The sequence below is a fragment of the Stenotrophomonas aracearum genome (assembly GCF_031834615.1).
In the GTDB taxonomy this organism is placed as follows: domain Bacteria; phylum Pseudomonadota; class Gammaproteobacteria; order Xanthomonadales; family Xanthomonadaceae; genus Stenotrophomonas; species Stenotrophomonas aracearum.
Genome location: NZ_CP115543.1, coordinates 3,690,036 through 3,801,830 on the forward strand (window position 1 = coordinate 3,690,036; position 111,795 = coordinate 3,801,830).

Below are 111,795 nucleotides of genomic sequence, written 5' to 3' on the forward strand. Positions count from 1 at the left end.
GGCTGGCCTTCCAGGTAGTGGGCGGAGATCGCATAGTTGTGCACGATGTCCGCGCGCGGCACGCCGGCCAGGTCGAGCAGGATGCCGGAGATGATCCCGGTGCGGTCCTTGCCGGCGGTGCAGTGGTACAGCACGGCACCGTCCTGCTGCGCGGCGATGCGCTGGAACACGTCGCGGAACTGCGGCTGGTTGCTGCCCAGCCACTGCACGTAGGCCGCGCCCAGCGAATCCGGGAAGCTGGTCATCATCTTCTGCAGGTCCATCTTCTCGGTGCCCATCAGCGAGATGCGCTGGTAGTCGAAGCGGGCATCGTTGGCCAGCACGTCCGGGGACTGCTGCAGTTCGTCGCCGGTGCGCAGGTCGATGTCCAGTTTGACTCCAGCGGCGGCCAGCCTGTCGCGGTCGGCAGCGGTCAGGCGGCTGAGGTCGGCGGTACGCACGAAGGCCGTTGCCGGAATCGGGCCGTTGCGGCCCTGCAGGCCAGCGAAGGTTCGTACATTCCAGGCACCTTCCAGCGCCAGCACGCGCTGCGCGTCATCGGCGACCGGCGTGACGTTCGACGCTGCCGGGGTGGCCACCTGCGGTGCAACGGCCCTGGCGGCCGCCTGCGGGCTGGCCGTGACGATCCACGGGGTCAGGGTCAAGGCGATGGCCATGCTCAGGGACAGTGGGTTCAATACATTCATCGGTAGGCTCCGGGATCAGAAGTGCACGGCCAGTTCCAGGCCGTAGGTACGCGGGTCATTGAAGATGCCGGACTGGCCCAGCGCGGCATTGTTGAGCTTGTAGAACAGGTGCTCTTCATCGAGCAGGTTGCGCGCCCACAGCGAAACATCCAGCGTTGCGCCAGTGGCATTCAGCGGCATGTCGACCAGTGCGACGCGTCCGTTCACCACGAACGAGCTGTCGGTGAGCTCCTGGTCGTACTCGCTGGTGTAGTAGCCGTCCGACCAGTTGCCGTCCAGGTGGAACTTGAGCGCTGCGTTGTTGGCGAACGGCACCCAGTAATCCATCGCCAGGCTGCTGGCATGCTTCGGCGCCAGCAGCGGCTGCACCGTAACCTCGACGCCGGCGCCAAATGGATCCTGGGTGGTCAGCGAATCGATGTCCGTGTACGCGTGGGTGAAGGCCAGGGTGAGGTTGTCCACCGGCATGATGCTGAATTCCAGCTCCGCGCCGCGCGACTTGGTGCTGCCGTTGGCGTTGGTGGTCACCATGGTGGTGCGGGTTTCACCGCTGTTCGGGTCGAACGGCAGGGTGAAGTCCATCTGCTTGTGCTCGATCTTCGAATCGAACAGCGCCAGGTTGAAGCGCGCACGGTTGTCCCAGAACTGCGATTTGAAGCCCAGCTCGAAGGCAGTCACTTCTTCGGGATCGAACGCCGTGTAGGTGGTCGAGCGCGAGTTCGCGCCACCCGCCTTGAACCCGGTGCTGTACTTGGCGTAGACCATCGCGTTGTCGCCTACGTCGTAGGCCACGTTGACCATCGGGTCGAAGCGACCCCAGGCATCGTCGAAGGTCAGGTCCGTGGCCAGGCCGTTGACGGTGTACAGGCTGCCGTTCTTCTCATCGCGGGTGTAGCGGCCACCGGCGGTGAGGTGCAGGTTTTCCAGCGCGGCCGGGGTCCAGGTGGCCTGGCCGAAGATGCCAAGGCTGTCGGTCCATGCTTTGCTGGCGCGGTCGATGCGCACGTTGGCCAGGTTGAGCGGGTTGGTGGCCGGATTGAGCGTGTAGCTGTTGCCACCCGGGCCCCACAGCAGCATGTTCGGGGTCTGCGCGTTGTCGCCTGCGGTCTCGTGGTAGTAGAACGCGCCCACCAGGTACTGGACCTGTGAGGTCTCGCCGATCAGCTGGAATTCCTGGCTGTACTGGTGCTGGTATACCTGCGCCAGGCTGTAGCGGCCGAACGGCGTGTTGGCACCGCCATAGGCGGAGATCGCATCGACCAGGCCCATGTCGAACTGGCCCTGCTCCAGCTCGCGGTAGGAGCTGATCGACTTCAGTTCCAGATTCTCGCTGAGCGTCCAGCCCATGTTGAGCAGATGACCGCTGGTGCGCCCGATGTTGTCTTCCTGCGGGCCGCCCAGGATCGCGCTGTCGCGGCGGTCCTCGCTGGCGCCGGCCTTCTGCAGCGGGCTCAGGTACGGGCCGGCCACCAGCACCTGGGTGTGGTACGGCGTGGTGGCGTCGTAGGAACGGTCGAAGGCGTACAGCGCGGAGAAGGTGTCGCTCGGCTCCCACAGCGCGCTGACCCGCGCACCGCGCTTGTCGTAGCTGTTGAAATCCTGCTCGCTGCGCATCGGGTTGTCGGTGGTGCCGCCGCGCTTGGCCTGCACGGCATCGATCTTGACGCTGACATCGCCCACCTTGGGCAGGTCCAGGTGCAGCGCGCTGTTGTAACCGCTGTAGTTGGCGACGCCTGCAGTGACGGTGCCGCCGAACTCACCCGTAGGCGCCTTGGTCACGATGCTCACCGCACCGCCCTCGGTGTTGCGTCCGAACAGCGTGCCCTGCGGCCCTTTCAGCACTTCAATGCGCTCTACGTCGTAGAGCATGGTGCCCAGGCCCTGCGAGCGGCCAAGGAAAACACCGTCCACGTAAATACCCACACCCGCGTCGCGCGCCGGCTGGTTGGCGTCGCCGGAAGCGCCGATGCCGCGGATGCCGATGTTCAGCGCCGAACTGCGCGTGGCGAACGGGGTGACCCGCAGCGAGGGGATCGCACCGTCGGCGAAACTGCCGAGCGAGATCGCGCTGCGGTCCTTGAGCATGCCGGCGTCGACCACGCTGACCGAGATCGGCGTCTGCTGCAGGTTGGTGGCGCGCTTCTGCGCGGTGACCACCACCTGGTCCAGCGCGACCACGTCAGCGGTTGCGTTGGCGGCCGCATCGGCGGCCGTGTCAGCGGGAAGGATCGAGTCGGCAAAGGCCAGCGAGGGCAGCAGCGCGGCGATCGCGAGGGCAAGCACCTGCGGGCGCAGGGCAACACGGGAAAGGGAAGGACGCATGGGGTTCCGGTCGCGTGAAGGGTGGGCAAGCCGGCGCAGTCTGCGCAGCCTCCATGACAAATGAATGACCGTTCATTCTCATTTCCAATGCACTACCCTATCGGCATGGACGACCACGCAGACCGACAATGACGCCTCCCGACACTTCCCCCGCCCCGACCGCGAACGCGGCGGCCGCGCGCGCAGACGCGCAGCGCCAGCGCATCCTCGATGCTGCCCAGCGCTGCTTCGTCGCCCACGGCTTCCATGCCGCATCGGTGAGCGGCATCGCCGCCGAAGCCGGCATCAGCCAGGGCTTGATGTACCGCTACTTCGAGAACAAGCGCGCGATGATCCTGGCGTTGATCGAACGCCAGCTCGGTGCCGACCAGCGCTCGATCGGGCAGATGGCGCCTTCCAGCGAGCTGGTCGAGGGGCTGCTCGCCTGTTACCAGACCTGGGCACGCGGCGAGTCGATCAGCCGGTACGACACCGCCATCGCCAGCGTTGCCCTGTACGCCGAAATAACCGCCGAAGCGCAACGCGATCCAATGGTCGCCGAGGTACTGCGTCGGCATGACAAGCACACCAACCAGGGCATCTGCGCCTGGCTGCGCGCGCATGACCAGGCCCGCGGCAAGGCGGTGGACGAGGCGGCGCTGCGCGCACGCACGCTGCTGTTCCGCATTACCGTGGAAGGCCTTGCCATGCGCGCCGTGCGTGACCCGGACCTCTCTGCGGACGAGGTGCGTGGACTGCTGCGCCCGGTAATTTCCAAGGTTGTGGATTCGAAAACCGCGAGGGATGAATGATGACGCCGCTCGACAAACCCCTGCGCCGCGAAGTGCAGATCGGCGATGAGACCTACACCCTGACGCTGGATCCGGAAGGACTGAAGCTGGTGCTGAAAGGACATCGCAAGGGCGTGGACCTGCGCTGGGCGGACCTGGTCAACGGTGATGCCGCGTTGGCAAAGGCGTTGCAGGCGTCGCTCGCTGCGCCCTAGCACTTCACATCTCGTGAAGTGTTGTCCTTGACTGCACCGCGTTGATCTCGTAACGCGTGCTGCGTCCCCCTCCGGGAAGTCGGCGCAGACAGCCCTTCGCCACCAGATCAGCCAGATGGCGCGACGCGGTGGCACGCGAAACCCCTGCCACTGCGCGGTACTGGCTGGCACTGATGCCCGATGCGAACCCGCGCTCGCCCCCATCCAGCAGCCGGTTCAGCACTTTCAGCTGCTCGGCGGCCAGGGAGAACTGCGGGTGCTGGCGCCAGAAGCGTGCCTTGGCCAGCACCGCATCGATGCGCGCGGTGGCCTGCAACAGACTGTGCAGCAACGTTTCCAGGAACCACCGCAGCCATTCGGTGATATCCATTTCGCCTTTCTGGCTGGCTTCCAGCACGCGGTAGTAGCCCGCGCGGTCATGCAGGATGCTGGCCGACACCGCATGGAAACGGATCACCTGCGGCTCCGCCTGCGCCAACGCCAGGTCGGTCACCGCGCGCGTCAATCGCCCGTTGCCGTCATCGAACGGATGCAGGGTGATCAACCAGAAGTGTGCGACACCGGCTCGCAGCAAGGGGTCGACGTGCGGGTCATGGCGGGTGGCGGAAAACCAGTCGAAGAACGCGTCCAGCTGAGCTTCAAGCCCATTACGGGGTGGCGCCTCGAAATGCACCGTGGGCCGGTCGACACGCCCGGAGACCACCTGCATCGGTTCGTCGCCGCGCAGGGCACCCACCCGGATCCGGGAGGGAAGAAAGCTGTCATCGGCGGGGAACAGCCACCTGTGCCACTGGAGCATGCGCTGCAGGTCCAGCGGGCGCTCAATCTGCGTGACGGCGTCCAGGGTCAGGTCGGCCAGCCCCTCGCCGCGGGCGCTGATGGCGACCTGCGCGTCCATGCCCAGCCGCCGTGCAAGGGAGGAGCGCACCGATGCCACGTTCAAGCGCTCGCCTTCGATCGCTGACGAGGTGATCACGTTGGCCAGCAGGGCATCCAGCGCGTCTTCGGCGCGCTCGGCGTCGTTCTCGGCGCCCACCATCCCGGTCAATTGTCCTTGGGCCTGGGCACACGCCCGCAGCAGAGGCGCCAGCTCAGCCTGCTGCCACTGGAACGAAGGCCAGTCGGTGTTCTGCCATATCCAACGGGAAGCCATGACGTCTCCTCTGAGGACTGTGAGCCGAATAACACCTCTATGCGCCTCACAACATGAGGCGAATACTACCGTTATTCGCCTCACGATGTGCTCTGCGTCCCGTAAGTGAGACAAAAACGAAAGATACGTTGCAGTACTGTTTACGCTCTGTTAATTCTTTGTGCAGCGCACCAGCCCCTCTGGCACGCAAGGAGAACCAACCGGATGAGTACCTACGCGAACGACTAAACCCACAATCTGACTGCAAGGTGCATGCATGGACTACCGCATTGGCAAGTGTGTTCACGCTCCGAAAGCAATTTCGCCATTGGCATCTGCAGTAAAGGCGGCACTGGCCGCCGCGCTGCTGGTCAACAGCTCCGTCGCGGTGGCACAGGACAGCAGCCCTCCGGGCACTCCTGAAACATCCACCCTGGACACGGTCTCGGTCCTCGGCAGTCGTACCAAGCCGCGAACCGTTTCATCCTCGGCAGTCCCGATCGACATCATCAGCGGCGAAGAATTCCGCAACCAGGGCGCCACCGACGCGCTCGACCAGCTCCGCGTACTGGTTCCCTCGTTCAACGTCAGCACCATTCCCATCGACGACGCCGCCAGCCTGATCCGACCGGCCAACCTGCGTGGCCTGCCGCCAGACAACACCCTGCTGCTGGTCAACGGCAAGCGCTTCCATCGCGCTGCGGTCATCACGTTCCTGGGTCACGGACTTTCCGATGGAGCGCAGGGGCCGGACCTCTCGGTGTTCCCCTCCCTCGCGCTGGAGCAGGTAGACGTGCTGCGCGACGGCGCTGCGGCGCAGTACGGCTCGGATGCGATTGCAGGGGTGATCAACTTCGGCCTGAAGAAGATCCGCGAAGGCGGCACTGCCGAAGTATTCGCCGGTCAGTTCTACAAGGGCGACGGGCTTACCACCCAGTACTCGGCGCAGATCGGCCTGCCCCTTACCGAACGCGGCTTTGCCACCCTCACCGCCGAGTGGCGCAAGGCCGACGACACCTCGCGCAGCGTGCAGCGCGACGACGCCGCCGCCGCCATCGCCGCCGGCTACCCGGGCGTAGGCGATCCGGCCCAGGTATGGGGCTCCCCGAAGATCGACGACGACCTGAAGCTGGTCGCCAACCTGGGCCTCAGCACCGACGCGGTGGATTTCTACCTGTTCGGCAACTACGCCAAGCGCGACGTGGACGGCGGCTTCTACTTCCGCGACCCCACCGCGCGTTCGGGCGTGTACTCCAACGACGGCGGCGAGACACTGCTGATCGGCAACCTCACCGGCGCCGGCGCCTGCCCCACCATCGCGCTGCGCGATGGCGGCGGCAACCTGCTGCCGTACAGCACCGTCAGCGGAGCGGTCGCCGCGCTGCCGGCCAACTGCTACACCTTCCTGTCCAGCCTGCCGGGCGGCTTCACCCCGCGCTTTGGCGGCAAGCTGGAAGACAGCTCGATCTTCGCCGGCGCCAAGGGCAACTGGGGCGACTGGTACTGGGACGTGAGCGGTTCCTGGGGTCGCAACGATATCGAGTTCATCATCTACAACACCGTCAACGCGTCACTGGGCCCGGACCAGCCCGAAGGCCTGTACTTCCGGCCCGGCGGCAACACCCAGACCGAAAAAAGCGTCAACGTGGATGTGACCCGCGACTTTGAAACCCGCTTCACCTTCCAGCCGCTGCGCCTGGCCGCCGGCGCGGAATGGCGCGAAGAGAGCTTCAAGATCAGCCCCGGCGATGGCCCCTCCACCGCCATTGGTCCACTGACCGAACAGGGCTTCGCGCTGGGCTCGAACGGTTTCAACGGCTTCAGTACCCGAACCGCCGGCACCTTCGACCGCCGCAACTGGGCGGCCTATGCGGACCTGGAAGCGCAGGTCACCGAACGCTTCCTGCTGGCCGGTGCACTGCGCTTTGAAGACTACGACTCGTTCGGCAGCACCACCACCGGCAAGGTCACCGGGCGATTCGACTTCAACGAACACTTCGCCCTGCGCGGTGCGTACAACACCGGCTTCCGTGCGCCCACGCCCGGCCAGGCCAACATCAGCCAGATCAGTACCGTGTTCGGCGGCACCGCGCTGGAGGACATCGCCACCCTGCCGCCGACCAATCCCATCGCGCAGCTCAAGGGCGCGCGGCCGCTGACCCCGGAGGAGTCGAAGAACGTGTCGCTGGGTGCGGTCTGGACCGAGGGCGACTGGCTGTTCACCCTGGACGGCTACCAGATCAAGGTCGAGGACCGCATCGCACTGAGTACCAGCTTCGCGGTGACGCCGGAGGAGCGTGCGGCGCTGGTGGCGGGCGGCAGTCCCGAAGCTGCTTCGATCTCGCAGGTGACCTACTTCGGCAATGCCTTCGACACCACCACCACCGGCGTGGACCTGGTCACCAGCTACCGCAGCGGCCACTTCGGCGGTACCACCACCTATTCGCTGGCGGCGAACTGGAACAAGACCGAGGTCGATCGCTTCGACACCGATTTCATCGACGAAGCCCGCGTGTACAAGCTGGAGAAATCGCTACCCAAGACCAAGGGCTACTTCAGCATCCATCACCAACGGCAGATCTTCAACGCCAGCCTGCGCTTCAACTATTACGGTTCCTTCTACGAAGACCACCTGGACAGCGGCGTGATTTCAGCGGCCGACGGCGGCCTGCCGATCTACGGCGGCAGCGCGTTGATCGTGGACGCCGAAGTGGGCTGGAAGTTCGACTCCGGCCTGTACTTCAGCCTCGGCGCGCAGAACCTGTTCGACCGCGCACCGGGCAAAAACCCCTGGTCCGGCGTAGCCGGCGCGGAGTACCCGGTGCACACCCCATACGGCTTCAACGGCGGGTTCTATTACGCGCGGGTGGGTTGGAAGTTCTGAGTCTGGGCAAAAAGACCACCCCGCCGTTGTGGGCGGGGTGGTTGCGCGTTTGGTGATCACGTGCGCTTGCGTGAAATCAGGCGGCGAGCAGTTCTTTCTGCTCGTTCTGATCGTAGTAATCAGCATTGGCGATTACAGTTTTTGCGCCGATTACGTCGGTCGCCTCTCGGGCTGTCCACATTGACTGCTCGCCACGTCGAAACCCGTGCAGCCCCTTCAGCTGGGCACCGCGCGGGTGCACAGGTGGTGGAGCTGGCGGGAATCGAACCCGCGTCCGCAACGCATCCTCTCTGCTTCATACAGCCATAACCCGTTGCCAACGACTGCATTCGGGGGTTCTCGCCACACACGGCGATGACGTATTGAAGCGCGGTGCATTGCCTCCCGCTTTCAGGAATCGCTCACCGCCGGCTGACGGCGTCGACGCCCGAGCCTTTTCGCCGCCTCGCGTGCCGGCACCAGCAGCGCGATGCCCAGCACAATGCCGCCCAATCGCGCCCAGCCCGGGGCGCTGGCGAGCTGATGGATGTCATCGGGGACGACCACCACCAGCAGGACGACCGCGAACTGGGTGCCGATGTACGCGAAGGACTTTCCGCTGTTTTCGATATGGCGGCCCGCCCAGACCCCCAGGCACAGCAGTGCCACCGCCAACGGCAGGTGGTGGTGCGAGACCACAAGTGCGCCTGCGGCGGCCAGCGCTCCCAGAGCACAACCGGCAAACCGGTGCGCGATGCGGGTGCCCACCGCGTTGCCCTCCCCGTCGAGCGATAACAACGGCACCGTCATGACCGCCATGATCGTGATCGCCGCCTGTACCAGCGTGCTTGCGCCCAGCAGCGGCGACAACAACGGCAGCACGCCCAACACGCCCCCAGCCAACAGCGCATGCGCTGCCGCCGCTTTCTGCCATCCCGGTGGTGCGTTCTCCACGGTGTCCGCGAACAGGTGCTGGGCGCCCTGGATGCGCGGCCGCACCGTCCACGCTGAGGCCAAGTTGACCAGGATACCTGCCGAGGTTCCTGCAGCCACCTCCAGCACCCGGGTCAACGCAAACGCATGCACCGCCATCTGCGGCTGCTTGAGGCTGTCAAGCGCGACCATTGCGAAGGTGAGGCCGGTAAACAGCCACGCATGGCTGTGCCGGCGGGTGATCGCCGCGTACAGCGTAACCGTCCCCATGAACAGCAGCGCCAGCGCCACCACCACCGGCGTGTCTGCCATGCGCGTTATCAGGGCCCAACCCATCGCAGCGCCCACCGCCGTACCCAACAGCCGAAGCACGCCGCGTGACAGGGTCTCGGCCAGCTGCGTGCGCATCACCATGAAGCCGGTGAACGCGGCCCAGCCTATGTTGGTCGCACCGATGGCATGTGCAATCACGATGGCGAGCAACACCGAAAGCAGTGCTTCCATCTCGTCCAGTCCACGCTGGCGCCAGCGCGCGCGCGAGCCCAGCTCGCGCGCCATGGCACCCAGCAATGACGCGGCGCTATGCGCGACCCTGGCGGTGCGCATGGCGGTGAGCGATCACAACAAGGTGGACGCGGAACCAGTGCATACCGATCAGCCTGCCTGAAGGGTCGTGTGCCGTGATCCCAGTATCGCGCAACGCAGCCCGCCCCGGTGGCCCGGCGCCATTGCTGCCTGATCGGCAACACCGTGTGCCCCCGCGCGGATCTACTGCCCGCTGCCCGGCTTTCCTACGCTGATCCTGCACGGCCATTCCACCGCGCCTGCACGGCGACTCCCCCCTGCCCGGCAACGCCTCTCCAGTTCCGCCCCGCGCAGCGCCAGCCACGCATTCCTGCCAGCCCGCCCCTTTCCCAGGAGATTCCCTCATGTTCAGTCTTGATGAAACCGTAGCTCCACCGGCCCCCGCGCTCGACGAACTGGTTCCCTCGCGTTACGCACTCAAGGTCGGCGATATCGACGTACTGGTGGTCAGCGACGGCGTGCTGCCGCTGCCCACCCAGATGCTGGGCCACAACGTTTCGGCCGCCGAGCGCGCGCCGTGGTTCAAGGACATGTACCTGCCGCCGGACGCGCTGGACTGGGCCCTGAACGTGATGGTGGTGCGCAGTGGCGACCGCAACATCCTGATCGACGCCGGTCTCGGCATGGACCCCGATCTGAACCTGCCACGTGCCGGCCAGCTGATCCGCCGCCCGGGCGCATCCGGCATCGACCTGCGCGAGATCACCGACGTGGTGATCACCCACCTGCACATGGACCACATCGGTGGCCTGCTGGTGGACGGCGTAAGGGAGCAGCTGCGCCCCGACCTGCGCATCCACGTCGCTGCTTCCGAAGTTGAATTCTGGAAGTCGCCGGACTTCACCCGCACCAACATGCCCCCGGGCTTCCCGGATGCGCTGCGCGCCACCGCCACCCAGTTCCTGGCCGAGTACGGCAGCCAGGTGCACACATTCGAAGATGCGCAGGAGATTGCACCGGGCGTCACCGCGCGTCGCACCGGCGGCCACACTCCCGGCCACAGCGTGGTGCGGCTGAGCTCGAGGGGCGAAGCGCTCACCTTTGCCGGCGATGCCATCTTCGCGGTCGGCTTCGAACAGCCCAACTGGCACAACGGCTTCGAACATGACCCCGAAGGCGCCGCCCAGGTGCGCATCGCCCTGCTCAACGAACTGGCCGGCACCGGCGAAATGCTGGTCGCCACCCATCTGCCGTTCCCCTCGGTGGGCCGCGTCTCCGCCGACGGCGACGCGTTCCGCTGGGTGCCGGTGTTCTGGGACTTCTGAGCCCTACCCCACGTCGTTCCCCTTTCCTTCGCAGGAGATAGAACAATGAACACGATCACCCGCACCCTCGCCGCCACCGCCCTTGCCGTGGCCGTCCAGGGCGGCAGCGCTGCGGACGCCGCCAACCCGACGCGCCCGGCGCCGGTTGCCACCGCACACACCCCCAGCACCATCACCACCGCCGATGGCGTGCAGCTGTATTACAAGGACTGGGGCCCGAAAGACGGTCCGGTGGTGACCTTCAGCCACGGCTGGCCGCTGGACTCGGACAGCTGGGACCCGCAGATGATGTTCCTGGCCAGCAAGGGCTTCCGCGTCGTCGCGCACGACCGCCGCGGCCACGGTCGCTCCAGCCAGCCGTGGGACGGCAACGACATGGACCACTACGCCGACGACCTGGCCACGGTGATCAACACCCTCGGCCTGAAGGACGTCACCCTGGTGGGCTTCTCCACTGGCGGCGGTGAAGTGGCGCGCTACATCGGCCGCTACGGCACCGACCGCGTAAAGAAGGCCGTGCTGATCAGCGCGGTGCCGCCCTTCATGCTCAAAACCGCCGACAACCCGGGCGGCGTACCGATCGAGGTCTTCGACGGCATGCGCACTGGCCAGCTGGAGAACCGCTCGCAGCTGTTCAAGGATGTTCCCAGCGGCCCGTTCTACGGCTACAACCGCCCGGGCGCAAAACCGAACCAGGCGTTGATCGATGCCTGGTGGGCGCAGGGCATGGCCGGCGGTTTGAAGAACACCTACGACTCGGTTGCCGCGTTCTCCGCCACCGACTTCCGCGAGGACCTGAAGCGCTTCAACGTGCCCACACTGATCATCCATGGCGACGATGACCAGGTGGTGCCGATCGACGTGGGTGGCCGGCAGTCGGCCAAGCTGATCAAGGGTGCGAGGCTGATCGAGTATCCCGGTGCGCCGCATGGCCTGACCGAGACGCACAAGGACAAGGTCAATCAGGATCTGCTGGCGTTCCTGCAGGAGAAGTGACGGCCGCACTGCCCTACGTTCCAACGGCTGATCGAGGCGTCGGACCGCCATTCCGGCGCCTCATTTGCTTACCTTGCAGCGGGCGGAACGCCTATGGCTGCCTCGACACGCGCATCCCAGAGTGACCCGACAACTTTACGCCGGGGGTACGATGGAAGGCATGACTCAGTTCCGCATCACCTACGACGGTCCAGCGCTGGCCACACATCAGATGGATGCACGGGAACTGGCACCCGCATTGATGGCCATGGCGGACCTGCTCGACTGCAGCGTTCGCGCACTCCATGCTGATCGCGCCAAAGCGCAGATCAATGTGAAGGGATCCTTCAAGACCGGCAGCTTCAGTGTCGACTTCACTACCTCGGTCAGCTTCATGCAGGCGGCGAAGGACATTTTTGTTGGTGATGGCGTCACCGCCATTGCGAACGCAACAGCCGTACTCACAGCACTGGGGTTTGCCGCCAAGGCTGGCTACTCCGGCGTAGCCCAGGTGCTTCAATGGCTGCGTGGCCGCCGGATCACCGACGTACAGATGACCGAAGAGGGACGGGTCCGGCTTCATGCTGACAAAGACACAGTAGTAGTCGATTACCCCGTCCTGGTCCTGCTCCGGGACATTCCGGTCCGCCAAGCCTTCGACCGAACTCTCGCGCCCCTGGACCGAGACGGAATCGACACCTTTGCCGCGGGCGACGACAGTTCGTTCGCGGTCATCGTTCGCGAGCACGAACGCCGCTTCTTCTGTGCTCCCACCGCCGATGACGAGCTACTGCTGGAGGACACCTGCAGAATGGCGTTTTCCATCGTGTCGCTGGCCTTCAAGGAAGACAACAAGTGGCGGCTTTCAGATGGCAACCACACCATCAGCGCCAGGATCTCCGACGAGCGGTTCCACTCTTCCGTCGACGCCAATGAATCATCCTTCTCGAAGGGCGACGTGTTGATCTGCGAGGTAAAGGTCACCCAATGGCACACACCGAACGGTGCCAAGACCGACTATGAGGTGACCCGGGTCATCGAGCATCGCCGCGCCGCGTGCCAGATTTCACTTCCGGGCATGCAGCGGATCTCCAATCGGGTGGAGGCGAACTCGCTGTGACTGGGCCGAGCTTTCTCTAGAGCCGCCTCTTCCTCATCCTCCGGACCACGATGCGGCATCACGAGGCAACTGCTGATGCGGATCATAGGCGCTCAGCGAATCTGCGGAGAGAGTGCTCGAGTTAAAGAGGACAAGGTTCGTTCCCCCGGCATGAAGCATCGATGGAAAAAGTATGCCGGCTGCACCGGCATCAAGAGCCAGGTCTCCCAGAACCCAGCTGGGCGGCTCTACTCGTGCATCAAAGGCCAATTGCCGCCAGTTGCATCCGTACTCCGCCCAGATGGGATCCCAACTATGGGCTGCATACCCTGACGAAAAGTCGACTACCCGAAGTCTGCGGACCAAGAACGTAGTAATCGTGCCAGGGGGCAACAGGCGGGCGTGCTGGCGGTACTCTTCCAACGCGGTTTCGACCGTCTGGGAGAGATAGAGCGCCTCCAACCCGGGACGGTTGAATCGTCCGCCTTTCAGCGCGGCTCCCGCACCCGAAGTCGGTGCGTGCGACCAGCGTGGCGTGATGACGCGGTAGAGCGCCTCTTCGTCACTCAGGTCGCGCAGAATCATCCGGTGGCACCGCCGGCCATGGACTCAATGTAGTCGACTACGACTTGGGACTTGCCTGCTCGCACGAGCGCATCTGGCGTCAGGTAGTCAAATTCCTGGAGCGGCTCATTCATGAACCAGAAAATCGCGCGAGTGCGGTCACCAGCAGCTGCGTCTTCGGCGGCCGCCAACACCCGCAGAACCTCTCTAAGGTATTGCTGCAGGCTTTCGTTCTGGGGACGAGCAGCAGGAGTGTTGCGGCTGACGCGCGCGCGCTCCGCCAGACTCTGGATCTGCAAGCCCAATGCAGCACCTACCCGTCTCGGCGAAAGGTAGGCATGGTCGGGCTCGCGAAACGCCTCAGCAAGGCTAGCCAAGGGTGCCACTACGACGCTCATCTTGCGCACTCCACTTCCGATCGTGCACTAATGATGCACGTTTTTTGCACCTTGCGCAACTCCGTCAGGTGGGCGGCTCGGCCCAATCCCGCACCGGGCTGTCGCCACTTGCCCCCGGCGAAACCCGCAATCTGCGGGCTTCGCCGTGCTCCGAGGCTAGTGCACGCAGTCCGATGCGGCCTTGATCGCTTCGGCCACCGGGTCCGGTGTCTGAGGAATGGCGGCAATATCAACGATCGATATCAGCCCTAGCAGATTCCTCACGCTCAGATCCTCCACCGAGCCGGGGCAGCGGTCCAGGATGTCGACGAGCGCCAGCAACTCAACCACGCTCAGGTCGAAGACTCGCAGTAGTCGCCGGATGACGCTGAAGAGCTCCTTCCTCGAAACGTCGTCGGGCCCCAGCAGGCGGTTCACGAAGGTGCCGGGCAACTCCGGGTGAACATCGCGGGTGGCGGAAATCGCACGCAGCACCGCGCCCATCGTGAGTGACTCGAAGGGCTCCTGGATGGCGTTGAGGTGCTTCTCAAGCGTGCACCACTGAGGGTTTCCCCAATCCAGCGTACCGGCGATGTAGCTGAAGTAGGAGACGAAATTGACGGTGGTGCGCTCGGGCGCGCCTAGGGATTCAGATGACATGGCGGAACTCCTCAATTGATCATCAAGGTCCGCCGCCCCGCTGCAAAACGAGGTGGCGGACGGTGCACGGTTTGCAGACCGGATTGAGGCCACCGGCAGGCCTTTCAGCCTCCGCACACCGCCCGCCATATAACTGGCAAGCGACCGCCCATCGTCGATGCAGCGGGCCAAAAAGGAAAGGGCCATGCATCGAACGATGGGCGCTGGTGCGCCTCAAAACAGAACGGGCTGCAAATCCCGGTCGCCGATTGTGCGGCGACAGTGGGATGGTCGACCGTTAGAACATGGTCGTCAAAGAGGTCTCGGCCATTTTGCAGACTCGGTACCGAAAAGGCGTTAAAACTGTGCGCTGACGCGCAATACCGCAGGCCAGAGCCGTCAGTTGGCGCACTCTCTGGAAAAGTACTGAGCGCTGTCTCCAAGCCGCAGCTAGCGCCCCGATTCGTGCGGGTTGGACAGCCAATGCAGTCAGCCCAAGGCTCTCGACCCGCTCTTCAGCTCAATTTCGGGGTGAGTCCAAGGGCAGCCGCCAGACGGATCGCGGAGGTCAGTCACCAAGCGGGAGAAGAGCCATGATTGGGGGGACGAGCATGTTGCGCGCTCCACTTTGCCGTCATAGCGAGGCGGCCTGTTCTCGCGTCTATCTCGCCCCGAAGATGGCTGCTCTTCTCATAGGGCAGGTTTGGAGGGGCGTCGTTGCGTGGGAGGAGCCTCTGGCAGACGGCAGGCGCCGCTGAGAGGAGAGGCGTCGGTCAGTGCGAGGCGACTTGCCAGCCTCCGCGGAAAGGCAAGGTACTGACTGGCCCCAATCAGTGCCGCCCCCCGCCTGACGCGCCTTCTCACCTCCCGCGCTTCTGTCGCGTTGTGCCTGAAACGCCCCCGCAGCCCGGCTGCCCTTGCGGCATACTTCTCTACGCGCTAAATATGCACCTCACAATCACGCAAGGAGGCACCGTGGCAGTCAATCCACCGTGGAAATGCGATCAGTGCGGACATCCAATCCAGACTGTCGAAGATGGCTGGGTAGAATGGCTCAACGGGATGACAGACGAGCGATCGGAAGGGACCCTGCACGAACTTCGGCTGGTTCATCACCGGAACGCCTCCCCCCACCGTGAACGTGCGACAGCGTGCTACCACGATGAGGACGAATGGTTTAGAACCAACCGCTATACGGTTGCCGACCTCCCGCTATCGTGCTTCGTTGGCCCCGACGGGCTGGTGACGCTCTTGGCTTGGTTGGCCGATAAGCGCTTCGCGGATCCGAATCAAGTCTTGGAGATGATCAAACGCCTGCATGTTCCGAACTATGAAGCAGCGCGGCTGTCCTTTGATGCCGCGATAGCAGGCGGCGCTTTTGAACCGCGGTCGACACCAACCTATTATGATCAGGAAGAATTGGCTGCCGTTCTGGAGTGGATGAGAGAGCAGGACGCTTCTTAGGCCACATCAAGACAATGCATTCAAATGCTTGACTGAGGCTGCGAGCAAGCTTCCCCTCGTACTTTCTCGAAGGCTCGATCGGCCGCGTCAGCGATGCGTGACCGGTGGCCTGCGGTCGACTACCCGGCGGCCGCAACCAGGAACATCAACCCAAACCGACAAGCTGCGCCATGACGCACTCCTCCCACTTCAGCTGGAGCACTTCCATGCCAGCCTGCTGGCTCTGGATCTGGGTCTGCAGCAGCACGGCGAAGACCTTGCCCGCCTCAGCGAGAGACCACTGCCCATCACAATCTTCCTGCACCCCGTGTCCGGCCGGGAGGTGATTGAACTTCTGCTGGGAGAGACACATCCGGCAACCCAAGCCGGTACGGGGTGGACGTACCTCTACGCAAGCGTAAATGACTCTACGTGAGTAGCCCTCCAACAGGCATCCTGCAAGCTTCTGGCTAGGCTACAGCGAACGAGCTCTTCAGTAATTTGCCGAGTAAAATTTACGGTCTGTCTCTTCGACTTCTGAGCACCTGTCAGACAAGTTTCTGCTCGCTTCATTCGCCTCACATCATTCTTGCCCGACGTTGATTTCCCAACTCTGGAGTCAGCTCATTGAAAAAAGGAAACAGTTGGACATGCAGACCCATCGCCGTGATGCGCTTGTATCAGGATTAATTGGGTTGATCTGCGGCGCCGTGGTGGGATCGGGATTCATGGGATTTCTGCATCCGCTCACTTCGGAATTGACCTCACCGGCACATGCGGCGGATTGGTTCTCTGGCGCTGGCACTTGGGTTGTAGGTTTCGCTGCCACAGCGCTCACCATTCAGCAGCACCGGGCAGTCGCGGCGCGAGACAAGCTCACTAAGCAGCAGCTAGATAACGAAACCAAGGCAGCAGAGCAGCGCTTGCGGGCTGAGCGACAGGAGCGTGAAAATCGACGGCATCGAGAGGCGCTGGGTGATTGGAATCATTACCGCACCCATCTAACACGCCTTATTTCCACTTATCCCATGATCGCCGGCAGTTTGGAGATGGGCGACCAGATACCCGCCGACGAGGCCACCGGCCTTGCTCGAGGAGTTCAGGCTGCCATACCTAGAGAAGAACTTTCACACTCCAAGTTCTTTGTGGACGAAACTCAGATGAGTTGTATCGCTGGACTCGAAGTTGGCGTTGCCCTCCTCAGAACCTGTTGCGAGAGTTTTCTCGGATTACCCGATACCTCGGGTCGCAGAATATTCAACCTTCTGAGCGGGGATGAAGTCCGGGCGTATCGAGAGCTGAGCGATGCAGCACAAGTCGTCAGCACTGATGCAGCACAAGTCGTCAGCACTCAAGCAGTGAAAGTTTTCGAGATGGTAGAGCGCATGCGCCCCGACCAACCGACAACGGATTAGCCTTAACGTAGTCCAGGATAGCTAGGCGTGGCGCCGAACGGCCTCCGGGCGACAACGCAGCGTACGGTGACAGCGTTCGCGGAATCCGGGCAGTGACAGGTGACTGTCCATATCTAGGGCTACGCGCTGCCTTTCTCGACACCTTAACTGTAACATTCAGGACGTCAGTCTGCGCTAGGCAGTGCAATATGAAAGAGCGGCTATTCGGCGGAATTCTTCTTGCGGCCGCCATTATTTTTGGCATGGCTGTTGCCCTGTTGTTTGTCGCCCCATGGTCGACGGGGATACAACCAGACCAAATCCTATCTGTGGCATCGGCGGTCATAGCTTCGCTTGGAACTTGGGCCGTGGGCCTGGGAGCAATGCATTACGCAGAGGCTTCTCACGCTCTGCGCTTGATGGAGAAGAACGAGCTCGCAGCCATGCACATGTCACGCTTACGCGCCGACCTAATTAGTTCACAGCTTGCAGAAGCCGTCTGGGACAAGATGGTCGAGCGTAGCGGCGGAAACACCCCCGATCTCGAGTCAAGACATACCGTCATGAGGTCCATTATTTCATTGTTGCCAATTGGACCCACCAGTTCCACGCCTGTACCGCTGACCCGTGAGATGATTTTGATGGTTCATTCCTTCGACCTGTCTGTGGCGATGCTGAGAGTCTCCTGTGAACAATTCATCACGCTGCGCCCCCTTGGCACTTCGCATACCGACGCGACGATGGTCAAGAACTTCGATCATGTAATCGCGCAGATGCGAGGAATGTCAAGCAAAGCCAAGCTGCTTTCCGACGAGCTGGACAAACGACTCGCGACGAAAGCAAAGTCATAGGTCGCGCCAATCGCGCACGGCACGGTTCAGCTACTTGGCGGCGGGACGAGTCTATCTGAAATGCAATTCACTCCACCCGACTCGATAGGCCATTGAAGTACTCTTGAATAAGCGTCTTCTCGATCACCGCGCGGTAATTCGCATTATTCGCGCGACGCGTCCTCGCCCACGGCCCTTTAGTCACATGAGACAGCTCAGACAGTCTCAGCGCGTCGAGCTCGCCATACTTGTTCCATACAACACGCAGGAATGGCTTTACAGCCGTGGCCTGAGCCGGATCGAACCGTTCTGCATCCGCTTCATCCACGATCTCTGACCTCACCGCACTCGCACCGTACTTCTTCAGATGCCGGTAAACGTTGGGGTACACCGGACCATAATCCCAAGCCTGGCAGTTGTCGCTGATCAGTTCTGCATCAAGCAGCGACATGGCGTGACCTTGCGCGAAGTACAAGAGCTTCTGGATCTTCATGTGGCTTACGCCGCGTCCATCCTCCCTGGCAAACCGAAGGAACACGTTCGCAATGGTTTCGGCTTCGTATGACATCTCTTGGCTCCTCAGTGGGAGCCTCTCCTGGGAAGGCGACGAATCTGCTATGGCACCACGGCTTGCTCTCGCAGCCCAGAGTCCAAAGCGACACTTCGTGACCACTGGAGGCTCAGTTGACTGCCTGGCCGATGCGGTTCGCGGCAGGGTCGTCATCGACCTGGTCGTCGATGTGGTGGGCCCACCAGGATCCGAACCTGAAGCCAAGGCACTATGAGTGCTCTGCTATCTCCTCATACCATTCATTGAAGCGTTCGACTTGGCGCAGCTCGGAAATGACTTCGCGCAGAGCGACGTTAGATTTCTGCAGGTAGAGCAATGGTGCCAGCGCGTACTGAATTGCCTCATCTCGGATCTCGGGCAAGTTCACGATCAATTCTCCAACGATCGCGGGCCGCTCAACTCCGTCAGCTGCAAGTCTGCAGAGAACCTCGATGGCGTTGCCTTGCGTCCAGTCGTATTGACCGAAAGCGACGCGTCGCAGAATGGGAATCGCAGGCGCACCGATGTGGTAGTAGATTTCGAAGATCGCGAACTGTCGGGCGGCCATCCAAGCGCCCAGTCGAGAAAACCTCGACATCAGCTCAGCTGGGGGCGTGTGTTCGGCATTGAATTCGCCCGCCAGCTCTTCGATCCGCGCTGCGCCCAGATGCCGTGCAGAGGACGCGGCACGCGAGCGAAACGCAGTTTCATCGAAGCCCACAACCTCTGCCACCCACCGCACGCGGTCACTACAGGATGGCTCGGCTACAGTTACCAACAGATCAGCTGAGTGCGGGTTCATCTGTGTGGCCACGCCTGGCTGCTCCGAGGAGTGGAGCGGGCATGGTGCCACTGCAGGAGTCGTGCCTTGTTCTTCCGAGGGGCGTCGACGGAACAGCCGATTCAACAGCTTCATGGACAATCCAAGTCTCCGGCTGGTAGCAATTCACGCCGGCATGAGCCAGGACACGTCAGCCTGTGCCTTGGTGGGCCCACCAGGATTCGAACCTGGAACCAAAGGATTATGAGGCCCGCGCCAAAACGTTGTCAATCAATGACATACGTGCTCGCATTTTTCCGGCGTGGCACCGTGGAACCATTGACCCGCCAATGCAAGCCGGCTCATTTTTCCGGAAGAAATTGTAAGGCCACGTCGAGAACAAGACCTGCCAACCTGGCCGCCTGGATCGCGAGCCTCTTGGGCTTGGTCGTCGCGACACGACCCTCATTGGGCCCGCGACCGCTTTCGGCCAAGAGCGGGTACTTTGGAATAGAGCAGCCCTCCACAGTCGCCCTTGGCGATCCACGTCTCCGCCGCCACCGCATCGCCCTTGAAGATTGGGTCTTGCCCTTCGGCTGACATGGCTGTGTCAACTAGAGCACGGCCGCCAAGTTCAGACTGTGGTAGCCATCGCATAGGGCTCAGGCTCCGGTGGCTTAACGATGCCCCGCTGACCGCCGGTGCAGCGAGCCGATGGCCAAGGCTGAGTTGCTCGAATGAACTACGTAAAAATACTGACGCCATTCCCGAATATGCACTGAGGACAGGAGAAGGTCATCCGGCGAACATCCCGGTGAAGGGTATGCGTTGCTCGCAGCTCATAACGTCCACTCGGAGTGCGTATGGCTACCAAGACAAAGAAAGACACAAGCTCTGTTGCGCCAGATGATCAGAAACCGAACATCCTTGTGATATGGGGTGACGATATTGGTTACTGGAACGTAGGTGCGTACACTCACGGCATGATGGGTCACACTCCGAATATTGACAGTATCGCCAAGGAGGGCATGCTGTTTACCGATCACTACGGTCAACCCAGCTGCACCGCAGGGCGCGCCGCTTTCATCATGGGGCAGATGCCTATTCGGACGGGCATGACCACCATTGGCATCCCGGGCTCCACTCGAGGCATCCAGAAGAGTGATCCCACGCTGGCTGAGGTTTTGAAATCCGTTGGGTACGCCACGGCGCAGTTCGGCAAGAACCATCTGGGCGACCGCAATGAGTTTCTGCCAACTGTGCACGGGTTCGACGAATGGTTCGGCAACCTCTATCACCTCAACGCCGAAGAAGAGCCGGAAGAGCTGGACTACCCTGGCCAGAAGAATCCTGAGTACAAGAAGACCTTTGGACCGCGAGGTGTACTGCACGCTCGCGCAAGCGACAAGGATGATGCCAGCACGGACCCGAAGTTTGGGCGCGTAGGTAAACAGAAGATCGAAGACACCGGTCCGCTGACGCGCAAGCGCATGGAAACCTTTGATCAGGAAGTAACCGATAAGACTCTGGAGTGGTTGGACCGGGTGGGCAAGAGCGACAAGCCTTTCTTCTGCTGGTTCAATACCACCGCCATCCACATTCATTCGCACAGCCCGAAGAAATGGATCCAGAAGGCAGTGGATGAGGGACGGGCCGAGGAAGATGTGGTTCGCGCAAAGATGCTGGAGCACGACCAGCAGGTAGGGCAACTCCTGGACAAGTTGAAAGAGCTGGGGATCGAAGACAACACGATCGTGGTCTACAGCACCGACAACGGTAACGAGATGATGCTATGGCCTGATGGTGGCTACGCACCTTTCCGAGGTGAGAAAGGAACTACCTGGGAAGGCGGAGTGAGGGTTCCGCATTTGGTGAGGTGGCCCGCTCGCATCAAAGCTGGCTCCGTTTCCAACGGTGTGCAGAATCATGAAGACGTCTTCGCCACGCTGGCGGCGGCGGCCGGCCTGCCGGACCTGAAGGAAAAGCTGATGAAGGGCCACACTCTCGGCGACACCAAGTTCAAGGTGCATTTGGATGGCTACAACAACCTTGATCACTGGACCGGTGATTCACCCACCTCTGCGCGCCGAGAGATCTACTACTACGACGAAACCGACCTCATGGCGGTCCGCGTGGATAACTGGAAGATGCACATCGGCGTGAAGCGAGGCGGGAGCTGGTGGGACCAGAAGTATTACCCATCGGTGCCGTATATCTTCAATCTAAAGATGGATCCCATGGAGAAGATGGACCCGCAATCCGAGGAGTGGGGTTACATCGGCCGTAAGTTCTTCGCCTCGAAGCTGTGGGCCCCAACGGCTGCCGGCCCGTTCATCGCCGCACACCTGAAGACGCTGATGGATTTTCCGCCTTCCCAAGGCGCCGATACCCTCAGTATGAAGAAGGCGCTGGAGGAGGCACAGCGCAAGATGGAGAACCCAGCTGGCAGCAGCAACTGAACGTAAGGGAGCCCGGCGCGAATAGCGCCGGGCCGATCATCATTGATCCGATGCGACAGCTTCAAAACCTGGGCACCGTCGCGCATGGCGGCGGCGTCCTTCTCGTCGGGACCAGAGGGAACGAAACGCCAATAAAAGTCCCGGGGGCGCATGCCGCGCAATCCTGCGGATTGGGGTGTCAGGCGACGCGACGTGGACGTTTGAACGGCGCCGGCGGATCCGCTGGCCACACCTAGGCCAATCTATTACGGCAAAAGTGTGCCTGCGAATCCGCCAGACGTCCTTCATATCCACATAGCAACCGTACTTGGATGTCTCTTCCGACGTTGCGGCGAAATGTCTTTCCGATCATGTGAAAGCGACACGTCAGATAATGAGCTCACGGCAGTGGGCCACTCCTCGGTCCAGTGTCGAGTGGCACCACCCCGACATAGGGATTCACCAGTCTGGCGACGCGCTCAACCCCGGTTGTAACCTGGTCAATAGTCACTTCGTCGCTGCTGCGCAGGCCCCGCCAGTCGCTCAACTCTGCGATACGGAGATCTTCGGTTTCGACCGGCAACCAGCGCATGGACCAGTAGGGGAAACGCCTCTGGCCACCTTCGGTGCGGCCTAGCTCTACGATGCCCAGATGGCTGGTCGCGTTGATGATCCGGGAATAGGCCAGGGAGACCCCTTCCTCTGGTCCCTCAATGTACTGAAGAAACCTCTTCCCGTCCGTGAGCAATACCCCTGTAACGCCCGCGATTGCGTTATGAGCAGCTGCATCTTTGGCAAGGTCATCAATCTGGTCCAAGGTCAGCCCGGGTAAAGCCTGGCTGCAGTACGCAAGTGCGCGTAGAGGCATCGTGCCTTCCTCCTAGGTTATTGCCCCCCCGATAGGCGCGACCCTACACCCATCCTGTGGCTGCGTGTAGACCGCGCGACGTGTTTCGGATAAACGGTACCGTATGTTCCGGCCATGTGCGGCCGATTTGTCCAAACGCAGATCCGCCACGCGGCCAGTCTGGACTTCCCCAAACTGGTGGGTAACCAGTCTTCGATGCCGGCGAGCTACGCCCTCGCACTCACCCAGCGCGCCTCGGCAGTGCTAGATCGCGGCGACGGCCTGCAGGTGCAGCGCCTGGCCTGGGACCTCTTGCCCTTCTGGGCCAAGACGAAGAGCCTGCATGGCTCGACCATAAACGCCCGCATTGAAACCGTGGCCAGGAAGCCGGCGTTCCGCAGCGCCTTCAAAGCGCGCCGTTGCCTGATATCCACGGCGGCTACTACGGTTGGTCGGTCAGTCCGGTCGACCAGAAGAAGGACCCATGGTTTACCCATGCCGACCAGACGCTGTGGGCGGCGGGGCTCTGGGAAGACGCGAGCGCTCTGCTCGGGCGTAACAACCTGGGCACCTTCACCGTCATCACAGGCGACAGCAGCGGGGTGCCGGCAGACATCCACGCGCGGATGCCTGTGTGGCTTCAACCTGGCCAGGCCTACTCATGGATGCGGGCTGACACCAGCGACGCCATGGCGATGCTGCTGGCCAGCGAGCCGCCGGCAATGAAGGCCTATCGGGTCAGCCGTTCGGGCAACACCCACGTAACAATGCCGAGCAGCTGCTGCAGCCGGTCGATTGGGGCGCCGGCGAGTGGAGGTAAGAAGGGACGCTATGGCGGGGTGCCAGTTTGCCGCTCAATAGGTAATTTTTTGGATGGCCACCGGAAACAGGTAACTTAGGTAACCAGCCCCGCCTAACCTTCAAATTGTTCAATAGGATCATATAGTTACGTCAATCTATTGAAGGTAATTTTAGGGTAACGCATAGGTAATCAGATTACCTTTCAGCGAGGTAATCTGGTTCCTAAAAAATTTCCTTATAAATCAATGACATTACTTCGCGCCCTGTGCCGCGTTACCTCAAATTACCGGCAGAGGTAACCTCCTATCTCCCTTGCAGCACTAGGCTTTCCGTCGCTTTTCAGCGCCCGGATTACCCCGTTACCTGTTTCCGGTGGGACTCCAAAAAATTTCCGGCATGCGACCGGGCTTAGGAAGCGCCCTAGCGCCCTTTGCCGACCCGTACGCCGTGCAGGGTTCTGCAGGGTGGCAACCTCCGGCCGGAGAGCCGGCGGCCGCAGCAGGGGTGGGCCCGGAGGCGGTACCGCAGTGGTGCAGAAAAAGGGGGGGCCGAAGACCGCAGGCGTGGCGGGGAGACGAGTGCGCGCGCCGAGGTGAGAGACGCGTGCTCTGCGTCAGACTTGTCCTACAAGGTGGGGAGGACTTCCCCTATTGGCCCCTGGTCCGCGTGCGTGTATAGGTGCGGCAAGGGGGATCACATGCTGACCAAGATTGATCGCATTGAGGGCACCGGTCTGTTCGCGGCCGCAGGCCCAAGTACAGACTTCGAACGGGTGACGCTCGTGTTCGGGGAGAACGGCAGAGGGAAGTCCACCTTGGCCGCCGTTCTTCGATCATGTGCGGAGAACAACGGCGAGCTCCTTCGGGCTCGGATCACGCTAGGGCAGGAAACCGCACAGCGAGCGGTGCTCTCCTTTAAGACAGGTGCCGCTGATGTGTCCCAGGCGACGCTGGACGCCGGCGCGTGGGATCGACCCATACCGGGTTTAGTCGTCTTCGACGCGGAGTTTGTGGCTAGGAATGTGTACGCCGGCCAGGAGATATCCTCCGATCAACGCGCGAGCCTCCTCGACTTCTCACTTGGCGAGGATGCGGTAGCAACCAGGGTGCAACATGACAGCTACACCGAGCCCCTGCGCCTGGCGAATGGTGAACTACGAACCGCGACAGCGGTTATTGACACGGCGCGGGGCTCGATCCCCCTGAACGCATATCGCGAGCTACCAAACGTCCCCGACGTCGATGCTCGGCTGCAGGAAGCGCAACGCACTCTTCAGGCCGCCTTAGCGATTGGTGCCGTTCGCGCACGACCGGTCGGCGCGGATCTTCTCGCACCCACCTTCAACATCGAGAACCTGTTTCTGATTCTCCGCAAGAACCTGCCCATCGTTGAGGCGGAAGCAGAAGCAAGGGTCAAAGAACATATCGCGGGAAACGCACGCCATGGATTTGAGGCTTGGATCAGTTCTGGCCTGGACTTCGTAAATGGAGACGCTTGTCCGTTCTGCGAGAGCAACATAGCCGGCTCAAAGCTGATCGCCGCGTATCGCGCCCATTTCAATGAAGAGTATCGGACACTGAAGTCCCAGGCAGCGGATCTTGTGCGCGGCGTTCAAACTCGAACGGATGCGAATCAGATCGACCGCCTAGAGCGCGAATTTCAGGTAAGCCAAGCGCAACAGGAACAGTGGCGTGAGCACCTTGACATACGTCCTACTACGCTTGATTCAAACATGCTTAGGGAGAAGTACAAGTCACTTCACGACCTCCTTGTTCCTCTAGCCACAGCGAAGTCACATGCCCCGCTAGAGGCCTTCGGATCGCTGGAGCACGAGGCTAACGCTCGCGCTCTCTGGGCAGAGCTTCTCGCGATAGTCGATGCCACGAACGCTCAAATCAAGTGCAATAGGGAGGCCATTGCGGCCTACAAGGCAGGCCTAGAGAACTCGAACGTCGATCAGATTCGCTCTTCAATCACAACACTGTCCGCAACTAAGGTCAGGCACAGTCCGGCTGGCATAGCACAACTGGTTGCACTCGAAAAGGCCGTGGCAGAGAAGGCGCGTTTGACGGCAGAAAAAGATGCTGCTCGCGTAAAACTAGATACGTTGATGACCCAAACGCTTGATCAGTATGGGGAGCGAATCAATCAACTTCTGCACGACTTCGGCGCTCAAATTCGAGTTCGGAACCTTGGAATCAGCTTTCGCGGAGCGCAGAATCGACCGCGAACCGACTATGGTCTGGAAGTTCGCGGCGCTCCGATTCTCCTGACCAACGATCAAGGGCCCAACTTCGGCAACTCACTTAGCGAAGGGGACAAGCGAGCTCTAGCATTCGCATTCTTCATGGCGAGAGTGCTTAGCAACGCTGGCCTTGCGGAACGCACGGTAGTGATAGACGATCCAATGTGCAGCCTCGACCGTCATCGCCGGGCCACCACACTCAGAGTACTGAAGCGGCTTGCGCTGGCGTGCCGGCAGTTGATCCTAATAGCTCATGACATCTGGTTCTTGCGGGATTTCGACGATGGTCTGGAAAAGATGCCTAAAGCGCATAGACCTCGCCGCGCCTACGCCAAGATATCCAGAATCGCAGGTAACCTGTCATCTTTCGAAGCTCTTGATATCGCTGACGAATGCAGGAGTCCGTATCAAAGAAACCTGACCGACGTCCTTAACTTTGCCCTAGGAGCGGACAACGGCGCCGGCAAAGAACTGGTGGCAAAGTCGTTGAGGCCTTTGATCGAAGGCTACATCCACCGACGTTTCCCTTTGAACGTTCCGAGAAACAGGAACCTTGGGGACGTCCTAAAGTTGATCCGGGACGCCGGAACGGGAGATCCACTGCACGCTTTGGGGGACAAACTCGAAGAGCTACAGGCTCTGAACGATTACACTATTCCCTTCATGCACGTGGAGGGAGAGCCGGCCCCGGATCTTTCCCAAATCGAAGAGGGTGAACTCGCTGCGTACTCAGAGCGAGCCGTCAGGGTTGTCTACGGATAAACGGAAAGGCCGCCCCGCTCGGGGCGGCTTCCTCGGCCCAACGTGATCAGCGCTCCAGTCGTGACATAGCTACCGTATGGTAATGGGTCGTCATCTCGATCCCCGTCCGACCATAGCCTTCAGCATCCGCGGCTACGAGCGTCGTACCGGAGCCAGCGAACGGATCGAGAATGCGGCCGCCTTGCTCGCAAATCCGCACCAGCTGGCGCATGAGATCCGTGGGCTTTCCAGTCATGTGATGTTTGTCCGCTTTGCGTACCGCCTCCCGGATGACCCCAGGCAGTATGCATGCGTGCCGCCACAGGCGTAAGGCGGGTCAGTGATGAGGGCGTCGAAGCTGCCGGCCGGCAGGGTTGGCAGGACGGTCAGGGCATCGCCGTGGATCAATTTGTTCTTCATGGGTAGAGCCTTCTTGGGTTCGCTCGCGGCGATCCGAGGGAAGGCTCTCGGCCTTCATGTGGTTCAGCACCCCACAGCGGGGTCACTTGATCTGGATTTCATAGACACCGCCGGCCTTGGCCAGCAGCTTGGCGCAGTCGCCACAACGCAGGTTCTTCATGCCACCGCCGGTGCAAGTTCAAAGGGAGCGAAGCTGATCACCTCTTGGCCTAGCCAGTCGTTGATCGCCCTGATGCGCGTCTGCAACGGTCCCAGTTCCATTGCAGCCCAGATCGTTGCCGCGTCGCGGATCGAGCCGAAGCCGCCGTTATTCTGCGGCACGATGCCGAGCAGCTGTGGCGGCACGCGCAGCGCGGCCAGCGTGTCATCGCGCGTCACGCCCTTGATGTTCGCGAACTCATCCCTGGCCGCGACTTCGCTCACGGGGATGATCTGCAGGCCGTCCTTCTTACCGTTGGGCGAGTGCACGAACAGGTTCCGGAAGTTGCCCGGGCCACGCGCCGCCCTGAGCGCCTCGCGCAGGCCGGTTACGTAGGACGATTCGGCCTGGGAGTCGGTCAGGCACAGTACGAAGCCGGCATGGGAGCCGTTGTTGTATTACTTGCGGCGGAACAGCGTGGCCGACTCGTTGAGCAGCGCGGACTGAACGGCCGGCATCCACTCAGGCAGGTCGTACACCGCTTGGTCGGCATCCGATTCCCGCACTTGGTACACATGGCCGGCCGGGAACTCGTCCTCCATGCTAGATCCAGCCAGCGGAGGGGCGATATGAACGGATGGCTGTGAGACGAAACTCGGCCAGTTCGCTGGAGCTGCCCAAGGCCGGAACTGGCTTCAGCCGCGCACTCTATTAACTTGGCACCACTAAGCTGGGTCTCGCCGCGCCAGCCCTAGCCCAAGCAGGGCGACCACACCGGAGTCTCCTCCTGCGCCGGCAAGGACTGCTACGCGCCGTTGTTGCCAACAGGGAACCCGTACTAATATCCACCCACAGATGCTGCTTGTGCGAAGGCTACGGGAGTGGATGCCCAGCCTCATCGATACGGCCGTCATCGATACCAGCCAACATCAGGGGATATCTTGTCATGGACGTCATTCAGATTCCGCATGATACGAATCGCTTAGTACTGCACTTTGATACCGCGCTTCTTCAGATCAATGCATACGCGTTAGCGTCGTCGCTCGTCGGGCTGGCAAATGCAATTAAGGAGGCTAACTCCATCGTCAACCCCGGCTATGCAGTAGAGGTGGTGGTTGAGCGACTTGAAGATGGAAGCTTTCGCGCCACGCTCAAAGCTGTCGTCAAGAAGGCGGGGAACATATTCTCCCATGAATTATCGAAGGCAATCATCTACGGCATCATCGCAACATGGATCTATGACCAGACTCTGGGCGCGGACAAAGAGCCAATCATCATCATCAACGATGAATCCGTTGAGATTCGTTCGGGCGAAAGGATCATAATTGTTCCGCGCGAAGTCTATGACGCAAAGAAGGAAGTTGAAAGATCGGAGCGATTCCAGTCATCTATGAGCCAGGTGTTCAACGGTGCGCTCAAAGATCCTGCGGTTACTGGCCTTAAAATTACGCCTCCCGGCGAGTGGCCTGGACTGCCCTCAGTCCCGCGCGAGCAGTTCGTCCTGATTGCATCCCGGTATGAGGCTGACGACGCAAACGCGATTTATGAAGATGCAGTGCTTGAGATCTCCCGCGCCATCATGTCGCGAGGCCGCAGGAAATGGGAGTTCTACTGGCGAGGCGTAAAGATCTCAGCTCCTGTCTTGGATCACGCGTTCTACGAAGCCTTCTCCGCCCACGACATCACCATAGCGCCCGGCGATATGTTGAGAGTGGTCCTAAAGATCTATCGAAAAACCGATCCCGAAAGCGGGATCCATGTGAATACAAAGTATGAGGTTGTCGAGGTGCAGAATCACATCCCCCGAGAGGTACAAGGGTCGTTCGAGACATCCGCGTAGTCATTAGCAAAGGAATCCACTACTTGACATACCTGTTTGCAGTCACAGTCCTCGCGGTGGTCCTCGGCGCGCTTTGCTGCCTTCTGATTTGGTGCATGAGCACGACGCTATCCTTCTTGGCCAGGCTCTTTACGAACACCTAGTCCCATTCGAAGTGGAGCTGCCTTCGTTGCGCCAACGAGGCTCTCCACTCCGAGCGCTCCAGACCATCTCCAGCCTGATCGTTTCGAGATTCGACTTTCCGAACATCTCAGGCACCGACTGCCATGCCTGAGACACAGAAATGGCACGCAAGATTGGGTTGGCCACTTGCCACTCTGCTCAGCACGGCCAGTCTGACATCCTCGCAAGCCCTCGGTCTCACCTCGTGGGTGAGCTGGCCGGTCATCCAAACCACGGTGAAACTGACGCAGTCGGCGGTGACGCCATGCAGCGGCAAGGTGACTCGACGTGCACACGAACAAAGCGTATCCCGTCCCCTAGGCATTCTTGGTCCGCAAGTAGCGACCGCCGAGATTGTGCTCCTTATCGAGCCGAGCAGACTGAGCGGCACCATAAACAAACCCCCGCCCTGCGCCAAAAGCGGTGGAGAGCGCGGACGGTGTACATTCCACTTGCACAACCGATGCCAAACGTAAATCGCCCGCGGAGATAATAGCCTCTAAGTCGAAGGCCAACATGTTCGTTGAGTGGCCGGACGATCAATTCCACTTTTCCAAATCAAATTCAGGTTCGAACATGTCAGCTAGCCGGGCGTTTATGCGCTGTCCCCATTGCCTGTCACCATCCATCGTTCGTACCAGCGTGATGCATAGCAAGCTACTAAGAGAGTCTGTCTTGCAGTGTCGTAATGCGATTTGCGGCCACACCTTCTCCGCCTACACGGAAATCGTCCGCACCATCTCGCCCAGCGCTTGCCCAAGCGCTGACGTTTGCTTGCCCCTAAGCGGCACGGCAGAGCGCGCCGCGTATAAGCTGCAGGCGGCGGCGAATCGCGCCGCCTATCCGCCACCAATGTCGTGACTGTGGACTTGACACGTCGCCCGACTGTGGAGCAGCATTGCCTCGTCGCCGCAAATTCGGCGTCCGGGATTGGTCTCTCGTTGAAGGAGCGCACAAGCGCCCATGCTGCAACACACGGCGCTTTCTTTTTGCCCGTTGTATTGCGATGGGCGCGTGTCAGCCAGTCATATGGCGGACGGTGCGCGGGGGGCTTCGGCCCCGCCGGTTTAGATTCCTTCCCGGTAGACCAACCCGCACCGGCCGCCACCTCGCTTGGTCTTGCGGGGGCGAATTCCTACGTAGAAGGGATCTTGTCATGACCGCTGAATCTTCAGCTTCTAGCCTTGCTTTCACCTCCCGCCTCGCGCATTACTTTGGCGCCATCGCTGACTCCTTGGAATGGGATCACTCCAGCTGGGTTGGGCTATGCAGTCAGCTGCAGCTTGTCCGTCGCAATCCTGGCGAACTTACCCTCAGCGAGATCCAGCTCATGCTTACTGAGCGCTCCCGGCTTGGTGCAGTGCAATGAGCGGCTACTGGTTGACCGAGGAGGCGTTCAACCGACTTGAACGAGCCCGCGATGCTGCATCCCTCATCGCCAGCGTAGGCGAAGGAACGGGGGACCGCACGGGGATATCGTTTGATGCGATTGCGGCCATCGGCGCCTACGTGCATGAAGATATTTCACGTGCGATTGCAGACGCGGCCCCACGCCACGACTCTCGACGCCACAAAGGCTAACCCACTCATCTAGCGTTGGGCCTATCGCAACTTAGGCGTCCCGGCCCACACCTCAGCTGGCAGTTGCGGCGCCTTGAGGCGCCACTTCCACCTCCACTCCACCCAGGTGCGCAGTCTTCTGTGCACTGGCCATTCGCTTAACTTACGGGAGTACCACAAAATGATTTCCCAGAATCTCGTCATTTCCCGCAGTCGGGATCCGGAGTACACAGAGCGCCCTGCGTTTGAGCGCTCGCGCCTAGAATACGAGGCTGCAGCGGACGCAGCTCGCGGCGCAATTTTTGCTATGACTTCCATGCGCCAAAGAATGCTCGACTTGAACCAGCGGAAGGCCGCTGCTTGCGCTGATGCCGAGACAGCGCGGATTCGGTGGAGCCGCTTGCTGCGCGAGTCTGGCGGCGTCCTGACGACTGACCTTGAGGATCTTCGAGCTTCGGAGCGATCTTCGCTTTCGCTTGCTGACGAGTATCAGGCTATGTGCGAGGAACTTGAAACATCGCTGATCAGCTCTGAGGTTTCTGCTGCTGACCTCGCTGCCACGGCCCTCAGCAAGCGCCGTGTCGCATTGTCAGCGGCAGCGGAGGATGCGTTTGTAGATCTGCAAATGGCTATCGGGCCAAGCTTTGAGCACGCCTACCGGCTGTTCCAGAGAGAACAAGCAGAGTCGATGCCGCCAGGTGAGCGCCATAGTGACAAAGAAGCGTTGATGGCGTTCGTTTCCAGATTCTCTGCGCTCATTCTCCAGAATTCCTCACCGACGGCTCAGCAGACTTACGAGTCTATTGGCATCTCCGAACTCAAGGTCGAGGACATCCCACACGAGCTGCTTCACAGCCCTGTTCGTCGTTCGATGCTACGCGAACTGTCAAAAAATCCGGCCTGAGGGATCATTTCGCCCAAGCATCAGCGCAGGAAGCTTGGCCCGGCGGTGACGCGCCAACGTCACCCGAGGCTTGCACTGGCGGAGACTCAGGAGAGAGCAATGCCCCGGCGAACTTGGCTTGCCGATTGCACCCCCGCAGCGGTAAAGCACCGGGCCGGTGGCGAGACTAGCACGAAGGATGTCCGACCGTTAGCCTGCGCCATCGCTTACGCTTCGGCCGGGCAGCGCCCTCGCCGCCTGGGTGCGCCGTTTCGCACGTGACAAACTATCTACGTCGCTTTTGCCAGCCGCGAGGTGACCCAATGCGATGTGCACTAGAACTATGAGAATCATAGGTGTTGATTAGCATGGGCAGGAAGCGCAAGTTCAAACCCGATATTCCGACACACATCGACCAGCTCGCATTACCGCGCGGGATTTACTGGGACGACGGTCGTTGGTTCATCTACACCCCGCACGCTGAAGGTGGCCGTGCGGTCAAGAAGACCGTCGCCTACAAGAGTGCTCGGCTGTCGGATCTGCATGCCGTTGTGGAGGCGCAGCTGTTGGGAGATCGACGCGGCACCTTGCGCTTTCTGTTCGACAGGTTCCATGAATCCATGGAGTTTCGCGAGCTCTCAACCGACACCCAAGACGACTACCGTCGTTATGCAGTCGCTCTGGCCTCCTACGCCTGCAAAGACGGCAGCGCGTTGGGCGACGTGCTTGTAGAGCGCATCACCACGCCAGTGGTGCAACGGCTGGTGGAAACGTTTGCCATCGGCCGCGACGCGAATCGCTATCAGCCTGCGCTGCCCGCCACACCGAGTAAGGCAAATCATCTGTATCGCTACCTTCGACGCACTCTAGCGTGGGGCGTTCGCAGTGGGCTGTGCGCGCGCAACCCTGCTGTGGGGGTGCGGCAGGCCAAGGAGGTGAAGCGGCACCGAATGCCGACGCCTGGCGCATTCGAAAAGGTGCTCGCGTTTGCACGTGAGCGCGGCGCTCTTCCTTCGCACACCAAGGGCAGTTGCCCCAGCTATCTTGCGCCCGTCATGGTGCTGGCTTACAGCGCACGTTTGCGCGGGATCGAGGTTTGCACGCTGACTGATGCACATCGCCGGCATGAGGGTATCCACGGCCAGCGGAGGAAGGGCTCGCGTGATTCAGTCACCGAATGGGACGAAGAGATGGTCAGAGCCTGGGACGATCTGGTCGCGCGCCGCAGCGCCATCTGGAACCGCGACGGCCGGAACTTCCCGGTGCCGCTGCGCGCCGAGAACCGTGTGCTGCTAGTCGAGCAGAGCGGCAATCCGATGGCCAAGTCATCGTTGGATAGTTCCTGGCAGCGATTCATCACCCTGGCACTCCGCGAGGGCGTGATCGACAAGGAAGACCGCTTCTCTTTGCATGGGTTGAAGCACCGGGGCGTGACCGATACGGTGGGCAACCGTGGTGATAAACAAGATGCTGCCGGTCATCAGTCACCTGTCACAACTGGTCGCTATGACCATGACCTGCCGGTCGTGAAACCTCCGCGCCGTCGATAGTTTTTCCGGCCATTTTTCCGGAAGCTCTAAGCAGTCGCTTGCAGAATGACCTAAGTGCTTGTTTTCTTTGGTGGGCCCAGAAGGATTCGAACCTTCAACCAAAGGATTATGAGTCCTCTGCTCTAACCGTTGAGCTATAGGCCCTGCGCGGATGCACAGTGTAGTGGACGCCAGCGGGGCCTCGCCACTCATGCCGTCGCCTGCACGATCGCAGCCGCCCGCCAGGCATTCCGCTTGGCCATGGCGCGCAGGGCCTTCGAGCGCAGCAGGCCTGAGGCTGCCACCCGGTTCCAGTAGTCCATTGCCAGCGGGGCGGCCCAGCGGAGGGGGTCGCAGCTGCCTCGAAATGCAGGCAAGACTGGCGCGATCGGCGCGAGCGCGGGCAGCGCGCCGCTGCGACACGGGGCCAACGAGCTGGGTAGCATGTCATACACCGGCACCAGTGGGAGCGGGCCGCAGTCAAGCAGCTGGAAGCCGAGATTGCCCTGGTGCATGTGGCTGTTGCCGACCAGCCGCCCGAAGGCGTGGAGCTGCTCCATGCGAAGGGCTGTGTCGGCGGTGATCCAGCCGAGCTCGTGCAGGTGTTCGCCAGCGGCGCCCCAGTCGTGGGTTGTCTCGCGGGCAAAGGCTGCCGATAGCGACATCAATGAGACGAAGCCGCTGCGACCGAGGACCATGGGGGTCCGGTCGAAGCGGTCCACCTCCAGGAACGTATAGCCGCGGCTCTGGATGAGCTGGGAGCTGCAGGCCGCCACGCCGGCGTCGCGCAGGCATTGCAGGGCGAGGTGCTCGCATACCAGCAGGTCCGCCCAGCGTTCGGCGGCCGGGCCGTCGCCGGCCTTGGCGAACTTCACCAGCACGGCCCTGCGCTGGTCGTCACCTGCGACGGTGGCGGTGAACTTGGGTTGCTCGCCGCCTGGCCCTGAAGAGATTCCCTTGCCGATTGCCAGGTTCTGGGCGCGCTCCGGGTAGGCGCGGTTGCGGTCCGCCTCGTGCACGTGGTCGGGCGGGCATTCGAGCGCGGTCAGCGCGGTGTGGAGTGCGGGCTCTCCCGGCAGGATGTCGCCGATGCCGGTTCCTCCGGTGAGCGCGAGGTGGTTTAGCAGGGTCGTGGGTAGGGCGTGGTCGCCCGGCTGGCCAACGCCCGGCTGGTGAGCGTGGCGCTGGGCGTGCAGTCTGCCCAGGAAGCCTTGGGGCCGGAGGTCGTTGAGGTACCAGGGCAAACCCGGAAAGATGTCGCCGTCCGGGCATCTGGCGAGGTTGGGGCGCATGGAGGTGAGATGCGCCTTGAAGGCTTCGCCGGGCAAGGATTCGAGATGGCCCAGGCGCTCGACGGTGGCGTCTTCTTTCAGGCGAAAGAGTGGGAAGTGTCTGTTGGGAGGAGTAGCGGCCATGTGGGCAGCGTGGGACATGCGCGGCGGGGCTGGAACGCAATTTGTTGCATTCGGGGAAGGGCCCTCTCCGTTTGGAGGTCATGCGTTACCGGGCCGATCAGCCGGGTCGGCGGTCGTTTGGGAACCGACCCTACCGATGATCGTCCGCGTCAGCCCTCAGCGCTCACCGCGCAGTCGGCAACCCGTAGCAGCGCACTTGTCTGCGACGCACGGCCACAAAAAACCCCGCCGAAGCGGGGTTTTTCGATCAACGCACCAACCTTGGAATCAATCGATGTCGAGGAAGCTGCGAAGCTGTTCCGAACGGCTCGGGTGACGCAGCTTGCGCAGGGCCTTGGCTTCGATCTGGCGGATGCGCTCGCGGGTGACGTCGAACTGCTTGCCCACTTCCTCGAGGGTGTGGTCGGTGTTCATGTCGATGCCGAAGCGCATGCGCAGCACCTTGGCTTCCCTCGGGGTGAGGCCGGCCAGCACGTCGCGCACGGTTTCAGACAGATTGATGTTGGTGGTGTTCTCGATCGGGGACTCCACGTTGGTGTCCTCGATGAAGTCGCCCAGATGGGAATCCTCGTCGTCGCCGATCGGGGTTTCCATCGAGATCGGCTCCTTGGCGATCTTCATCACCTTGCGGATCTTGTCTTCCGGCATGTCCATTTCCTTGGCCAGCTCCTCCGGCGTGGCCTCGCGGCCGTACTGCTGGAGCATCTGGCGGGAAATGCGGTTCAACTTGTTGATCGTTTCGATCATGTGCACCGGAATACGGATGGTGCGCGCCTGGTCGGCGATCGAACGGGTGATGGCCTGGCGGATCCACCAGGTCGCATAGGTGGAGAACTTGTAACCGCGGCGGTACTCGAACTTGTCCACGGCCTTCATCAGGCCGATGTTGCCTTCCTGGATAAGGTCGAGGAACTGCAGGCCACGGTTGGTGTACTTCTTGGCGATGGAGATCACCAGGCGCAGGTTGGCTTCGACCATTTCCTTCTTGGCCTTGCGCGCCTTGGCTTCGCCGTAGGCCATGGCCCGGCTGATTTCCTTCAGCTCTTCCAGCTCCAGCGAGGTGCTCTTCTCGATGTCGATGGTGGACTGCTGTTCGGCAATGATCTGGTCCTTGACGTCACGCAGCGCCGACGACCACTTCTGCTTGCGCTTGAGTGCGTCTTCCACCCACTCCAGGTTGGTCTGGTTGCCTTCCCACGAACGGATGAAGTCCTTGCGCGGCATGCGGGCGGTGACCGTGGCCAGGTTCAGCACGCGGCGCTCGTGGCCCTTGATGTCGGCCATCACGTCGCGCAGCTGCTTGACCAGCACGTCGGTCAGCGGCAGCGGCAGCTTCAGGGTGACGAAGATGGCGGCCATGTCGTCGCGCAGCTTGGCCAGCGGCTTGCGGTCGGCCTTGGCGGCCGCCTTCTTGAAGGCGGCGTAGGCAGCAGCCAGCTCGGCCATGCGGCGGGCGACTTCTTCCGGGTCCGGACCGGTCGGGCCGGCTTCTTCCTCGACGTCGTCGCCGTCGTCTTCGTCTTCGTCGCCTTCTTCGTCGGCGTCGTCGCTGGTGTCTTCAGCCACGGCCGGGGCCGGGACTTCTTCCACCAGGTCGTTGAAGCCGACGATCACTTCGGCCAGGCGCTTCTTGCCTTCCTTGTGGGCTTCGTAATCGGACAGCAGCGATTCGACCGACACCGGGAAGGTGCCGAGTGCGGCCTGGACCTGGCCCAGGCCTTCTTCGATACGCTTGGCGATGGCGATTTCGCCTTCGCGGGTCAGCAGCTCGACGGTACCCATTTCGCGCATGTACATGCGCACCGGGTCGGTGGTGCGGCCACCTTCGGTGTCGAGTGCGCTCAGCGCGGCGGCAGCTTCTTCGGCCGCGGTGTCATCGACTTCGCGGTTACCGGTGTTGCCGTCGTTGAGCAGCAGGGTTTCGGCATCGGGCGCCACTTCATGGACATCGATGCCCATGCCGTTGATCATGCCGATGATGTCTTCGATCTGCTCCGGGTCGACAATGTCGTCGGGCAGGTGGTCATTGACTTCGGCGTAGGTCAGGTAGCCCTGTTCCAGGCCCTTGCTGATCAGAAGCTTGATGTCGTTTTGCTGGGCAGGACGTTCGTTGGCCATGTAGTGCTCGCGCCACCGGCAGGGATGAGGAATAGAACCTAGCATTATACCAGCCCAGCGCCCCCTCGGGCCCGGGCGGTGGTCCCGGGGTCAGGGTCTGAGCAGGAAAGTCACTGGACCATCGTTGACCAGGCTGACAACCATATGGGCGCCGAACTGCCCGGTTTCCACCCCCGAAACATGCTTTTGACGACAGATCTCCACCAATCTGTTGAATCCACGTTCAGCCTCGGCGGGGGGCGCGGCGGTACTGAAACCCGGTCGCATCCCGCTGGAGGTGTCCGCCGCCAGGGTGAACTGGCTGACCAGCAGCAGGCCGCCCCCTGTCTCCCCCAGGGATCGGTTCATTTTTCCGCTGTCATCTGCAAACACACGGTAACCAAGCAGCCGATCGGCCATGCGGGCAATCTGGGCGTCGGTGTCGCCCGGTTCCATGCCGACCAGGGCCAGCAGGCCGGGGCCGATCTGGCCGACCACGGCCCCGTCGACGCTGACGCTGGCCTGGGTAACGCGCTGGATGAGGACAAGCATGGCAGGGGCGATTCCGCTGGAGGGGCGGCCTACCTTAGTAGTTGGGCGCGCGCACCGGCTAGACTTTGACGCGATGAAACCGCAAACCACCGCCCGCCTGGCCTACCGCGCCGCTGCCCTGTTCACCCGCCTGCCCTGGTCCTGGCTGCGTGGTTTCGCGCATGCGCTGGCCGGGCTGTGGATCGCCCTGAATGCCCGCGAGAGCCGGGTGACCCGGCGCAACCTGGAGCTGGCCTACCCGGAGCTGCCGGCCGACCAGCGCGCGGCCCTGCACAAGGCGGTGCTGCGCTCGACCGCCCTGCAGGCGGTAGAAACCCTGCGCCTGTGGACCCGCCCGCGCGAACGGAACCTGGCCCTGCTCACCGAGCGCCACGGCGAGGCGCTGTACGACGCGGCGCTGGCCAGCGGCAAGGGCGTGATCGTGGCCGCCCCGCACTACGGCAACTGGGAGCTGCTCAACCAGTGGCTGGCTTCGCGCGGGCCGATCGCCATTGTCTACAAGGCGCCCGATGAAGCCGTGGGCGACGAATTCCTGCAGCTGGTGCGCGGCGGCAGCAACGTGCAGCAGGTGCGCGCCGAAGGCCCGGCGGTGCGTCAGCTGTTCAAGGTGCTCAAGGACGGCGGCGCCACCGGGATCCTGCCGGACCAGCAGCCCAAGGCCGGCGACGGCGTGTTCGCGCCGTTCTTCGGGGTGGAAGCGCTGACCATGACCCTGGTCAACCGGCTGGCCGAACGCACCGGCGCCACCGTGCTGTACGGGTGGTGCGAGCGCACCGGCCCGGGCATGCAGTTCGCACTGCACATCACTCCGGCCGCGCCGGCGGTGGCCGACCCGGACCCGCGTACCGCGGCCAGTGCGCTGAACGCCGGGATCGAGGCGATCGCGCGCCGCGACCCCGCCCAGTACCAGTGGACCTACAAGCGCTATACGCTGCGCCCGCCGCACAGCGACGAGGTGGACCCGTATGCCACCGAGGAGCACCCGCACTAGCCGCCCCACCGACTGCGACGCTGTGTCGCGCGGCGCGCAATTGAATCGGCGCCTTCCGACCCCACTGTGAAACCACGATGTCCCCCACGGCCCCCGCCATGTCCCCAGCTGCTTCTTCCCCGTTCGGCGATCCGGCCGCGATCCGCTGCGAGCGCGCGGTGGCCGAACTGCGCGCCGGTCGCCCGGTGGTGATCGACGACAGCCAGGGCCAGCGCCTGGCCTTCATCGCCCTGGACAGCAGTACCCGCAGCAGCTACACCGCCTTTGCCGAGGTCGCCGCCGGCCAGCATTACCTGTTCCTCACCGCGACCCGTGCGCGGGTGCTGGGCGTGGCCGCCGAGCACGGCGCCCGGGTGCCGCTGGCTGGGATCGACTTCGATGCCCTGCCCTCGCTGAGCTACCTGCGCGAACCCGAGCCGATGCCGGCCGGGTGGACGGCCGGGCAGGCGCTGGACGATGGCGCGGTGGAGATCGCCCGGCTCGGGCTGCTGCTGCCGGCCATGGTCGGGGTGCTGCTGACGCCCGGCGATGACCGCTTCGACAGCTGCGCGCAGGTGTCGCTGTGCGACCTGGCCCAAGGCGCCGAACAGGCCGCCCACGCCTACGAACTGGTGGCGCGCTCGCCGGTGCCGCTGCGCGAGGTGGGCATGACCGAATTTGCGGTGTTCCGCGGCGGGGTCGCCCAGCGCGACCAGGTCGCGATCATCGTGGGCAACCCGGACTTCGCCGGGGTGGTACCGGTGCGCGTGCATTCCTCGTGCCTGACCGGCGACCTGTTCGGCTCGCTCAAATGCGACTGCGGCGACCAGCTGCGGCGTGGCCTGCGCAAGCTCAAGGAGCTGGGCGGCGGCGTGCTGCTGTACCTGGACCAGGAAGGTCGCGGCACCGGCATCGCCGCGAAGATGCGTGCCTATGGCTACCAGCACGATGGGCTGGACACGATAGACGCCGACGCGCAGCTGGGCTTCGGTGCCGACGAGCGCCGCTACGGCAGCGCAGTGGCAATGCTGCAGGGCCTGGGCGTGCAGCGCATCCAGCTGCTCAGCAACAATCCGACCAAGGCCCAGCGCCTGCGCCATGCCGGGATCGAGGTGGTGGACTGCGTGCCGGTAACTGGCGACATCACCGCCGAGAACGAACATTACCTGCGCACCAAGGCCGAACGCGCCGGCCATATGCTCGACGTGGACACGCTGATCCAGGCCGCGCAATAGCGCGCGTCAACCTGCTACCGTCGTCGCGACGGGCGCAGCCGACCTGATGCGGACGCCCGGCATGTTTCCTCCTGCCGAGCACCCGCCTTGTCCGACCTTGCCCCGCCTCCGTTGCCGTCGCCCCATCCCCTGCCCGACCAGGGCCACTGGCAGCCGTTGCCCAAGCGCGCGGCCACGCTGGCCGGCATTGCCGGCGCCATCACCGGCGCGATCATCATCGGCGGCGCGCTGGGCACGCTGTGGGTGGTGCTGGACATGCCGATGCGCTGGGTCGGCGCGGCGGCGATGCTGCTGCCCGGCGCGCTGATCGGTTTTGCGTTCGGCTACCGGCGGCAGCGCCGCACCTGGTGGCGGCTCGATGCGCAGGGGCTGGGCGTGCGCCGCGACCTGATGTGGCAGCTCGAAACCCGCGTGCCGTTGTCGCGCGTGCAGCACCTGGACCTGCGCCGGGGCCCGATCGAGCGCACCGCGCAGCTGGCCACGCTGGTGGTGCACACCGCCGGCAGCCGCTTCAGCGCGGTGTCGCTGGGCGGGCTGGACCAGGCCGATGCCGAGCGCCTGCGCGACACGCTGGGCCGGCAGCTGGACCAGGATGACGACGCCCTGTGAGTACGCAGACGCCTGACGACGACGCGCCCGACCAGCGCCTGCACCCGTGGTCGTGGCTGTTCGTGCTGCTGATGCAGCTGCGCCAGTTCCTGCTGCCGCTGGTGGCGCTGGTGGTGTTCGGCAACCGCGGCGACCGCGACGAGATGTGGTCGAACCTGGCCGCGCTGGTGGTGATCGTGGTGCTGGTGGCGATCTCGATCCTGCAGTACCTGACCTACCACTACCGGATCGGGCGCGATGCGATCAGCGTGCGCAGCGGGGTGGTTTCGCGCAACCGCCGCGAGATTCCGTTCGCGCGCATCCACAACGTGGTGGTGCACCAGAACCCGCTGCACCGCATGTTCAACGTGGCCGAGCTGCGCCTGGAATCGGCCGGCGGCAATCGCCCCGAAGCGGAAATGCGCGTGCTGCGGCTGGACCAGGCCCTGGCGCTCGAGCAGCTGGTGCGCCAGCGCGGACAGCAGCCGGTGGCCGCCGCCGATCCCGGCGACGAAGCGACACCGGCACTGCCCGCCGATGACGTGCTGCTGCAGCTGGACACCGCCGACGTGGTCCGGATCGGGTTGTTGTCCGACCGCGGCTGGGTGGTGGTGCTGGCGCTGTTCGGTGCGTCCTACCAGCTGTTCCCGCGCGACACGGTCAACGACGCGATCGAGTACGGCGGCCGCCAGGCCTTCGGCTATGCCAACCACCTGCATCCGGCCACCTGGGTCTGGGTGGTCGCCGCGCTGGTGCTGGTGGTGGGCTTCTGGGTGACGCTGCGGGTGCTGTCGGTGGCGATGGCGTTGCTCCGCTACCACGGCTTCCGGTTGACCGAACACGAGCGCCGCCTGACCGTGGCCAGCGGCCTGCTCACCCGCATGCGCACCAGCGTGGCGCGGCGCCGGATCCAGGCCTGGACCCTGCGCGAAAGCGCGCTGCAGCGCTGGTTCAAGCGCCGCCACCTGCGCATCGATATCGCCGCCGGGGTGTCGACCAACGGCGAACGCCGCGACCTGCGCGAACTCGCGCCGCTGGCCACGCCGCAGGCCTGCGATGCGCTGGTGCAGCACCTGCTGCCGCAGCTGCAGTGGCCGCCGCCGCAGTGGAATCCGGTGCCGCAGCGGGGCTGGTGGCGACTGTGCCTGCCGGCCCTTGTGATCGTGCCCCTGTTGGCAGCCGGTGCGGTGTGGGAAGTGGGCCCATGGGGCGCGTTGCTACTGGCCTGGCTGCCGTGGTCGGCATTGCGCGCGCACCGCACGATGGCGCGCATGGGGTACCACCTGGACGCCCGCTACGTGGCGGTGCGTGGCGGCTGGTGGCAGCGCTGGTGGCGCTTTGCCGAGCTGGACAAGCTGCAGGCGCTGCGGCTGCAGCGCTCACCGCTGGACCGTTGGCTGGGCACCAGCAGCGTGTGGCTGGATACGGCCGGGGCGCACGGTAGCGTGGGGTTGTGCCTGCGGTATCTGCCGGAGGATGAGGCGCGGGCGGTGTTTGAGCGATTGAATGCAGCGTTCGTGACGCGGCGCGTGGGGCGCTGATCGTATGCAGCCACGCAGGGCGTGGCTCTACCGTCGATCAGGGTAGTGCCACGCCCTGCGTGGCGACCCTGTAAATCAGCGCCGCGACGGCCCCCAATATCCCAGGTCCTTCCGGATCTGCAGCCCGCGCGTCCATGCCCCGAACGGCTTGCGCTTCAAGACCCCCATCTCGCCCGCCAGGAAATCCTCGGTCGCGGCAATCACCCGCTCGCTGGAACGCCCATCGCGCCACGGATGGATGTCATCGGCGTAACGCCTGATCTCGGCCATCAACGCCGGCTCCGGATGCAGCGCGCGCGCCAGCATGGCGGGCAGCTGCGAAGGGTCGTCGAAATCGATCATGTGCGGCTGCGGTACCCGGTTGCGGAAGGTCACCACCGGTTTGTGCTGGACCACGAACTCGGACACGATCGAGGAGGTGTCCGACACCAGCACGTCGGCGGCGCGCTGCGCGGCCATGACCTGCTCGGGCTCGATGAACGCCGCGTTCGGACCGGCCAGCGCGCGATACCGGGCGAACAGCTCCGGCGGGCACTTGGGGTGCAGGGTCAGCAGCCAGTAGTGCGCGCCCCCCCCAATGTCGGCGGCAATCTGCTCGAACAGGTGCGGGGCGGCGCTGAGGCGCTCGGTGAAGGTCGAGCCGAACAGGATCACCGGCCGGCCCTGCGCCGGTGCGCGCAGCGCGGCGCTGGCGCCCGCATCGTCCAGGAACAGCGGGTCCAGCTTCGGCCAGCCGGTTTCGGCCACCGCGAAATGACCTTCGCGCTCGGCCAGCTCCCGGAACGGCGCGGTGGTCGCCGGCCCCTGCGTGCAGTACAGGTCGAACAACCCGCGCACCCGGAAGTGGCCGCGCGCGCTGTCGCGCTTCTGCACGTTGAAGCCGTGGAAGACCTGCACCTTGGCCCCGGCGATGAACGGCGGCACCCAGTTGGCCGCACTGAACAACGCCCGCGGGCGCAGCGCCAGCGCCTGCTGCAGGCCGACATCGGGCACGCCCGGCAGGCTGGCCCCGGCCGCGCCGTCGGTGAACCATGCCGACACCGATTGGCCGGAGGCGTGCAACGCCTGGGCCAACGGGGCGAGAATAGGCAGCGCATAGCGCTCCGTCGCAAACAGCAGGTACTCGGCCATCATGTCCTCCACGACCGCTCCCGTTGAACGGCCTCGCATTTCGGCCTGCATTATCGCGTTCAATGAAGCAGACCGCATCGGCGACTGCCTGGCCTCGCTCGCCTTCTGCGACGAGGTGATCGTCGTGGACTCGTATTCCACCGATGCCACCGTGGCCATCGCCACGGCCGCCGGGGCGCGGGTGCTGCAGCGTCCGTTCGACGGCTTCCGCAGCCAGAAGGCGTTCTGCGTCGAACAGGCCACGCACGACTGGGTGCTGTGCCTGGACGCCGACGAGCGGGTCAGCGACACCCTGCGCGAAGCCATCCAGGCCGCCCAGGCCAGCGACTTCACCGGCCACCACGGCTACCGTTTCGCACGCCTGTCCGAGTACTTCGGCAAGTTCCTGCGCCACGGCAATGCCTACCCGGACCGGGTGCTGCGCCTGTTCGACCGCCGCCATGGCGGCTGGCGCGGCAAGCGCGAGATCCACGAGGCGGCCAGCGTCGACGGCAGCGTCGGCACGTTGCGGGGCGACCTCATCCACTACCCCTACCGTTCGCTGGAACAGCAGCTGGCCAAGACCCAGCGCTACGCGCGGATGATGGCCGAACACGAATTCGCACGTGGCAAGCGCGCTACCCTGGCCAAGCTGGTACTGGCGCCCGCATGGCGGTTCTGGCGCGGGCTGCTGCTGCGCGGCGGCTTCCGCGACGGTTGGCACGGGCTGGTCTACGCCTACGTGCGGGCCAATTACGTGCGCCAGAAGACCATCATGCTGTGGATGCTGCAACACGGACAGCCGGTGGCCGACCCGCCCCGCCGCGGCGACACCCCCTGAACCGAAGGCCCCCATGAAGATCCTCTACACCAACTTCCACGCCGGCGATGGCGGTGGCCACACCACCTACCTGGCGTCGCTGGCGCGCGCCCTGTCGCCCCGCCACCAGCTGTACATGGCCGCCCCGGCTGACAGCCGGGTGCTGCGCGTGGTGCGCCAGGAGCGCATTGCCGAACCGGTGGAGATCGCCTTCAGCAGCGGCCTGCCCACGCTGGCACGGCAATGGGCCGACCTGCGTACCCTGCGCCGGTTGATCGTCACCCAGGGCATCGACATCGTGCATGCCAACGGCGCGCGCGACCACCGCGTGGCGATGGAAGCGGTGGCGGGCCTGTCGCGGCGACCGAAGCTGGTGTTCACCAAGCACAACAGCAAGCCCAGCAACACGCTGGGCAACGCGGTGCGGGCGCGCTGGGGCACCGACCGGGTGATCGCGGTGTCCGCGCACACCCGCCAGATGCTGCTCGACAGCCCATACCGTCACTGCCCGATCGACGTGGTCCGCAACGGCGTGGACCTGCAGCGCTTCTCGCCGGTCGACCCCGGCGAAGGCGCTGCGCTGCGCGCGCGCTGGACGACCGACCCCAAGGCACTGGTGCTGGTCAGCAACGCCGGCACCGACGACCACAAGGGCTGGATCGACCTGGCGCGCGCCATCGCCACGTTGCCCGCACCGATCCGCAGCAAGGTGCACATGGCCGTGGCCGGGCGCGATCCGGACCCGCAGCTGGTCGCGGAAGTGGCGCAGCTGGGGATCGCCGCGCAGGTGCATTTCGCCGGCCTGCTCGAGGACATCCGGCCGTTCGTGGCCAGTGGCGACGCCGGTTTCGTGCTCTCTTGGGATATCGAAACCATCTCCTTCGCCTGCCGCGAGATGATGGCGATGGGCAAACCGGTGATGGTCAGCGACTACGCGGGCCTGCCCGAGAACATCACCCACGGCCAGGATGGCTGGATCGTGCCGGTGCGGAACGTGGCGGCGATCGCCGCGCAGGTGGAGGCGCTGTACGCCCTGCGCAGCAGCTTGCCTGCGGTTGGCGAAGCGGCGCGCGCGCGCGCCGAGCGGGATTTCGGGCTGGAGACCTTCAGCCGGCTGACGGAAGCCAGCTACGCCGCGGTGCTGGGCGAAACCGGATCAGCCGTTGCCTGAGCGCAGCCGCAGCGGGTCGGAAAGGGCCAGGAAACAGGCCATCCAGGTGGCATAGAACGAGGCGGTGCGCATGTCGCGGAACATCATTTCGGTGATGCCGAACACGGCAAAGCCCACGCAGATCATCAGGCCCGCGCCGGCGAACAGCCGCGTGGGTCGGTCGGTCACGTCCAGCCGCAGCCGACGCGCGAACAACCAGCCGGGCGCGATGTACAGCAGCACCAGCCCCAGCCCGCCCAGCACGCCGTAGGTGGCCAGGAAGTACAGCAGGTCGTTGTGGGTTTCGCCGAAATCACGCGCCACCGTCGGCGTGACCTGCTTGGCATCGGCCAGCTTGGCCAGCTCTTCGCGGAAGCGGTCGCCGCCGCCCACGCCGAACACCGGCTCGCTGCGGATCATGTGACCGGCCGCGCTCCACAACTGCAGGCGGATGCACACCGAGGTGTCGGACAGGTGCGCCACCTGGCACTGATCGAATTCGCTCACGCCGAGGTGGATGCGCTGGCGCATCGAGGCATCGCTGGCCACGATGAGGCCCGCCATGCCCAGCAGCAGCGCCGCTGCCAGCAGCTTCAGGCGGTTCATGCGCCGGCCCTGCACCAGCATGGCGATGAACAGGAAAAAGGGAATCGCCAACAGCCCCCCCCGGGTCTGCGTGGCAAGGAACGCAGCGACACCGGCGATGCCGCTGACCAGCTTGAGCGCGAACTCGATCCGGCGGAAACGGGTGACGCGCAGGCCGAGCAGCAGGAACGCGATCATCGAAAACAGCAGGGTCAGGTCGCCGTAGGTCACCGCATTGAACTGCTGGGTGGCCGGCCGTTCACCGGTGCTCAGCACCAGCCAGGCCACGTTGATGACCGCATACCAGATCCCACCGAGCAGACCGAGCGTGGCGTGGGCAAGGATGTGGCGCGGCACCCGCAGCGCGGCGGCAAGGATCAGCCCGACCGTAAGAAAGCGCACGGCCTTCTCGACTTCCGAGCCCTTCCAGATCCCATGCACCACCAGGCTGGTGAGCACCCCCACCAGCAGCACCGCCATGCCCGCCACCATCCACAGGTATTCGCGGCGGTTGTCGCACCAGTTCGTGCCCAGGGCCGGACGGCGCACCCACGCCAGCACGATGAAGCTGAGCAGTACCAGCCCGTAGTACCCCGCGCTGCCGCCGTCCATGGTCGACATCAGCAGCACCGGCGAAAGGCCGAGTGCCACGGTGAACACCCAGGCCAATGCGGGGTGGATGCCGGCGGGACGGGAAAGCGCGTGGTTCACGTTCAGGGCTACTCGGGCGGAGCGGTCGGCATTGTGGCCGATAGGTCGGGAATGATCCATGAGCGGGCGGCTAGTCCTCGCCGTCTTCCTTGCCCTGCTCGCGCCGGATCCGGGCCAGGTCCACGGCGCTGGGCTGGCAGGGCCCGACGAAGGCCCGGGCCGGCACCAGCCACCAGCCGCGCCGGTTGGCCACGCCCACCCGCTCGGCCTGGTCGCGGTCCACGCAGTCCAGCAGTGCCGCCTGCTGCACCAGCAGCCAGCGCCGCTCGGGCGCCTCGGCCTGCCAGGCGAGGCCATCCTGCAGCTGCAGGTACCAGCGTCGCTTGAAGCCGAAGGTGCGCACCGGGCGGTCGGACATCAGCAGGTTCTGCTCCTTCCAGCCGACCAGCGCCAGTTCGGCGTCCGGCCCGATCCGCTCGCCTGCGTCGCGCATCAGCCCGCGTGCGGAACTGGAATCATTGAACAACGGATAGCCCACCAGGCCGTAAGTGACCCAGGCCATGGCCAGGATCGACATCACTGCGATGTGGAAGCGGCGCGGCCCGGTGAACACCAGGCTGACCACGCCCCAGCTGCCCAGCGCGATGCCGACCCAGCCAAGCGCGGCAGTCACCGCACTGTCGATCCCGCGCTCCAGGATCAGCCTGCGCTCGAAACCGGGCTCGCCGCCCAGCATCGCCACGCCCACGCCGAGCAGTGCCACGGTCAGCAGTGCGGCGAAGCCGCCCAGCACCCACTGCACGTCGCGCCGGCGCAGCAGGCCCGGCAGCAGCGGCGCCAGCGCCAGGCAGAAGATCGGCAGCGCCGGCAGGATGTAGACGTCGCGCTTGCCGTGCGGAATCGAGAAGAACAGCACGATGAGCAACCACCAGCCCAGCAGCAGCAGGTAGCGCGGGTCGCGCCGGCGCAGTCGCCGCCACCAGGCCGGAATGGCCCAGGGCACCAGCAGGAACGCCGGGATCCACATCGACGGCATGGTGGCCAGGAAGTACCACCACGGCTGGTGGTGGTCCCAGGACTGGGCGTAGCGCTTGGCCGTCTGCCGGAACAGGATGTCGTTCATGTACGCGCGGTACTCGGCCGAACCACTGCCGGTGGCGGCCAGCACCATCGGCACCAGCCACAGCGCCACGGCCGCAGCGAACGCCACCGGCCCCAGCCAGAACCGCCAGTTGCGCAGATCCAGCCGTACCCGCGGCCAGCCCAGCGCCACCGCGACCAGCGCCGGCACGAGCATGAACAGGGCCAGCACCCCAACGCCCTTGGTGATCACCCCCAGCCCGGCCGCGAACCAGCCCAGCCACCACCAGCGCCAGGCCGGGCCGCACAGCAGGTGCCGCAGCAGCCCGTAATTGGCCAGGGTGATGAAGAACACCACCAGCGGGTCGATCTGGGCCTTCTTGGCCTGGAAGGTGAAGTGGACCGCGAACAGCAGCGCCCAGGCGGCGTACAGGCCGACCTTGCGGGTCCACAGGCGGCGACCGAGGTCGTACACGCAGGCCAGCGTTCCCAGCGACGCAAGCAGGGTCGGCAGCAGGAACGCCACCCGCCAGTCGCGCAGCAGCGTGTACAGGGTGGCCTGCAGCCACATCAGCATCGGTGGCTTGTCGGAGTACAGCTCGGTACCGCGGTGCGGGAACAGCCAGTCCCCGCTCAGCACCATCTGCTTGGCGACCAATGCGAAGCGCGGCTCGTCCGACGGCCACGGATCACGCATGCCCAGCCCGGCCCCCAGCACCAACAGCGCGGTGATGGCGAGCAACCAGAAGTCCCTTGATTGGCGTGTCGTCAGCATGGTGCCGATTCTACCGGTGCCGCGTTACCCCTTCTTCAGCAGGCGCGCATAGAAGAAGCCATCAGCGCCGTGTTCGCCCGGCAGACGCTGGCGCCCCGCCCACGAATCATGGCCGTAAGCGTCACCCAGTGGCAGGAACCCCGCACGCGGGGTGCGTTGCAGGAACGCCTCGACCTGGAACTGGTTTTCTTCGCGCAGGATCGAGCATGTCGCGTACAACAGGGTGCCGCCGGGGGCGAGCATCCCGAAGCAGGCGTCGAGCAGGCGTGCCTGCAGCGCCACCAGGGTCGGAATGTCGGTGGCGCGGCGGTGCAGCAGCACGTCTGGCTGGCGGCGGATGATGCCGGTGGCCGAGCACGGCGCATCGAGCAGGATCACATCGAACGGCTCGCCGTCCCACCAGCTGGCCGGGTCGGTGGCATCGGCCGCCCGGACCTGGGCGTGTTCGCCCACGCCGGTGCGGGCGAAGGTCTCGCTGATGCGCTTGAGCCGGCGCGGGTCGATGTCCAGCGCCAGCAGGCGCAGGCTGGGATCGCGCTCGAGCAGGTGTGCGGACTTGCCACCCGGTGCGGCGCAGGCATCCAGCACGCGCGCGCCGGGGCGCGGCGCCAGGGCGTCGGCCACCTGCTGCGCGGAGAGGTCCTGCACCGACAGCGCGCCGTCGCTGAAGCCCGGCAGCGCGGTCACCGCCACCGGCACCGGCAGGCGGATCGCGTCGGCGGCCAGGTCGGTGGTTTCGGCCGCGATGCCAGCCGCCTCCAGGCGCTGCAGCATCGCCGCGCGGTCGCCCTGCTGGTGGTTTACCCGCAACCACAGCGGCGCCGGGGTGAGGCTTTCGCTGAAGATCGCCTCGGCCTGGTCGGGCCAGTCCTGTTCGATCTGCTCGGCCAGCCACTTGGGGAAGGCGTCGCGTGCCGGCACGGGCGGTATGCCATCGCGCTGGGCCCGGCGCAGCAGGGCGTTGACCATGCCGGCCTGGCGCTCGCGGCCCAGCGCGCGCGCGGCCTCGACCGTGGCCGAGAGCGCGGCGTGCGCCGGAAGGTCCAGCGCATCCAGCTGCGCGAAGCCCACGAGCAGCAGCGCGCGCAGTTCTTCGTCGCGCGCCCCCAGCGGACGCTGCATCCACTTCGCCAGTGCGGCGTCGTACGCGGTACGCCGGCGCAGCACGGCAAAGCACAGCGCTTCAAGCAGGGCGCGGTCGCGGCTGTCGTCCAGGCCAGGCAATGCGGTGGTGAGTTCGGCCTTGAGCGACCGGCCACGGCCGATCACCTGGGCCAGCACGCGCGCGGCCAGCACCCGGGTCGGAACGCCCGGGGCCATCGAGGACAGCTGCGGGGACGGTTTGCCCTGGCGGTGATGTGCCATTTCAGCCCCCTGCGACCAGGTCGCGGCGCGCGTTGAGGTAATCGGCGGCGGTGATCGCCTTGCCGCCCTCGCGCTGCAGCACGCGCAGGCGCAGCGCGCCTTGGCCGCAGGCGATGTCGATGCCCTCGCGCCCGACCGCCAGCAGGGTGCCCGGCGCCTTGCCCTGGTTGTCGGCCAGCGCCAGCGCGCCATGGATGCGCACGCGCTCGCCGGCCAGCTGCGCCTCGGCGATCGGCCACGGGTTGAACGCGCGCACGGTCCGCTCCAGCACCTGCGCATCGTCCGACCAGTCCAGCCGCGCCTCGGCCTTGTCCAGCTTGTGCGCGTAGGTCACGCCCTGCGCCGGCTGCGGCTGCGCGATCGGCTTGAGGCCGGCACGCAGCAGGCCCAGGCCGTCGGACAGCACCTGCGCGCCGAGCTCGGCGAGGCGGTCGTGCAACGACCCGCCAAGCTCGCCGGCCTGGATCGGGGTGTGCTGGCGCAGCAGCACCGGACCGGTGTCCAGCCCGGCCTCCATCTGCATCAGGCACACGCCGGTTTCGGCGTCGCCGGCCTGGATCGCACGCTGGATCGGCGCGGCGCCGCGCCAGCGCGGCAGCAGCGAGGCATGCACGTTCCAGCAGCCATGGGTGGGGATGGCCAGCACGGCCTTGGGCAGGATCAGCCCATAGGCCACCACCACCATCAGGTCCGGCTGCAGGTCGCGCAGCTGCTGCTGGGCCTCCGGCGTCTTCAGCGATTCGGGCTGGAACACCGGAATGCCCCGGGCGATCGCCTCCAGCTTCACCGGCGAGGGCATCAGCCCACGACCGCGGCCGGCCGGGCGGTCGGGCTGGGTGTACACGCCCACCACCTCATGGTGGCGCGCGGCAGCACGCAGCGACGACACGGCGAACTCAGGCGTACCGGCAAAGACAATCTTCATGGCGTTCCCACTTGCAGAAAGAAAAACGGCGCCGGAGGTCGGCGCCGAACAACCGGTCGCGGGGCGCGGGCTGGCCGCGCCGCCACATCCGTGGCCAGGTCAGGCAACGTGCTTGCGCTGCTTGGCCAGCTTCTTGCGGACCATCTCGCGCTTGAGCGGCGAGAGGTAGTCGATGAACAGCTTGCCGTCCAGGTGGTCCATCTCATGCTGCACGCAGACGGCCAGCAGGCCGTCGGTGGTCAGCTCCTGGGCCACGCCCTGGCGGTCCAGGAAGCGCACGGTGATGCTGTCGGCGCGGGTCACGTCGGCGAAGATCCCGGGGACGGACAGGCAGCCTTCCTGGTAGACCTTGCCGCCTTCGCTGGCGGCGATCTCCGGGTTGATGAAGACCAGCGGGGTGTTCTTCTCCTCGCTGACGTCGATCACCATGAAGCGCTTGTGGACGTCGACCTGGGAGGCGGCCAGGCCGATGCCCGGGGCCTCGTACATGGTCTGGAACATGTTGTCGATCAGTTCCTGGAAGGCCGGGGTGGTCACCTCGGCGGCGTCGATCCGCGCGGCCTTGGTGCGCAGGCGCGGGTCCGGGAACTCAAGAATGGGCAGGAGAGCCATGGCAAATACCGTTTGGGGGCGCCCTTAAAGCGGCGTACGTCGCAATTCTATCGCCAACGCTTGCCTTGCGCCCCGGTTTCTGGACTATAGTGCTCGAACCTGTTGGGGAATCAGGCACCACACCTATGTTTGAAAAGACACGTACGGTCGTCGCCGTCGCGATGCTGACCGTCGCTACCTATGCTACCGCCGTTGAAGTGAATGGCGGGCACCCGGAAACCTATGTCGTCCAGAAGGGCGATACCTTGTGGGATATTTCCGCGCGCTTCCTTAAAAAGCCGTGGTTGTGGCCGGAAATCTGGCAGGCCAACCCGCAGGTCAAGAACCCGCACCTGATCTACCCGGGCGACGTGCTGAGCCTGGCCTACCTGGACCGCGTCGTGGCCCAGCCGGGCCCGCGCCAGGAAGCGCCGATCAACGCGATCCCGCTCAGCCAGGTCGAGCCCTTCCTGAAGCAGCTCAGCGTGGTCGATGAGATCGCCTCGCTGCCGGACGTGGTCGGCCTGGAAGACAACCGCCTTCGCGCCACTACGGGCCAGGTGGCCTACGTGCGCGGTTTGGACGGCGCCCAGGTGGGCCAGCGCTGGGCCGTGGTCCGCCCGACCGTGCGCTTCTCGCTGCCCAAGCCCACCGAGGACCTGACCGCCCATGGCAGGGTCACCCCCGGCAGCGGCAACCTGTGGGCGAACTTCGTGGCTGAACCGAGCCAGCGCCGCGAGGTACTGGGCTACGAACTGGCCCAGCTCAACGTGGGCACCGTGACCAAGTTGCCGGACGGCCGCTCGGACGTGACCACGCTGTCGCTGCAGGGCCGGGTCGACGGCCGTGAAGTCCGCGCCGGCGATCGGCTGGTACCGGTGGAAGCGACGCCATACGACCTGCAGTTCGTCCCGCACGCCCCCGCTGCCCAGACCGAAGGCCTGGACATGCGCGTGTTGGCGGTGACGGACATGTACCTGTCGGGCGGTCCGCGCGATGTCATCGCGATCTCGGCCGGCAGCGCCAACGGCATCGACAACGGCACCGTGGTCTCGCTGTGGCGCCAGGGGCGGCATGTGGCCGACCGCAAGAAGTACCCGGGCTCCTCGCGGATGGACGATTCGCTCACCGACGGTGCCGGCCGGATTTCGCTGCCGGACGAGTACGCCGCCCATGCGATGGTGTTCCGCACCTTCGACAAGGTCAGCTACGCACTGGTGATGCAGGGCGTGAAGCCAGTGCTGGTCGGTTACTCGGCCAAGCATCCCGACGCGCAGTAGGCACCGACCGCTGGTCGGGGCACATTCTGACGCACCAACGCGACGGCGCCCGAGGGCGCCGTCGTCGTCTGCGGGCTAGCCTGACCCGATGCCCCAGACGCCCCCCTGTTCCACCGAGGCGCTGCTGCGCCTGGTCCTGGCCGGCGGCGCCATCGCTCCGCGCCGCACCCTCCTCACGCGCTTCGAAACACCCGCCGACGCCCTACGCGGCGGCCCGGCGGCATGGCGCGCCGCCGGATGCAGCGCCGAACAGCGGGCCCGGCTGGCCCTGCCCGAGCGCGAGGCGCTTGCCCGTGGGCTACGCTGGCTGGAACAGCCCGGCCGACACCTGCTGCCGGCCGGCGATCCCGACTATCCGCCCCTGCTCGGCGAACGGGACACCGCGCCGCTCGCTCTTTTCATCCATGGCGACCCGGCGGCGCTGTGGCATCCAGGCGTGGCCGTGGTGGGCAGCCGTACCCCATCCCCCACCGGCGGGGAGTTGGCGGCGGAATTTGCCACCGCGCTGGCCCGCAGCGGCCTGGCGGTGGTCAGCGGGCTGGCGGCCGGGGTCGATGCGCGCGCCCACCGGGGCGCATTGGAGGTCCCCGACGGGCGCACCGTCGCCGTGGTGGCCACCGGCCTGGACCTGGCCTTCCCGCCGCGCAATACCGCCCTGCAGGCCTGCATTGCCGAGCGCGGCGCGGTGGTCAGCGAGTACCCGCCGGGGACGGCAGCGCGTCCCGGGCAGTTTCCCGCCCGCAACCGGATCGTGGCCGGGCTGTCGCTGGGCACGCTGGTCATCGAAGCCGCGCTGCGCTCCGGGGCGCTGATCACCGCGCGCCTGGCCGCAGAAGCCGGCCGCGAGGTGTTTGCCCTGCCCGGTTCGGTGCGCAACCCCCGGGCCCGGGGCTGCCACCGGCTGATCCGCGACGGCGCCCAGCTGGTCGAAACGCCGGCCGAGGTGGTGGCCGGCCTCACCGGGGCGGCGGCGCAACTGGGCCAGGCCTTGCGTTCCCGCCTGGCAGCCCCCACTGAACAGGCACGGCCCACGGTGCCCACCCCCTCCCCCGCTCTTCCTCCCGACTACCAGCGCTTGTGGAAAGTCCTGGATGAAAACCCAACGGGTATGGATTCATTGATCCAGCGCAGCGGATTGACGGCGACGCAGCTGTCGGCCATGCTGCTGATCATGGAACTGGATGGAAAGGTGGTTGCCACCCATGGCCGCTACTGTAGAAAACCCTAGTTTCTTCACCTCCACAGCGTCGTTGACGCAGGCCGAGGGGCAATGAAAGAGAGCATTCTGGACGTCCTGCTGTACCTGTTTGAACACTACTTCAGCGAAGACGCGGACATCGTCCGCGACCGCGATACCCTCCAGAACAGCCTGATACAGGCCGGCTTCAGCCCCACCGAGATCAACAAGGCCTTCGACTGGCTCGACGCCCTCGCCGAGCAGCGCCCCGCCGTGAGCGTGGCCCGGGTCGACGGTCCGGTCCGCATTTTCCATGGCCCGGAGCTGGACAAGCTCGACGTGGAAGGCCGCGGGTTCCTGATGTTCCTGGAACAGCACGGCATCCTGGACGCCAACCAGCGCGAGCTGGTGCTCGACCGCGCCATGGCCCTGGACCAGGACGACCTGGACCTGGACGACCTGAAATGGGTGGTGCTGATGGTGCTGTTCAACCAGCCCGGCGCCGAAGCCGCCTACGCCTGGATGGAAACCCAGATGTTCGTGGACGAGCCGGAACCCCTTCACTGACCGTACACTGGGTGCTTCGCGCATTCAGGGGAATGGAAAGTGAGCCAGTGGTTCTATGCAGAAGGGAATCGTCAGCAGCGTGGTCCGCTGACATCTGAAGAGTTGGTTGAGAAGTACACGTCCGGCGAAGTCGCGCTGGACTCCCTCGTCTGGCGTGACGGGCTGCCACAGTGGCAGCCCCTGCGCAGCGTGGCCGACGAGCTGGGCCTGGTGATCGCACCGCCGCCCATGGCCGGACCGGACCTGGGTGGACCTCAGCTGGAGCCGGTCGTGCCCAGCCCGCCGCGCATTCCCGGATTCGATTCGCCCCCCCCTTCGTCTTCGCCGCACGCCGCCGTGCCGGGCCCGGCGCCGTCCTACGTGCGTGCCGCACCGCCGCCGAAGAAGACCTCCGGCTGCCTGGTCATCGGCCTGGTGGTGGGCGTCGGGTTCCTGGTGGTGATGGGCATCCTCGCCGCCATCGCGATTCCCGCCTATAACGACTATCTGCACCGCGCCCGGGTGGCCAATGCGGTCGGCATCGTGTCGCAGTTGAAGTACCAGGTGAACGAGTTCGCCCTGAACACCGAGCGCTGCCCGGTCAACGACGACGACGGCTTCAAGAGCCCGAGCTCGTATGCCGGCGATTACGTCGGCGCGGTGCGGATCGGCCGCTTCGGCGAAGGCAAGTGCGGCATCGAGATGGAGTTCTCGGTGCCCGGCAAGCGTGCGCTGGATGGCAAGATGCTGTGGTTCGAGTACGACATGCAGAGCCAGGAGTGGACCTGCAGCAGCGATCTCGACGCCAAGTACGTGCCGGTGCAGTGCCGCGGCTGAGCCGCGACTTCATGATTACGGATGAATCCAGAAGGGGAAGTACGCAATGACTGAGTGGTATTACGCCGATGGCCAGGAGCGCCAGGGCCCGTTGATGGCCGAAGACCTCCGCCAACGCTTCCAGCGCGGGGAGATCAGCCTCACCACGCTGGTCTGGCGCGAAGGCTATGGCGCGTGGAAGCCGGTGTCCGAAGCGGTGGAGGAACTGCAGCTGCAGAACCTGACCAGCGCGACCGAGAACCTGGGCAGCGGTTTCGACCTGCGCGGGGACTACACCGCCATCGACAACGGCACCGCCCCGCTCCCGGGCACCGGGGGCGGCACCTACTCGCCGTACTCCGCGCCCGGCGCCACCGGCAGCTACGGCGCGACCGTGGTCAGCGGCGGCGAGGTGGTCTATGCCGGCTTCTGGAAGCGCTATGCCGCCTACTTCCTGGACTCGATCGTGGTCGGCATCATCAACATCCCGGTCAGCCTCATTTTCAACCTGATCGGCGCGGCCAGCGGCAACGAAACCCTGGCCGTGGCGCTGAGCCTGGTGGCGATGCTGGGCGGCTTCGTGATCGGCATCGGCTACTACGCCGGCTTCCACGCCTCGCGCGGCGGCGCCACCCTGGGCAAGATGGCCGTGGGGATCAAGGTGGTGCGCAGCGACGGTGAGCGGATCACCTTCATGCGCGGCGTGGGGCGCTATTTCGGCTTCATCCTGAGCAGCCTGACCCTGTTCATCGGCTTCATCATGGCCGCCTTCACCGAGCGCAAGCAGGCCCTGCACGACATGCTGTGCGACACCCTGGTGGTGGACAAGTGGGCGTTCACCGAAAACGCCGAGTTCCAGGAGCGCGGCCTGGGCACCGTGACCATCGTGATCCTGGTCATCAGCGGCATCCTGACCGTGATCAGCATCGGACTGGTGATCGCCATGTTCGGGGTCATCGCCTCGTCCATGTCCTGACCCTCCTCACACCGGGCCGCTTGACACGGGCGGCCCCGGCGTGATTCCTCTAGCACGCGCAGAACCTGAACGCCCGGCGCACAACCGGGCGTTCAGCGTATGGAATTCGACGGCTGCCCTTCACTAATGCGGCCTTTTGCTCCACCCTAGCGCCCTCCCCCGGGCCGCTGCCCACAGAAATCAACGACATGCCCAAGCACCTGCTCATCGTCGAATCGCCCGCCAAGGCCAAGACGATCAACAAATACCTCGGCAAGGACTTCACCGTCCTGGCCTCGTATGGGCATGTGCGCGACCTGGTCCCCAAGGAAGGCGCGGTCGACCCCGACAACAACTTCGCGATGCGTTACGACCTGATCGACAAGAACGAGAAGCATGTCGACGCCATCGCCAAGGCCGCCAAGGGGGCCGACGACATCTTCCTGGCCACCGACCCGGACCGCGAAGGTGAGGCGATCAGCTGGCATATCGCCGAGATCCTGAAGGAACGCGGCCTGGTCAAGGACAAGCCGATGCAGCGGGTGGTCTTCACCGAGATCACCCCGCGCGCGATCAAGGAGGCCATGAACCAGCCGCGCGCCATCGCCAGCGACCTGGTCGACGCCCAGCAGGCGCGCCGCGCGCTGGACTACCTGGTCGGCTTCAACCTGTCCCCGGTGCTGTGGCGCAAGGTCCAGCGCGGCCTGTCCGCCGGCCGCGTGCAGAGCCCGGCGCTGCGCATGATCGTCGAGCGCGAGGAAGAGATCGAAGCCTTCATCGCCCGCGAATACTGGAGCATCGACGCCGCCTGCGCGCACCCCTCGCAGCACTTCAATGCCCGCCTGATCAAGCTGGACGGGCAGAAGTTCGAACAGTTCACCGTGACCGACGGCGACACCGCCGAGGCCGCGCGCCTGCGCATCCAGCAGGCCGCGCAGGGCATGCTGCATGTCACCGACGTGGCCAGCAAGGAGCGCAAGCGCCGCCCGGCCGCCCCGTTCACCACCTCCACCCTGCAGCAGGAAGCCTCGCGCAAGCTCGGCTTTACCACCCGCAAGACCATGCAGGTGGCGCAGAAGCTGTACGAAGGCGTGGCCATCGGCGACGAAGGCACGGTCGGCCTGATCTCCTACATGCGTACCGACTCGGTCAGCCTGTCGCAGGACGCACTGGCCGAGATCCGCGACGTGATCGCCCGCGACTACGGCATTGCCGCGTTGCCGGACAAGCCCAACACCTACCAGACCAAGTCCAAGAACGCCCAGGAAGCGCACGAAGCGGTGCGCCCGACCTCGGCGCTGCGGACCCCGGCGCAGGTCTCGCGCTACCTGACCGACGACGAGCGCAAGCTGTACGAGCTGATCTGGAAGCGCGCCGTGGCCAGCCAGATGATTCCGGCCACGCTCAACACCGTCAGCGTCGACCTCTCGGCCGGCAGCGAGCATGTGTTCCGCGCCAGCGGCACCACCGTGGTGGTGCCCGGCTTCCTCGCGGTCTATGAGGAAGGCAAGGACAACAAGAGCGCCGAGGACGACGACGAAGGCCGCAAGCTGCCGGCGATGCAGCCGGGCGACCGCGTGCCGCTGGACCGCATCCTCGCCGAACAGCACTTCACCCAGCCGCCGCCGCGCTTCACCGAAGCGGCGCTGGTCAAGGCGCTGGAAGAGTATGGCATCGGCCGTCCGTCGACCTATTCGTCGATCATCCAGACCCTGCTGTTCCGCAAGTACGTGGAAATGGAAGGCCGCAGCTTCCGCCCGTCCGACGTCGGCCGCGCGGTGTCCAAGTTCCTGTCCAGCCACTTCACCCAGTACGTGGACTACGACTTCACCGCCAGGCTCGAGGACGAGCTCGACGCGGTCTCGCGTGGCGAAGAAGATTGGATCCCGTTGATGGCCCGTTTCTGGGACCCGTTCAACAAGCTCGTGGAAGAGAAGAAGGAATCGGTCGACCGCGCCGAGGCCAGTGGCGCGCGCGAGCTCGGCACCGACCCCAAGACCGGCAAGCCGGTCAGCGTGCGCCTGGGCCGGTTCGGGCCATACGCGGCGATCGGCAGCACCGCCGAGGATGCCGAGGAGAAGCCGAAGTTCGCCTCGCTGCGCCCCGGCCAGTCGATGCACACCATCAGCCTGGAAGACGCGCTGGAACTGTTCCTGATGCCGCGCGCCCTGGGTGAGGACAAGGGCGAAGACGTCAGCGTTGGCATCGGTCGTTTCGGTCCGTTCGCCAAGCGCGGCAGCACCTACGCCTCGCTGAAGAAGGAAGACGACCCCTACACCATCGATCTGGCCCGCGCCGTGTTCCTGATCGAAGAGAAGGAAGAGATCGCGCGCAACCGGATCATCAAGGAATTCGACGGCAGCGAGATCCAGGTCCTGAACGGTCGCTTCGGCCCGTACCTGAGCGACGGCAAGATGAACGGCAAGATCCCCAAGGATCGCGAACCGGCGTCGCTGACCCTGGCCGAAGTGCAGCAGCTCATGGAAGAAACCGGCAAGCCGGTGCGCAAGGGCTTCGGCAAGAAGGCCGCCAAGAAGGTCGTGGCCAAGAAGGCTGCAGTCAAGAAAGAGCCGGCTGCGAAGAAGGCGACGGTGAAGAAGGCCGCCGCGAAAAAGGCACCGGCCAAGAAGGCCGCCAAGAAGGCGACGGCGAAGAAAGCCGCGGCCAAGAAGGCGGCAACGAAGAAGGCCGTCGCCAAGAAGGCCTGACCGGTTGCGCCCATGAACGAGCTCACCGTCGATTCGGCTGTTCCCACCCTGCACGCTGGCGGGGTGGTCGCCTACCCCACTGAAGCCGTATGGGGGCTGGGCTGCGATCCGGCCAATGAAGCTGCGGTGTTGAAGCTGCTGCGGCTCAAGCAGCGCCCGGTCGAAAAGGGCATGATCCTGGTCGCCGCCGACCTGGCCCAGCTGGACGGCTGGGTTTCGGTCAATCAACTGCCGGCTGACCGCCGGGATGAGGTGCTGGCCAGCTGGCCCGGCGCGCACACCTGGATCCTGCCGGCGGGCCCGCGTGCACCGCGCTGGGTCACCGGCGAACACTCCGGCATTGCGGTGCGGATCAGCGCACATCCCCTGGTGGGCGCGCTGTGCCGTGCCTGGGGCGGACCGCTGGTCTCGACCAGCGCCAACCTGGCCGGCCAGCCGCCGGCACGCACCCGCGCCGCTCTGGATCCCGCGCTGCTGGCCCTGCTGGACGGCCTGGTCGACGGCGCCACCGGCGGCCTGGCCCAGCCCACCCCGATCCGCGACGCCCTCACCGGGCAGGTGCTGCGCACCTGAGCCGCGGCGTTGTTTACGCGTGCACAGGCAAGGCCGCACACTGCGGCCATGCGCCCGTCCCCTGCCCTCTGGTTGTTGCTCCTGCTGCCCGGTGTCGCCGCTCCGCTGGCGGCCCAGGACAGCAGCGTGCGGGTGTACCGCTGCGTGGGCAGCAATGGCGCGGTGTCGCTGCAGGACGCGCCGTGCCGTGACGGCCGCCAGGAAGTGCGCGAAATGCAGCGCCCCCGCGACCCGGCCCCCCGGGTCGTGCGCAGCGACAGCACACCGTCCACGCCACCGCCTGCCGCGCCCGAACGCGAAGTGCGCTACGTCCACGTACAGCCGCCGCAGCCGATGTACGAATGCATCCGCGACGATGGCAGCCGTTACTCCAGCGAGACCAGCGAGGGGAATCCGCGCTGGGTGCCGGTGTGGACCAGCGCCTGGTTGCCGGGACGCGGTCCAGGCGGCATTCGTCCGGGACCGGGACCTCGCCCGGGTCCCGACCCGCGCCCGGATCCCCGTCCGCTTCCGCTTCCGCCTATCGCACCAATGGGCAGCGGTTCGATCACCTCCAGCGGTGGTTCGCTGACCGTGCAGGGCGGTGGCTCGCGCGGCGGGGGCAGTTTCACCGTGGGCAGCGGGAGCACCCAGTGGCACACCGAAGGTTCGGCCTACCCCGGCACCTACCATGACGTGGTGGTGCCGGCCGGCAATGTGCTGGTGCGCGACCAGTGCCATCCCCTGCCGGCCAGCGAAGTGTGTTCGATCCTCAGCGACCGCCGCTGGGAGCTGGTGCGCCGTTACAACAGCGCGCTGCAGGGCGAACGCGACGCGATCAGCCGTGAACAGCGCGGCGTGGATGCGCGGCTGGACCGCGACTGCCGATAGGGCGGCGGGCCAGGTGCGTTGTATCCTGCGCGGATGAAACCCTGGTGGCTCCTGTTGCTGTGCGTGGCCTCGTCGGCAATGGCCGACGACGCGATCGTGTTCCGCTGTACCGACGCCGATGGCAACAGCACCGTGCAGGGCACGCCGTGCCCGGCCGGCAGCCACCAGGTCATCCAGCGCATGAACGCGGCGCCGTCGCGCGCCGAGGTGTCGGTGTCCAGCAGCATTACGCCGCCCGCAGCGGCGCCACCACCGGTGGCACCCGCGGCCAGCGCGCCAGCGGCGGCGGGCGACGCGCCCGCTGCGGTGCCCGCCTTTGTGCCCGGCAAGGCCCGGCCGGTCGAGCGCATCATTTCAGAGGCCTACGAAGTGCCCACCGGGACCGCGATCCTCGACACGGCCAACCTGCCCAAGCCCGGAGACGATGCAACCGCAGCGGACACCGACAAGCCGCCGCTGCCGGAGATCTACCAGTGCCAGGCACAGGACGGTGGCCGCTACCTGCATGAGCGCGAGCCCGCGCCGCCGCACTGCCAGCTGCTGTCGGTCACCGCCCTGGGCGGGGCGACGCCACTCAATGCCGCCAGCTGCGAGGTGATCCGCGACGCGTGCGAGCCGATACCCGAAGACCAGCGCTGCAACGCGTGGCAGCAGCGCTTCCGCGATGCACGCGGGCGCGAGCGGTTCGCTTCGCCGGACAATGCGGCCGCCGCTGCGGCAGAGCGCGCCCGCCTCCAGGCAGTGCTGGCCGAGTCGAGCTGCGCGGTCCCCGGTTGACGTTAAAACCCGTAGCGCAGGAACCCGCCGTCCACCGCGATGCATTCGCCGGTGACGTAGCTGGCCGCAGGCAGGCACAGGAAGCCCACCGCAGCGGCCACTTCTTCGGGCTCGCCGATGCGGCGCATCGGGGTACGGTCGATGACCTGCTCGTAATAGTCCGGGTCCGACAGCGGCCCGGAGGTGCGGCGGGTGCGGATGTACCAGGGCGCCACCGCATTGACCCGGATGCCGTCTTCAGCCCACTCCACCGCCAGGTTGCGCGTCATCTGGTGCATGGCGGCCTTGGTCATGCCATACACCGCGCCGCTGCGCACGTGGGTGAGGCCCGACACGCTGCCCACGTTGACGATCGCCGAGGCCGCATGGCGCGCCAGCAAGGGGTGCGCGTAGCGCGACAGCTCGAAGGCCGAGAACAGGTTGGTTTCGAAGATGCCGCGCCATTCGTCTTCGGTGTATTCGGTGGCCGCCTTGGTGACGTTGCCGCCGGCATTGTTGATCAGCAGGTGCAGGCCGTCGCTGTGGTCTTCCACCCAGTCGAGGATCTCGCGGCGGTCCTCGTCGTCGGAGACATCGGCGGCAAGCCCGTGGATCTCACGGTCCGGGTACGCGTCGGCCAGCTCGTCGCGGGCCATTTCCAGCGCATCGGCGTCGCGCCCGACGATCAGCAGGTCGGCACCGAATCCCAGCAGTTCGTGTGCGATCGCCAGGCCGATGCCGGCACTGGCACCGGTGATCAATGCGGTCTGTCCATCCAGTCGCCAACGATGCGCGCTCACCTGCTTCTCCTGCGTTGGGGGCCTGCCCCGTAAGTCGTGCGGGCAGGATAGCCCGCATGCGGGTGCAGCGCATCCCGTCACACACGGGCTGGCAAAGCGGTGCGACACTACGATTTCCTGGGCTCGCCCGCGAGGTTGCCATGTTGATCCGTATCACCCTGCCGCTGCTCGGCCTGCTGGTAGTGAGCGGCTGCAACCGTCCGGTGCCGCCGGATCCCGACAAGCGCCCCGAACCGCAGGCCACCGCCCTGCGCGACGCCGTGCAGGGACCGCTGGAGAAGGCCAAGGCGGCCCGCGAAACGCTGGAAAAGGCGCCGGATACACGCGCCGCGGATGACTCCGCCATCGAACCCTAAATAAAAAAAACCCGGCTTTCGCCGGGTTTTTTCGATGTATCAGAAGCCGCAGAAGCAATATGCCAGGGCTTTCACCGGGGCACTGCCGCGCGGGTCGCGGGCGGCATCTTCAACGAAGCGCAGCTGCGTATCCACTTCCGGCATCGACCGGGCCAGCATGATCCGCGCCATGCCGGTTTCGCCCAGCATCCAGGCACCGGCGTGGCTGCCGGCAAAGCCGCTCAGGAACTGTGCAAACGGGGTGGCCGCCTTTTCGATGTAGCGCACCCGCACTTTGTCGGGACCGCCCAGCTTGGCGCGGTTGGCGGCATCGGCAATGGCGTCCTTCAGGCCACCGAAGGCGTCGACCAGGCCGCGCTCCTTGGCCTGCGCACCGCTCCACACGCGGCCACGCGCCACTTCGTCCACCGCTTCCACCGGCTTGTTGCGCGCATCGGCGACCTTGCCGGTGAAGTCGGCGTAGCCCTTGTTGATCACCGACTGGATCACCTGGCCCACGGCCGGATCCATCGGACGGGTGATATCGAAGGCACCGGCGAAGCGGGTGGTGCCCACGCCGTCGGTATGCACGCCGATCTTGTCCAGCGAGCGCGACAGGTTCGGGATCATGCCGAAGATGCCGATCGAACCGGTGATGGTCGACGGGTCGGCATAGATGCGGTCGGCATTCATGCTGATCCAGTAACCACCCGAAGCAGCGAGGTCGCCCATCGACACCACCACCGGCTTGCCGGCGGCCTTCAGCGCCACCACTTCGCGGCGGATCTGCTCGGAGGCGAACACTTCGCCACCCGGCGAATCCACGCGCAGCACCACCGCCTTGACGTTGTCGTCGTCGCGCGCTTCGCGCAGCAGCGCCGAGGTCGACTCACCGCCGACGCGACCGGCTGGCAGGTCGCCGCCGGCGATTTCGCCAGAGGCCACCACCACGGCTACCTGCGGACGCGAATCCACCGGGGAACCGCGCATGTCGAGCTGGGCCAGGTAGCCGTCCAGATTGACGCTGCGGAAGCCGCCGTCGGCGTCTTCGTCGGCCACGCCACGGTCGGCGAGCAGGTCTTCGACTTCCTCACGGGTCTTCAGACCGTCCACCAGCTTCTGCTGCAGGGCGAACTTGGCCAGGTCGCCACCGGCGGCGGCGATGCCCTCAGGCATCGTGTCGATGCCGGCCGCCAGCTGCGCGGCGTCCAGCTTGCGCGCCTTTGCGATGTCGGCCAGGTAGCGCTGCCACACGTCGTTCATCCAGAACAGGTCGGCTTCCTTGGCCTGCGGCGAGGCGGCGTCCAGCACGTACGGTTCGGCCGCGGACTTGTACTCGCCCACCTTGAACAGGTGCACGTCCACGCCCAGCTTGTCCTGCAACCCGGTGCGGAAGTACTGGCGGTAACGGCCAAGGCCTTCCAGCACCACCCCGCCCATCGGGTCGAGGTAGATCTCGTCGGCCTGCGCGGCCAGCAGGTACTGCCACTGGCTCAGGTTGTCGGCATAGGCCACCACCTGCTTGCCCGACGCACGCACGGCCTGCAGCGACGCCGCCACTTCACGCATTGAAGCGAAGCCGCTCGGCTGCAGCTTGTCCAGCTGCAGCACCACCCGCTCGATCTTCTTGTCGTCCCGTGCCGCATCCAGCGCGCGGATCAGGTCGCGCAGCTGCACTTCCTCGGCGCTGTTGTCGCCAATGGCCTTGGCAAGCGCTCGGCTGACGGGGTCTGCACTGAACTGCTCGACCAGGCGGCCTTCCGGCGCGATCACCAGCGAGGTGCGGTCCTGCAGGGCACGGTTGCTGCTGGCGCCCTTGCCCATCGCCACCACGAACAGGACGAGGATCAGCAGCAGCAGGCCGAAGAACAGCAGGTTGAGGATCAGCCTGCGGGTAAAGTTCATCACATCCCACAGCCCGATGAAGAAGCTGGCGACAGGATTGCGACGCACGGGTTGGTTCATGGGGGAAACTCCAGTTGGCTTCTTGCCGTGGTACCAGCATAGCCGCTGCCGGACAGGCCGGCATCGGACACAAGTAAGGGGGCCGTCAGGCCAGGGTGGTCCCGACGCGACGGCTGCTGACCCGCAGCCGCCAGCCCATCAGGATCGCCGCGGCGGTCAGGCCCAGGATCAGGCCCAGCCACATGCCCTGCGGTCCCATGCCCAGGCCCAGGCCGAGCCCGGCGCCGAGCGGCATGCCCAGCCCCCAGTACGAGAACATGGCGATGAACATCGGCACGCGGGTGTCCTTCAGGCCGCGCAGCGCGCCGGCCGACAGTACCTGGATGCCGTCGGGGAACTGGAAGGCCGCCGCATACAGCAGCAGGGTCGAGGCCAGCGCGGCCACGCCCAGGTCGGCGGTGTACACGCCGACGATGGCGTCGTGCCCGAACAGCAGCACCAGCGCCGAAAGCGTCTGCGTTCCCAGGATGATCAGCAGCCCGGCAATCGAGGCCCGACGCACGCCCAGCCCGTTGCCGCTGCCCACCGCATGGCCCACCCGCACGGTGGTGGCTTCGGCCACGCCCATCGGGATCATGAAGCACAGCTGGGCCACGTTGATGGCGATCTGGTGCGAGGCGGCTTCGGTCGCGCCCAGGCGGCCGATCAGCAGGGCGGTGACGATGAACAGCCCGCCTTCCATCAGCACCGTGATGCCGATCGGCAGGCCGGTCCGCAGCAGGTCCCAGATCGCAGCCCAACGCGGCAGCTCCAGGTGCGAGAACAATTCCAGGTGGGCGAAGCGGCGGGTCTTCCACAGGTAACCGGCAAAGCACAGCGCCTGGATCCACATCATGGTGGCCGAGGCGATGCCCAGGCCTTCAGCGCCCATTTCGGGGAAGCCCAGCTTGCCGTAACACAGCACGTAGCCCAGCGGTGCCAGCACCAGCAGGCCGCCGAAGCCAAGCAGCATGGTAGGCAGCGTCCAGTGCATGCCTTCGCTGAGGTAGCGCATGCAGAAGTACAGGGTGAGCGCCGGGCCGCCCCAGCGCACCGCATGCAGGAAGGCGGTTGCGCCGGGCACGATGTCCGGCGCGATGCCGAACGCCGGCAGCAGCGGCGGCACCACCGTGAGGAAGGTGAACATGATCAGGCCCAGGCCCAGCGCCAGCCATAGCGCCTGGCGGAACAGCGGGCCGATCTCGCGCTCGCGGCCGGCGCCGTGCAGCTGCGAAACCGAGGCGGTCAGCGAGATCAGGGTGCCGATCGGAATCAGCATCGGCAGCCACAGCAGGGCGGTGCCGATGGTGACGGCGGCCAGGGTCTGGGTGCCGTGGTGCCCGGCGATGACGTTGTCGACGAAGGAAATCAGGCCGGTGGAGACATGGCCGAGCACCAGCGGCAGCGCGAGCAGGCCGGTGGCACGCACTTCCCGGGAGAGGCGCGGCGTGGAGGTAACGGTAGACATGGGATCACAGACCGCAGACTACGGGAGCGCGCGAAGGGCACAGGCACCGGGTTGCGGGCGGCCATCTTACGCTTACCGCACTACATTTTCCCGCAGCCAGGCATCACGGGCGGCCGGCGCCAGGCCCAGGAACTGGTCACGTACGCGGTCGCGCTCCTGCGGCGGGGTGCGCTGGGCGATCAAGGTGAGCTGGGCCAGCTGGCCGTCGTTGAGCTGGCGCAGCGCGACCAGGGCGGGTTCGCGCTGTTCCACCGGCAGGTAGCCGAACAGGCCCTGCAGCTTGGGGAACTGCTGGCCCAGCTGCGGGCCCAACCGCCAGCCGTCGCGGAAGCGCTGGTCCTGTTCGTCGAAGCGCGCGCGCAGCGACTGCTGCTGCGCCGCCGGCAGCGCGGCCACGCGGCGCGCGGCCTCGCGGATGCGGGTGCGCTCGGATTCGGGCAGCGCCTGCCACTGCGCGTAGCGGGTGCGCAGCTCGCGCAGCTGGGCCGGATCCAGCGCGGCCGGCGTTGCGGGAATCGCCGGTGCGGTGGTCGGGGTGGGGACGGGGGCGGCAACCGGGGTGGGCAGCGGCAGTGCCTGGGGCGCGGCAGTGGCGCCAGCGGACAGGGCCATCAGGAGCAGCAGGATCGACTTATTCATCGGCGGCAGACGTCTCCAGGCCGGCAGCGGCAGGTTCGGGGCGGTTCGGTTGCGGCTGCGACTCATCGACGGGCACCGGACCGCCGGCCGCGAACCAGGCATACAGATCAGCATCGCGGGCCAGCATCAGTTCGGGATCGGCCAGCATCGCCGCGTCGCTGGCGGCATGCGCGGGGTCGGCCGGCGCGGCCACCGGCAGGTCGTCGGCCGGCAGCTGTTCCACGGCCACCGGGTCGGCGGTGGACACCGCACCGTCGGGCACGCTCGCCTCGGGGGGGACGGCGGCCGGCCGATGCTTCCACCAGGCCGCGCCGCCCAGCAGCACGCCGGTGGTGACCAGCAGGATCAGCAGGCCTCGCCACACGGGCCGGCGATTGCCGGCACGGCGACGGGCAGGGCCGCGGCGGGGGGCGGCCTCTGCAGGCGCGGGCGCGCGCCAGGAGGCCGCTCCCTTGTCCTTGCCCGGTGCGGGCACGGCGGCCGGCTGATGCAGCTGCTGCAGGCGGCTGGCGGGCATCTCGCGCAGGCGCTGCTGGACCTGCTCGGCCAGCGCGCGCCAGCCGGCGGCATCCGGGTGGCCGTGTGCGTCGCGCGGGCAGGCCTCGGCCAGCGCGTGCTGGTAGTCGGCCACCGGCATGTCCAGGATCTGTGCGGCGGCGGCCTCGTCCAACCCGCCACCGACCCGCAGCAGCAGGGCCAGGCGCGCGGGCGGTGCCAGCTGCGGCAGGTGCGACAGTTCCGGTGCCCACTGCCCACCTGCGGCGGGAACGCGGATCGGGGTGCGGTGCGCCAGCAGGATCCAGAACCGGTCGGGCCACTGGGCCATGGGCACGTCGCTGGCGATCCCGGCGAACGCACGCATGACCGCGACCAGGGCCTGTTCGGCAACGGTCGAGTCGCCGCACTGCAGCTCGGCAACGACCAGGGCACGGCGTTCAACGCCTCGCAGGAACGCGGACAATGCGCCCGCTGCGTTGGATGAAACAGGGGCGTTCACAGCCGTCATAGCAACTCCATCAAGTGCCGGAATGATAGCGAGTGCGCCCCCGGTCGGGCATGCCGATGCAGGCCGCAGGCGGCGCGACATACGGCCGGGAACGCTTGACAGCCGCGCAGGTTGTGCACAGCACCAACAAAAACGGCACAAAACCGGGGGGTGAAGCCCGCGTCACCCGTGTGTCAGCTTTGTTTCACAGCCATATCATTGATTGTATTACATTTTGTTGTGTGGCTATTTTTTGACCAACAGAGGTGTGAGGGCGGAACTCCCTGACAATCAGCTCGGAGTTCGACACTCGCGCACAGACTTATCCACAGAAGATGTGGATAAGACCGAATCTCCAATAGCCACGGATATTTAGCCGGTATTTAGGTTCCACGGCAGGCGCCGACAGGGGATTCTCCGACTGAACAGGCCGGTCCACGACCGCTACACTGGCCCGATGCTTTCGCCCGCCCCCACGCCCACCCTGCAGGTCGTCCTGCCCGTGCCCTTGCCGCAGTGGTTCGACTACGCCCCCCCGCCGGGCGAGCTGCCGCACGCAGGCGTGATCGGCCGTCGGCTGCGGGTGCCCTTCGGGTCCCGCGAGCTGGTCGGCGTGGTGGCCGGAATCGGCACAGTGGCCGACGGCGCCACCCTTCGCGCTGCGGTGGCGTGGCTGGACCCGGCCCCACTGCTGGGCGGGGAACTCTGGTCATCGCTGCAGTGGTTGTCGCGCTATACCCACGCGCCGCTGGGGGAAGTGGTCAGCACTGCCCTGCCCGCCCCGTTGCGCAAGGGCGAACCCGTCCCCGACACCCATCGTTGGGGCTGGCAGCTCACCCCTGCCGGCCAGGAGCCGGGCGTGAAACTGCGCGCGGGGACACGACCCCACCGCCTGGCCGAGCTGCTCGGCAACGGCAGTGTCGATGAGGACCTGCTGGACGAGGCACTGTATGACTGGCGCAGTGCCGCCCGCGCCTTGGCCAAACGCGGGCTGGTCGAACGCGTTGCGCTCGCGCACAGCGCGGCGTTGCCCAGCCTCCGTCCCGGCCCGTGCCCGAACGCGGAGCAGGCCGACGCGATCGCGGCCATCACCGCCGGGAAGGGTTTCGGTGCATTCCTGCTCGATGGTGTGACCGGCAGCGGCAAGACCGAGGTGTACCTGCAGGCGATCGCGGACTGCCTGGCGCGCGGGCGCCAGGCGCTGGTCCTGGTGCCCGAGATCGGGCTCACCCCGCAGACCCTGGCCCGCTTCCGCAGCCGCTTGGGCATCACCGTGCATGAGCTGCACTCGGGCTTGAACGACAACGAACGCGCGCGGGTCTGGGCAGCCGCCGCACGCGGCGAAGCGCAGGTGGTGGTGGGAACGCGCTCGGCGGTGTTCACACCGCTGCCCAACGCCGGCCTCATCGTGGTGGACGAAGAACACGACGGCAGTTACAAGCAGCAGGACGGGATCCGTTACCACGCCCGCGATTTCGCGCTGGTGCGGGCCAAGGCGCTCGACATTCCCGTGGTCCTGGGCAGCGCCACCCCGTCGCTGGAGTCGCTGCACAACGCACACGCGGGCCGGTACACCCACCTGCGCCTGAAGCAGCGCGCCGGCGAGGCCCGACCGCCCACGGTGCGCGTGCTCGACGTGCGCAAGCGCCCGCTGAAGGACGGCCTGTCGCCGGAGGTCATGCAGGGCATCGAGCAGCACCTGCAGGCCGGCCACCAGGTGCTGGTGTTCAAGAACCGTCGCGGCTACGCACCGGTGCTGCTCTGCCACGACTGTGGCTGGACCGCGCCCTGCAAGCGCTGCGATGCGCCGATGACCGTGCACGCTGGCGGGCGCCGCCTGCAGTGCCACCACTGCGGCGCGCGCCAACCGGCGCCGCTGGCCTGCCCGGACTGCGGCAGCCTGGCGCTGCAACCACAGGGCATCGGCACGGAACGGCTTGAAGAGCATCTGGTGGAGGCGTTCGCCGACTACCCGGTGATCCGCATCGACCGCGGCACCACGAACCGGCGCGACGCACTGGAAAGCCAACTGGCGTCGCTGGGCGACCGTGCCGGCATCCTGGTCGGCACGCAGATCCTGGCCAAGGGCCACGACCTGCCCAAGCTGACCCTGGTGGTCGTGGTGGGAATCGACGAAGGCCTGTTCTCGGCCGATTTCCGTGCCAGCGAAAAACTGGCCCAGCAGCTGATCCAGGTGGCGGGGCGCGCGGGGCGCGCGACCGATCCCGGCGAAGTCTGGCTGCAGACCCACCATCCCGGGCATCCGTTGCTGGAAACGCTGGTCAATGGCGGTTACCACGCCTTCGCCGATGCCGAACTGCAGCAGCGCGAAGCAGCAGGCTTCCCGCCGTTCGCGCACCTGGCGCTGCTGCGCGCCGAGGCGCAGCAGGTGGAACATGCCAATGCCATGTTGAGCGGCGTGCGCGAGCTGATCGCGCACGACAGCCCGGTGGAGCGGTTCGGCCCGATGCCGGCACCGATGCCGCGCCGCGCCGGTTACCAGCGCACCCAGCTGTTGTTGTCGGCGCCGTCGCGACGGCCGCTGCATGCACTGTTGGACCAGATCATGCCGCAGGTCTACGCGCTGCCGCAGGCGCGGAAGGTGCGCTGGTCGCTGGATGTAGACCCGATGGACCTGTATTAGGTCAGCGGCGTCATCACCGCCTTGACGTACGCGGGGCGCTGCTGCAGGCGCTGGTACCACGCTTCCAGGTGCGGCAGCGACGGGCGCTGGATCGGCAGTTCGAACCACGCATAGACAAGTGCGCCCAGCGGGATGTCGCCCATCGCAAACTGCTCGCCGGACAGCCACGGTTGCCGCGCCAGCGTGGCATCGGCCATCGCCAGCAGCTCACCGGCACGCACCACGGCCGCGTTGATGCGCGCTTCGTCGCGGTTGGCCGGTGCGGTGCGCATGATGCCCCAGATCAGTTCGCTGTACAGCGGCGCCATCCGCGAGGTGCTCCAGTCCATCCACTTCTCGGCCTGGGCGCGCGTCATCGCGTCTTCCGGGTACAACGTGCCCAACGCGTAACGCGCGCTCAGGTAGCGCACGATGGTGTTGGACTCCCACAGCGGCAGGCCCTGGTCTTCGATCACCGGCACCAGCCCGTTGGGATTCATCGCCGTGTACCCGGGCGACTGCGTGCCACCGAACGGACCACCCACTTCGATGGATTCGTATGGCAGGCCGATTTCCTCGGCGCACCACAACACCTTGCGCACGTTGCTGGAATTTTGCCGGCCCCAGATCTTCAGCATGTTGGTTTCCTGATCATTGAAGTGCGCCGCTACGATACGCCGATGGCCGTACCGCTGCGATGGCCGCTGAATCGGGTTGCAGGCATGCACGTGCACATGCAGCCCGACATGCGACGATGCGCATATTGGAATCGACCGTCCTGGAGCGTCTGCATGACCCGCGATCCCCTGCCCCACCTGGTCATCATCGGGGGTGGTTTTGCCGGCCTCTGGGCCACCCGCGCACTGGCCAGCGCGCGCGTCCGCATCACCCTGGTGGACCGTCGCAACCACCATCTGTTCCAGCCGCTGCTGTACCAGGTCGCCACGGCGGGCCTGTCCGCACCCGATATCGCCGCACCGCTGCGCCATATCCTGGGCGAGCAGCGCAACGTGGAAGTACGACTGGGCGAAGTCACCACCCTCGACAAGCACGCGCGCCAGATCACCCTGGCTGATGGCAGCACACTCGGCTACGACACGTTGATGCTGTGCACCGGCGCCACCCACGCCTACTTCGGGCACGACGAATGGGCCGCCGACGCGCCCGGCCTGAAGACACTCGACGATGCCATCGCGCTGCGCCGCAAACTGCTGCTGGCATTCGAGCGCGCGGAGGCCGAACCCGATCCGGCGCGCAAGGCAGCCTGGCTCAGCTTCGCAGTCGTGGGCGGTGGTCCGACCGGCGTGGAGCTGGCCGGCACCCTGGCCGAGATTGCGCGGCATACCCTGCGCAACGAGTTCCGCCACATCGACCCGGCCAGCGCCAAGGTGCGGCTGGTGGAGGCGGGCCCGCGCGTGCTGTCCAGCTTCCCCGAGGTGCTCTCGCTCAAGGCGCGCCGACAACTGGAGAGGCTCGGCGTGGAAGTACTGACCGGCACCCCGGTGAGCAACATCAACGGCGAAGGCTTCCAGCTCGGCGAACAGTTCATTCCCGCGCGCACGGTGGTCTGGGCGGCCGGTGTGGCGGCCTCGCCGCTGGCGCGCACGCTGGAGGTGCCGCTGGATCGCGCCGGGCGCGTTCCGGTGCAACCGGACCTCACCGTGGCCGGACACCCCGAGATCTTCGTCGCTGGCGACCTGGCCGCGCTGCAGCAGGCCGATGGACGCCCGGTGCCGGGCGTGGCGCCGGCAGCCAAGCAGATGGGCAAGCACGTGGCCGCCACCGTGCGCGCAAGGCTGGAGGGTCGGCAGGCGCCCGGGCCGTTCAAGTACCAGGACTTCGGCAACCTGGTCACGATCGGCCGCATGGCCGCCATCGTGCACCTGGGCCGGCTGCAGCTGTCGGGCGTGCTGGCCTGGTGGTTCTGGCTGGCCGCGCACGTGTTCTTCCTGATCGGCTTCCGCAACCGGATCGTGGTGCTGCTCAACTGGGCCGTGGCGTACTGGAGCTACCAGCGCAGCGCGCGGATCATCTTCGGCGACGACCAGGACGACCGCCGCCCCCGGCCTTGAGCAGCACGCTCAGGTCGGTTCCGCGTCGGCGGCCTGCAGCCACGCCAGCTTGCGCTCGCGGGGCTGCTTCTTGAGTGCCCACTCGGCCTTCGACGCCGCCGCACGGTCCGGATAGGCGCGCACGGCCAGCACCTTCAGCGGCGGGTTGGCGCGGGTGTAGCGCGCGCCCTTGCCGCACAGGTGCGCCTGGAAACGGGCGTCCACGTCGTTGCTGATGCCGGCGTAGTAGCTGCCATTTCGGCATTCGAGCAGGTACACGTACCAGGGGGCGGGTTCAGCGGGCATACCGGGATTATCCACCGGCGCGGGGATGCTGGCTGCTAGAATCCGCGCCGGACGCGGCGCCGCCTGCGTCCTGGAGTTCCCCCCATGCTGCTCGCTGTCATCTACCTCATCGCCATTTCCGCTGAAGCCATGACCGGCGCCCTGTCCGCGGGCCGGCGACGCATGGACCTGTTCGGCGTGGTCATCATCGCCTGCGTCACCGCGCTGGGCGGCGGCTCGCTGCGCGACATCGTGCTCGGCCATTACCCGCTGGGCTGGGTCCAGCACCCGGAGTACCTGGGCTTCACCATCTGCGCGGCCTTGATCGCCACCTGGCTGGCGCGCTGGATGCATCATTTCCGCCGCACCTTCCTGGTGCTGGATGGCCTGGGGCTGATCGCGTTCACGCTGATCGGGTGCGCCGTGGCGCGCGACGCCGGCCACTCGGTGCCGATCGTGTTGATCGCAGGCATGCTCACCGGCGCTTTCGGCGGCGTGCTGCGCGACGTGCTGTGCAACGAAGTGCCGCTGATCTTCCAGAAGGAGCTGTACGCGGTGATCACGCTGTTTACCGGTGCCGCGTGGCTGGGCCTGCTGGCGCTGGGCGTGTCGCTCAATGCGGCCACGCTCTGGTCGCTGGGCGGCGGCTTTGCATTGCGCCTGCTCGCGATCCACTACAAGTGGGAAATGCCGAAGTTCGTCTACCGTGACGAAGTGCACTGAAGCGGCAACATCACCGTGAGCGGATGGATCGGTGACACGATGAACCCGTGCTTGAGATAGAACGCCTTGGCCGGTTCATCGATGGCGTGGCAGAGCAATGCACGGGCACCCAGCTGGCCGCAGGCCTGCAAGGCGCGCAGCACGGCATCTTTCAGCAGGCCCTGGCCGATTCCCTGCCCGGCCCACTCTGCATGCACGGCCAGGCGCCCGAGCACGATGACCGGGATCGGATCCGGCATGTTGCGACGGATCCTGCCTGGCGCAGTGTCGTGCGATATCCCGCCAGCGGAAAGCGCGTAGTAGCCGACCACGCGTTGCTGCTCGTCGCAGCTGACAAAACACCGCGAAGCGCCCGACGCCTGGTTCTGGTGCGCGCGCTCAAGCAGCCACCGGGTCAGCGCAGGGGCGCTGCAGCGGAAGCCATCAAGCAGATGTTCCGCCTGCAGCGGTACGGGAGCGGAGAGCCGCAAGGGCTTACCGCTCCCAGGGTGCGGGCGTGCTCAACAGCCGGCGCAGCGCCGGGTTGTCTTCGAGCGGCGCGTCCAGCAGTGCATTGAACCGCTGCAGCTGCTCCGCACTCACGTTGAACTGCGTCTGGTCGGCCAGGACTTCGCGCGCCTTGTCGCACGCCGCGTCGAGGATGAACTCGGTGCGGTTCACACCGCTGATCTGCACGGCGCGATCGATCAGATCCTGCTTGTCGGCCGGTGCGCGGAAATTGATGACCTTGCTTGCGGTTCCCATGGGGAGCACTCGCACGTTGCTGGATTGTGCATACATTGTACATACACCTTGTGGAGCTCTCAAGCGAGGCCTGAAGTCTGCGCCACTTGGGTTGGGTGTATCCAATTGATTCTAATTAACAAACCAGGGATTTCAGTAGGCGTGGTCTTTCGCGGGGCCGGCCGGCCGCCGGCCCCGCACCCGCCTCAGGCGGCCGCTGCCAGACGGCGTGCACGCCGCGCGCGCACCGCCTGGGCCAGCGATTCCAGCACCTCCAGCGAGGTGTCCCAGCTGATGCAGCCGTCGGTGATGCTCTGGCCGTAGGTCAGCGGCTGGCCTTCCACCAGGTCCTGGCGACCGGCGACCAGGTGGCTTTCCACCATCACCCCGACGATGCGCTCTTCACCGCCGGCCAGCTGCGCGTTGATGTCGGCAACCACCTTGGGCTGGTTTTCCGGATTCTTGCTGCTGTTGGCGTGGCTGGCATCGATCATCAGCCGCGCCGGCAGGTGCGCCTTGCCCAGGGTCTGGCTGGCCGCATCCACGCTGTCCGCGTCGAAGTTCGGCTGTTTGCCGCCGCGCAGGATCACATGGCAGTCCGGGTTGCCGGCGGTGGCGACAATGGCGGTGTCGCCCTGCTTGGTGACCGACAGGAAGTGATGCGGGTTGGAGGCGGCGCCCACTGCATCGGCGGCGATCTTGATGTTGCCGTCGGTGCCGTTCTTGAAGCCCACCGGGCACGACAGCCCCGACGCCAGTTCACGATGCACCTGGCTTTCAGTGGTGCGCGCGCCGATCGCGCCCCAGGCCACCAGGTCGGCGATGTACTGCGGCGAGATCACGTCAAGGAATTCCACGCCGGCCGGCAGGCCCAGCTTGTTGATGTCGCGCAGCAGGCCGCGGGCGATGCGCAGGCCCTTGTTGATCTGGAAGCTGCCGTCCAGGTCCGGATCGTTGATCAGGCCTTTCCAGCCGACGGTGGTGCGCGGCTTCTCGAAGTAGACGCGCATGACGATCTCCAGATCGCCGGCGTAGGCGTCGCGCAGCGGCTTGAGGCGATGGGCGTATTCGATGGCAGCCACCGGATCGTGGATCGAGCACGGGCCGATCACCACCGCCAGGCGGTCATCTCGGCCATGCAGGATCTCGTGCAGCGCCGTGCGCGAGGCACTCACCGTATCGGAGGCTTCGTCGTCGCAGGGCAGCATGGCGATCAGCTGCGCCGGCGGGGTCAACGGTTCGAGTTTTCGGATGCGCAGGTCGTCGGTGTGCGGGGGCATGGGGGGTCTCCTGGAAGGTGGGGGTCCCCAGCGCGGCGGCAACAAAAAAGCCGCCAGGTGCGCTGGCGGCTTTCGGGTATGCGTCTGAAGCTTTCTTCAGGTTGAGCGCATGCCTTCCTCCGCCGGTGGCTTCGGAAAGTAATACCAAAAGTAGGAATTGGCGGGGCGTGCGTTCATTGGGGACTATAGATAACACAGCTTTTGTGCGACGCAAAATGTTTCATTCGCAACTGCGGTCGCAGCCGGCCAACAAAAAACCCCGCCTCGCGGCGGGGTTCTTCGCATGCATCACGACAGGATGTCGCGGGTGCGCGGACCTTAGAAGTCCATGCCGCCCATGCCACCCATGCCGCCCATGCCACCGCCGCCCATGGCCGGCTCATCCTTCTTCGGCGCCTCAGCCACCATTGCTTCGGTGGTGATCATCAGGCCGGCGATGGAGGCTGCGTTCTGCAGGGCCGAACGGGTCACCTTGGTCGGATCCAGGATGCCGAAGGCCAGCATGTCGCCGAACTCGCCGCTGGCGGCGTTGTAGCCGAAGCTGCCGGTGCCTTCCTTGACCTTGTTGACGATCACGGACGGCTCTTCGCCGGCGTTGGCGACGATTTCACGCAGCGGGGCTTCCATCGCGCGCAGGGCGATCTGGATGCCGTGGTTCTGGTCTTCGTTGGCGCCCTTCAGGCCGGCCAGCGCGGTGACCGCACGGACCAGGGCAACACCGCCGCCCGGCACCACGCCTTCTTCGACCGCCGCACGGGTAGCGTGCAGGGCGTCGTCGACGCGGTCCTTCTTTTCCTTCATTTCGATTTCGGTCGACGCGCCGACCTTGATCACGGCAACACCGCCGGCCAGCTTGGCCACGCGTTCCTGCAGCTTTTCACGGTCGTAGTCGGACGAGGTGTCTTCGATCTGGGTCTTGATGCGGGCCACGCGCGATTCCACGGCTGCCTTGTCGCCCAGGCCGTCGATGATCGTGGTGTTCTCCTTGGAAACCTGCACCTTCTTGGCGCGGCCCAGGTCGTTGATGGTGGCCTTCTCCAGCGACAGACCGATCTCTTCGGAGATCACGGTACCGCCGGTCAGCACGGCCATGTCTTCCAGCATCGCCTTGCGACGGTCGCCGAAGCCCGGTGCCTTGACGGCCACGACCTTGACGATGCCACGGATGGTGTTGACCACCAGGGTGGCCAGCGCTTCGCCTTCGACTTCCTCGGCCACGATCAGCAGCGGCTTGCCGGCCTTGGCGACGCCTTCCAGCACCGGCAGCAGGTCACGGACGTTGGAGATCTTCTTGTCGTGCAGCAGGATGTACGGGTCGTCCAGGTCGGCGGTCTGCGCCTGCTGGTTGTTGATGAAGTACGGGGACAGGTAGCCGCGGTCGAACTGCATGCCCTTGACCACGTCCAGCTCGTTTTCCAGGCCCGAGCCTTCTTCAACGGTGATCACGCCTTCCTTGCCGACTTCCTTCATCGCTTCGGCGATGATGTTGCCGATCGACTCGTCCGAGTTGGCCGAGATCGTACCGACCTGGGCAATGGCCTTGTCGTCGGCGGTGGGCTTGGAGATGTTCTTCAGCTCGGCGACGGCGGCAACCACGGCCTTGTCGATACCGCGCTTGAGGTCCATCGGGTTCATGCCGGCGGCAACGGCCTTGGCGCCTTCGCGGATCAGGGCCTGGGCCAGCACGGTGGCGGTGGTGGTGCCGTCGCCGGCGTCGTCATTGGTACGCGAAGCGACTTCCTTCACCATCTGCGCGCCCATGTTCTCGAACTTGTCAGCCAGTTCGATTTCCTTGGCGACGGACACGCCGTCCTTGGTGATGGTCGGGGCGCCGAAGCTCTTCTCGAGCACGACGTTGCGGCCCTTCGGGCCCAGGGTGGCCTTGACGGCATTGGCGAGAACGTTGACGCCGCGCACCATGCGCGAACGGGCGTCTTCACCGAAACGAATTTCCTTGGCAGCCATTGCGATTACCTTCTGAATAATTGGGGGACAGGTGGCCGGGCGCTCGGCCCGGCGGCATCAATCAGCCGATGACGGCGAGGATGTCGTCTTCGCGCAGGACCTTGTATTCCACGCCTTCGCTCTTGTAGCTGCTGCCGGCGTACTGGCCATAGATGACCTTGTCACCGACCTTCAGCGACGGCGCGCGGACGCTGCCGTTGTCCAGCGGCTTGCCCGGGCCCACGGCCACGACTTCACCCTTGGTCGACTTTTCCTTGGCCGAGTCCGGGATCACGATGCCGCCGGCGGAGATTTCGTCGGCTTCGATCGGCTTGACCACAACGCGGTCGTGAAGCGGCTTGATGCTCATGTGGGACCTCTTAAGTTATTGATTGGTCAGACAAAGTCCGGCGATGTTAGCACTCACCCAAGGTGACTGCCAGCACCGCTCGTGAAAAAACCCGCCAGTGCGGGACAGGGCAGAGATGGTGGCCCACCTGTGCCTTTCAAGGGGCCGGACCCGAATTTTTCGCAGATGGGGAATCGTCGGAGAGGCTCAACCCGACAAAGTTCCGCCAATTTCTTGACGCACGTCCCATTGCGGCGTGCCGAATACGACATATCGATAGATGTGTCATATGGATTGGCTAGATTCGGCGGGCAAAACCCAATCACAAGGAGCCGTAGATGAGGTTGCCCACACCGCTTTCCCTGGCGTGCCTGCTGGCGCTGGCCGCCGGCCCCGCCCGCGCCGACGTATTCATCAATGAGCTGCACTACGACGACAGCACCCCCGCCGGTGACGTCGGCGAGGCGATCGAGGTCGTCGCCACCGGCGGCGAGGACCTCGGCAGCTACACGCTGTACCTGTACAACGGCAGCACCCCGTCCGCCGCCACGGTGTATGCCAGCAACCCGGTACCTGCCGGCACGGCCGCCGGCTGCGGCAAGGCCAGTCTCGCTACCGTCACCTACCCCACCAACGGCCTGCAGAACGGCGCCAACGACGGCATCGCGCTGGTCGATGGCAGCGGCAAGGTGGTGCAGTTCATCAGCTACGAAGGCACCGTTACCGCTGCCAGCGGCCCGGCGGCCGGGCTGACCAGCCAGAACATCCCGGTCAGCGAGACCAACAGCACCGCGCCGGGCACCTCCCTCCAGCTCACCGGCAGCGGCAGCCAGTACGCCCACTTCACCTGGGCGCCCTCGGCGGCGCAGACCTTCGGTGCGTGCAACAACGGCCAGACCTTCAGTGGCAGCGGCGGCACCGGGCCGAACACCCCGCCCTCCGTTCGCACCACCACCCCCGAGCAGGGCGCCACCACCTTCCCGGCCGCCGCCGACCTGGCCGTGACCTTCAGCGAGACCGTCACGCTCAGCAACGGCGCGTTCGTGCTCAGCTGCGGCCAGTCCGGCAGCGTGCCGCTCACCCACGCCACCAGCGGCACCACCTTCACCCTGTCCACCAATACCGCGCTGGTCGCCGGTGAAGCCTGCCGGTTCGATATCCGGGCCACCCGGATTAAGGATGCGCAGGGCGCCCGTCCGGCTGCGGACACCCGCATTGCCTTCAACGTCGCCGCAGGCGGCACCGACCCCGGTCCGGACCCGGACCCGGGCAGCTACTACTCGAAGGTGAACACCTCCAGCCCGAGCCAGCTGCGCTGCTCGCTGCATGAAACGATCAAGGGCCACACCTCGTATCCGTACAGCGGCTCGGGCACCAGCACCTGGACCATCCTGGAGATCGCCGACGAGGACCCCAACAACAGTGGCCGGATCCTGGACGCATACCGCAACCGCAGCTACGCCAAGGTCAGCGACCGCGCGGGCACCGGCAGCGGCCTGACCTACAACCGCGAACACACCTGGCCCAACTCGCTGGGCTTTGCCAGCACCACCGGCGACAAGGGCCTGCCGTATGCGCCCTACACCGATACCCACATGCTGTACCTGACCGACGCGCAATGGAACGCGGACCGCGGCAACAAGCCGTTCGCCAAGTGCGACGTCAATTGCGGCGAGCGCGCCACCGAGAACAACAACGGCCAGGGCGGTGGCAGCGGCGGATACCCGGGCAATTCCAACTGGGTGCGCAGCCCGGACGGCAATACCGGCACCTTCGAAGTGTGGGGCCAGCGCAAGGGCGACATGGCGCGTGCGGTGATGTACATGGCGATCCGTTATGAGGGCGGCAAGGACGCGGCGACCGGGCAGTCCGAACCGGACCTGGAGCTGACCGACGACCGCAGTAGAATCGTCAAGACCTCGTCCTCGCCGGCGTACATGGGGCTGCTCTCGACGCTGATCGAGTGGCACCTTGCAGATCCGCCCAACGCGGCTGAAAAGGCCCGCAATGAGGTCGTCTTCAGCTTCCAGGGCAACCGCAATCCGTTCATCGACCACCCCGAGTGGGCTACGCCGGCGCTGTTCACTTCGGCCAAGCCGGCGAGCTGCCAGCTGGCTGACTGACGGGCTACATGGAGCCGGCCGGCGGCCGGCACTACCCGTTGTGTTGGCCGGCAGTGCCGTCATGTTGGCCGGCCCCGCCTTGGGGCCGGCCGGCAGCGGGGGAATTCCATCCCTATAATCGGCGGTCATGTCGACCGCCGATTCCGTATTCATTCTTCTGACCACCTGCCCTGACGCCGCCACCGCGGCGCGGCTGGCGCACGCGCTGGTGGAAGAACGCCTGGCCGCGTGCGTGACACGGCTGGACGGGGCGCACTCGACCTACCGCTGGCACGGCGAGGTCACCGAGGACGCTGAGGTCCAGCTGCTGATCAAGACCACCGGCAGCCGCCTGGATGCGGCCATCGCGCGGGTGCAGGTGCTGCACCCGTATGAACTCCCCGAGTGCATCGCGGTCGAAACCCGCGCTGGCCTGCCGGCCTACCTGGATTGGATTCGGGCCCAGACCCGAGAGGAAACCGATTGATGACGCTGTTTGGTCGCTTTGCCGCGCTGTGCGCGCTGTTCGTGGTGTCCCTGCCGGCCCTGGCCGTCAGCGAGAAAGACCTGTTGCCGGTCGATGAGGCCTTCGGGCTGAGCGCGCAGGCGCGCGACCGCGGGCATATCGAAGTCAGCTGGAAGATCGCGCCGGGCTACTACCTGTATCGCCACCGCACCACGGTCAAGAGCGACGCGGCCTTCGTTGCCGAGGCGCTGCAGATGCCGGCCGGCAAGAAGCACCACGACGACTTCTTCGGCGAAGTGGAAACCTACCGCGACCGTCTGGTCGCCGTGCTGCCGGGCAAGGCCACCGACGATGCCGGCACGGTCACGCTGGAAGTGCGTTACCAGGGCTGCGCCGATGCAGGCGTGTGCTACCCACCGCAGAAGCGCAGCCTGCAGGTGAAGCTGCCCGGCGGAACCGCTCGGGGCGACACTGCGGTAACTCCGGCCTTCAACGGCGCGGCGGCCTCGCCGTTCAACAACCCGCTGGGCGGCGACGCCGGCGGTGGGCTGCGCCTGCCTGGAACGGCCAGCACCCAGGCGCTGCCGCTGCCTTCCGAACGCGCATTCGGCTTCGAGGCCATCGTCGGCGACGGCAACACCGTGCTGCTGCGTTTCAGCCCGGCGCCGGGTTACTACCTGTACCGCGACCGCACCTCGCTGAAGCTGGAAGGCGCCCCCGGCATCCGCGCCGACACCCCGCGCTGGCCCGCGGCGAAGTCGCACCGCGACGAACACTTCGGCGACGTGGCGGTGTACTTCGACCAGACCGAGGTCGCGCTGCCGCTGCGTCGCACCGTCGCCGACGCGGCCGAGGCGACCCTGGTGATCACCTTCCAGGGCTGCCAGACCGACGGGATCTGCTACCCGCCGATGACGCGCCGCGTGAAGCTGGCGCTGCCGGCCGGCAAGGTCAATGCCAGCGCCGATGAAGCGGTGCGCCGCAGCGACGTGATCGCGCCGCTGGTGAGCCGCGACAAGCGCCCGCAGCCGCGCGAGGCCAATGGCATTGCCACCCAGCCGATGCTGATCCGCCCGAACGAGCCGGTGGCGGACGCGGCGCAGGCCGAGGCACCCGATGCCAGCGCCGACAACGCGCAGCGCACGCCCCCGCCCACCAGCAGCGACGCCACCCCGACCACGCTGATCGCGGCGCTGCTGCTGGCGCTGGCCGGTGGCCTGATCCTCAACCTGATGCCGTGCGTGCTGCCGATTCTGTCGCTGAAGGTGCTGGGCGTGGCGCAGAGCGGCGAGAGCCGCCAGCGCGCGCGCAGCCATGCCCTCTGGTACACCGCGGGCGTGCTGGTGGCGTTCGCTGCGATCGGCGCGCTGGTGCTGGCCCTGCGTGCGGCCGGCCAGGCCGCCGGGTGGGGCTTCCAGTTGCAGCACCCGTGGTTCATCGCCGCGCTGGTGTACCTGATGTTCACCGTGGGCCTGAGCCTGTCGGGCGTGTTCACCCTCGGCGGCAGCCTCGGCGGCGTGGGCCAGTCGCTGGCCTCGCGCAGCGGGCCGGTCGGCGATTTCTTCACCGGCGTGCTCGCCTGCGTGGTCGCCAGCCCGTGCGTGGCGCCGTTCATGGGTGCGCCGCTGGCCTACGCGTTCACCGCGCCGGCCCTGCCGGCGATGCTGGTGTTCCTGGTGCTGGGCCTGGGCCTGGCGCTGCCGTTCCTGCTGATCGGCTTCGTACCGTCGCTGGCCAGGCGCCTGCCGCGCCCCGGTGCATGGATGGAAACGCTGAAGCAGGTGCTGGCCTTCCCCATGTACGGCACCGCGTTGTGGCTGCTGTGGGTGCTGGGCAAGCAGCGCGGCGTGGACGCGATGGCGCTGGTGCTGGCCGGGCTGGTGGTACTGGGCCTGGCGCTGTGGTGGTTCGAGCGCAGCCGCTGGCGCAGCCAGCGGGTGGGCGCGGTCCTGGCCCTGGTGCTGCTGCTGGGCGCACTGGTGCCGGTGTGGGCGGTGACCCGCATCGACGCCCCGGGCAAGGCCGCAGCGCCCACCGCCGACAACGTGGTGGCCTATTCGCCGCAGATGCTCGACCGCCTGCGCCAGGACAACCGCGTGGTGTTCGTCAACATGACCGCCGACTGGTGCGTGACCTGCAAGGCCAACGAACGTGCGGTGCTGGGCACCCACGCGTTCGAGGAAACGCTGCGTCGGACCAACGCGGTGTACATGCGCGGCGACTACACCAATGTCGATGAGCAGATCACCGCGTTCCTGGATGAACACAAGGCGGTCGGCGTGCCGCTGTACGTGGTGTACGGCCCGGGCGCACCGCCGACGGTACTGCCCACCGTGCTGACCCAGGCGCTGGTCGAAGAAGCGCTGCTGCGCACCGCACGATGAGCGCGCCGCCGCGCAGGTCGCTGCTGGTGACAGGGCTGATCGCGGCGGCACTGGGCCTGGGCACCGGCCTCTACCAGTTCGCGCGTGAACCGCAGGAACCCCGGTCTGCTGCGGTGGAACGTCCTGCCGCCGTCCCGGCCAGGCCGGGCGATCCGATGCCGGCGATCACCCTGCCCGACGTGGACGGCGCGCCGGTGGATTTCGCCCGCTTCCATGGCCGTCCGCTGCTGATCAATGTCTGGGCCAGCTGGTGCGGTCCCTGCATCGAGGAGATGCCGATGCTGGCCGCGTTCGCTGCCGCGCAGCCCGGCGACGGCGTGCAGGTGGTCGGCCTGGCCATCGATACGCCCGACGGCGTGCGCGACTACCTGCAGCAGGTGCCGGTGAGCTACCCCATCGTGGTCGAGCAGCCCGCGCCGGATGACGCGAGCGTGCGCCTGGGCAATGCGCAGGGGCTGCTGCCGTATTCGGTGCTGGTGAACGCCGAGGGCAGGATCGTCAAACAGAAGCTCGGGCCGTTCGCCGCAGGCGAAGTGGAGACGTGGGCGAGCCTCAGGTAAAGAAGCGCCGCAGATAGCGGGCGGTCTTTCCCTGTTTCGAACGACTGACAAGCTCGGGCGTGCCGGCGGCAACCACCTGGCCGCCCTGCTCGCCCGCGCCGGGGCCCACATCGATCACCCAGTCGGTGTCTGCGACCACGCGCAGGTCGTGCTCGACCACCACCACGGTGTTGCCCGCGTCGACCAGGCCGTGCAGCTGCGCCATCAGCTTGTCCACGTCGGCCGGGTGCAGGCCGGTGGTGGGTTCGTCCAGCACATACAGGGTGTTGCCGTGCTGGCTGCGCTGCAGTTCGGTGGCGAGCTTGATGCGCTGCGCTTCGCCACCGGACAGTTCCGTGGCCGGCTGGCCCAGCCGCAGGTAGCCCAGTCCGATGTCGCGCAGCAGCTGCAGCGGGCGCTGCACCACCGCTTCGTCGACGAAGAACGCCAGCGCCTCCTCCACGGTCATCGCCAGTACCTGCGCGATGTTGCGGCCGTTCCACTCCACCTCCAGGGTTTTGGCGTTGTAGCGCTGGCCGTGGCAGGTCGGGCATGGCGCGTACACGCTGGGCATGAACAGCAGTTCCACGTGCACGAAACCCTCGCCTTCGCAGGTTTCGCAGCGCCCCTGGGCCATGTTGAAGGAGAAGCGGCTGGCGCTGTACCGCCGCGCCTTGGCCGTGCGGGTTGCCGCGAACAGCTTGCGCACGTGGTCGAACAGCCCGGTGTAGGTGGCCAGGTTGGAACGCGGGGTGCGCCCGATCGGCTTCTGGTCGACGTTGACCAGTCGTTTGATCGCGGCCTGCCCGGCATGCAGGCGGCCGCGCGTGCGCTCGATCCGGCTCGGCTGCGGCAGGTCGTCGTCGGTCTCCGCTGCCGGCGGCTCATGGCCCAGGTGGTCGCCAACCAGCTCCACCAGCGCCTGGCTGACCAAGCTGGATTTGCCGGAGCCGGACACGCCGGTGACCGCGCAGAACGCGCCCAGCGGGAAGCGTGCGTCCAACCCATGCAGGTTGTTGCGATGGATACCGCGCAGCTCCAGCCAGCCGGCCGGTTCGCGCGGCGTGCGGCGCATGGCCGCGTGGGTATCGAACAGGTAAGGCGCGGTGGCCGATGCCTTCACCGTGCGCAGGCCGTCCGGCACACCGCTGTACAGCACCTGCCCGCCATGCTGGCCGGCACCGGGGCCGACGTCCACCAGCCAGTCGGCGCGGCGCAGCATCTCCAGGTCGTGCTCGACCACAAACAACGTGTTGCCACCGGCCTTGAGCTGGTCCAGTGCGTCGTACAGCGCCTCCCCATCGGCCGGATGCAGGCCGGCGGTCGGTTCGTCGAGGACGTACACCACGCCGAACAGGCTGGAGCGGATCTGGGTGGCCAGGCGCAGCCGTTGCAGCTCGCCCGGCGACAACGTGGGCGTGGCGCGGTCCATCGACAGATACCCCAGCCCCAGCGCTTCCAGCGTGCCGATTCGCTCCACCAGGTCCTGCGCGATGCGCTGCGCGGCAATGCGCTTTTCTTCAGACAGGTCCGGGGTACGGCGCACGTCGCTACTGCCTGCGTGCTGCAGGCCGCCGGCGGCCACCCGCGCCTGCTCTGCCTTGCGCCCGGCGGCACGGCTACGCGGTGCGCGTGCCGCAGGCGCTTCGAATCGGCCTTCGGCGGCCGGTCGCAGCGCGTCGGCCATGGCCGCCAGTGACAGCTGCGACAGCGCGCCGATGTCCAGCCCGGCGAACGTCACCGACAACGATGCGCGCTTCAGGCGCTTGCCCTCGCAGACCGGGCACACCGTACCGACCATGTAGCGCGCCACGCGCTTTTTCATCATGGCGCTCTGGGTGGTGGCGAAGGTTTGCAGCACATAGCGCCGCGCGCCGCTGAACGTGCCCATGTAGCTGGGCTCTTCCTTGCGACGCAGCGCAGCGCGGGTTTCGGCGGGGGTGAAGCCTGCGTAGACCGGCACCACCGGCTGCTCTTCGGTGAACAGGATCCAGTCGCGCTGCTTCTTCGGCAGGTCGCGCCAGGGAATGTCGACGTCGTAGCCGAGCGTGACCAGGATGTCGCGCTGGTTCTGGCCGTGCCAGGCCGGTGGCCACGCCGCGATGGCGCGTTCGCGGATGCTCAGCGAAGGATCGGGCACCATCGACTGCTCGGTCACCTCGTACACGTGGCCCAGCCCGTGGCAGTTCGGGCAGGCACCCTGCGGCGTGTTCGGCGAGAAATCCTCGGCGTACAGCATCGGCTGTTTCGCCGGATACGTACCGGCACGCGAGTACAGCATGCGCAGCAGGCTGGACAGCGTGGTCACGCTGCCCACGCTGGACCGCACGCTGGCGGTGCCGCGCTGCTGCTGCAGCGCCACCGCCGGGGGCAGGCCTTCGATCGCATCCACGTTGGGCACGCCGACCTGGTCGATCAACCGCCGCGCGTACGGCGACAGCGACTCCAGGTAGCGCCGCTGCGCCTCGGCATACAGCGTACCGAAGGCCAGCGACGACTTGCCGGAACCGGAGATGCCCGAGAACACCACCAGTGCGTCGCGTGGAATGTCCACGTCGACGTTCTTCAGGTTGTGTTCGCGGGCACCGCGAACGCGCACGAACGCGTCAGCGGCAGCGCGGGGTACAGCGGGCTTCTTTCGGGTGCTCATGCATCCAGCATACCCACCGCGCGCATGCGCCTGGTGACGGGCGCCGCCGGCCGCTCCAGCACGAAGGCGGCCACCGCTTCGGACAACTGCCCGGCCTGTCGCTGCATGGCCTGCGCCGATGCACTGGCCTCCTCCACCATCGCGGCATTCTGCTGGGTGCTGCCGTCCATCTGCAGCAGGGTCTTGCCGACCTGTTCGATGCCCTCGCTCTGCTGCTGGGACGCGGCGGAGATACTGGCGGTGATCGCGGTGACCTGTTCCACGCTGCTGACGATGCGGGTCATGGTCGCACCGGCCTGGTCGACTTGGCGGGTGCCCGCATTCACGTTCTCCACCGACGCCTCGATCAGGGTCTTGATCTGGCGCGCGGCGTCGGCACTGCGCTGCGCGAGCAGGCGCACTTCGCCGGCCACCACGGCGAAGCTGCGCCCCTGTTCACCGGCACGTGCGGCCTCCACCGCCGCATTGAGCGCGAGGATGTTGGTCTGGAAGGCAATGCCGTCGATCACGCCGGTGATGTCGCCGATCCGGCGCGACGAGGCGGCGATGTCATGCATGGTCGCCACCACCTGCGCGACTGCGCTGCCGCCCTCCACCGCGATGTCTGCGGCGCCCACCGCGAGCCGGTTCGCCTGCAGCGCCGAATCGGCGTTCTGGCGCACGGTGGCGGTGAGTTCCTCCATCGACGAGGCGGTTTCTTCCAGGTGCGCGGCCTGGCGCTCGGTGCGCTCGGCCAGGTCGCGGTTGCCGGCGACGATCTCGTCGGCCGCGCCATGGATCGCGCCGGTAGCCTGCTGGATGCGCACCACGATGTCGGAAAGCTGCTGCACGCTGGCGTTGGCGTCGTCGCGCATCTGCGCGAACACGCCCTGGAAGTCGCCCTGCATGCGCAGGCCGAGGTCGCCACGCGCGAGTCCCGAAAGCAGCGCCTGCAGCCCGGCCAGGTTGCCCTGGAACGTGTCCAGCAGCCGGTTGATGCTGACCGCCAGGGTCAGCACGAATCCCTGCTTGTCATGCACGGCGATGCGCGCGTCCAGCTCGCCGTGCGCGGCCGCGTCCACCAGCGCGGCCACCTCGGTTTCCACCGTGGTCTCCAGCGCGCGGCTGCGCCATTCCACGGCAGCGCCAAGCAGCTGGCCCTCGTCCAGGATCGGATTGAGCACCAGCTGGTAGCGGACACCGCCCTGCTCGACCTCATGGGCGCTGCCCTTGCCACCCTGCAGTTGCGCGGCCACGTTGGCGAACACCGGGTGCAGCCGATGCGCGGGCTCGCCGCGCCACTGTTCCGGCGTGCAGCCCAGTGCGCTGCACAGCGCGCGGTTGAGGAAGCCGATGCTGCCGTCCGGCTCGAGCACCATCAACCCGGTCTGGGCGCTGTCCAGCGCCTGGCGGGCACGGGTATTGTCGCGCGCGGCCGCACGCTCGGCCTCGATCCGGCTGCGCAGCCGGCCCTGCATGTGCAGCAGCCGCTGCGCCAGCTGCCCGAACTCGTCGTGCGGATTGCGTACGACCAGTACCGTGTCCAAGCGGTCTTCTGCGATGTCCTCGGCAAAGCGCAGGGTGTCGGCGATCGGGCGCTGCACCGCCTGCAGGGTGAGCAGCAGGGTGGCGACCAGCAGCAGCGCCACCAGCAGCAGGGTTACTGCGAACGCGACGGTCATGGTCCGCGCCTGGCTCTGCAGGCGACCGCGCGCCGCCTCCAGCGACGCGGCCTGCGCCTGCCGGACCTGTTCCAGGCTGGGCGCGATCTGCGCGGCGGTGTCGGCCAGCGACTGCGCCTCGATGTCCAGGCCGACCCGGGCAGCCGTGTAGCCCAGCAAGGCGCCCTGGTAGGCGTCCATCGCTGCGCGCAGCGCGTCCTGCGCGTCCGAACGCAGGCCCGGTGAGGCCATCGCCAGCTCGAACGGCAGCTTCGCCTCACTGGCACGGTCGGTGTGGGCGGAATCGCCGGTGAGCAGCAGCAACGCCTCCTGCCGGCGGATCGTCTGCCATTGCGCGTCCAACGCCGGGCGTTGCACCGTGGCCAGGGCGTCCTCCATCGCAGTCGCGGCGGCCTCGACCTGCGCGCGCAGGTTTTCCTCGCCACGCCCCATTTCATCCACGCGTGCGTTCAACGCGGTGATGCCGTCGGCGAACTCGGCGATGCGTGCGGCCAGTGCCTGCAACGCCTCCGCCTTGCCGTTGCCTGCGGCAGCGCGCTGCAGACCGGCCAGCGACTCCTGCAGGTGCTGCCGTGCCTGCTGCAGCGCCTGGCGGTCGGCATCGTCGAAGCTGGTGGCATAGCGGGTCTGCAGGCGGCGTGCGTCGGCGACCTGGGTGCCCAGTGCCGCCACCAGCCCGGTGACCTGCTGGTGCCTGTCGAACGTGTCTGCGGCACGCTCGCTGTTGTACCGTGTCCACGCGTATACGATGGCCACCAGCAACAGGCCCGAAACGCAGGCGACCAGGCTGATCTTCAGCTTGCGCGCCACGCTCAGCCGGCGCAGTGCAACCAGCCCGTCGCGCAGGGCATGCCGGACGGGAACGGACTCACCGCGTCGGGTGAGGGACAACCACAGGCGGCGGGGGAAGGCCGACATTGCGTACTCCAAGCGGAATGACGCATCGGTATCGGCCGGGACTGGCGCAACTTTAGGGTTGCTTATGCAGAACCTTGAGCGCCGTCAAACTACGCAGCCGTTGTACCGTGCGTAGACGACGGGAAGATGACGCGTTGCCTGCGTTCTGCATCTCTTGGAGCCGGCCGGCGGCCGGCACTACGGCTTTGGGAGGTGGACGAGGGGTAACGGACCGCGCGTGTGGCTGTCCAGCCAGTCGGCGAAGCGGGTACTGCCCAGCAGCGCGCCGGGTTCGGGGGTGAGGGTGGTGTCCTTCAGCCGGGCGCCGTAGTAGCGCGCATCCGGGTCTTCCACGACCGGGCGGTCGTCCTGGTTGAAGTACATCACCCGCTCCACCAGCTCGAACAGGCGGTGGCACTCGGGGCCGGCGATCTGCACCATGCGCCGGGTCGGCGCGGTCATCGCGACCTGGGCGACCAGTGCGGCCAGGTCATCGGCGGCCACCGGCTGGACCTTGGCAGGCGACAGGTGCAGCGGCTGGCGTTGGGCCAGCGGTGCCACCAGCTGTGCCATGAACTCGTGGCACTGGGTCGCGCGCACCAGCGTGGAGCGCAGGCCGGATTGGCGGATCAGGCCCTCCTGCACCGCCTTGGCGCGGAAGTAGGGGCTGTCCTGCAGGTACGGCGTCCCCACGATGGAAAGGCCGACCAGATGTTCCACGCCGGCGCGTTCGCAGGCGGCCAGCAACTGTGTGGTGGCCCGCTGGAAGAAGTCGCCGACCTGCGGGTCGTCGAAGATCGGCGCGTTGGCGGCATCCACCACCACCTGTGCGCCCTGCAGTGCGGCGGGCAGGCCCTGGCCGGTCAGCACGTCCACGCCGGTGCGGCGCGACGCCGGTACCGCTTCGTGCCCGTGCGCAGCCAGATGCTCCACCACCCGACTGCCGATCAGCCCGTGGCCTCCGATGACGACGATCTTCATGTGTGAGGTCCTTGTAGGTGTTACATCACGATAGGGCTGGCAGGCGCCTGCTGGATCGGCACATCGCGCTCATCCAGCATCTGGCGAAGGTCGCTCTCGACCGTGCCGCACAGCTGCGAGATCGGAATGTCGTTGGCACCGCCTTCGAACGGGTTGGCGCTGCTCTCACCGACCTGGTCCAGCGCGGCGTACATCCACGACACCAGCACGCCCAGCGGGATCGCCAGCCACACCATGTGCCCGGCCATCGCACCGCCCACGGTGTCGTTCATCGGCGCCAGCAGGTCGATCATGCCCAGCGGCAGCAGCAGGCACAGGATGCGCACGAAGATCACGTTGATCACCGCGTACTGGCGTGGGTACGGGTAGTTCTTGATGCGCTCGCTGCGCGATTGCTGGTCATGCAGGTCGCGCAGCACGCGCTGCAGCTCGGCGAAGCTGGCCTGCGGAATCTGTCCGTCGTCGAGCAGCTGGCGCAGCGCGGCGCCCTGCAGCGACAGCACTTCGGTGGCCCTGCTGGTCGCACCCAGGATGCGCGAGCGCTCGTCCGGGGTCACGTACTTGGTAAGTTCGGCATCCAACGTGCGCACCTTCTCCGGCACGTCATAGTGCTTGCGGTACTCCACATTCGGCGTCAGCTTCTGGGTTTCCCACGGCTTGCTCTCGCGCATCTGGTAGCGCAACGCGGTCAGCCAGGCCAGGTGCCGGTACACCAGCCGCCGGGTATGTTCGGGGTGGCTCACGTAGTCGCGGCTCATGGTGCCCCACAAACGGCTGGCCGCGGTGATCGACGCCCACACCTGCTGCGCTTCCCACAACCGGTTGTAGGTCTGGGTGTTCTTGAAGCCGGCGATCAGCGCCACGCTGGTGCCGAGCATGAAGATCACGTTCCACGGCACCGTCAGCCAATGCAGGCCGCCCAGCTGGTACAGCGCCACCAGGGCGACGTTCCACAGGATCAGCAGGTACAGCGGACGACGCGTCCAGACCAGGAATTCGGTGAAGGTGTAAGAGCGACCAGCGTGCATGATCGTTGTCTCCGGCAGGGTAAGCGCCGCTCAGGGCGCTGCGGTGGGCACCACGCTCACCACGTGGGTGATGCCGTTGCGGAACATCTTTGCGTAGGGGCAGACGCGTTCGGTATTGCGGACCAGCTCGGCAGCCACGCTGCTCTCCAGCCCGGGAAGGTAGGCCTCCACCTCGGCCGAAAGCAGGTACAGCCCGTCGATCGGATCGCGCGAGAAGGTCACCGCCACCTCGATGCATGCATCCACCAGCACCAGTCCGGCGCGGCTGGCCAGCAGGTTCATCGCACCGTGGAAACAGGCGGCGTAACCGGCGGCCAGCAGCTGCTCCGGGTTGCTGCCGCCGCCGGGACCACCCAGCGAGGGCGGCAGGCGCAGATCGAGCTCCAGCGCGCCGTCGTCGGACACCACCACGCCGGAGGCACGACCATGGCCGGTGACACCGCCCTGGACGCGCACCCGCCCGGTGTAGAGCGGACGCACTTCATCGCCACGGTATTTGTCGAGTACGGCAGGCGACGGCGGCTTCAGGTCGGACATGGCAGGTCAGCGCACCAGTCCGGACTGCTGCAGCCAGCCGTCGAAGCCCTGGCGGCCCAGCCATGCCTGTCCGGCAGGTACCAGGGTGTCGTCCTGCAGCTGCGCACCGAAGTACGGCGCCTGCGCGTCGCCGACCACGCGGCGCGGGTCGCCGGTGCGGTCCATGAAGCGCTGCGCCAGTTCGTCCATCGGCGCGCGCTCGGGGCCGGCGATTTCCACCACGCCATTGATTGCGGGCTGCAGCGCCACCTTCACCACCGCATCGGCCACGTCGTCGGCGGAGATCGGCTGCACCAGTGCGGTGGGCAGCCGCAATGACTCACCGGCGGACTGGATGATGCCCGGCAGGAACTCGAAGAACTGGGTGGAATGGATGATGGTGTAGGCGATGCCCGCGTCGCGGATCAGCGCTTCCTGCGCGATCTTGCCGCGGAAGTAGCCGCTGGCCGCCAGCTTGTCGGTACCCACCACCGACAGCGCCACGTGGTGACGCACACCCGCCGCCTTTTCGGCCGCGAGGATGTTGCGTCCGGCGGTCTGGAAGAACGCCAGCACGGCCGCGTCCTCGAACGACGGCGAGTTGGCCAGGTCGATGACCACGTCGGTGCCGACCATGGCCGCGTCCAGGCCCTCGCCGCTGATGATGTCGATGCCGGTGGAGGGCGCGGCGATGACGATCTCGTGCCCGGCCGCGCGCAGGCGGTCGACTACTTTGCTGCCGATGCGGCCGGTGCCGCCGATGACCAGGAACTTCATGGGGATGCTCCACTGCTGGAAGGGGACGCCCCGCTGGAACCGGGGCTTGTGGGGATGCTAGGCAGAACGCCAGGGCGGCAGTAGATCCGCGCACGGACGCGCACTGTTGCCTGCCGGGAACCAATCGGGGTCACCGCCAGGCCCCGGCGTCGATGTCGCGCGCCGGGGCGCCGGCATGCTGCACGCTCTCCCAGTGGGTCACTACGTCCAGGTCGAGCGCGCGGACCTCGCTGGTGATGAAGTCGATGAAGGCGCGGATCCGCTTGGGCAGCTGGCGCCGACTCAGGTAGCACAGGTAATGGCCACGGTCGTCGGCCGCATATTGGTCCAGGCAGCTCACCGCCAGGCCGGCGTCCAGCGCCGCACGCACCTGGTAGTTCGGCAGCTGCGCCAACCCCTGGCCCTGCAGCACCGCCTGCAGCGCCAGGTCGGCGTCGTTGAACACAAGCGCCGAGGACGGTTCCACGCTGAGCGGCTTGCCGTCCACGCGGAATTCCCACGGCTGCAGGCGCCCGTTCGGCTGGCGCTGGCTGATGCAGGCATGCGCGGACAGTTCGGCCACGGTGCTCGGCAGGCCATGCTGCTGTACGTACGCCGGTGCGGCACAGACCAGAAGCTGCATTGGGATCAGATGCTTGGCGATCACCTCGCTGTCTTCCAGCACGCCATCGCGGAAGGCCACATCGATGCGATCGGCGGCCAGGTCCAATGCGCGCTCTTCCAGCTGCAGCTCCAGGGTGACCTCGGGGAAGCGTGCGCGGAAGGAAGAGAGCAGCGGCGCGATCACCTTGCGGCCAAAGCCATGGTTCGCGCTGACCCGCAGGTGGCCGCGGGGTGGTCCGTCGCGAAGGTCGCGCATTTCCTCCAGCGCCTGCAGGATGCGGTCCACGCCGGGCCGACAGCCGTCATGGAACAGCTCGCCCTCGCGCGTCAGCGAGGTGGACCGCGTGGTGCGCAGGAACAGGCGCACGCCCAGCTGCCCTTCCAGCTTCTGCACGCTGCGGCTGACCGCCGAGCGACCGATGCCGAGTCGATCTGCCGCGCGCGAGAAGCTGCCCTCGTGGGCCACCGCAATGAAGGCCATGACCCCGGCATAGCTTGCCGAGAAGCCGGTGGTGAGCGGATCGACACCGTCTTCGACGGTGCCCGGTTCGGTCAGGGACATGCGGGTGGCACTCCGGGGAGGCGCGCGTGGGCACGCAGGCAGGCATGGGCGGCTTGCAGGCGCTGCCGGCAGTCGTCGGCAGAGAGTCCAAGCAGGGGCATGAGCTCTTCGATGGATGCCCCGGCCACGTCGTGCAGTAACAGCAGCAGGCGCGCGTCGGCCGGCAGGGCATCCAGCGCGGCCAGAAACGTCGTCCACACCTGGTCGGCGGGGCACGGCGGGCCTGCGGCATCGGTGGCGTTCAGGGTGCTCATACCGGTCAGACGGACCAGCGCACTGCGCTGTGACAGCCCCACCCCGCCGCGATTGGTGCGTTGCGCTCAACACGGTGCGTCCGCCGCGCCGGCTACCGGGGCGGCGGCGCGGCGCCTAGCCTGCAGCCTCCGATCTGCCCCCCTCCACTGCCTGGACCACGACCATGAGCGAACGTCTCGACTACCAGAAGCAAGCGCCCGCCCTGTTCAAGAAACTGCTCGACTACAGCATGGCCGCGCATGCCACCACCATCGAAGAACCGATCCAGGACCTGATCGCGATCCGCGCGTCCCAGCTCAACGGCTGCGGCTTCTGCGTGGACATGCACGTCAAGCAGGCCACGATCCACGGCGAGCGTCCGCTGCGCCTGCACCACCTGGCAGTGTGGCGCGAATCCACCCTGTTCAGCCCGCGCGAACGCGCCGCGCTGGCGTGGACCGAAGTGCTCACCCAGCTGCCCGTGCACGGCGTGCCGGATGAACTCTACGAGCGCGTGCGTGGCCAGCTTTCCGAACAGGAAATACTGGATCTCACCCATGCGGTGATGGGCATCAATGCCTGGAACCGCATCAACATCGCCTTCCGCAGCGAACCGGGTTCGCGCGACAAGGCCTGGGGCCTGGACAAGGCCGACCTCAACTGAAGGAGACACCCATGCGCCTGATCCTGTGCTCCCTGCTGCTGGCCGCCGCCAGCCCCGCCACGATGGCGGCCGCACCCGCCCCTGCCGCCCCCGAGCCGGTGGTGACATCGGTGATGAGCAAGGCCCTGCCCGAGTACCCGGGCAAGGAAGCCTTGATCCTCACCGTGGAGTACCCGCCGGGCGGTGCCGACCCGATACATCGACACGATGCGCATGGGTTCGTCTACGTACTGGAGGGCAACATCGTGATGGGCGTGGCCGGTGGTCGCGAGGTCACGCTGGGTCCCGGCGAGGCCTTCCACGAAGGTCCGGAAGACCTGCACACCGTGGGCCGCAACGCGAGCAGCACCAAACCGGCGCGATTCGTGGTGTTCCTGCTCAAGGACGCGGACAAACCCGCCGTATTGCCACCGCATTGAGCGGGGCATTGCCCGCCGCAGGAACGGTGCTCCTCTCCCGGCACTGTTCCTGCGGCCTCTGCTCGTGTTGAATGCCGCGATGGATACCTCCCCCGACCTGTTTACCTCGTTGCGCCCGCGCGTACTGGGCGTGGCCTACCGCATGCTGGGCTCGATGGCCGAGGCCGAAGACGTGGCCCAAGAGGTATGGCTGCGCTGGAATGGCACCGACCGCGCAGCCATCGAGAACGCCGAAGCCTGGCTGGTCGCCACCGCCACCCGCATCGCCATCGACGAGCTGCGCCTGGCCCGGCGCAGCCGCGAACAGTACGTGGGCATCTGGCTGCCCGAGCCGGTCCCGACCGAAGACGCGGACACGCCCGAGCGCCTGCACGAAGCGGCCAGCGATCTTTCGGTTGCGTTCCTGGCCGTGCTGGAGCGGCTGGCACCGGAAGCGCGCGCCGCCTTCCTGCTGCACGATGTGTTCGACCGCGACTACCCGGAAATCGCCGGGATCCTGGACAAAAGCGAAGCGGCCTGCCGGCAGATCGTGCACCGCGCGCGTGCTCGCCTGCGCGAGGAACGGCCGCTGCACGTGGTGCCGCACCGTACGCACCAGCAGTTGCTGCACGCCTTCGCCGACGCACTGGACAAGGCCGATCTGAAATCCATGATGGCGCTGATGGACAGCTCGGCGCAGCTGATCGGCGACGGCGGCGGCATCGTCAGCAGCTTCCCGAAGCCGATGCTGGGCGGCGCACGCATCGCGCAGCTGCTGTTCGCACCCACGCTCCGGCGGCGCGCCGAACTGCGCATGGTGCCGGCGTACTTCAACGGTCGCATGGGACTGCTGCGTTACTTCGGCGATCACCTGGAATCGGCGATGTCGTTCGACACCGACGGCGAGCGCATCACCCAGATCCTGGTGCAGCGCAACCCGAACAAGCTGGCGCGGATCCTGGCGCAGCAGCCGCTGTCGCTGCGCTGAAGCTTGATGCGCCGACGACGCCGGCCGATGCATGCTGCGGGCAACCGCGCTGGAACCTGACATGCCCGCTTCCGTCCTGCTGCCCCCGTCGCGCTGGCGCACGCTGCCACGCCGTTTCTACCGGCGCCATCCGACCGAGGTGGCGCCGGAGCTGCTCAACAAGCTGCTGGTGCGCGACGACGGTCGTGCCGGGCGCATCGTAGAAGTGGAGGCTTATGCCGGCGACCAGGACCCGGCCGCGCACTCGTTCCGTGGCATGACCGCACGCACCGCCAGCATGTTCGGTGAGTGCGGGCACCTGTATGTGTATTTCACGTATGGCATGCACTGGGGCAGCAACGCGGTGTGTGGTGAAGTCGGTCAAGGCTGGGGCGTGCTGTTGCGGGCGCTGGAACCGGTGCAGGGCCTGGACCTCATCCGCGAAGCGCGCCCGGCGGTCCGCCGCGACCGCGAGCTGGCCAGCGGTCCGGGGCGGCTGTCGCAGGCGATGGGCATCGACAAGATGCTGGATGGTGCCGACCTGGTGAAGAACGATCGCGGCATCCGCATCGTCTCCGACGGCATGCCACCACCGGAGGATCCGGTGGCGGGGCCACGCATCGGCATCCGCCATGCGGTGGAGTTCCCGTGGCGCTGGCACGTGCGCGGGCATGCGCATGTGTCCGGGCCGGTGTCAGCGCGGGGTTGAGGCGCGCGGCTGGCCGGTGACGTGCGCACGCAGCAGCGGCAGTGGATCGTAAGCCCCACTGCCGCCATAGATGCCCCAGTGCAGGTGCGGCGGGGTACCGGCCGCATTGCCGCTATCGCCCACATAGCCCAGTACATCGCCCTCGGCGAGTACGTCGCCTTCCGAGAGGCCTTCGCGCCAGTCTTCCAGATGGGCGTAGTAGTAACGCTCACGCGCGGGCCCCACCACCCAGACCTGGCGCCCGCCCAGTCCGCTGTCGCGCACCGCCACCACCACGCCGGGCCCCGCACTGCGCACCGGCGTGCCGCGTCTCGCGAATATGTCCACCCCGGCGTGGGTGCGATCGCGCCCACGCGGCGCGCCGAAGGTGTCGGCGATGCGCCGCGCCGCCACGCCTTCCACCGGCACCGGCAGCGATGTCGGCGGCGGCATGCGGGACAGGTCCCACATCGCGCGCGGGGCCCTCAACCATTCGCTGTTCCAGAAGGCCAGCACGGTGATGCCCAGCAGGCAGGGAACCACGAACCACGCCAGCCATCGACGCAGGGTGTAAGCCCGCGAGCGCGGGCGCGGCTTTTGAACTGCTGCATCGTCGGTATCGGGTGGCGTGGGCGGGTTCATGCCTCCAGCATGGCAGAACCCGCGTAAACACCATGCTTACTGCACTGCCACCGCCTCCGGGAAGGTCCAGCGTCCGTCCAGGATCTCCGCTCGTGGGCGATACAGCCGCACCAGGTAATTCCAGCCGGCCATGGTCGGCAGGCAGTTGGGCACCTGTCCGTCGCAGCCGCCGAACTGGATGTCGACCGAGCCGTCCGCATTCTTCTTCGCGGTCAGGTTGTTGAGCGTGTAGGCGTCCTGCGCATTCTTCTCGAAGTAGCCCTTGGCGTTGTAGAGGCTCACCGACCAGAAGCCGTCCACCGGCACATCGGCCACGTGCAGGCGGTACACGGTCTTGCCGTCGTTGTTCGGCGGGGTGACGTTGAGGTACATCGCATCGGCATCGGGATTGCCGCCCCATGCAGACGCAGCACCGATCAGCCGGCGGACCGGATCGACGGTGTCACGGGTACCGAACATGTGCCGGGTATCGGGCAGGGTTTCGGCAAGCGTCAGCAGCGCGTTACGCACCGTGTCCTGGCTTGCCGCGTCCCACTGGGGTACCTCGAAGCTGCCCGGCGAAGCCTGCTGTACCTTGATCGCATCCTGCAGCGCGTGCACCTGGGTCACATCGTCCGGATTGTTGGGATCCACCAGCGTGCGCAGCGCCACGATCACGTAGCGGGTTCCGTCCTTGCCGCGACTCAAGGTATAGGCGCCGGGCTTGTAGTTGACCTGGGTAGTGTATTGATCCTCGTCGATGACCTGCATGGACATGAACCGATCACCGGCATCAGGCAGGGTGATGGTGACCGGCCCCGCATCGAGATCGAACACACCACTGGAATACAACGTGTCACGATTCAATCGAACGACGGTCTGGTTATCGATGGACGCCGGTTCGCGTCGATGCACCAGCTTTCCCAGCCCGCCGTCCTTCACCACCGACGCGAGGTAGCGGTCCGATTCGGCGCGCACGAAATTATCGGCGGTGACCGTCACGCCGCCAGGCTGGGCGGCTCGTTCGACCGGCGCAGCGGCGGGAGCGGTCGAAGGCGCCGACGCGTCCGCCGGAGCTTCGGCAGCCACCGGCGCCACGGGATCGGGTTCGCGCTTGCAGGCAGCCACCGATACCGCGAGGGCCAACGCAGTTGAGAGCAGGACAACGTGGGAGTTCCGCGAGGCTGTAACGCGCACGGTGGCGTCTCCATGGAGGGATGGTCGCAGCCTAACAACGGCGTTGCACCTTCAACACCGTACTTTTACTGCCCTTGGGCCACACTGCGCGCCCGACCCAGGCTGCCCCCCCCACTTCACAGGAATACACTGCATGAACGTCCTGATCGTCCTCACGTCCCACGATGAGCTTGGCACTACCGGCAAGAAGACCGGCTTCTGGCTTGAAGAACTCGCCGCGCCCTACTACGCCTTCCTGGATGCGGGCGCCAACATCACCCTCGCTTCGCCCAAGGGCGGCCAGCCACCGCTCGATCCCAAGAGCAACGAACCCGACGCACAGACGGCGTCGACGCGCCGCTTTGAAGCCGACGCAGAGGCGACCGCCAAACTGGCGAACACCGTTCGCCTGGATAGTGTCTCGCAGGATGATTTCGACACGGTCTTCTACCCCGGCGGCCATGGTCCGTTGTGGGACCTGGCCGAAGACAGGAACTCCATTGCGTTGATCGAATCCTTCATCGGGGCAGGCAAGCCGGTTGGCCTGGTCTGCCATGCGCCGGGCGTGCTGCGCCACGTCAAAGCGACCGATGGCAATCCGCTGGTGAAGGGCAAGAAGGTCACCGGCTTCACCAATTCCGAGGAAGCGGGCGTTGGCCTGACCGACGTGGTGCCTTTCCTGGTGGAAGACACGCTCAAGTCGCTGGGTGGCGACTACTCCAAGGGACCGGACTGGGGCTCGCACGTGGTAAGCGATGGCTTGCTGATCACCGGTCAAAACCCCGCTTCATCCGAGGAGGCAGCGAACACGCTGTTGAAGAAGACCGCAGAAACACGCGACTGAGGGGTTCCTTCGCATTCAATGAACGTCGGGGCAAGAGCGTTTGCCCCGACGTTGACATGCGCCGGGCTAGACTCAAACTGCCTCCATTCCGCGCAGAGAACATGAACAGCTTGGCCGTTTCACCCACCGGCGCTACCGTGCTGGTGGTCGAAGATGAAATCGAACTGTCACGACTCTTCGTCGAAGTGTTAACCGCAGCCGGTTACACCGCCGTTCCCGCGTACTCGGTGACGGATGCATTTGCCGCCATGGCCTACCAGCATTTCGACGCTGCGGTACTCGATGTTGAACTACGCGACGGCGCGATTTTTCCCGTAGCGGACCGCCTCGCTGCGCAGGGAACGCCCTATCTGTTCGCGTCAGCCATCTACTTCCAGGCGATTCCAAAGGCGCACCAGGACGTGCCGTTCATCGGCAAGCCGTTCAACATCGACGATCTGCTGTTCCGCGTCGAGCAGATCATCAGCGGCGTGGATCTGGCTTCGCCTGCGGCTTGACCACTTCGCCATCTTCCTTGGTGAATGGCGTTGCGATCACGGGAAGAATCTCCAGCACCACCTCCGACGGCCGCGCCAGGCGGGTACCCAACCCGGTCTGTACCAGCGGCCGCTGGATCAGGATCGGGTTGGCGACCATTGCGTCGAGCAGCGCTTCGTCGCTCAAGGCCGCGTCGGCCAGCCCAAGGGCCGCATACGGCGCTTCCTTGCTGCGGATCGCATCGCGCACCTGCAGACCTGCCGCCGCTATCAGCTCCGCGAGCTTCTGCCGGGTGGGCGGAGTGCGCAGGTAATCCACCACCTGCGGCTCAATGCCGGCATGCCGGATCAGCGCCAGCGTGTTGCGCGAAGTACCGCACCTGGGGTTGTGGTAAATGACAGCGTTCATTTTTCCTTTACAACACGTGCTGGGGCATGGATCGGATCAGTTTACCCTGCAGGCGTGTTTGTCATCACATCGGCGGCCAAGCCGCGTTCGCCTTGGCGTGCTCGTACCAGTCCACCATGCCGAGATCGTCCAGCGCATACTCGCCCCGATTCGACTTCCACGCGGACATACCGGGGAAAGGCAGCGCCGCATGCTCCGATGCGGAATTCAAGCGAACTTGTCGAACGCGTCATTTCGCCAGCGGGTAGTCCGTCGACACGCTGAGTTCCCGCCACCGCTCCATCTCCAGCAGCCTGTCGCGGTCCGCGTTGGCGATGATTTCCAGCGCATCGCTGCCCAAGGCAAGGCGCAGCGGCGGCCGTTCCTGTGCTGCAAGCTTGAGCAGCGCGGCGGCGGCCCGCGCCGGGTCGCCGGGCTGGCGGCCGTCATAGGCACGCTGGGCCCGTGCGGTGGCGCCCACAACGGCTTCGTACTCGCGCCGGCCCTCATGCAAGGTGGTGGACGCGCCGGCGAAGTCGGTACGGAAGCCACCCGGCTCTACGACGGTGACCTGAACGCCGATCAACGCCATCTCCCTGGCCAACGACTCGGAAAAGCCTTCAACGCCCCACTTGGCGGCAGAGTACGCCGCACGCCCGGGCGCGCCGATCCGGCCGCCGACCGAGGAGAACTGGATGATGTGGCCACTGCCCTGTTCGCGCATCAACGGAATGACCGCCTTGGTCATGATGATGGTGCCGAACAGGTTGGTTTCGATCTGCTGCCGGATCTCGGCCAGGCTGGCGTCTTCCACGGAATTCACATCGCCGTAGCCGGCGTTGTTCACCAGCACGTCCAGCCCGCCGAAGGCCTGCTGCGCCAACACCACCGCGTGAACTGCCTGCCCAGGGTCGGTCACGTCCAACGCGGTCGTTCGTACCGCACTGCCGTGGCGCTGCACCAGGTCATCAAGACGGGCAGGATCGCGCGCGGTGGCAACCAGCTCGTGCCCCGCCTCCAGTACTGCCTCGGCCAGCGCGCGCCCGATGCCGCGCGATGCGCCAGTGATGAGCCATCGTTGTGTCACGGGCGTGCTCCCTGCGCTGCTTTCTCGATCAGCGCCGCCACGGTGTCGGGATGGGACACCATGACCACGTGCGAGCCACCCTTGACCACCACGGTCTCGCGGGCCTGCGCGCGCTCGGCCATGAACGCCTGCGCGGCGGCAGGAATGTTCAGGTCGGCATCGCCGTACACGAACCAGCTGGGCAGCGTCTTCCACGCCGACGCCGGGCTGGCCTCGTTCAATGCGGCCTCGGTGATCGGGCGCTGGCCTGCCGCCATCAGGCGTGCCTGCGCGGCGGGAACATCTGCGGCGAACTGCGCATGGAACTTGTCCTGTTCGATGTAGAGATCCTTGCCGCCATCGGCCAGCACGACCGGCGGTGCAAGCGTCGCGCCAAGGCTGCTGCCCGGGAATTTGCCGGACAGCTGCGCCGCGGTTTCGCCCACCGCCGGTGCAAAGGCGGCGACGAACACCAGCGCCTTGACGTTGGACGCGCCATCGGCCGCGGCACTGATCACAAAGCCGCCATAGGAATGCCCCACCAGCACCACCGGGCCGGGGATGCTGCGCAGCAGGCTGTTCACCTCAGCCGCGTCGGCACGGACGCTTCGAAGTTCGTTGGGCGCCGCTATCACGCGGTAGCCATCGGCGTGCAGCCGGTCAATGACGCCATTCCAGCTGGAACTGTCGGCGAAGGCGCCGTGGACCAGCACCACCGTGGGCTTGGCCGCCGAAACAGGGGCAGCAAAGCCTGCCAGCGGCGTGGCCAGTGACAACGCCAGCAGCGTCAGCGTACCGGCAAGGGAGATTGAGCGGCGATTGCGCAGGATCATGGTGGCATTCCTCAGTGAGAGTGGAAAACGGGGCCAGTCACTGCGCCCACCGGGTGAACACAAGGTCGTGGTTCTTGACCCGCGATTGATGGCAGGCCAGGCAGGTTTCATGCTGGGCGCGGTCGGCGGGTTGTCCGTCGATGAAGCGGCCAAAGCCCCAGCCGCCGGACGCGGCGTACTTCTTCGAGTCCTTCACCATGACCTGCACGGTGGTGGCCGCGCCGGGAACCGAGGCCGGGGCGAACTCGCCCGACGGCACGTCCTTCCAGGCCAGCTTCACCAGCACCGTGCCGTCGGGAAATGGCAACCGGCCCGCCCGATAGGCGCGCACGGCCACGTCGTTGCCGAGCACCGCGCGCAGCTCGTTCAACGGAGCGGCTTCCTGCGCCACGCCCACCAGCTGCCAGCGCCGGTAGCCGTCCGGCAGAGTCACGCCGTAGATGGGCGATGCCGGCTTGGCTGCCGGTGCACCGCGTGCAATGAAGACGGTGCCGAGCACGATCAGTACGCAAACCAGGACGAACAGCAGAATCCGGGCGATCTTCATCGGTATCCCCTGCGGCCTATAGATGGTCGACATCGATCACCGCCTGCGCGAACGCCTGCGGACTCTCCTGCGGCAGGTTGTGGCCGATGCCGCCGCTGATCAGCCGGTACTCGTACTTGCCGGTGAAGCGTTTGGCATAGCTCTCGGCAGTCGGGTGCGGCGCGCCGTTGGCGTCGCCCTCCATGGTGATGGTCGGCACCTCGATGTTGGGAAGACCGGCCAGGCGCTGTTCCAGCGGCGCGTACTTCGCTTCGCCTTCGGCAAGACCCAGGCGCCACCGGTAGTTGTGGATGGCAATGGCCACCTGGTCGGGATTGTCCAGTGCGGCGGCACTGCGCGCGAAGGTGGCGTCGTCGAACTTCCACTGCGGCGAGGCCAGCTGCCAGATCAGGCGGGCGAAGTCGTGGCGGTTCTTGTCATAGCCGTCGCGACCGCGGTCAGTGGCGAAGTAGAACTGGTACCACCACTGCAGTTCGGCCTTCGGCGGCAGGGGTGCACTGCCTGCCGCCTGGCTGCTGATCAGGTAGCCGCTCACCGACACCAGCGAGCGCACGCGCTCGGGCCACAGCGCGGCGACGATGTTGGCAGAACGCGCGCCCCAGTCGAACCCGGCAAGCCCGGCGCGCTTGATGCCCAACGCGTCCATGAAGTCGATCACGTCCTGGGCCAGCGCGGCGGGCTCGGCATTGCGCGGGGTGCCGCTGGAGAGGAAGCGGGTGTCGCCATAGCCGCGTGCGAACGGAACCAGCACCCGGTAGCCCTTTGCCGCCAGCAGCGGCGCCACTTCGTCATAGCTGTGGATGTCGTAGGGCCAGCCATGCAGCAGGATCACCACCGGCCCTTTTGCCGGCCCGAGTTCGGCATAGGCCACGTCCAGCACACCAGCACGCACGTGCTTGAGCGCGCCCAATGCGCCCTGCGGGGTCGCCGCTGCGGCAGGTGCAGTGGTCGAAGGCGCTGCAGCGGCGCTACCGACCAGACCAAGCTGGAACAGGCAGGCCAGCAGGGAAGCGCCCAGTACGTTGAAGCGGTGGGGCACGGTAGTTGCGCGAGTCATCAAGGTATTCATCATCGTCTCCAGAAGGAAAGCCCGTGGTGCGGAATCAAGGCGCGGAATGGCGCAACGGCGCGAACGCGGTGCGCAGTTCTTCGGCGAACAGCTGGGGTTGTTCCCATGCGGCGAAATGGCCGCCCCTGCCGGCTTGGTGGAAGTAGTAAAGCGAGGGGTAGGCCTGGCGCGTCCAGCTTTCCGGGGCCCGGTAAATCTCGCCGGGGAAGACCGTCACCGCGACCGGCACGCGGATGCTGGCCGTCTTCTGTGCGGCGGCACTGAAGTTGTTGTTGTTGTTTTCCCAGTAGAAGCGCGATGAAGACGCGCCGGTCCGGGTGACCCAGTACAGGGTCAGGTCGTCGAGGATGGCGTCGCGGCCGAGCACGGCTTCGGGGTGGCCGTTGCTGTCGGTCCAGGCCGCAATCTTCTCGTAAAGCCACGCCGCCATGCCGGCCGGTGAGTCGGTCAGCGCATACCCTACCGTCTGCGGGCGGGTCACCATCATCGCGCCGTAGGCGGCATTGCGGCCAAAGAACGTACTCAGCTGGTCGTATGCCTCGCGCTCGCTTGCACCCAGCCCGGGCGGCGCGGCATGCCCGGCATTGATGCCCTCCACCAGTTCGGCCGGAATCGTGGCCGGCATGTTCAGATGAATGCCCAGCAGACCCTGCGGCGCCTGGCGTGCCAGCGCATCGGAGATGACCGACCCGTGGTCGCCCCCCTGCGACACGTAATGGGTATAGCCCAGACGTTTCATCAGCACGTCCCAGGCCCGCGCCACCCGATCCGGGTTCCATCCCGGCGCCGTTGGCCGGCCCGAAAAACCGTAGCCGGGAATGGCCGGAATCACCACGTCGAAGGCGTCTTCGGCGCGACCGCCATGGGCTACCGGATCGGTCAACGGCCCGATCGCGTTGATGAACTCCAGCGGCGAACCCGGCCAGCCATGGGTGAGCACCAGTGGCATTGCATGCGGCTCGCGCGAGCGGACGTGGATGAACTGGATGTCCACCCCGTCGATGGTGGTGATGTACTGCGGCAGGCTGTTGAGCCGCTTCTCCACCCGGCGCCAGTCATAGCCGCTGCCCCAGTACCCCAGCAGGTCCTGCAGGGCGGCCAGCTGCACCCCTTGCGACGTATCGGTGACGGTTTCCCGGTCGGGCCAGCGGGTCTGCGCAATGCGCCTGCGCAGCTCGACCAGCTCCGACTCGGGAACATGCACGTGATAGGGGCGAATGCTGGTGTCGGGCGAACTCGGCGCGGGGGCGACCGGCGCGGCAAGCGCCGGTGCCAGCGGGCAGGCGACGGCGAAACCCAGCACGGCGACCAGGCGAAGACAGGCTGTGGTTCGGCGAGTACAAAGGACGGTTGAGGACATGGGGGGCTCCGCACGACGGAAGCGTCGCAGTGGGTGCATATCAGCAGGCCCCGCGCCGGCGCACACTTGAACCAAGGTATCGGTCGATACCTTTGTATGAGCCCGCCGGATCGACACCAAGGTATGGTTGAAACGCAGCGCAGCGACGCGCACCCTTTCCCGTTGACGATCGTCGAGCAGAGCCCATGGCGAAGACAGAACCCAGTGGGTCGGAAGACCCCACGATCGCCACGTTCCGTGCGCTGGCCGACGCCATGCCTGCCTCGGTACTGCTGATGACGCCCGACGGCCAGGTGGAATACGCCAATGAACAGGCGGTCGCATTCCGCGGTGCCAGTCTCGAGGAACAGCGCGCATGGAAGAATGCGCAGCTGATCCATCCAGACGAACTTCCGCAGGCCATCGAACAGTGGGCGCACTGCGTGGCCACGGGGGACCGGTTCGAGATGGAGTACCGCGTACGTCGCGCCGACGGCGCGTACCGCTGGTTCCACGTGCGCGGCCAGCCGGTGAGGGACGCAGCCGGCAGCATCCAGCGCTGGTGCTTCCTCGACGTGGACGTCGATGACCGTAAACGAGGTGAAGCGCTGCTGGCGCAGACACTGGCCGAACTGGCCGCCTCGAAACAGCGGCTGCGCGCCCTGATCGACACCGTACCGGGGTTCGTCTGGCAGGCCGCACCGGACGGCAGCGTGGAATTCCTCAACCAGCGCTGGTTCGACTACACCGGCATGCAGCCGGAGGACGCGCTGGGCAGCGGCTGGACCTCGCGCATCCATCCCGCCGACGCAGCGCCCCTGGGCGCATACTGGCATGCCCTGCTGGCGTCGGGCGAGCAGGGCAGCTTCGAGGCCAGGCTGCGCGGAGCCGATGAGCGCTACCGGTGGTTCCTGATCCGCGCCGTGCCGTTGCTGGACGACAGCGGAAAGGTGCTGCGCTGGTACGGGCAGAACACCGATATCGAGGACCGAAAGCAGGCCGAACTGTCGCTGGCCCGGGTCCGCTCGGAGCTGGCCCACGTGGCGCGCGTCGCGAGCCTGGGCGCGTTGACTGCCTCCATCGCCCATGAGGTCAACCAGCCGCTGGCCGGCATCATCACCAACGCCAATACCTGCATGCGCATGTTGAACGCAGATCCTCCCAACCTGGTGGGCGCACGCGAGACGGTGCGGCGCACCCTGCGCGACGGTAACCGCGCGTCGGACGTCGTCAAGCGCCTGCGGGCGCTGTTCGCCAAGGCCGATGCCACGGCAGAGCCGCTGGATCTGAACGAAGCGACCCGTGAAGTACTGGCCCTGGTCTCGGCCGAACTGGACCGTGCCGGCATCTCGCTGCAACTGAGGTTCGCAGACCCGTTGCCACCGGCGTGGGCCGACCGCGTGCAGGTACAGCAGGTCATCCTCAACCTGCTGCTCAATGCCAGCGAAGCCATGTCTGCCCTCGAGCACCGCACCCGACGGCTGTGCGTGACTACCGCTACCGAAGGCACCGACCGCGTGCGTCTGTCGGTGAGCGACTCCGGCGACGGTGTCGACCCACACGACGCGGAACGCATCTTCCAGGCCTTCCACACCACCAAGCGCAGCGGCATGGGCATCGGCCTGTCGGTGAGCCGCTCGATCATCGACAGCCACGGTGGTTCGCTCTGGGTGGAATCGGCCGAGATGGGCGGCGCCCAGTTCGCCTTTACCCTGCCCCGCGCGGAGGCACGCGCATGAGCCCTGCCCTGCTGGTGTCGGTGGTGGACGACGACGAATCGGTGCGCGAGTCGCTGCCCGACCTGCTGCGCGAGTTCGGCTACACGGTGGCCGCGTTCTCTTCGGCCGCCGAGTTCCTCGCCTCGGCCGAGATCGAGAGCACCCGCTGCCTCATCCTGGACATCGCCATGCCCGGCATGAGCGGCCCTGAGCTGATGCTGGAACTGCGCCGGCGGCACTACGCGATACCGCTCATCTTCATCACCGCACACGGCTCCGCCAGCGAGCGTCCACGCTTGATCCGGCAAGGTGCAGTGGAGTGCCTGGCCAAACCCTTCAGCGAGGCCGAGCTGCTGCGGGCGCTCAACGCCGCGCTGCCGCAGCCCTGAGCGACTGCCCGCCGAACCCCGGAGAACGCCCCATGCAGCATGCTTCCGCCCTGGTATACGTGGTCGACGACGATGTCTCGGTACGCGAGTCGCTCGAGCTGTTGATCGAACATGCCGGCTGGCAACCGAAGGTGTTCAGCTCAGCTACGGCATTCCTCGAACAGCCCCGGCCACAGGTACCGGCGTGTCTCGTATTGGACGTCCACCTTCCCGATCTGAATGGTCTGGACCTGCAGACGTCGATGGGGTCGCAACGACCGGACCTGCCGATCATCTTCATTACCGGGTACGGCGACATCCCATTGACCGTGCGCGCCATGCGCGCCGGCGCCGTCGAGTTCCTGACCAAGCCGTTCGATGACACCACGCTGCTGCGCGCCATTTCGGAAGCGCTGGCCTCCAGTGAGGCCGCGCTCCAGGGAATGGCGTCCGTGCAGTCGCTGCAGGACGCCTATACCTCGCTTACCCCGCGCGAGCAGGACGTGCTGGGCCTGGTGGTGCGCGGCCGACTGAACAAGCAGATCGCGGCGGAGCTGGACATCAGCGAGATCACGGTGAAGGCGCATCGCGGCAAGGCGATGCGCAAGATGGGGGCGAGATCGCTGCCTGAGCTGGTGAAGCAGGCGGCGTTGCTTGATCTGGGTCCCAACTGAAACCTGCTCCGCCTGCTCGCGCCTCGCGGATGAGCGCACCGGCTCGACCCCAAATGGCCCGCCGCACAGCGCTTGCGGCCGTCACCCCCACGAACGCGCCGGACCCGACACCCATATTTCAAACAAACGATTGAAACGCACGTAACTTCGCCGAACTGGACACGATCCACCGGTTCCGCCAGACTCCGCCCTTTCCTGTTACGTGGCACCCATGGCGAAACTGCTGGTCCTGCACGGCCCCAACCTCAACCTGCTCGGTACGCGCGAGCCGGGGGTCTATGGGCACACCACGCTGGCGCAGATCGACCAGGCCCTGCTGGCGCAGGCGCAGGCCGCCGGGCACGCGGTGGAGAGCCTGCAGTCCAACGCCGAGCACGTGCTCGTGGACCGGGTGCAGGCTGCCCGTACCGACGGTACCACCTTCATCCTGATCAATCCGGCGGCCTTCACCCACACCTCGGTGGCCCTGCGCGACGCGCTGGCCGCGGTGGACGTGCCGTTCATCGAAATCCACCTGTCCAACCCGCATGCCCGTGAACCGTTCCGCCAGCACAGCTATTTCAGCGACAAGGCGGTCGGCGTCATCTGCGGCTTCGGTGCCGACAGCTACCGTTATGCCATGGACGCGGCGCTGGCCCGGCTGGCAACGGCCTGACCCACATTGAATTGACCCGAGCGCAACGCGCTTCCCATCACACTGACATCAAAAACAAGAGGCCCCTATGGATCTCCGCAAAATCAAGAAGCTGATCGACCTGCTGGAAGAGTCGAACCTTGCCGAAATCGAAATCAAGGAAGGCGAAGAATCCGTCCGCCTGTCGCGCGCCCCGGTCTCCGGCTACGGCGTGGTGCAGGCCGCGCCGCAGATGGTGATGGCGCCGCCGGCTGCCCAGGCCGCCGCACCGGCGATGCCGATGCAGTCGCCGACCGAAGCGTCCACCGGCGGCACCGCCAAACCGGGTCCGGCCCTGCCGGAAGGCCACGTGCTGCGCTCGCCGATGGTCGGCACCTTCTACACCTCGTCCGCGCCGGACAAGCCGGCCTTCGTGTCGGTGGGCCAGCAGGTCAAGGCTGGCGAAACGCTGGCGATCATCGAAGCGATGAAGATGTTCAACCCGATCGAAGCCGATGCTTCCGGCACCATCGTGGCCATCCTGGGTGAAAACGGCCAGCCGGTCGAATTCGACCAGCCGCTGTTCGTGATCGGCTAAGGATCCGTCCATGCTCGACAAAGTCGTTATTGCCAACCGGGGTGAGATCGCGCTGCGCATCCTGCGCGCGTGCCACACCCTGGGCATCCGCACGGTGGCCGTGCATTCCACGGTCGACCGCAACCTCAAGCACGTGGCCATGGCCGACGAGTCGGTCTGCATCGGTCCGGGCCCGTCGCCGGAAAGCTACCTCAACATTCCGGCGCTGATCGCCGCGGCGGAAGTCACCGACGCCCAGGCCATCCACCCGGGCTACGGCTTCCTGTCCGAGAACGCCGACTTCGCCGAGCGCGTGGAAGAGTCCGGCTTCATCTTCATCGGCCCCAAGGCCGACACCATCCGCATGATGGGCGACAAGGTCGAAGCGATCCGCGCGATGAAGGCCGCCGGCGTGCCGTGCGTGCCCGGTTCGGGCGGCCCGCTCGGCGACGACATCGTGGCCAACACCAAGATCGCCCGTGAGATCGGCTACCCGGTCATCATCAAGGCCGCCGGCGGCGGCGGTGGCCGCGGCATGCGCGTGGTGCACGCCGAGGCGTCGCTGAAGACCTCCATCGAAACCACCAAGAGCGAGGCCAAGGCCGCGTTCGGCAATGGCGAGGTGTACATGGAGAAGTTCCTGGAAAATCCGCGCCACGTGGAAATCCAGGTGCTGGCCGACGGCCAGGGCAACGCCATCCACCTGGGTGAGCGCGACTGCTCGATGCAGCGCCGCCACCAGAAGGTGGTGGAAGAAGCGCCAGCGCCGGGCATCAGCGCCGAGCAGCGCGAAGAGATCGGCAAGGTGTGCACCGAGGCGTGCGTGCGCATCGGGTATCGCGGTGCGGGTACCTTCGAGTTCCTGTACGAAGATGGCCGCTTCTACTTCATCGAAATGAACACCCGCATCCAGGTGGAGCATCCGGTGACCGAAATGGTGACCGGTATCGACCTGGTGGTGGAGCAGCTGCGCATTGCCGCCGGCCACAAGCTCAGCATCAAGCAGAGCGACATCGTGCTCACCGGTCACGCGATCGAGTGCCGCATCAACGCTGAAGACGCCGAAACCTTCGTGCCGAGCCCGGGGCAGATCACCGCCTTCCATCCGCCGGGTGGCCCGGGTGTGCGCGTGGATACGCACATCTACGCCGGGTACCGCGTGCCGTCGAACTACGACTCGATGATCGGCAAGCTGATCGTGCACGGTCCGGACCGTGAGACCGCGATTGCGCGCATGCGCGTTGCGCTGAGCGAGATGGTGGTGGACGGGATCAAGACCAACGTGGCCCTGCAGCAGCGCATCATGCGCGACAAGGGCTTCCAGGCGGGTGGACAGAACATCCACTACCTGGAAAAGCGTCTGGCCGAGCGCAAGAACAAGTCGATTGCGTTGACCTGATCGCGCTGGGTTGTTGAATTGCGTGGAGCCGGGCAGAGCCCGGCTCTACGCGTTTTGGGGTCAGTCCCGTAGTGGGGTTGCCAGCAGGGGTTGCGCGCCGAGCGTGCCCAGCGCCTGGCGTGCGGCGCCCAGCTCCTCCAGCTGCAGTTCGCCCGGCGCCTTGCCGGTGACCTTGAACAGCACGTTGTTGCCGATCATCACCTGCGCTTCGTCCTGCAGCGAGAGCAGCCCGGTGGGGTGCGCATGCTTCTGTACCTGCAGGGTCACCACCGTTGAAGCGCCCTGCGTGCCATCGCCGGCGCCTGCCGCCGCGCTCACCGCGCGTCCCCGGTCGCCACTGGCCACCAGGAACGTCCGGCTGTAGACGACCTGCCCTTCCTGCAGGCCAGCCAGTTGCGCCGCGTCCACCGCCAGCGCCACGTACACGCGCCCCGCGTGCGGCGGAATGCGCGCCAGGCCGCGGTTGATCCGCGCCACTACCTGTTCGGAGTCGCGGAATACCGGCTGCAGGCTGCCGTACTGCAGGAAGTCATCCATGGACCGCCGGCGCCAGGTGAGGTAACTGCGGATCGCGGCGCGCTGCAGCTGGCTCAGGCGCAGCCGATCGTTCTGGGCCACCGCGCTTTCGTACACCTGCGCGGCCTCCAGGCTGGGCATGCCGCGGTACTCCACGTTGAACTCGGCCTGGGTCATGAACCGGTTTTCTTCCTTTGGGATGGCCTGGCGCATGTCGACGATGTGGTGCGCGGGCTGGCCACGACGATGCAGGCGCGCAGCGCCGGTGCCGCGCGGCAGGTAGACCGAAATACGCCGGGTGTGCTCGTCCACCTCGCGGATCCGCACGCGGAAGTAGCGCTCCCGGTAGCGCATGAAGTGGCGCAGGCGGCCACCCTTGAGGCTGATGTACCAGCCGGGGCGGCCGATGTCCGGCTGGAGGCCGCGTGCGCGCGCCTGCTGCGCGTCGAGTGCGCGCCCGTAATGCGTCTCCAGCGTGCCGGACAGCTCAATGGAGAACTCCGGCAGCAGCGCAGCGCAGGCCGCTTCCGGTGCGCGGCGGCAGCGCAGCGTGCGCACCGGCGTGGGCGCCTTTTCACGCAGGTGGTAAACGCCGTCGCGCTTGACCAGCTCAAGGGTGCCGATGCGCAGCGACAGTGCCTCTCCGAGCGTGGCGGCGTAGTAGCGGCCGTCCACGCAGACCGCGTTGCCGGCGCGCCCGCTGACGGCGTCGTTGTAGTACAGGATGCCCTCCGGGCCAAGCAGGTCCAGCCGCAGCGTGGCGTGGTCCAGTGGTCGCTGCGCTTTCAGCTGCGCTGCCACCGTGTCGAACAGGGGAATGGAGCTGTCGATGCGGGCAACGCGGGAGGTTGTGCCCTGCGGCGTCGGGACCCGCTTCCAGGTCCAGTCGCTGCTGTCGAACGCCACATCGACGTAGCCGGTGTCGTCCAGTACCTGCAGGCGTCCCTCGCTGATGCCCAGCGCACGCTCGCGGCCTTCGAACGGCACCAGGATGCGACCGTCGTGCAGTTCGGCGCTGGTCTGGCGGATGCCCACCTGGGGCGCGCGCGCGGGGCGAGGGTCCTCGACCGGGTCCGGATCCAGCCGGGCAGGGCCCGGCTCTACCAGGCCTCTTGCCCCACCGAGGGCAAGTGCGGCGTCGGTCAGTTCGGCGCGGTCCAATGGCTTGTGCTCGAGCGCGTCGGCGGTCAGGTCGAGCGCTTCTCCCGCCGTCTGCAGGGCGAACACCCCGCGCGCGCCTATGCCGGCCGCTTCGATGATGGTGGCGGCCGCATCGCCTGCCTGCAGCAGCGCACGCATGCCAGGACCCACGGGCGGCGCGCAGCGCACGCCTTCGTGGCGCTCCCAGGCGTTGCGGGCGTCGGTGAACAGTTCGCTGACCGGGCTGCGCAGGAGGCCCGCCACGGTGTGCAGTGCGCCCGGCATGCCGGAGGCGGGCGGTACGGGAATGCAGTTCGCCGACTGCAACGGATGGGCCGACACCGCAGGTGGGCGACCGGTTGTGGTCGGCATGCCGGTGGCATTGGTGATCGACAGCATCGCTGCCAATGCCTGCACCGGGGTTTCAACCCGACGAATGGCGCGGGTGTCCAGCGGATGGGGCGTCGGGGCGAAAACAGGGCGACCGGCATGGTGGCGACCGGTCGCGTGCCGGTGCTCGGCAGCGGAAGTGGGCATGGGCAGCTCGATGGAAGGGCGTGCCCGATGAAATCGAAGCCGCGCGCTTCTGTCCAAGCGACGCTGCCTACCTCAATCGCAGAATCGATAGATGCCGTGAATCATCGTGACGCAATCGGCACGATCAGCGCATGATCGGACCCGGCTGGCTGTGCCGGGTCCGTATCGTCAGCGGGCGGCGTCGGCCGCGGTGACCTCGGCCGCGGTGACCTGGGTGTCCTTGACCGGTGCCACGCCGAGCGACGAGGTCGGGTCGACGATCACCATGGTTTCGGTGGAGTCGTCCGGCCAGACCACCTGGAAGGTGCTGCCGGCCGGCAGCGAGGCGAACGGCATGCCGCTCTGCGCGCGGTACACCGCCGCGACCTGGCTGGCACCGGCCCGGCGCACGTCTTCCTGCGCCTTCACCGAGGTGAGCGTTACCTTGGACAACTTCCGGTAGCGGTCATCGTAGGTATCGATCATCACCAGCCCGACCGCACCGGCCGAGTAGGCCACGAACAGCGCCACCCAGAACCAGAATTTTGCACCATGCAGGAATCGACGGTAATTCATGCGCGGCCACTCCGCTTGATCAACTGTTCAACCAACGTCTTCATTTTTCCCGCACCTTGCCGCGATACCGCGGCGTCATACACGAATGTGGAAAAGTCCTGCCCACCGTCCTGCGAACAGATCCCTCCATTCGCACAGAAATTGTTCATCAGCACACTGTCCGGCCCGCAGGCCATGCCCAGTTCGCACGCGGCAAGACGCCACGCCAGTTCGCTGAACTGATCGCCCGCCACCAGGCCCTGCAGCGCGGCGTCGCCACTGGCGCGCTGGCCCATGGCCGTGGAAATGGCCATGTACGCTTCCGGATCGCGCGATTCCATCACCCGCTCGACCAGGTTGCGGCGGTATTCGGGACCGTCCTTCAACGGTTGGCCGTCGGCGAACAGCGCCGCTTCGGCCGCCAGGTTGCCGGCGCGTGCGGCCAGCGTGCGCTGGGTCAGGATCAGGCTGCGCCCCAGCCCGTCGCTGGACACGAACCCGGCACAGCGCCGTGCGACGCGTTCGCGTGCCTGCACCATCGGTGCCGACGCGCTCATGCCCATGCCGGTCAGAAGGGTATTGTCGAGCTGGTAGCCGCCCGGATCCATCGCATAGATGGCGCAGTAGTCGTACACGCGGCTGACCATCCAGCCGGCCTCGGCATTGCCGTTGGCCGCCTGCAGGCGCAGGCGCTGCGCATAGGCGAACAGGTCGGTGTCGCCTTCGATATCGGCGCGGATGTCCAGCGGCAATCCCGACGGCACCGCAGCGCTGCGTTCGCTGGCCAGCAACTGGCGCGCCAGCTGCCGGGCCTGCAGCGGCATCGTCGCGCCACTGGCGGCCGGCACTTCATCCGCCGCCGTGGCCGGCGCGTCCAGATGCAGCGCACGGCCGCCCGCGCGATACCCCACCACGCCCAGCAAGGCCAGGGCCGGTACCACCAGCAGCCAGGTTTT

104 protein-coding genes, 1 tRNA gene and 4 pseudogenes (2 of these 109 running past the window's edge) are annotated in these 111,795 nt (G+C 66.1%); 53 read left to right on the forward strand and 56 right to left on the reverse strand.

Annotated features, from left to right (window positions below; all coding sequences use genetic code 11):
* Window positions 1–686, reverse strand: the 5' portion of a protein-coding gene (locus PDM28_RS16635; protein WP_311182892.1) for a tyrosine-protein phosphatase. 223 nt of this gene lie to the left of the window's left edge; only the first 686 of its 909 coding nucleotides appear in the window; its start codon is at window positions 684–686; the stop codon falls past the left edge of the window.
* Between the two features lie 15 nt (window positions 687–701).
* The gene (locus PDM28_RS16640; RefSeq protein WP_311182893.1) at window positions 702–3,008 is read right to left on the reverse strand and encodes a TonB-dependent receptor; all 2,307 of its coding nucleotides are present in this window, start codon (window positions 3,006–3,008) and stop codon (window positions 702–704) included.
* Window positions 3,009–3,136: 128 nt separating this feature from the next.
* On the opposite strand from PDM28_RS16640, the gene PDM28_RS16645 reads away from it, so the two are divergent.
* Entirely contained in the window at window positions 3,137–3,799 is a 663-nt protein-coding gene (locus PDM28_RS16645; protein ID WP_311182894.1) for a TetR/AcrR family transcriptional regulator, read from the forward strand.
* Window positions 3,799–3,993 (forward strand): hypothetical protein, encoded by a 195-nt coding sequence (locus tag PDM28_RS16650; protein ID WP_102945960.1) that lies wholly within the window; start codon window positions 3,799–3,801, stop codon window positions 3,991–3,993. The genes PDM28_RS16645 and PDM28_RS16650 overlap by 1 nt, the downstream gene beginning before the upstream one ends.
* A 4-nt stretch (window positions 3,994–3,997) precedes the next feature.
* Here PDM28_RS16650 and PDM28_RS16655 read toward each other — a convergent pair whose 3' ends face one another.
* Entirely contained in the window at window positions 3,998–5,146 is a 1,149-nt protein-coding gene (locus tag PDM28_RS16655; RefSeq protein ID WP_311182895.1) for a Fic family protein, read from the reverse strand.
* A gap of 307 nt (window positions 5,147–5,453) precedes the next feature.
* Between PDM28_RS16655 and PDM28_RS16660 the strand changes: the two genes are divergently transcribed.
* Entirely contained in the window at window positions 5,454–8,009 is a 2,556-nt protein-coding gene (locus tag PDM28_RS16660; RefSeq protein WP_311182896.1) for a TonB-dependent receptor plug domain-containing protein, read from the forward strand.
* Window positions 8,010–8,399: 390 nt separating this feature from the next.
* On the opposite strand, the gene PDM28_RS16665 is transcribed toward PDM28_RS16660, so the two are convergent.
* On the reverse strand, window positions 8,400–9,479 hold the full coding sequence (locus tag PDM28_RS16665) for an FUSC family protein (protein ID WP_311182897.1): 1,080 nt from the start codon (window positions 9,477–9,479) through the stop codon (window positions 8,400–8,402).
* A 371-nt stretch (window positions 9,480–9,850) separates the two neighbouring features.
* On the opposite strand from PDM28_RS16665, the gene PDM28_RS16670 reads away from it, so the two are divergent.
* The 3 genes from PDM28_RS16670 (at window position 9,851) to PDM28_RS16680 (ending at window position 12,866) form a co-directional block, all read left to right on the forward strand.
* Window positions 9,851–10,771 (forward strand): MBL fold metallo-hydrolase, encoded by a 921-nt coding sequence (locus PDM28_RS16670; RefSeq protein WP_311182898.1) that lies wholly within the window; start codon window positions 9,851–9,853, stop codon window positions 10,769–10,771.
* Window positions 10,772–10,816: 45 nt separating this feature from the next.
* Window positions 10,817–11,767, forward strand: coding sequence for an alpha/beta fold hydrolase (locus PDM28_RS16675; protein WP_311182899.1), 951 nt, complete (start codon window positions 10,817–10,819; stop codon window positions 11,765–11,767).
* Window positions 11,768–11,927: 160 nt separating this feature from the next.
* Window positions 11,928–12,866, forward strand: a complete 939-nt coding sequence (locus tag PDM28_RS16680) for an LAPAL motif-containing putative phage structural protein (protein ID WP_311182900.1) — start codon at window positions 11,928–11,930, stop codon at window positions 12,864–12,866.
* A gap of 33 nt (window positions 12,867–12,899) precedes the next feature.
* On the opposite strand, the gene PDM28_RS16685 is transcribed toward PDM28_RS16680, so the two are convergent.
* From PDM28_RS16685 to PDM28_RS16695, 3 genes are all read right to left on the reverse strand, one after another.
* Window positions 12,900–13,430 (reverse strand): RES family NAD+ phosphorylase, encoded by a 531-nt coding sequence (locus tag PDM28_RS16685; protein ID WP_311182901.1) that lies wholly within the window; start codon window positions 13,428–13,430, stop codon window positions 12,900–12,902.
* Window positions 13,427–13,807 (reverse strand): hypothetical protein, encoded by a 381-nt coding sequence (locus PDM28_RS16690; protein WP_311182902.1) that lies wholly within the window; start codon window positions 13,805–13,807, stop codon window positions 13,427–13,429. Before PDM28_RS16690 ends, PDM28_RS16685 begins: the two co-directional genes overlap by 4 nt.
* 156 nt (window positions 13,808–13,963) lie before the next feature.
* Window positions 13,964–14,632 carry a hypothetical protein gene (locus tag PDM28_RS16695; RefSeq protein ID WP_311182903.1) on the reverse strand — a complete coding sequence of 223 codons (669 nt, stop codon included), beginning with the start codon at window positions 14,630–14,632 and terminating at the stop codon, window positions 13,964–13,966.
* 768 nt (window positions 14,633–15,400) lie between these two features.
* Between PDM28_RS16695 and PDM28_RS16700 the strand changes: the two genes are divergently transcribed.
* On the forward strand, window positions 15,401–15,889 hold the full coding sequence (locus PDM28_RS16700) for a hypothetical protein (RefSeq protein WP_311182904.1): 489 nt from the start codon (window positions 15,401–15,403) through the stop codon (window positions 15,887–15,889).
* A 145-nt stretch (window positions 15,890–16,034) separates the two neighbouring features.
* On the opposite strand, the gene PDM28_RS16705 is transcribed toward PDM28_RS16700, so the two are convergent.
* Complete coding sequence (locus PDM28_RS16705; RefSeq protein WP_311182905.1) at window positions 16,035–16,241, reverse strand: hypothetical protein; 207 nt, start codon at window positions 16,239–16,241, stop codon at window positions 16,035–16,037.
* A 277-nt stretch (window positions 16,242–16,518) separates the two neighbouring features.
* Between PDM28_RS16705 and PDM28_RS16710 the strand changes: the two genes are divergently transcribed.
* Complete coding sequence (locus PDM28_RS16710) at window positions 16,519–17,283, forward strand: hypothetical protein (RefSeq protein WP_311182906.1); 765 nt, start codon at window positions 16,519–16,521, stop codon at window positions 17,281–17,283.
* 188 nt (window positions 17,284–17,471) lie between these two features.
* Window positions 17,472–18,113 (forward strand): hypothetical protein, encoded by a 642-nt coding sequence (locus tag PDM28_RS16715; protein ID WP_311182907.1) that lies wholly within the window; start codon window positions 17,472–17,474, stop codon window positions 18,111–18,113.
* A 67-nt stretch (window positions 18,114–18,180) separates the two neighbouring features.
* Here PDM28_RS16715 and PDM28_RS16720 read toward each other — a convergent pair whose 3' ends face one another.
* Both PDM28_RS16720 and PDM28_RS16725 read right to left on the reverse strand, forming a co-directional pair.
* Window positions 18,181–18,660 (reverse strand): Panacea domain-containing protein, encoded by a 480-nt coding sequence (locus PDM28_RS16720; protein WP_311182908.1) that lies wholly within the window; start codon window positions 18,658–18,660, stop codon window positions 18,181–18,183.
* 211 nt (window positions 18,661–18,871) lie between these two features.
* Window positions 18,872–19,558: a hypothetical protein gene (locus tag PDM28_RS16725; RefSeq protein ID WP_311182909.1), complete on the reverse strand. Its 687-nt coding sequence runs from the start codon at window positions 19,556–19,558 to the stop codon at window positions 18,872–18,874.
* Between the two features lie 707 nt (window positions 19,559–20,265).
* Between PDM28_RS16725 and PDM28_RS16730 the strand changes: the two genes are divergently transcribed.
* Window positions 20,266–21,861 carry an arylsulfatase gene (locus PDM28_RS16730; protein ID WP_311182910.1) on the forward strand — a complete coding sequence of 532 codons (1,596 nt, stop codon included), beginning with the start codon at window positions 20,266–20,268 and terminating at the stop codon, window positions 21,859–21,861.
* 379 nt (window positions 21,862–22,240) lie between these two features.
* On the opposite strand, the gene PDM28_RS16735 is transcribed toward PDM28_RS16730, so the two are convergent.
* The gene (locus PDM28_RS16735; protein WP_311182911.1) at window positions 22,241–22,708 is read right to left on the reverse strand and encodes a BLUF domain-containing protein; all 468 of its coding nucleotides are present in this window, start codon (window positions 22,706–22,708) and stop codon (window positions 22,241–22,243) included.
* Window positions 22,709–22,822: 114 nt separating this feature from the next.
* Between PDM28_RS16735 and PDM28_RS16740 the strand changes: the two are divergent.
* From PDM28_RS16740 to PDM28_RS16750, 3 genes and pseudogenes are all read left to right on the forward strand, one after another.
* A pseudogene (locus PDM28_RS16740) lies at window positions 22,823–23,059 on the forward strand (SOS response-associated peptidase family protein); the annotation flags it as partial.
* A gap of 47 nt (window positions 23,060–23,106) precedes the next feature.
* Window positions 23,107–23,586, forward strand: a complete 480-nt coding sequence (locus PDM28_RS16745) for an SOS response-associated peptidase family protein (RefSeq protein WP_311182912.1) — start codon at window positions 23,107–23,109, stop codon at window positions 23,584–23,586.
* 599 nt (window positions 23,587–24,185) lie between these two features.
* Entirely contained in the window at window positions 24,186–26,495 is a 2,310-nt protein-coding gene (locus PDM28_RS16750; protein WP_311182913.1) for an AAA family ATPase, read from the forward strand.
* Window positions 26,496–26,541: 46 nt separating this feature from the next.
* Here the strand turns inward: PDM28_RS16750 and PDM28_RS16755 are convergent.
* From PDM28_RS16755 to PDM28_RS16765, 3 pseudogenes are all read right to left on the reverse strand, one after another.
* Window positions 26,542–26,793, reverse strand: a pseudogene (locus PDM28_RS16755) (DNA methyltransferase); the annotation flags it as partial.
* Between the two features lie 18 nt (window positions 26,794–26,811).
* Window positions 26,812–27,054: pseudogene (locus PDM28_RS16760) on the reverse strand (Com family DNA-binding transcriptional regulator).
* Window positions 27,051–27,632 (reverse strand): annotated as a pseudogene (locus tag PDM28_RS16765) (phage portal protein); the annotation flags it as partial. The pseudogenes PDM28_RS16765 and PDM28_RS16760, both read right to left, overlap by 4 nt.
* Before the next feature lie 347 nt (window positions 27,633–27,979).
* Here PDM28_RS16765 and PDM28_RS16770 point away from each other — a divergent pair.
* The 5 genes from PDM28_RS16770 to PDM28_RS16790 all read left to right on the forward strand — a co-directional run bounded on the left by PDM28_RS16770 (window position 27,980) and on the right by PDM28_RS16790 (window position 33,028).
* Window positions 27,980–28,873 (forward strand): LAPAL motif-containing putative phage structural protein, encoded by an 894-nt coding sequence (locus PDM28_RS16770; RefSeq protein WP_311182914.1) that lies wholly within the window; start codon window positions 27,980–27,982, stop codon window positions 28,871–28,873.
* Window positions 28,874–29,680: 807 nt separating this feature from the next.
* Window positions 29,681–29,896: an ogr/Delta-like zinc finger family protein gene (locus tag PDM28_RS16775; RefSeq protein ID WP_311184721.1), complete on the forward strand. Its 216-nt coding sequence runs from the start codon at window positions 29,681–29,683 to the stop codon at window positions 29,894–29,896.
* Window positions 29,897–30,400: 504 nt separating this feature from the next.
* Window positions 30,401–30,616: a hypothetical protein gene (locus PDM28_RS16780; RefSeq protein WP_311182915.1), complete on the forward strand. Its 216-nt coding sequence runs from the start codon at window positions 30,401–30,403 to the stop codon at window positions 30,614–30,616.
* A 160-nt stretch (window positions 30,617–30,776) separates the two neighbouring features.
* Complete coding sequence (locus tag PDM28_RS16785; RefSeq protein ID WP_311182916.1) at window positions 30,777–31,499, forward strand: hypothetical protein; 723 nt, start codon at window positions 30,777–30,779, stop codon at window positions 31,497–31,499.
* A 341-nt stretch (window positions 31,500–31,840) separates the two neighbouring features.
* Window positions 31,841–33,028, forward strand: a complete 1,188-nt coding sequence (locus PDM28_RS16790) for a site-specific integrase (protein ID WP_311184722.1) — start codon at window positions 31,841–31,843, stop codon at window positions 33,026–33,028.
* Between the two features lie 68 nt (window positions 33,029–33,096).
* On the opposite strand, the gene PDM28_RS16795 is transcribed toward PDM28_RS16790, so the two are convergent.
* The 4 genes from PDM28_RS16795 to dtd all read right to left on the reverse strand — a co-directional run bounded on the left by PDM28_RS16795 (window position 33,097) and on the right by dtd (window position 37,071).
* Window positions 33,097–33,172, reverse strand: a tRNA-Ile gene (locus PDM28_RS16795).
* Between the two features lie 44 nt (window positions 33,173–33,216).
* Window positions 33,217–34,422 carry a HipA domain-containing protein gene (locus PDM28_RS16800; RefSeq protein WP_311182917.1) on the reverse strand — a complete coding sequence of 402 codons (1,206 nt, stop codon included), beginning with the start codon at window positions 34,420–34,422 and terminating at the stop codon, window positions 33,217–33,219.
* 267 nt (window positions 34,423–34,689) lie between these two features.
* Complete coding sequence (rpoD, locus tag PDM28_RS16805; RefSeq protein ID WP_102945976.1) at window positions 34,690–36,540, reverse strand: RNA polymerase sigma factor RpoD; 1,851 nt, start codon at window positions 36,538–36,540, stop codon at window positions 34,690–34,692.
* A 90-nt stretch (window positions 36,541–36,630) separates the two neighbouring features.
* Window positions 36,631–37,071 (reverse strand): D-aminoacyl-tRNA deacylase, encoded by a 441-nt coding sequence (gene dtd / locus PDM28_RS16810; protein ID WP_102945977.1) that lies wholly within the window; start codon window positions 37,069–37,071, stop codon window positions 36,631–36,633.
* 73 nt (window positions 37,072–37,144) lie between these two features.
* Between dtd and PDM28_RS16815 the strand changes: the two genes are divergently transcribed.
* The 4 genes from PDM28_RS16815 (at window position 37,145) to PDM28_RS16830 (ending at window position 41,405) form a co-directional block, all read left to right on the forward strand.
* Window positions 37,145–38,062 carry a lauroyl acyltransferase gene (locus PDM28_RS16815; RefSeq protein ID WP_311182918.1) on the forward strand — a complete coding sequence of 306 codons (918 nt, stop codon included), beginning with the start codon at window positions 37,145–37,147 and terminating at the stop codon, window positions 38,060–38,062.
* A gap of 77 nt (window positions 38,063–38,139) precedes the next feature.
* Window positions 38,140–39,276, forward strand: coding sequence for a GTP cyclohydrolase II RibA (gene ribA / locus PDM28_RS16820; RefSeq protein ID WP_311182919.1), 1,137 nt, complete (start codon window positions 38,140–38,142; stop codon window positions 39,274–39,276).
* A gap of 87 nt (window positions 39,277–39,363) precedes the next feature.
* Window positions 39,364–39,885 (forward strand): PH domain-containing protein, encoded by a 522-nt coding sequence (locus PDM28_RS16825; RefSeq protein WP_253256719.1) that lies wholly within the window; start codon window positions 39,364–39,366, stop codon window positions 39,883–39,885.
* Complete coding sequence (locus tag PDM28_RS16830; RefSeq protein WP_311182920.1) at window positions 39,882–41,405, forward strand: PH domain-containing protein; 1,524 nt, start codon at window positions 39,882–39,884, stop codon at window positions 41,403–41,405. Before PDM28_RS16825 ends, PDM28_RS16830 begins: the two co-directional genes overlap by 4 nt.
* A gap of 75 nt (window positions 41,406–41,480) precedes the next feature.
* On the opposite strand, the gene PDM28_RS16835 is transcribed toward PDM28_RS16830, so the two are convergent.
* Entirely contained in the window at window positions 41,481–42,539 is a 1,059-nt protein-coding gene (locus tag PDM28_RS16835) for a CDP-glycerol glycerophosphotransferase family protein (RefSeq protein WP_311184723.1), read from the reverse strand.
* Here PDM28_RS16835 and PDM28_RS16840 point away from each other — a divergent pair.
* Both PDM28_RS16840 and PDM28_RS16845 read left to right on the forward strand, forming a co-directional pair.
* Window positions 42,538–43,356 carry a glycosyltransferase family 2 protein gene (locus PDM28_RS16840; protein ID WP_311182921.1) on the forward strand — a complete coding sequence of 273 codons (819 nt, stop codon included), beginning with the start codon at window positions 42,538–42,540 and terminating at the stop codon, window positions 43,354–43,356. The genes PDM28_RS16835 and PDM28_RS16840 overlap by 2 nt on opposite strands.
* 13 nt (window positions 43,357–43,369) lie before the next feature.
* Window positions 43,370–44,506 (forward strand): glycosyltransferase, encoded by a 1,137-nt coding sequence (locus PDM28_RS16845; RefSeq protein WP_311182922.1) that lies wholly within the window; start codon window positions 43,370–43,372, stop codon window positions 44,504–44,506.
* Here the strand turns inward: PDM28_RS16845 and PDM28_RS16850 are convergent.
* The 5 genes from PDM28_RS16850 to def form a co-directional block, all read right to left on the reverse strand.
* Window positions 44,492–45,781 carry an O-antigen ligase family protein gene (locus tag PDM28_RS16850; RefSeq protein ID WP_311182923.1) on the reverse strand — a complete coding sequence of 430 codons (1,290 nt, stop codon included), beginning with the start codon at window positions 45,779–45,781 and terminating at the stop codon, window positions 44,492–44,494. The genes PDM28_RS16845 and PDM28_RS16850 overlap by 15 nt on opposite strands.
* 70 nt (window positions 45,782–45,851) lie before the next feature.
* A complete protein-coding gene (locus tag PDM28_RS16855; protein ID WP_311182924.1) occupies window positions 45,852–47,576 on the reverse strand; it encodes an ArnT family glycosyltransferase in 1,725 nt (574 codons plus the stop codon).
* A gap of 24 nt (window positions 47,577–47,600) precedes the next feature.
* Window positions 47,601–48,941 (reverse strand): 16S rRNA (cytosine(967)-C(5))-methyltransferase RsmB, encoded by a 1,341-nt coding sequence (gene rsmB, locus PDM28_RS16860; protein WP_311182925.1) that lies wholly within the window; start codon window positions 48,939–48,941, stop codon window positions 47,601–47,603.
* A gap of 1 nt (window position 48,942) precedes the next feature.
* Window positions 48,943–49,866: a methionyl-tRNA formyltransferase gene (fmt, locus tag PDM28_RS16865; protein WP_102945986.1), complete on the reverse strand. Its 924-nt coding sequence runs from the start codon at window positions 49,864–49,866 to the stop codon at window positions 48,943–48,945.
* 99 nt (window positions 49,867–49,965) lie between these two features.
* Window positions 49,966–50,478 (reverse strand): peptide deformylase, encoded by a 513-nt coding sequence (def, locus tag PDM28_RS16870; RefSeq protein WP_070207596.1) that lies wholly within the window; start codon window positions 50,476–50,478, stop codon window positions 49,966–49,968.
* 125 nt (window positions 50,479–50,603) lie between these two features.
* Between def and PDM28_RS16875 the strand changes: the two genes are divergently transcribed.
* The 9 genes from PDM28_RS16875 (at window position 50,604) to PDM28_RS16915 (ending at window position 60,159) form a co-directional block, all read left to right on the forward strand.
* Entirely contained in the window at window positions 50,604–51,737 is a 1,134-nt protein-coding gene (locus tag PDM28_RS16875; protein ID WP_311182926.1) for a LysM peptidoglycan-binding domain-containing protein, read from the forward strand.
* Between the two features lie 88 nt (window positions 51,738–51,825).
* A complete protein-coding gene (dprA, locus tag PDM28_RS16880; protein ID WP_311182927.1) occupies window positions 51,826–52,965 on the forward strand; it encodes a DNA-processing protein DprA in 1,140 nt (379 codons plus the stop codon).
* Between the two features lie 42 nt (window positions 52,966–53,007).
* The gene (locus PDM28_RS16885) at window positions 53,008–53,481 is read left to right on the forward strand and encodes a DUF494 family protein (RefSeq protein WP_070207599.1); all 474 of its coding nucleotides are present in this window, start codon (window positions 53,008–53,010) and stop codon (window positions 53,479–53,481) included.
* 39 nt (window positions 53,482–53,520) lie between these two features.
* The gene (locus tag PDM28_RS16890; protein WP_311182928.1) at window positions 53,521–54,297 is read left to right on the forward strand and encodes a pilin; all 777 of its coding nucleotides are present in this window, start codon (window positions 53,521–53,523) and stop codon (window positions 54,295–54,297) included.
* A 46-nt stretch (window positions 54,298–54,343) separates the two neighbouring features.
* Complete coding sequence (locus tag PDM28_RS16895) at window positions 54,344–55,252, forward strand: RDD family protein (protein ID WP_311182930.1); 909 nt, start codon at window positions 54,344–54,346, stop codon at window positions 55,250–55,252.
* Window positions 55,253–55,440: 188 nt separating this feature from the next.
* The gene (locus PDM28_RS16900; protein WP_311182931.1) at window positions 55,441–57,939 is read left to right on the forward strand and encodes a DNA topoisomerase I; all 2,499 of its coding nucleotides are present in this window, start codon (window positions 55,441–55,443) and stop codon (window positions 57,937–57,939) included.
* Between the two features lie 12 nt (window positions 57,940–57,951).
* Window positions 57,952–58,512: an L-threonylcarbamoyladenylate synthase type 1 TsaC gene (gene tsaC, locus PDM28_RS16905; RefSeq protein ID WP_311182932.1), complete on the forward strand. Its 561-nt coding sequence runs from the start codon at window positions 57,952–57,954 to the stop codon at window positions 58,510–58,512.
* Window positions 58,513–58,560: 48 nt separating this feature from the next.
* Window positions 58,561–59,382, forward strand: a complete 822-nt coding sequence (locus PDM28_RS16910) for a DUF4124 domain-containing protein (protein ID WP_311182933.1) — start codon at window positions 58,561–58,563, stop codon at window positions 59,380–59,382.
* 33 nt (window positions 59,383–59,415) lie between these two features.
* Entirely contained in the window at window positions 59,416–60,159 is a 744-nt protein-coding gene (locus tag PDM28_RS16915; protein ID WP_311182934.1) for a DUF4124 domain-containing protein, read from the forward strand.
* A 2-nt stretch (window positions 60,160–60,161) separates the two neighbouring features.
* On the opposite strand, the gene PDM28_RS16920 is transcribed toward PDM28_RS16915, so the two are convergent.
* Complete coding sequence (locus PDM28_RS16920; protein ID WP_070207606.1) at window positions 60,162–60,938, reverse strand: SDR family oxidoreductase; 777 nt, start codon at window positions 60,936–60,938, stop codon at window positions 60,162–60,164.
* Window positions 60,939–61,078: 140 nt separating this feature from the next.
* Here PDM28_RS16920 and PDM28_RS16925 point away from each other — a divergent pair, with 140 nt between their 5' ends.
* Window positions 61,079–61,294, forward strand: a complete 216-nt coding sequence (locus PDM28_RS16925; protein WP_311182935.1) for a hypothetical protein — start codon at window positions 61,079–61,081, stop codon at window positions 61,292–61,294.
* A 39-nt stretch (window positions 61,295–61,333) separates the two neighbouring features.
* On the opposite strand, the gene sppA is transcribed toward PDM28_RS16925, so the two are convergent.
* From sppA to PDM28_RS16945, 4 genes are all read right to left on the reverse strand, one after another.
* Window positions 61,334–63,238 carry a signal peptide peptidase SppA gene (sppA, locus tag PDM28_RS16930; protein WP_102945996.1) on the reverse strand — a complete coding sequence of 635 codons (1,905 nt, stop codon included), beginning with the start codon at window positions 63,236–63,238 and terminating at the stop codon, window positions 61,334–61,336.
* An 85-nt stretch (window positions 63,239–63,323) separates the two neighbouring features.
* Window positions 63,324–64,685 (reverse strand): MATE family efflux transporter, encoded by a 1,362-nt coding sequence (locus tag PDM28_RS16935; protein ID WP_102945997.1) that lies wholly within the window; start codon window positions 64,683–64,685, stop codon window positions 63,324–63,326.
* A 72-nt stretch (window positions 64,686–64,757) separates the two neighbouring features.
* Complete coding sequence (locus PDM28_RS16940) at window positions 64,758–65,324, reverse strand: DUF3106 domain-containing protein (RefSeq protein WP_311182936.1); 567 nt, start codon at window positions 65,322–65,324, stop codon at window positions 64,758–64,760.
* Entirely contained in the window at window positions 65,317–66,330 is a 1,014-nt protein-coding gene (locus tag PDM28_RS16945) for a hypothetical protein (RefSeq protein ID WP_311182937.1), read from the reverse strand. Before PDM28_RS16945 ends, PDM28_RS16940 begins: the two co-directional genes overlap by 8 nt.
* 436 nt (window positions 66,331–66,766) lie before the next feature.
* On the opposite strand from PDM28_RS16945, the gene PDM28_RS16950 reads away from it, so the two are divergent.
* Window positions 66,767–68,953 (forward strand): primosomal protein N', encoded by a 2,187-nt coding sequence (locus PDM28_RS16950; RefSeq protein ID WP_311182938.1) that lies wholly within the window; start codon window positions 66,767–66,769, stop codon window positions 68,951–68,953.
* Here PDM28_RS16950 and PDM28_RS16955 read toward each other — a convergent pair.
* Complete coding sequence (locus tag PDM28_RS16955; RefSeq protein WP_311182939.1) at window positions 68,950–69,570, reverse strand: glutathione S-transferase family protein; 621 nt, start codon at window positions 69,568–69,570, stop codon at window positions 68,950–68,952. The genes PDM28_RS16950 and PDM28_RS16955 overlap by 4 nt on opposite strands.
* A 153-nt stretch (window positions 69,571–69,723) precedes the next feature.
* On the opposite strand from PDM28_RS16955, the gene PDM28_RS16960 reads away from it, so the two are divergent.
* Window positions 69,724–71,004, forward strand: coding sequence for an NAD(P)/FAD-dependent oxidoreductase (locus PDM28_RS16960; RefSeq protein ID WP_311182940.1), 1,281 nt, complete (start codon window positions 69,724–69,726; stop codon window positions 71,002–71,004).
* Window positions 71,005–71,013: 9 nt separating this feature from the next.
* Here the strand turns inward: PDM28_RS16960 and PDM28_RS16965 are convergent, their stop codons facing one another.
* A complete protein-coding gene (locus PDM28_RS16965; RefSeq protein ID WP_311182941.1) occupies window positions 71,014–71,289 on the reverse strand; it encodes a GIY-YIG nuclease family protein in 276 nt (91 codons plus the stop codon).
* A gap of 84 nt (window positions 71,290–71,373) precedes the next feature.
* Here PDM28_RS16965 and PDM28_RS16970 point away from each other — a divergent pair, with 84 nt between their 5' ends.
* A complete protein-coding gene (locus PDM28_RS16970; protein WP_311182942.1) occupies window positions 71,374–71,991 on the forward strand; it encodes a trimeric intracellular cation channel family protein in 618 nt (205 codons plus the stop codon).
* Here PDM28_RS16970 and PDM28_RS16975 read toward each other — a convergent pair.
* From PDM28_RS16975 to PDM28_RS16995, 5 genes are all read right to left on the reverse strand, one after another.
* Window positions 71,970–72,461: a GNAT family N-acetyltransferase gene (locus PDM28_RS16975; RefSeq protein ID WP_311182943.1), complete on the reverse strand. Its 492-nt coding sequence runs from the start codon at window positions 72,459–72,461 to the stop codon at window positions 71,970–71,972. The two genes, PDM28_RS16970 and PDM28_RS16975, sit on opposite strands and share 22 nt — an antisense overlap.
* A 4-nt stretch (window positions 72,462–72,465) precedes the next feature.
* The gene (locus tag PDM28_RS16980) at window positions 72,466–72,735 is read right to left on the reverse strand and encodes a type II toxin-antitoxin system TacA family antitoxin (RefSeq protein ID WP_102946005.1); all 270 of its coding nucleotides are present in this window, start codon (window positions 72,733–72,735) and stop codon (window positions 72,466–72,468) included.
* Between the two features lie 185 nt (window positions 72,736–72,920).
* A complete protein-coding gene (locus PDM28_RS16985) occupies window positions 72,921–73,994 on the reverse strand; it encodes a 3-deoxy-7-phosphoheptulonate synthase (RefSeq protein ID WP_311182944.1) in 1,074 nt (357 codons plus the stop codon).
* 318 nt (window positions 73,995–74,312) lie between these two features.
* On the reverse strand, window positions 74,313–75,959 hold the full coding sequence (gene groL, locus PDM28_RS16990) for a chaperonin GroEL (RefSeq protein WP_102946007.1): 1,647 nt from the start codon (window positions 75,957–75,959) through the stop codon (window positions 74,313–74,315).
* 61 nt (window positions 75,960–76,020) lie between these two features.
* Window positions 76,021–76,308 carry a co-chaperone GroES gene (locus PDM28_RS16995; RefSeq protein WP_102946008.1) on the reverse strand — a complete coding sequence of 96 codons (288 nt, stop codon included), beginning with the start codon at window positions 76,306–76,308 and terminating at the stop codon, window positions 76,021–76,023.
* A 317-nt stretch (window positions 76,309–76,625) separates the two neighbouring features.
* Here PDM28_RS16995 and PDM28_RS17000 point away from each other — a divergent pair, with 317 nt between their 5' ends.
* The 4 genes from PDM28_RS17000 to PDM28_RS17015 all read left to right on the forward strand — a co-directional run bounded on the left by PDM28_RS17000 (window position 76,626) and on the right by PDM28_RS17015 (window position 81,799).
* Complete coding sequence (locus tag PDM28_RS17000) at window positions 76,626–78,410, forward strand: endonuclease (protein ID WP_311182945.1); 1,785 nt, start codon at window positions 76,626–76,628, stop codon at window positions 78,408–78,410.
* A gap of 127 nt (window positions 78,411–78,537) precedes the next feature.
* On the forward strand, window positions 78,538–78,876 hold the full coding sequence (gene cutA, locus PDM28_RS17005) for a divalent-cation tolerance protein CutA (protein ID WP_102946010.1): 339 nt from the start codon (window positions 78,538–78,540) through the stop codon (window positions 78,874–78,876).
* Window positions 78,876–81,239, forward strand: coding sequence for a protein-disulfide reductase DsbD domain-containing protein (locus PDM28_RS17010; RefSeq protein WP_311182946.1), 2,364 nt, complete (start codon window positions 78,876–78,878; stop codon window positions 81,237–81,239). The genes cutA and PDM28_RS17010 overlap by 1 nt, the downstream gene beginning before the upstream one ends.
* Window positions 81,236–81,799 (forward strand): TlpA family protein disulfide reductase, encoded by a 564-nt coding sequence (locus PDM28_RS17015; RefSeq protein ID WP_311182947.1) that lies wholly within the window; start codon window positions 81,236–81,238, stop codon window positions 81,797–81,799. The genes PDM28_RS17010 and PDM28_RS17015 overlap by 4 nt, the downstream gene beginning before the upstream one ends.
* Here PDM28_RS17015 and PDM28_RS17020 read toward each other — a convergent pair.
* From PDM28_RS17020 to PDM28_RS17055, 8 genes are all read right to left on the reverse strand, one after another.
* Window positions 81,792–84,428 carry an excinuclease ABC subunit UvrA gene (locus PDM28_RS17020; RefSeq protein WP_311182948.1) on the reverse strand — a complete coding sequence of 879 codons (2,637 nt, stop codon included), beginning with the start codon at window positions 84,426–84,428 and terminating at the stop codon, window positions 81,792–81,794. The genes PDM28_RS17015 and PDM28_RS17020 overlap by 8 nt on opposite strands.
* The gene (locus tag PDM28_RS17025; protein ID WP_311182949.1) at window positions 84,425–87,007 is read right to left on the reverse strand and encodes a methyl-accepting chemotaxis protein; all 2,583 of its coding nucleotides are present in this window, start codon (window positions 87,005–87,007) and stop codon (window positions 84,425–84,427) included. The genes PDM28_RS17020 and PDM28_RS17025 overlap by 4 nt, the downstream gene beginning before the upstream one ends.
* A gap of 177 nt (window positions 87,008–87,184) precedes the next feature.
* Window positions 87,185–87,967, reverse strand: a complete 783-nt coding sequence (locus tag PDM28_RS17030) for an SDR family oxidoreductase (protein WP_311182950.1) — start codon at window positions 87,965–87,967, stop codon at window positions 87,185–87,187.
* Between the two features lie 20 nt (window positions 87,968–87,987).
* On the reverse strand, window positions 87,988–88,995 hold the full coding sequence (locus tag PDM28_RS17035; RefSeq protein WP_102946016.1) for a bestrophin family protein: 1,008 nt from the start codon (window positions 88,993–88,995) through the stop codon (window positions 87,988–87,990).
* Window positions 88,996–89,025: 30 nt separating this feature from the next.
* Window positions 89,026–89,532, reverse strand: coding sequence for an Ohr family peroxiredoxin (locus PDM28_RS17040; RefSeq protein ID WP_102946017.1), 507 nt, complete (start codon window positions 89,530–89,532; stop codon window positions 89,026–89,028).
* A gap of 6 nt (window positions 89,533–89,538) precedes the next feature.
* The gene (locus tag PDM28_RS17045; protein WP_102946018.1) at window positions 89,539–90,288 is read right to left on the reverse strand and encodes an SDR family oxidoreductase; all 750 of its coding nucleotides are present in this window, start codon (window positions 90,286–90,288) and stop codon (window positions 89,539–89,541) included.
* A 130-nt stretch (window positions 90,289–90,418) separates the two neighbouring features.
* On the reverse strand, window positions 90,419–91,453 hold the full coding sequence (locus PDM28_RS17050; protein ID WP_311182951.1) for a LysR family transcriptional regulator: 1,035 nt from the start codon (window positions 91,451–91,453) through the stop codon (window positions 90,419–90,421).
* Complete coding sequence (locus PDM28_RS17055; protein WP_311182952.1) at window positions 91,444–91,707, reverse strand: transcriptional regulator; 264 nt, start codon at window positions 91,705–91,707, stop codon at window positions 91,444–91,446. Before PDM28_RS17055 ends, PDM28_RS17050 begins: the two co-directional genes overlap by 10 nt.
* Before the next feature lie 164 nt (window positions 91,708–91,871).
* Here PDM28_RS17055 and PDM28_RS17060 point away from each other — a divergent pair, with 164 nt between their 5' ends.
* From PDM28_RS17060 to PDM28_RS17075, 4 genes are all read left to right on the forward strand, one after another.
* Window positions 91,872–92,351, forward strand: coding sequence for a carboxymuconolactone decarboxylase family protein (locus tag PDM28_RS17060; protein WP_311182953.1), 480 nt, complete (start codon window positions 91,872–91,874; stop codon window positions 92,349–92,351).
* A gap of 11 nt (window positions 92,352–92,362) precedes the next feature.
* A complete protein-coding gene (locus PDM28_RS17065) occupies window positions 92,363–92,770 on the forward strand; it encodes a cupin domain-containing protein (protein ID WP_311182954.1) in 408 nt (135 codons plus the stop codon).
* A 79-nt stretch (window positions 92,771–92,849) separates the two neighbouring features.
* Window positions 92,850–93,737 carry an RNA polymerase sigma-70 factor gene (locus tag PDM28_RS17070; protein WP_311182955.1) on the forward strand — a complete coding sequence of 296 codons (888 nt, stop codon included), beginning with the start codon at window positions 92,850–92,852 and terminating at the stop codon, window positions 93,735–93,737.
* A gap of 61 nt (window positions 93,738–93,798) precedes the next feature.
* The gene (locus PDM28_RS17075) at window positions 93,799–94,425 is read left to right on the forward strand and encodes a DNA-3-methyladenine glycosylase (RefSeq protein WP_311182956.1); all 627 of its coding nucleotides are present in this window, start codon (window positions 93,799–93,801) and stop codon (window positions 94,423–94,425) included.
* Here the strand turns inward: PDM28_RS17075 and PDM28_RS17080 are convergent.
* Window positions 94,411–95,046: a M23 family metallopeptidase gene (locus PDM28_RS17080; RefSeq protein ID WP_311182957.1), complete on the reverse strand. Its 636-nt coding sequence runs from the start codon at window positions 95,044–95,046 to the stop codon at window positions 94,411–94,413. The two genes, PDM28_RS17075 and PDM28_RS17080, sit on opposite strands and share 15 nt — an antisense overlap.
* A 36-nt stretch (window positions 95,047–95,082) precedes the next feature.
* Window positions 95,083–96,222 (reverse strand): DUF1254 domain-containing protein, encoded by a 1,140-nt coding sequence (locus tag PDM28_RS17085; RefSeq protein ID WP_311182958.1) that lies wholly within the window; start codon window positions 96,220–96,222, stop codon window positions 95,083–95,085.
* Between the two features lie 133 nt (window positions 96,223–96,355).
* Here PDM28_RS17085 and PDM28_RS17090 point away from each other — a divergent pair, with 133 nt between their 5' ends.
* Window positions 96,356–97,045 (forward strand): type 1 glutamine amidotransferase domain-containing protein, encoded by a 690-nt coding sequence (locus PDM28_RS17090; protein WP_311182960.1) that lies wholly within the window; start codon window positions 96,356–96,358, stop codon window positions 97,043–97,045.
* A gap of 101 nt (window positions 97,046–97,146) precedes the next feature.
* Complete coding sequence (locus PDM28_RS17095; RefSeq protein ID WP_102946025.1) at window positions 97,147–97,542, forward strand: response regulator transcription factor; 396 nt, start codon at window positions 97,147–97,149, stop codon at window positions 97,540–97,542.
* Here PDM28_RS17095 and arsC read toward each other — a convergent pair.
* From arsC to PDM28_RS17130, 7 genes are all read right to left on the reverse strand, one after another.
* Complete coding sequence (arsC, locus tag PDM28_RS17100) at window positions 97,508–97,930, reverse strand: arsenate reductase (glutaredoxin) (protein WP_102946026.1); 423 nt, start codon at window positions 97,928–97,930, stop codon at window positions 97,508–97,510. The two genes, PDM28_RS17095 and arsC, sit on opposite strands and share 35 nt — an antisense overlap.
* Window positions 97,931–97,994: 64 nt before the next feature.
* Window positions 97,995–98,141, reverse strand: a complete 147-nt coding sequence (locus PDM28_RS17105) for a hypothetical protein (RefSeq protein ID WP_311182961.1) — start codon at window positions 98,139–98,141, stop codon at window positions 97,995–97,997.
* A gap of 18 nt (window positions 98,142–98,159) precedes the next feature.
* The gene (locus PDM28_RS17110; RefSeq protein WP_311182962.1) at window positions 98,160–98,996 is read right to left on the reverse strand and encodes an oxidoreductase; all 837 of its coding nucleotides are present in this window, start codon (window positions 98,994–98,996) and stop codon (window positions 98,160–98,162) included.
* Window positions 98,993–99,808, reverse strand: a complete 816-nt coding sequence (locus tag PDM28_RS17115; protein WP_311182963.1) for an alpha/beta fold hydrolase — start codon at window positions 99,806–99,808, stop codon at window positions 98,993–98,995. Before PDM28_RS17115 ends, PDM28_RS17110 begins: the two co-directional genes overlap by 4 nt.
* A gap of 37 nt (window positions 99,809–99,845) precedes the next feature.
* Window positions 99,846–100,355: a cytochrome P460 family protein gene (locus tag PDM28_RS17120; protein ID WP_311182964.1), complete on the reverse strand. Its 510-nt coding sequence runs from the start codon at window positions 100,353–100,355 to the stop codon at window positions 99,846–99,848.
* Between the two features lie 16 nt (window positions 100,356–100,371).
* Complete coding sequence (locus PDM28_RS17125; RefSeq protein ID WP_311182965.1) at window positions 100,372–101,412, reverse strand: alpha/beta fold hydrolase; 1,041 nt, start codon at window positions 101,410–101,412, stop codon at window positions 100,372–100,374.
* A 46-nt stretch (window positions 101,413–101,458) separates the two neighbouring features.
* Window positions 101,459–102,784: an epoxide hydrolase family protein gene (locus PDM28_RS17130; protein WP_311182966.1), complete on the reverse strand. Its 1,326-nt coding sequence runs from the start codon at window positions 102,782–102,784 to the stop codon at window positions 101,459–101,461.
* A 185-nt stretch (window positions 102,785–102,969) separates the two neighbouring features.
* On the opposite strand from PDM28_RS17130, the gene PDM28_RS17135 reads away from it, so the two are divergent.
* From PDM28_RS17135 to accC, 6 genes are all read left to right on the forward strand, one after another.
* Window positions 102,970–104,502 (forward strand): PAS domain-containing sensor histidine kinase, encoded by a 1,533-nt coding sequence (locus tag PDM28_RS17135; protein ID WP_311182967.1) that lies wholly within the window; start codon window positions 102,970–102,972, stop codon window positions 104,500–104,502.
* Window positions 104,499–104,870, forward strand: a complete 372-nt coding sequence (locus PDM28_RS17140; protein WP_311182969.1) for a response regulator — start codon at window positions 104,499–104,501, stop codon at window positions 104,868–104,870. Before PDM28_RS17135 ends, PDM28_RS17140 begins: the two co-directional genes overlap by 4 nt.
* A 32-nt stretch (window positions 104,871–104,902) precedes the next feature.
* On the forward strand, window positions 104,903–105,523 hold the full coding sequence (locus tag PDM28_RS17145; RefSeq protein ID WP_311182970.1) for a response regulator transcription factor: 621 nt from the start codon (window positions 104,903–104,905) through the stop codon (window positions 105,521–105,523).
* 211 nt (window positions 105,524–105,734) lie between these two features.
* A complete protein-coding gene (gene aroQ / locus PDM28_RS17150) occupies window positions 105,735–106,178 on the forward strand; it encodes a type II 3-dehydroquinate dehydratase (protein WP_311182971.1) in 444 nt (147 codons plus the stop codon).
* Window positions 106,179–106,245: 67 nt separating this feature from the next.
* The gene (accB, locus tag PDM28_RS17155; protein WP_102946035.1) at window positions 106,246–106,734 is read left to right on the forward strand and encodes an acetyl-CoA carboxylase biotin carboxyl carrier protein; all 489 of its coding nucleotides are present in this window, start codon (window positions 106,246–106,248) and stop codon (window positions 106,732–106,734) included.
* Window positions 106,735–106,744: 10 nt separating this feature from the next.
* Window positions 106,745–108,112, forward strand: a complete 1,368-nt coding sequence (accC, locus tag PDM28_RS17160; RefSeq protein WP_070207357.1) for an acetyl-CoA carboxylase biotin carboxylase subunit — start codon at window positions 106,745–106,747, stop codon at window positions 108,110–108,112.
* 60 nt (window positions 108,113–108,172) lie between these two features.
* On the opposite strand, the gene PDM28_RS17165 is transcribed toward accC, so the two are convergent.
* The 3 genes from PDM28_RS17165 to PDM28_RS17175 form a co-directional block, all read right to left on the reverse strand.
* Entirely contained in the window at window positions 108,173–110,305 is a 2,133-nt protein-coding gene (locus tag PDM28_RS17165) for a hypothetical protein (RefSeq protein ID WP_311182973.1), read from the reverse strand.
* A 168-nt stretch (window positions 110,306–110,473) separates the two neighbouring features.
* Window positions 110,474–110,860, reverse strand: a complete 387-nt coding sequence (locus tag PDM28_RS17170) for a hypothetical protein (protein WP_311182974.1) — start codon at window positions 110,858–110,860, stop codon at window positions 110,474–110,476.
* Window positions 110,857–111,795: the 3' portion of a hypothetical protein gene (locus PDM28_RS17175; protein WP_311182975.1), read on the reverse strand. It continues 21 nt past the right edge of the window; only the last 939 of its 960 coding nucleotides appear in the window; its start codon lies beyond the right edge, outside the window — the gene reads right to left on this strand; it ends in the stop codon at window positions 110,857–110,859. Before PDM28_RS17175 ends, PDM28_RS17170 begins: the two co-directional genes overlap by 4 nt.

What these genes read in the sequence shown, in the direction of transcription:
- PDM28_RS16640 (WP_311182893.1), bottom strand. Translation starts at nt 3,008, where the DNA reads ATGCGTCCTTCCCTTTCCCGTGTTGCCCTGCGCCCGCAGGTGCTTGCC.
- PDM28_RS16645 (WP_311182894.1), top strand. Translation starts at nt 3,137, where the DNA reads ATGACGCCTCCCGACACTTCCCCCGCCCCGACCGCGAACGCGGCGGCC.
- PDM28_RS16650 (WP_102945960.1), top strand. Translation starts at nt 3,799, where the DNA reads ATGACGCCGCTCGACAAACCCCTGCGCCGCGAAGTGCAGATCGGCGAT.
- PDM28_RS16655 (WP_311182895.1), bottom strand. Translation starts at nt 5,146, where the DNA reads ATGGCTTCCCGTTGGATATGGCAGAACACCGACTGGCCTTCGTTCCAG.
- PDM28_RS16665 (WP_311182897.1), bottom strand. Translation starts at nt 9,479, where the DNA reads ATGGCGCGCGAGCTGGGCTCGCGCGCGCGCTGGCGCCAGCGTGGACTG.
- PDM28_RS16670 (WP_311182898.1), top strand. Translation starts at nt 9,851, where the DNA reads ATGTTCAGTCTTGATGAAACCGTAGCTCCACCGGCCCCCGCGCTCGAC.
- PDM28_RS16675 (WP_311182899.1), top strand. Translation starts at nt 10,817, where the DNA reads ATGAACACGATCACCCGCACCCTCGCCGCCACCGCCCTTGCCGTGGCC.
- PDM28_RS16680 (WP_311182900.1), top strand. Translation starts at nt 11,928, where the DNA reads ATGACTCAGTTCCGCATCACCTACGACGGTCCAGCGCTGGCCACACAT.
- PDM28_RS16685 (WP_311182901.1), bottom strand. Translation starts at nt 13,430, where the DNA reads ATGATTCTGCGCGACCTGAGTGACGAAGAGGCGCTCTACCGCGTCATC.
- PDM28_RS16690 (WP_311182902.1), bottom strand. Translation starts at nt 13,807, where the DNA reads ATGAGCGTCGTAGTGGCACCCTTGGCTAGCCTTGCTGAGGCGTTTCGC.
- PDM28_RS16695 (WP_311182903.1), bottom strand. Translation starts at nt 14,632, where the DNA reads ATGGCCCTTTCCTTTTTGGCCCGCTGCATCGACGATGGGCGGTCGCTT.
- PDM28_RS16705 (WP_311182905.1), bottom strand. Translation starts at nt 16,241, where the DNA reads ATGTGTCTCTCCCAGCAGAAGTTCAATCACCTCCCGGCCGGACACGGG.
- PDM28_RS16710 (WP_311182906.1), top strand. Translation starts at nt 16,519, where the DNA reads ATGCAGACCCATCGCCGTGATGCGCTTGTATCAGGATTAATTGGGTTG.
- PDM28_RS16715 (WP_311182907.1), top strand. Translation starts at nt 17,472, where the DNA reads ATGAAAGAGCGGCTATTCGGCGGAATTCTTCTTGCGGCCGCCATTATT.
- PDM28_RS16720 (WP_311182908.1), bottom strand. Translation starts at nt 18,660, where the DNA reads ATGTCATACGAAGCCGAAACCATTGCGAACGTGTTCCTTCGGTTTGCC.
- PDM28_RS16725 (WP_311182909.1), bottom strand. Translation starts at nt 19,558, where the DNA reads ATGAAGCTGTTGAATCGGCTGTTCCGTCGACGCCCCTCGGAAGAACAA.
- PDM28_RS16730 (WP_311182910.1), top strand. Translation starts at nt 20,266, where the DNA reads ATGGCTACCAAGACAAAGAAAGACACAAGCTCTGTTGCGCCAGATGAT.
- PDM28_RS16735 (WP_311182911.1), bottom strand. Translation starts at nt 22,708, where the DNA reads ATGCCTCTACGCGCACTTGCGTACTGCAGCCAGGCTTTACCCGGGCTG.
- PDM28_RS16750 (WP_311182913.1), top strand. Translation starts at nt 24,186, where the DNA reads ATGCTGACCAAGATTGATCGCATTGAGGGCACCGGTCTGTTCGCGGCC.
- PDM28_RS16770 (WP_311182914.1), top strand. Translation starts at nt 27,980, where the DNA reads ATGGACGTCATTCAGATTCCGCATGATACGAATCGCTTAGTACTGCAC.
- PDM28_RS16775 (WP_311184721.1), top strand. Translation starts at nt 29,681, where the DNA reads ATGCATAGCAAGCTACTAAGAGAGTCTGTCTTGCAGTGTCGTAATGCG.
- PDM28_RS16780 (WP_311182915.1), top strand. Translation starts at nt 30,401, where the DNA reads ATGAGCGGCTACTGGTTGACCGAGGAGGCGTTCAACCGACTTGAACGA.
- PDM28_RS16785 (WP_311182916.1), top strand. Translation starts at nt 30,777, where the DNA reads ATGATTTCCCAGAATCTCGTCATTTCCCGCAGTCGGGATCCGGAGTAC.
- PDM28_RS16800 (WP_311182917.1), bottom strand. Translation starts at nt 34,422, where the DNA reads ATGGCCGCTACTCCTCCCAACAGACACTTCCCACTCTTTCGCCTGAAA.
- rpoD (WP_102945976.1), bottom strand. Translation starts at nt 36,540, where the DNA reads ATGGCCAACGAACGTCCTGCCCAGCAAAACGACATCAAGCTTCTGATC.
- dtd (WP_102945977.1), bottom strand. Translation starts at nt 37,071, where the DNA reads ATGCTTGTCCTCATCCAGCGCGTTACCCAGGCCAGCGTCAGCGTCGAC.
- PDM28_RS16815 (WP_311182918.1), top strand. Translation starts at nt 37,145, where the DNA reads ATGAAACCGCAAACCACCGCCCGCCTGGCCTACCGCGCCGCTGCCCTG.
- ribA (WP_311182919.1), top strand. Translation starts at nt 38,140, where the DNA reads ATGTCCCCCACGGCCCCCGCCATGTCCCCAGCTGCTTCTTCCCCGTTC.
- PDM28_RS16840 (WP_311182921.1), top strand. Translation starts at nt 42,538, where the DNA reads ATGTCCTCCACGACCGCTCCCGTTGAACGGCCTCGCATTTCGGCCTGC.
- PDM28_RS16835 (WP_311184723.1), bottom strand. Translation starts at nt 42,539, where the DNA reads ATGATGGCCGAGTACCTGCTGTTTGCGACGGAGCGCTATGCGCTGCCT.
- PDM28_RS16845 (WP_311182922.1), top strand. Translation starts at nt 43,370, where the DNA reads ATGAAGATCCTCTACACCAACTTCCACGCCGGCGATGGCGGTGGCCAC.
- PDM28_RS16855 (WP_311182924.1), bottom strand. Translation starts at nt 47,576, where the DNA reads ATGCTGACGACACGCCAATCAAGGGACTTCTGGTTGCTCGCCATCACC.
- rsmB (WP_311182925.1), bottom strand. Translation starts at nt 48,941, where the DNA reads ATGGCACATCACCGCCAGGGCAAACCGTCCCCGCAGCTGTCCTCGATG.
- fmt (WP_102945986.1), bottom strand. Translation starts at nt 49,866, where the DNA reads ATGAAGATTGTCTTTGCCGGTACGCCTGAGTTCGCCGTGTCGTCGCTG.
- def (WP_070207596.1), bottom strand. Translation starts at nt 50,478, where the DNA reads ATGGCTCTCCTGCCCATTCTTGAGTTCCCGGACCCGCGCCTGCGCACC.
- PDM28_RS16875 (WP_311182926.1), top strand. Translation starts at nt 50,604, where the DNA reads ATGTTTGAAAAGACACGTACGGTCGTCGCCGTCGCGATGCTGACCGTC.
- dprA (WP_311182927.1), top strand. Translation starts at nt 51,826, where the DNA reads ATGCCCCAGACGCCCCCCTGTTCCACCGAGGCGCTGCTGCGCCTGGTC.
- PDM28_RS16885 (WP_070207599.1), top strand. Translation starts at nt 53,008, where the DNA reads ATGAAAGAGAGCATTCTGGACGTCCTGCTGTACCTGTTTGAACACTAC.
- PDM28_RS16895 (WP_311182930.1), top strand. Translation starts at nt 54,344, where the DNA reads ATGACTGAGTGGTATTACGCCGATGGCCAGGAGCGCCAGGGCCCGTTG.
- PDM28_RS16900 (WP_311182931.1), top strand. Translation starts at nt 55,441, where the DNA reads ATGCCCAAGCACCTGCTCATCGTCGAATCGCCCGCCAAGGCCAAGACG.
- tsaC (WP_311182932.1), top strand. Translation starts at nt 57,952, where the DNA reads ATGAACGAGCTCACCGTCGATTCGGCTGTTCCCACCCTGCACGCTGGC.
- PDM28_RS16910 (WP_311182933.1), top strand. Translation starts at nt 58,561, where the DNA reads ATGCGCCCGTCCCCTGCCCTCTGGTTGTTGCTCCTGCTGCCCGGTGTC.
- PDM28_RS16915 (WP_311182934.1), top strand. Translation starts at nt 59,416, where the DNA reads ATGAAACCCTGGTGGCTCCTGTTGCTGTGCGTGGCCTCGTCGGCAATG.
- PDM28_RS16925 (WP_311182935.1), top strand. Translation starts at nt 61,079, where the DNA reads ATGTTGATCCGTATCACCCTGCCGCTGCTCGGCCTGCTGGTAGTGAGC.
- sppA (WP_102945996.1), bottom strand. Translation starts at nt 63,238, where the DNA reads ATGAACCAACCCGTGCGTCGCAATCCTGTCGCCAGCTTCTTCATCGGG.
- PDM28_RS16935 (WP_102945997.1), bottom strand. Translation starts at nt 64,685, where the DNA reads ATGTCTACCGTTACCTCCACGCCGCGCCTCTCCCGGGAAGTGCGTGCC.
- PDM28_RS16940 (WP_311182936.1), bottom strand. Translation starts at nt 65,324, where the DNA reads ATGAATAAGTCGATCCTGCTGCTCCTGATGGCCCTGTCCGCTGGCGCC.
- PDM28_RS16945 (WP_311182937.1), bottom strand. Translation starts at nt 66,330, where the DNA reads ATGACGGCTGTGAACGCCCCTGTTTCATCCAACGCAGCGGGCGCATTG.
- PDM28_RS16950 (WP_311182938.1), top strand. Translation starts at nt 66,767, where the DNA reads ATGCTTTCGCCCGCCCCCACGCCCACCCTGCAGGTCGTCCTGCCCGTG.
- PDM28_RS16955 (WP_311182939.1), bottom strand. Translation starts at nt 69,570, where the DNA reads ATGCTGAAGATCTGGGGCCGGCAAAATTCCAGCAACGTGCGCAAGGTG.
- PDM28_RS16960 (WP_311182940.1), top strand. Translation starts at nt 69,724, where the DNA reads ATGACCCGCGATCCCCTGCCCCACCTGGTCATCATCGGGGGTGGTTTT.
- PDM28_RS16965 (WP_311182941.1), bottom strand. Translation starts at nt 71,289, where the DNA reads ATGCCCGCTGAACCCGCCCCCTGGTACGTGTACCTGCTCGAATGCCGA.
- PDM28_RS16970 (WP_311182942.1), top strand. Translation starts at nt 71,374, where the DNA reads ATGCTGCTCGCTGTCATCTACCTCATCGCCATTTCCGCTGAAGCCATG.
- PDM28_RS16980 (WP_102946005.1), bottom strand. Translation starts at nt 72,735, where the DNA reads ATGGGAACCGCAAGCAAGGTCATCAATTTCCGCGCACCGGCCGACAAG.
- PDM28_RS16985 (WP_311182944.1), bottom strand. Translation starts at nt 73,994, where the DNA reads ATGCCCCCGCACACCGACGACCTGCGCATCCGAAAACTCGAACCGTTG.
- groL (WP_102946007.1), bottom strand. Translation starts at nt 75,959, where the DNA reads ATGGCTGCCAAGGAAATTCGTTTCGGTGAAGACGCCCGTTCGCGCATG.
- PDM28_RS16995 (WP_102946008.1), bottom strand. Translation starts at nt 76,308, where the DNA reads ATGAGCATCAAGCCGCTTCACGACCGCGTTGTGGTCAAGCCGATCGAA.
- PDM28_RS17000 (WP_311182945.1), top strand. Translation starts at nt 76,626, where the DNA reads ATGAGGTTGCCCACACCGCTTTCCCTGGCGTGCCTGCTGGCGCTGGCC.
- cutA (WP_102946010.1), top strand. Translation starts at nt 78,538, where the DNA reads ATGTCGACCGCCGATTCCGTATTCATTCTTCTGACCACCTGCCCTGAC.
- PDM28_RS17010 (WP_311182946.1), top strand. Translation starts at nt 78,876, where the DNA reads ATGACGCTGTTTGGTCGCTTTGCCGCGCTGTGCGCGCTGTTCGTGGTG.
- PDM28_RS17015 (WP_311182947.1), top strand. Translation starts at nt 81,236, where the DNA reads ATGAGCGCGCCGCCGCGCAGGTCGCTGCTGGTGACAGGGCTGATCGCG.
- PDM28_RS17020 (WP_311182948.1), bottom strand. Translation starts at nt 84,428, where the DNA reads ATGAGCACCCGAAAGAAGCCCGCTGTACCCCGCGCTGCCGCTGACGCG.
- PDM28_RS17025 (WP_311182949.1), bottom strand. Translation starts at nt 87,007, where the DNA reads ATGTCGGCCTTCCCCCGCCGCCTGTGGTTGTCCCTCACCCGACGCGGT.
- PDM28_RS17030 (WP_311182950.1), bottom strand. Translation starts at nt 87,967, where the DNA reads ATGAAGATCGTCGTCATCGGAGGCCACGGGCTGATCGGCAGTCGGGTG.
- PDM28_RS17035 (WP_102946016.1), bottom strand. Translation starts at nt 88,995, where the DNA reads ATGCACGCTGGTCGCTCTTACACCTTCACCGAATTCCTGGTCTGGACG.
- PDM28_RS17040 (WP_102946017.1), bottom strand. Translation starts at nt 89,532, where the DNA reads ATGTCCGACCTGAAGCCGCCGTCGCCTGCCGTACTCGACAAATACCGT.
- PDM28_RS17045 (WP_102946018.1), bottom strand. Translation starts at nt 90,288, where the DNA reads ATGAAGTTCCTGGTCATCGGCGGCACCGGCCGCATCGGCAGCAAAGTA.
- PDM28_RS17050 (WP_311182951.1), bottom strand. Translation starts at nt 91,453, where the DNA reads ATGTCCCTGACCGAACCGGGCACCGTCGAAGACGGTGTCGATCCGCTC.
- PDM28_RS17055 (WP_311182952.1), bottom strand. Translation starts at nt 91,707, where the DNA reads ATGAGCACCCTGAACGCCACCGATGCCGCAGGCCCGCCGTGCCCCGCC.
- PDM28_RS17060 (WP_311182953.1), top strand. Translation starts at nt 91,872, where the DNA reads ATGAGCGAACGTCTCGACTACCAGAAGCAAGCGCCCGCCCTGTTCAAG.
- PDM28_RS17065 (WP_311182954.1), top strand. Translation starts at nt 92,363, where the DNA reads ATGCGCCTGATCCTGTGCTCCCTGCTGCTGGCCGCCGCCAGCCCCGCC.
- PDM28_RS17070 (WP_311182955.1), top strand. Translation starts at nt 92,850, where the DNA reads ATGGATACCTCCCCCGACCTGTTTACCTCGTTGCGCCCGCGCGTACTG.
- PDM28_RS17075 (WP_311182956.1), top strand. Translation starts at nt 93,799, where the DNA reads ATGCCCGCTTCCGTCCTGCTGCCCCCGTCGCGCTGGCGCACGCTGCCA.
- PDM28_RS17080 (WP_311182957.1), bottom strand. Translation starts at nt 95,046, where the DNA reads ATGAACCCGCCCACGCCACCCGATACCGACGATGCAGCAGTTCAAAAG.
- PDM28_RS17090 (WP_311182960.1), top strand. Translation starts at nt 96,356, where the DNA reads ATGAACGTCCTGATCGTCCTCACGTCCCACGATGAGCTTGGCACTACC.
- PDM28_RS17095 (WP_102946025.1), top strand. Translation starts at nt 97,147, where the DNA reads ATGAACAGCTTGGCCGTTTCACCCACCGGCGCTACCGTGCTGGTGGTC.
- arsC (WP_102946026.1), bottom strand. Translation starts at nt 97,930, where the DNA reads ATGAACGCTGTCATTTACCACAACCCCAGGTGCGGTACTTCGCGCAAC.
- PDM28_RS17115 (WP_311182963.1), bottom strand. Translation starts at nt 99,808, where the DNA reads ATGATCCTGCGCAATCGCCGCTCAATCTCCCTTGCCGGTACGCTGACG.
- PDM28_RS17120 (WP_311182964.1), bottom strand. Translation starts at nt 100,355, where the DNA reads ATGAAGATCGCCCGGATTCTGCTGTTCGTCCTGGTTTGCGTACTGATC.
- PDM28_RS17125 (WP_311182965.1), bottom strand. Translation starts at nt 101,412, where the DNA reads ATGACTCGCGCAACTACCGTGCCCCACCGCTTCAACGTACTGGGCGCT.
- PDM28_RS17130 (WP_311182966.1), bottom strand. Translation starts at nt 102,784, where the DNA reads ATGTCCTCAACCGTCCTTTGTACTCGCCGAACCACAGCCTGTCTTCGC.
- PDM28_RS17135 (WP_311182967.1), top strand. Translation starts at nt 102,970, where the DNA reads ATGGCGAAGACAGAACCCAGTGGGTCGGAAGACCCCACGATCGCCACG.
- PDM28_RS17140 (WP_311182969.1), top strand. Translation starts at nt 104,499, where the DNA reads ATGAGCCCTGCCCTGCTGGTGTCGGTGGTGGACGACGACGAATCGGTG.
- PDM28_RS17145 (WP_311182970.1), top strand. Translation starts at nt 104,903, where the DNA reads ATGCAGCATGCTTCCGCCCTGGTATACGTGGTCGACGACGATGTCTCG.
- aroQ (WP_311182971.1), top strand. Translation starts at nt 105,735, where the DNA reads ATGGCGAAACTGCTGGTCCTGCACGGCCCCAACCTCAACCTGCTCGGT.
- accB (WP_102946035.1), top strand. Translation starts at nt 106,246, where the DNA reads ATGGATCTCCGCAAAATCAAGAAGCTGATCGACCTGCTGGAAGAGTCG.
- accC (WP_070207357.1), top strand. Translation starts at nt 106,745, where the DNA reads ATGCTCGACAAAGTCGTTATTGCCAACCGGGGTGAGATCGCGCTGCGC.
- PDM28_RS17165 (WP_311182973.1), bottom strand. Translation starts at nt 110,305, where the DNA reads ATGCCCACTTCCGCTGCCGAGCACCGGCACGCGACCGGTCGCCACCAT.
- PDM28_RS17170 (WP_311182974.1), bottom strand. Translation starts at nt 110,860, where the DNA reads ATGAATTACCGTCGATTCCTGCATGGTGCAAAATTCTGGTTCTGGGTG.